The following is a 113362-nucleotide window of genomic DNA, read 5'->3' as shown; positions in this document are numbered from 1 at the left end:
GCGCCCCCTGTACGACGCGCTGCACGACATGCTCGACCCCGACTCCATCCCCCGCCTGATGGCGGCGGGCACGATCGAGGTGGCCCCGCTGGCGTACATGCGCGGCAGGACCTTGAATGACGCCTTCATCATCCTGGACGAGGCTCAGAACACCAGCCCCGAGCAGATGAAGATGTTCCTCACCCGCCTCGGCTTCGAATCGAAGATCGTGATCACGGGCGACGTCACCCAGGTCGACCTCCCCAGCGGGACGAAGTCCGGTCTGCGGCAGGTCCAAGACATCCTGGAGGGCCTCGACGACGTCCACTTCTCGCGCCTGACGTCCCACGACGTCGTCCGGCACAAGCTGGTCGGCCGTATCGTCGACGCGTACGAGAAGTACGACAGCGAGAACGGTACGGAGAACGGCACCCACAAGGGCGCCCGGGACAAGCGGAAGTAGACCAGCACGACCATGTCGATCGACGTCAACAACGAGTCCGGAACCGAGGTCGACGAGCAGGCGATCCTCGACATCGCCCGCTACGCCCTCGCGCGGATGCGCATCCACCCGCTCTCCGAGCTCTCGGTGATCGCCGTGGACGCCGACGCCATGGAGCAGCTGCACATCCAGTGGATGGACCTGCCCGGCCCCACGGACGTCATGTCCTTCCCGATGGACGAGCTGCGTCCGCCGACGAAGGACGACGACGAGCCCCCGCAGGGCCTGCTCGGTGACATCGTGCTCTGCCCGGAGGTCGCCGAGCGGCAGGGCAAGGACGCCCCGACGCAGCACTCCATGGACGAGGAGCTCCAGCTCCTCACCGTCCACGGGGTGCTGCACCTCCTCGGCTACGACCACGAGGAGCCGGACGAGAAGGCCGAGATGTTCGGGCTGCAGGCGGCCATCGTGGACGGCTGGCGCGCGGAGAAGGGCCTGACCGGCCCGTCCCCGGCCCCGACCGTCTCCTAGCAGAGTTCGGGAAAAATGACCCCTCAGCTCGTCATCGGCGCCATCGCGCTGGTCGTCGTGGCCTGGCTCGCCGCCTGCGCGGAGGCGGGCCTCGCGCGCGTCTCCAGCTTCCGCGCGGAGGAGGCCGTACGCGGCGGGCGGCGCGGCAGCGCCAAGCTCGCGCAGGTCGCCGCCGACCCGACCCGCTATCTCAACGTCGCCCTGCTGGTGCGCATCACCTGCGAGATGGCGGCCGCCGCCCTCGTCACGTACGCCTGCCTGAAGGAGTTCGACGAGACCTGGGAGGCCCTCGCGGTCGCCATCGGCGTGATGGTCCTCGTCAGCTATGTCGCCGTCGGCGTCTCACCGCGCACGATCGGCCGCCAGCACCCGCTGAACACGGCGACCGCCGCGGCCTACGTCCTGCTGCCGCTCGCGCGGGTCATGGGCCCGATCCCGCCGCTGCTGATCCTCATCGGCAACGCCCTCACCCCCGGCAAGGGCTTCCGGCGCGGCCCGTTCGCCTCCGAGGCCGAGCTGCGCGCGCTCGTCGACCTCGCGGAGAAGGAGTCCCTCATCGAGGACGAGGAGCGCCGCATGGTGCACTCCGTCTTCGAGCTGGGCGACACCCTCGTCCGCGAGGTGATGGTGCCGCGCACCGATCTGGTGGTCATCGAGCGCTACAAGACCATCCGCCAGGCGCTGACGCTCGCCCTGCGCTCCGGCTTCTCGCGCATCCCGGTCACCGGGGAGAGCGAGGACGACATCGTCGGGATCGTGTACCTGAAGGACCTGGCGCGCAAGACGCACATCAGCCGGGACGCGGAGAGCGAGCTGGTGTCCACGGCGATGCGGCCCGCCGCCTTCGTCCCCGACACCAAGAACGCGGGCGACCTGCTCCGCGAGATGCAGCAGGAGCGCAACCACGTCGCCGTCGTCATCGACGAGTACGGCGGCACGGCCGGGATCGTCACCATCGAGGACATCCTGGAGGAGATCGTCGGCGAGATCACCGACGAGTACGACCGCGAGCTGCCCCCGGTGGACGAGCTGGGCGAGGACCGCTACCGCGTGACGGCCCGGCTGGACATCGGCGACCTCGGTGAGCTGTACGGCTTCGAGGCGTACGACGACGAGGACGTGGAGACCGTCGGCGGTCTGCTGGCCAAGGCGCTCGGCCGGGTGCCGATCGCGGGGGCCTCGGCCGTGGTGGAACTGCCCGACGGCCGGGAGCTGCGGCTGACCGCGGAGGACTCGGCGGGCCGCCGGAACAAGATCGTGACGGTGCTCGTGGAGCCGGTGACGCCGGACCAGGCGCCGCGCGAGGAGGCGAAGGCGGAGTGACGCCCCAGGAGCTGCGAGCCCTGTGCCTGTCGTTCAACGCGACGGTCGAGGACTTCCCGTTCAACCCGGACACGTCCGTCTTCAAGGTGCTGGGCAAGCTCTTCGCGCTCACGAACCTGGACGGGCGCCCGCTGAAGGTCAACCTGAAGTGCGACCCGGACGACGCGGTGCGGCTGCGCGGCGAGTACCCGGGGCTGATCGCCCCCGGGTACCACATGAACAAGCGGCACTGGAACACCGTGACGGTGGACGGCGAGCTCCCCGACCGCCTGGTCAGGGAGCTGGTCGAGGACTCGTACGACCTGGTCGTGGCCGGTCTGCCGAGGGCCGAACGGCTGCGGCTCGACCGTCCCTAGGCCGTGTCCGCACGACGCGGCGGCTCGATAAGCTCCTCGTATGACCGAGACCCCCGCCCTCGACCCCGAGGACCGCAAGATCGTCACCCTGGCCCGTTCGGCCCGGGCCCGCAACGGCGTGCCCGAGGGGGCCGCCGTACGTGACGAGACCGGACGCACCTATGTCGCCGGCACCGTCGCGCTGGACTCCCTGAAGCTGAGCGCGCTGCGCACCGCGGTGGCGATGGCGGTGGCCTCGGGTGCGAAGTCGCTGGAGGCGGCGGCCGTGGTGACGGACGCCGAGAGCGCGTCCGCGGACGACCTGGCGGCGGTGGGGGACCTCGGGGGACCCGGGACGCCGGTGCTGGTCGCCGGTGCCGACGGCGTCGTGCGCGCCACCCTCACCACGGGCTGACCGGCCCCGGTCAGAGGGCGTCCGGGCCCCGCTCGTCGGTGCGGACCCGGACCACCGTCTCCACCGGCACCGACCAGACCTTGCCGTCGCCGATCTTGCCGGTCCGGGCCGCCTTCACGATCGCGTCGATGACCGGGTCCGCGTCGGCGTCCCCGACGACGACCTCGATGCGCACCTTCGGGACCAGGTCGACCTGGTACTCGGCACCGCGGTACACCTCGGTGTGGCCGCGCTGACGCCCGTACCCGCTCGCCTCCGTGACGGTCATCCCGTGCACACCGAGTTCCTGCAGGGCCGTCTTGACCTCGTCGAGGCGGTACGGCTTGACGATCGCGGTGATGAGTTTCATGCCTGGGCCTTGACCTTCTGGGCGTGGGTGGCGGAGGAGGACACCGGGGCGCCGTGCCCCAGGACCCCGTGATCGTAGGCGGTCTCGGCGTGCACCGTGAGGTCCAGACCGGTCTGCTCCTGCTCCTCGTCCGCCCGGAAGCCCATGACCCTGTCGATGAGCTTCCCGATCCCGTACGTGACCGCGAAGGCGTACGCCCCGACGGCCAGGACGGCGACCAGCTGCCGACCGAGCTGGCCGAGCCCACCCCCGTAGAGCAGCCCCTCGGCGCCCTTGGTCATCGACTCCGTCGCGAAGACGCCGATGAGGACCGTGCCGATGACGCCGCCGACGAGGTGGACGCCGACCACGTCGAGCGAGTCGTCGTAGTCCAGCCGGAACTTCCAGCCCACCGCGTACGAGCAGACGACACCCGCGGCGAGACCGACGGCCAGGGCGCCGACCAGCGAGACCGAGCCGCAGGACGGGGTGATCGCGACGAGGCCGGCGACCGCGCCGGACGCGGCGCCCAGTGTCGTGGGGTGGCCGTCGCGCCGCTGCTCCACGAAGAGCCAGCCCAGCAGCCCGGTGCAGCCGGCGGCGAGGGTGTTGAGGAACGCGGCGGCGGCGAGGCCGTTCGCACCGAGCGCCGAACCGGCGTTGAAGCCGAACCAGCCGAACCACAGCAGACCGGCGCCCAGCACCACCATGGGCAGGTTGTGCGGCCGCATGGCCTCCTTCTTGAAGCCCATGCGCGGGCCGAGGACCAGGCACAGGGCGAGTCCGGAGGCGCCCGAGGTGATCTCGACGGGGAGGCCGCCCGCGAAGTCCAGGGCGCCGAGGCGGTCCAGGATCCAGCCGCCCGGACCCCAGACCCAGTGCGCGACGGGAACGTATACGAGCAGCGCCCACAGCGGTACGAAGACCAGCCACGCCCCGAACTTGGCCCGGTCGGCGATCGCGCCGCTGATCAGCGCGGCCGTGATGACCGCGAAGGTCAGCTGGAAGGTCGCGAAGAGCAGGGTGGGGACCGTGCCCTGGAGGCTGTCCGGGCCGATGCCCGCCATCCCGGCGTGCTCCAGGCCGCCGACCAGCCCGCCGAAGGTGTCGTCGCCGAACGCGAGCGAGTACCCGGCGGCCAGCCAGACCACCGTGACCAGCGCGATCGACACGAAGCTCATCATCAGCATGTTGAGGACGCTCTTCGTGCGGACCATGCCGCCGTAGAACAGGGCGAGGCCCGGTGTCATCAGCAGGACCAGCGCGGTGGCGGCGAGCAGCCAGGCGGTGTCGCCGGTGTCGAGGTGCGGGGCGGCCAGGGTCACGGTCTCTCCAGCGGTGCGGGCGGCGTCCGGCGGGCGGGGCGTCGTCCGAGGGTCACCGGCCCGCGTTTCGTGTTGTGCACACGGACGTTTCCGGCGTGTTTCGTGTTGCGCGGGCGTTTCCGGGACCTCACGGAGCGGACCCCGGGACCGGCCGCGGGATTCCGGCGGGACGGACGGGTGCGCCCTTGGTACGGCGGCCGCCCGACGATCAGGGACAATGGGCGCCATGAGCGTTCGTACCGAGTCATCCGAGCCGTCCGAGGCCACACACCGCGCCGGCTTCGCCTGCTTCGTGGGCCGCCCCAACGCGGGCAAGTCCACCCTCACGAATGCTCTGGTCGGCCAGAAGGTGGCGATCACGGCCAACCAGCCGCAGACCACGCGGCACACGGTGCGCGGCATCGTGCACCGGCCGGACGCCCAGCTGATCCTGGTGGACACCCCCGGCCTGCACAAGCCGCGCACGCTGCTCGGCCAGCGGCTCAACGACGTCGTGCGCACCACCTGGGCCGAGGTCGACGTGATCGGCTTCTGCCTGCCGGCGAACGAGAAGCTGGGCCCCGGCGACCGCTTCATCGCGAAGGAACTGGCGTCGATCAAGAAGACGCCGAAGATCGCGATCGTCACGAAGACCGACCTCGTGGACAGCAAGACCCTCGCCGAGCAGCTCATCGCGATCGACCAGCTCGGCAAGGAGCTCGGCTTCGAGTGGGCGGAGATCGTGCCGGTGTCCGCCGTCGCCGACCAGCAGGTCGACCTGCTGGCCGACCTGCTGATCCCGCTGCTCCCCGAGGGCCCCGCGCTCTACCCCGAGGGCGACCTCACGGACGAGCCCGAGCAGGTCATGGTGGCCGAGCTGATCCGCGAGGCCGCCCTGGAGGGTGTCCGCGACGAGCTGCCGCACTCCATCGCCGTCGTCGTGGAGGAGATGCTGCCGCGCGAGGACCGGCCCGCCGACAAGCCCCTCCTCGACATCCACGCCTTCGTCTACATCGAGCGCCCCAGCCAGAAGGGCATCATCATCGGCCCGAAGGGCAAGCGCCTGAAGGAGGTCGGCATCAAGTCCCGCAAGCAGATCGAGGCCCTGCTGGGCACGCCGGTCTTCCTCGACCTGCACGTCAAGGTCGCCAAGGACTGGCAGCGCGACCCCCGGCAGCTGCGCAAGCTCGGCTTCTGAGCCCCGGGCGGCGGGCCCTCGCCCGCCGCCGGGAGACCGGAGCTACTCGGCCGGTTCCGCGATCAGTGCCGTCGCGACCCTGCGGAAGCCCAGCCGGCCGTACATGCGGGCCACGTCGTCGTCGCCCGCCGACAGGAACACCGTGTCGACGCCGCGCGCCTCGGCGTCGGCCACCAGGGCGGCGGTCACGGCGAGACCCAGGCCGCGCCGCCGGGCGGACGGCAGGGTGCCGACGCCCGCCACCTCGGTCACCGGGCCGACCGGCAGATGCATCCCGGAGCACAGTGCGACGCCGTTCTCGACCGCGGCGGCCAGCACCGTGCGGCCCGCCCTGATCCGGTCCGCGGCGGCGGGCACGTCGCCGGCGCGCGCCGTGGTCTCGGCGGCCAGTTCGGCGGGGCCGGCCGTGCCGACGCCCGTGCCGGGCGCCGCGAACGCCACGTGGGGCAGCGCCAGGGCACCGGCCAGGAACGGGTCCTCGGGGCCGAGGACGCGGACCAGGGGGTGCGGGTCGGGCAGCGCCACGTCCCGGTCCCTGACCATCAGCGGATGCTCGTGCACCCGCAGCCCCGACGCCTCGACGGCCCGCCGCAGTCCCGGCGTCACATCCGCCACCCACTCGAACGCCTCCGGGACGCCCAGCTCGCGCTGCCGGGCCCGGACCCGGTCGACGTCCGCGGCGCCGGCCGTGTCCGGGCGGCCGAGCGCGGGCCGCGCGTAGTACGGCCAGCCGGGGCCCTCCCGGACGAACAGGGTGAGCGGTCCGAATTCCTCGGCCCGGGCCGCGGCGCGCGGTACCGAGTCGTAGTAGTGCTCCAGGCGGTCGAGAGGGTGCTGAGGGGTGGTCATGACCGTCCATCCAAGACGACGGGGCCCGGTCACGGCATCCGATATTCGGGCCGCGCGGCCGGTCCAGCCCCGGGACCGGCCGTCCCGTCGCCGCCCGGACCGCCCGGGGAACGCCTCAGCCCCGCGCCCGCAGGGCGTCCCGCAGCCAGCGGTACGACGCCTTCGGGGTGCGTTCCTGCGTGCCGAAGTCGACGTGGACGAGGCCGAAGCGGCGCGCGTACCCCTCCGCCCACTCGAAGTTGTCGAGCAGCGACCACACGAAGTAGCCGCGGACGTCGACGCCCGCCTCCCAGGCGCGGTGCAGCGCGCGGACGTGGCCGTCCAGGAAGGCGATCCGCTCCTGGTCGTCGAGGCCCTCGTAGGAGCAGCCGTTCTCCGTGATGACGACGGGCGGGAGCCGGTCGCCGTAGCGCTCGGCGAAGCCGGTGAGCAGCTCGGTCAGCGCCTCCGGGACCACGGGCCAGCCGAAGTCCGTCACCGGGTAACCCTCCAGTTCCCGTACGGAGAAGGGGAGTTCGGCGGGCAGGGTGAGTCCGCCGAACTCGATCTCCGCGCCCTCGGGGGCGCCCACCCGGGTCGGCTGGTAGTAGTTGATCCCGTACCAGTCCAGCGGCTCGGAGATCACCTCCAGGTCCGCGGCGACGTCCCCCGGGAGCAGCTCGGCGATGCCGTCGGGGTAGCGGCCGAGCAGCAGGGGGTCCGCGAACATGCGGTTGAGGAGCACGTCGTAGAAGTCGGCGGCCGCCACGTCCTCGGGGCGGTCCGAGGCCGCCCAGGTCGGGCCGTGGGAGTTGGCGATCCCGATGTCGCCGGCGCCGGCCGCGCGCAGCGCCCGTACCGCGAGGCCGTGCGCGAGCAGTTGGTGGTGGGCCACCGGCAGCGCGTCGAACAGGAGCCGCCTGCCGGGGGCGTGGGCGCCGAGCGCGTGGCCCAGCAGGGTGTGCTCGGCCGGTTCGTTGAGGGTGATCCACTTGTCCACGCGGTCGCCGAGCCGGGCGACGACGCGTGCCGTGTGGTCGGCGAACCGGGAGGCGGTGTCGCGGTCCAGCCAGTCCAGCTCCACCGGCAGGTCCCAGTGGAAGAGCGTGGGCACGGGGCGCACGCCCGCCGCGCGGAGCTCGTCGACGAGGCGGTCGTAGAAGTCGAGGCCGCCCGGCGCGTCCACCCGCGGCCAGGACACCGAGAAGCGGTAGGCGTCCACGCCCAGATCCGCGAGGAGCGCCACGTCCTCGCGGTAGCGGTGGACGTGGTCGCAGGCCACCTCCGCCGTCGAGCCGTCCTTCACCCGCCCCGGCTCGGCCGTGAACGCGTCCCACACGGACGGGCCGCGCGCGTCGACCGCCCCCTCGATCTGGTGGGCCGAGGTGGACACGCCCCAGAGGAAGCCGGGCGGGAACTGCGGGAGGGGGTTCGTCGCCATGCGCGCGATCATCCGCACCGGCGGTACGGGAAGTCAACGGGCCGACGGCGTGCGCGATTTGAGAGCCTCCCTAGGCGCCCTCGCGCAGCACGCCGGAGACCAGCTCCCGCTGCTCCCGGGTGAGGTGCGGGTCGGCCGCGTACACCGTCCTGCCGTCCACCGTGATCTCGTAGCCGAAGCCGTCCGGGACCCCCGACGGGGGCGTGCCCCGGCCGGCGGCGATCACCCGCTCGGCCAGGGTCTGCCAGCGGCCGGCGTCGGGGCGCCCCGAGGTGTCCACCTCGGCGCACCGCTCGATGCCCGCGAAACCGCCCGTGCGCCGCACCTGAATACGCATGGCTCCTGTCTAGTACGAAAGCTCCCGGCGGGCCACGGTCACAGGGTCCTGACCCCGACCTGCTCCCAGGCCTTGAGCACGGCCTGGAGCTCCTCGCCGTCCCCGAAGCGGGCGCGCGCGGCGGCGACGGTCAGTGTCGCGAAGTCGGCGAACAGGGCGTCCTGCCGGAGTTCCCCGCCGGTCAGGACGTCGTACCAGACCTGTCCCGCACGCTCCCAGGCGTGCCCGCCGAGGGCGGTCGCCGCGAGGTAGAACGCGTGGTTGGGGATGCCGGAGTTGATGTGCACGCCGCCGTTGTCGCGGCCGGTGCGGACGAAGCCGTCCATCGTCGCGGGCTGCGGGTCCTTGCCGAGCACGTCGTCGTCGTACGCCGTGCCGGGCTCCTTCATGGAGCGCAGCGCCCGGCCGGTGACGCGGGGGGCGAGCAGGCCCGCGCCGATCAGCCAGTCGGCCTCGGCGGCCGTCTGCCCGAGCGTGTACTGCTTGATGAGCGAGCCGAAGACGTCCGACATCGACTCGTTCAGGGCGCCCGGCTGGCCGAAGTACGTGAGGTTCGCCGTGTACTGGGTGACGCCGTGGGTCAGCTCGTGGCCGATGACGTCGACCGGGATGGTGAAGTCGAGGAAGATCTCCCCGTCACCGTCGCCGAACACCATCCGCTCGCCGTTCCAGAAGGCGTTGTTGTAGTCCCGGTCGAAGTGCACCGTGGCGTCCAGGGGCAGGCCCTCGCCGTTGATCGAGTCGCGGGCGTACGCCTGGAGGTAGAGGTCGAAGGTGGCGCCGAGGCCCGCGTACGCGCGGTTGACCGTGGCGTCCCGGCCGGGCTCCTCGCCCTCGCTCCGCACCTTGTGGCCGGGCAGGTCCTGGTGGTGGCGGGCGTCGTGGACCGTCCGGTGCGGCCTGCCGCTCTCCGCCTCGCGGGGCGTGGCCGGCGCCGGGGCGCCGAGGACCGTGGTCAGCCGGCGGTGGGTGCGCTCCAGGGCGTCGCGCTCCAGGGTGCGGCGCGCGGGTCCGGCGAGCGCGGGGTCCTCGTGCCGGGCGAGGGTGTCGAGGACGTGGGGCGGCACGATGGTGCAGAAGACAGGCTCGAAGCCTGCTGGAGTGGCGGTCATGTCGGCACCCTTGCACTGCGTCACATGACTGTCACCCCCTGCAACCATGATTGGTGAAAATGGGGAGATAAGGAACCTCCGCGTCCACTCCGACGTGGTATGGCGCACTGTTTGTCCCGTATGACCGGCCGGTCCCGCATACTGATACACGCCCCCGCACGCAGCGGGGCTCGGCTAGGCTGCGGAGCATCATGCGTTTCGAGCTGCTTCTCCTTAGCTGCCGCGGCGAGGGCCTGTAGTCGAGGCCGACCCCCTCCCCGCGGAGTCTGGCGTTGCGCCGTCGGCCGTCCTACCGGACACCTTCGAGGAGCCCTCGCATCATGCCGAACCGCCAGCAGCCCACCGCCATGCCGGTCCACAAGTACCGCCCGTACGACCAGGTCGACATCCCCGACCGCACGTGGCCGGACAACCGGATCACCGTCGCCCCCCGCTGGCTCTCCACCGACCTGCGTGACGGCAACCAGGCGCTGATCGACCCCATGTCGCCCGCCCGCAAGCGCGAGATGTTCGACCTGCTGGTGAAGATGGGCTACAAGGAGATCGAGGTCGGCTTCCCCGCCTCCGGGCAGACGGACTTCGATTTCGTCCGTTCGATCATCGAGGACGAGACCGCGATCCCCGACGACGTGACCATCTCCGTACTGACCCAGGCCCGCGAGGACCTGATCGAGCGGACCGTGGAGTCCCTGGTCGGCGCCAAGCGGGCCACCGTCCACCTCTACAACGCGACGGCGCCCGTCTTCCGCCGGGTCGTCTTCCGCGGCTCCCGGGACGACATCAAGCAGATCGCCGTCGACGGCACCCGGCTGGTCGTCGAGTACGCCGAGAAGCTGCTGGACGAGCGCACGGCGTTCGGCTACCAGTACAGCCCCGAGATCTTCACCGACACCGAGCTGGACTTCGCCCTGGAGGTCTGCGAGGCCGTCATGGACGTCTGGCAGCCCGGCCCGGACCGCGAGATCATCCTCAACCTGCCCGCCACCGTGGAGCGTTCGACCCCGTCCACGCACGCGGACCGCTTCGAGTGGATGAGCCGCAACCTGTCCCGCCGCGAGTACGTCTGCCTGTCGGTCCACCCGCACAACGACCGGGGTACGGCGGTCGCGGCGGCCGAGCTGGCGCTGATGGCCGGCGCCGACCGCATCGAGGGCTGCCTGTTCGGCCAGGGCGAGCGCACCGGCAACGTCGACCTGGTCACCCTCGGCATGAACCTGTTCTCGCAGGGCGTCGACCCGCAGATCGACTTCTCGCAGATCGACGAGATCCGCCGCACCGCCGAGTACTGCAACCAGATGGAGGTGCACGCCCGCCACCCGTACGTCGGCGACCTCGTCTACACCTCCTTCTCCGGCTCCCACCAGGACGCCATCAAGAAGGGCTTCGACGCCATGGAGGCCGACGCGGCCGCCAGGGGCGTCACCGTCGACGACATCGAGTGGGCGGTCCCGTACCTGCCGATCGACCCGAAGGACGTCGGCCGCTCCTACGAGGCCGTCATCCGGGTCAACTCGCAGTCCGGCAAGGGCGGTATCGCGTACGTCCTGAAGAACGACCACAAGCTGGACCTGCCGCGCCGGATGCAGATCGAGTTCTCGAAGATCATCCAGGCCAAGACGGACGCCGAGGGCGGCGAGGTCACCCCGAAGGACATCTGGTCGATCTTCCAGGACGAGTACCTGCCCAACCCCGAGAACCCCTGGGGCCGCATCCAGGTCAAGACCGGCCAGACCACCACGGACAAGGACGGCGTGGACACCCTCACCGTCGAGGCCTCGGTGAACGGCGTCGACACCGTCCTGACCGGCACCGGCAACGGCCCCATCTCCGCCTTCTTCGACGCCCTGCAGTCCATCGGCATCGACGTGCGCCTGCTGGACTACACCGAGCACACGATGAGCGAGGGTGCCTCCGCGCAGGCCGCCTCGTACATCGAGTGCGCGATCGACGGCAAGGTCATGTGGGGAATCGGCATCGACGCGAATACGACACGTGCCTCGCTGAAGGCCGTGGTCTCCGCCGTCAACCGCACGGCCCGCCGATCCGCCTGACCGGCACTTTCCGGGGCCCCTTCCGTCCGTCAGGGCGGCGGGGGCCCCGTCGTTTACCGGCCATTCCGGGACCGGGTCACGGAGAGGTCTCGCCCGGGGTACTGACTCCGCAGTCACAATGTGGCTAACATCACGCCAACGCGGCGATGTTGCCGCGCGGTTACGGAGGTGCGACGTGCTGCCAGGATGGGGACGAGACGACCGTTCTGTCCGCGTAGGTCGTGTGTCCCGCGTTCTCGGCATCCGCACCGCGTGGACCGCCGTCGGCGACGGCGAGTTCTTCTGCCCCGGCTGCGGAGGCGACCGCAACTACCAGCGGCTGACCGGTCGCCGCCGCTTCACCCTCCTCGGCGTCCCGCTCCTCGCCCGCGGCGAGACCGGCCCCGTCGTCGAATGCGCCGCCTGCGCGGGCCACTTCGGCGCCGACGTCCTCGACCACCCCACCACGACCCGCTTCTCGGCGATGCTCCGCGACGCCGTCCACACGGTCGCGCTCGCCGTCCTCGCCGCGGGCGGCACCTGCTCCCGCGCCGCCCTGGAGACCGCCGCCGCCGCGGTGCGCGCCGCCGGCTTCGACGACTGCACCGAGGAACAGCTGAACGCCCTCGTGGAGGCCCTCGCCGCCGACACCGGCCGCCTCTTCGGCGAACCGTGCGGGGCCGGCCTGGCCATAGAGCTGCACGAGGCCCTGGACCCGCTGGCACCGCACCTGGCCGGCGTCGGCAGGGAGGCCGTCCTGTTCCAGGGCGCCCGTATCGCCCTGGCCGACGGGCCCTACACCCCGGCCGAGCGCGACGTCCTCGCGACGGTGGGCGCGGCGCTCACGATCTGCTCGGACGACGTGACCCGGCTGCTGGCGGCGGCCCGCACACCGTCGTAGGCCACGGCGCGGACGTGCTCCGGCGCGGTACTCCCCCGGGAGTAGTCCGGCCGCACCGTCACCCGGCGCAGTAGCCCCGAACTCGCCCTCCGGCGCGACGCGTACGACGTCGCGCGACGGGAGTCTGGTGCGTGTCCAGACATCCGTCCAGGAGGGGAGGACCCCGGCATGGGGCCCGGAAAGACAACCACGCGTGAGCGTCGCAAAGCCGTGCCCTGGGCGCTGCTCGGGCTCTGGGTGGCCGTACTGGCCGCCGTCGCGCCGTTCGCGGCGAAGCTGGCGGACGTGCAGCACGACCGGATCGTGGACTACCTGCCGGCGAACGCCGACTCCACCCAGGTCGCGAGGATCCAGGACCGGATGCCGGGCGGCGAGGCGACCGAGCTGGTGCTGGTGTACCACCGCGACGGCGGGCTGACCGCCGCCGACCGGGCGACCGCGGACCGGCAGGTCGCCGAGGTCGCCGGACGCCACGAGCTGACCGGCGACCCGGCGGCGGTCCCCTCCAGGGACGGCACCACCCTCATGTACCCGGTCTCCTCCACCGAGCCCGGCCAGGACGAGGACCTGCGGGACGCGCTGGTCGACGACGTACGCCGGATCACGCACGGCGAGGGCGGTCTCGGCGTCGAGGTCGGCGGCCCCGGCGCGCTGAACACCGACGCCGCCCAGGTGTACGACTCCCTCGGCGGCCCGCTGCTCTACACCACCGTCGGCGTCGTCGCCGTCCTGCTGATCCTCATCTACCGCAGCCCCTTCCTGTGGCTCGTGCCGCTCGTCGTCGCGGGCGTCGCGGACTACCTGTCGACGGGCGTCGCCTACGGGCTCCACGAGACCTTCGGGACCACCGTCTCCGGGCAGAGCTCGGGCGTGATGACCATCCTCGTCTTCGGCGCCGGCACCGACTACGCCCTGCTGATCGTGGCCCGCTACCGCGAGGAACTCCGGCGCTTCGAGCGGCCGTACGACGCGATGCGGGCCGCGCTGCGCGGCTGCGGCCCCGCCGTCCTCGCCTCGTCCGGGACCGTGGCCGCCGGACTGCTGTGCCTGCTCGCCGCCGACCTGAACAGCAGCCGGGGCATGGGCCCCCTGGGCACGGTCGGCGTGCTCTGCGCCCTGGTCGCCATGCTGACACTGCTGCCCGCCGTGCTCGTCCTGCTCGGCCGCCGGGTGTTCTGGCCGCTGGTCCCGGCGTACGGGAGCGAACCGGTGCGGCGGCGCGGCCTCTTCACGGCGATGGGGACCTCCGCCGGGCGGCGGCCCCTCGTCGTCCTCGCGGGCGGGGCCGTGCTGCTCGGCGCGCTCGCCCTCGGCGCCCTGAACCTGCCCGGCCCGCTCAAGCAGCAGGACGCCTTCGTCGACAAGCCCGAGTCGGTGGCCGCGATGGAGACCCTCGCCGCGGCCTACCCCGAGCGGGGCACCCAGCCCCTCACCGTGATCACCCCGGCCGGGGAGGCGGACGCCACCCTCAGCGCCGCGCGGGCCCAGCGGGGAGTCGCCTCCGCCGAGCGGGGCCGCACGGCGGACGGCTGGACGGAGATCACGGTGACCGCGCGGGACGCCCCGCAGTCCCCGGGCGAGACACGGACCATCGAGGCGCTGCGCGAGGCACTCGACGGCTCGTACGTCGGCGGGCCCAGCGCCCAGCAGATCGACCTGGAGGACACCAACGCCCGCGACCGGCTCGTCGTCGTCCCGATCGTCCTGCTCTCGGTACTGCTCATCCTCGTCGTGCTGCTGCGCAGCCTGGTCGCGCCGCTGCTGCTGGTGGTCGCGGTGGTCGCGGTGTGGGGCGCGGCGCTCGGCATCGGGGGCCTGGTGTTCGGGCCGCTGCTCGGCTTCGAGGGGACCGACCCCGGCCTCGGACTGCTCTCCTTCGTGTTCCTGGTCGCCCTCGGCGTCGACTACGGCATCTTCCTGATGCACCGGATGCGGGAGGAGTCGCTCGCGGGTGCCGAACCCACCGCCGCCGCGCTGACCGCGCTGCGGACCACCGGCGCGGTCATCGCCTCCGCCGGGCTGGTTCTCGCCGCGACCTTCGCGGTGCTCACGAACATGGGCCTGGTGCAGCTCGTCGAGCTGGGCTTCGTGATCTCGGTCGGGGTGCTGCTCGACACCTTCCTGGTGCGGACGTACCTCGTCACCAGCGCCAGTGTCGCGCTGCGGCGCCGGATGTGGTGGCCGGGCCGGCTGTCGCGGGAACCGGAGCCGCCGGCCCCGCCGGAGCGGCAGGAGAAGGCACCGGCGGCCGTCGGCTGAGACCGCACCCGGCCCGGCCGCCCCGCCCCGGACGTGTCGGGCGGGGACCGGCCGGGCCCCTGCCGTCCCGTCCCGGGCGCCCCCGCCTCCCGCGCGGGGCGCCCCCTACCGGAGGATGAACCTCGTGCAGGCAACCAGCGCGGACACGGCGGACACGGCCGCGGGCGGACGTCCGCCCGCCGCGACGGGCGGCCACGTGTGGGCGCGGGGCGCCGCGCTCGTACGGACCGGCATCGGACGCATGGCCGGCGGCGCCTCGCCGCGGTCGCCGCGCGCCGACCCCTGGGGCGCCGCCGCCCTCGCCGTCCTCGCGGTGGTGATCGGCTCCACCTTCGGCGGCGGACGCCATCCCGACGCGCTCGGCTGGTCCCTGCTGCTCTGCGGCCACGTGCCGCTGGCCTGGCGCCGCCGCCGGCCGCTGCGCGCCCTGCTCGGCGTGATCGCGTTCCTCGGCCCGTACCACGCCCTCGACTACAACCACACCGCCGCCACCGGGCCCGTCATGGTGGCGCTCTACACGACCGCCACGCTGAGCCCGCCGCGCCGGACCCTGCTGATCGGCGGCGGCCTCATCACCCTGGTGCTCGGCGTGAACGCGGCGGTGCCCCCGCACCAGGTCCTGGAGGTCCTGCGGATCACCGGCTGGGTCGTCGCCGTCCTGCTGCTCGGCGGCTACGTCCGCGTGCACCGCCAGTACGTCGCCTCGGTCGTCGAGCGCGCCGAACGGGCCGAGCGCACCCGGGAGGAGGAGGCCCGCCGCCGGGTCGCCGAGGAGCGGCTGCGCGTCGCCCGGGACCTGCACGACCTGCTCGCGCACAGCATCACGCTGATCGGCGTGCAGACGTCCGTCGCCGCCCACGTGCTGGCCGCCGACCCCGGCCGGCTGGACCGGGCGGCCGTCGCCCGCGCACTCGACGACATCGCCGAGACCTGCCGGGCCGCCCGCGGGGAGCTGCGCGGCACCCTGGAGGTGCTGCGCGAGACCGGCCACCCGCCGGACGACGGCGACGGACGCGGGCCGCTGCCGAACCTGGACGGGCTGGCGGACCTGGTGTCGGCGGCCAGGACCGCGGGCGCGGCCGTCCGCGCCGAGGTCGGCGTGCGGTCCGGGGAGGTGCCGTCCGCCGTGGGCGCCGCCGCCTACCGGATCGTCCAGGAGGCCCTGACCAACGCGGTACGGCACGCGGGACCCGGCGTGGCCGTCCGGGTGGCCCTGAGCGCGGAGGCGGGGGAGCTGCGGGTGACGGTCACGGACGACGGCGGCACGGCGGACGACGCCCGGCGGACCGGCGCGGACGGGGCGGGGACCCCAGCCGTCCCCGGGTTCGGGCTGGTGGGCATGCGGGAGCGGGCCCGGAGCGTGGGCGGCACGGTGGAGGCGGGGACGCGGGCGGCCGGCGGGTTCGAGGTCGCGGCCGTGCTGCCGCTGGGCGACGGGGGAGCGGTGCCCCGACCGACGCCGGGCGGGGGAGCGGTGCCCGGACCGGAGCTGAGCAGTGGGGGAGCGGTGCCCGGACCGGCGGGGCCGGCGGGGGCCGCGGTGCCCGGGCAGTCGCGGGACGGGTGGCTTCGATGACCATCCGGGTGCTGCTCGCCGACGATCAGACCCTCGTACGGGCCGCGTTCGCCATGCTCGTCGAATCGGCGCCGGACATGGAGGTCGTGGCGCAGGCCGGCACGGGCCGGGAGGCGCTGGAGCTGGCCCGCCACGCCCGCGCCGACGTGGTCGTCATGGACGTCCGCATGCCCGACCTCGACGGCATCGAGGCGACCCGGCTGATCGCCGCCGACGAGGACCTGGCCGGGGTGCGGGTACTGGTCCTCACCACCTACGACACCGACGAGCACATCGTGGCGGCACTGCGCGCGGGGGCCTCCGGCTTCCTGGTGAAGGACACCAGACCGGCCGACCTCCTCGACGCCGTCCGCACCGTGGCCGCCGGTGACGCCCTGCTCTCGCCCGGCCCGACCGCCCGGCTGATCGCGCGGTTCCTGCGCAGCCCCTCGGCGCCCGTGGCGCACGGCGGTCCGGAGTGCCTGTCGGAGCGCGAGCGCGGGGTCCTCGCCCTGGTGGCGCGCGGACTGAACAACACCGAGATCGCCGAATCGCTCGGCCTGAGCCCGCTCACCGCGAAGACCCACGTCAGCCGCATCATGGGCAAGCTGGGCGCCCGCGACCGGGCCCAGCTGGTGATCGTGGCGTACGAGTCGGGACTGGTCACACCCGGCGCCCCGTGAGCCGACGCCCCGTCAACACGCCGTACATACGCGGGTGTTGCCGCACCCCCCGCGGCGCAGTAGTTTCGCCCGGGTCCGGACATCCCACGTCCCACCTCCGCCGCAGCCCCGGGAGCGTCATGAGCCGCACGAGCCGTACGACCGTCCCGGCCGCGGCCGCCGGGCTCCTCACCGCCCTCGCGGTCACCTGCGTGGGCACCCAGGCCGCGTCCGCCGCCCCGGCGGCACACCGGGGCTGCGTCTCGTCCGTGCCGTACACCGCGGGCCGGGACGGCTACGACACCTACCGCATCCCGGCCGCCCTCAGGACCCCGGCGGGCACGGTGCTGGCCTTCGCCGAGGGCAGACGCGACGGCGCCGACGACACCGGCAGCATCGACGTCGTCCTCAGGCGCTCCTTCGACGGCGGCTGCACGTGGGGGCCGCTGCGGGTCGTCGCGGCCGGTGACGGCGACACCCGGGGCAACCCGGCGCCGGTGACCGACCCGCGGACGGGCCGGACCGTGCTCGTCACCTCGTACAACGGCGGCAGGGTGACCGAGGCGCAGATCATGCGCGGCGAGGTGGCGCCCGAGGACGGCCGCCGCGTCTTCGTGCAGACCAGCCGCGACGACGGGCGGCACTTCACGGCCCCGCGGGACATCACGGCGCAGGTGAAACGGCCGGACTGGCGGTGGTACGCGACGGGGCCGGGGCACGCCGTGGCCCTGACCCGCGGGCCGCACGCGGGACGCCTGGTGGTCGCCTCCAACCACTCCGCCGCGCCGCCCGAGGGCTCCGGCGACACCGGCCAGGAGCCCAGGTACTACGGGGCCCACGCGATCTACAGCGACGACGGCGGCCTCAGCTGGCGGCTCGGTTTCGTCGACGACTCCTACGACGGGCAGGACAACGCCAACGAGAGCAGCGCCGCCGAACTGGACGACGGGCGGCTCTACTTCAGCGCCCGGGACCAGAACGGCGCGAGCGCGGGCAACCGGCTGGACACCTACTCCGGCGACGGCGCCCGGACCCTGGAGCGGCCGTACGCCGTGCAGCAAACCCTGGACGACGTGCCGGTCGTGCAGGGCAGCGTTCTCCAGCCGCGCGGGACACGGGCACCGCTCCTCTTCTCCGGTCCCTCCGTCCCGAACGCCCGCCAGGCGATGGCCCTCTGGCGCAGCACCGACGCCGGGGCCACCTTCGTCCGGGCGGCGACGCTCTCGCAGCGCCGGGCCGCGTACTCCGACCTCGTGCAGCTCGGCGCCGAGAGGATCGGCGTCCTGTACGAGACCGGGACGGCGGGACCGTACGAGACGATCGAGTTCCGCAGGGTACGGCTGGCGGAACTGGGCGGTTAGCCCTCCGGGGCGCGGGGCGGGGTGGGACGGCAGAGGGCCGATGCCACCTCGCCCGGCAGGCTGGGTCCGGTGACGGTGACGGCGACGGGCGGGGCGACGACCGCGCGCGACCGTCGGGAACCCTGCCCGCAGCCACGGCAGCCACCGCAGCCCTCGTGGGCCCCTACAACAGCCCCGCCGCCGCCAGGTACTTGCCCACCCGTTCCACCTCGTCCTCCGAGAGCGGCACCTGGGGCTCCGCCGTGAGCGGGCACGCGATGACGCCCCGGAGGTGCAGCGCGGCCTTGAAGGCGCCGAGCGCGGACGAGCCGGCCCCCATCCGCGCGGGGTCGCCCACGCCCACCATCCCGAACAGCGCGCACAACCGCTCCTGTTCGGCCCGGGCGCCCGCCCAGTCCCCCTCCCGGCAGAGCCGGTCCAGCCGCACGTAACCGGCCGGGTCCACGTTCCCGAGCCCGGGCACCACCCCGTCGGCCCCCATCGCCAGCGCGGAGTCGGCGATCAGCTCGGAACCGGTCAGGACGCTGAAGCCGGCGAGGTCGGGGCGGGCGCGGGCCCCCAGGACGACGGAGCGGAAGGCGCCGAGGTCGCCGCTGGAGTCCTTCAGCCCGGACAGCGTCCCGTCCGCGGCGAGTTCGAGGACCAGCTCGGCGGACAGCTTGCTGTGGACGCCGACCGGCAGGTCGTAGGCGAGGACGGGGACCGGTGAGCGCGCCGCGAGGAGCCGGTAGTGGCGGGCGATCTCGGCGGGGTGGGTGCGGGCGTAGTAGGGCGCGGTGGTGACGACCGCGTCCGCGCCGGCGGCGGTGACGGCGGCGACGTGGTCCAGGACGCGCGGGGTCGTCATGTCGATCGCCCCCGCGAGGACCGGGAGCTGTCCCGCGACGTGCCCGGCCACGGTCTCCACCACCAGCCTGCGCCGGGCGTCCGTCAGGTACGCCGCCTCCGAGGTGGAGCCGAGGACGAACAGCGCGTGCACCCCCGCCGTCACCAGATGGTCCACCAGCGCGACGAGCGAGGGGACGTCCACCTCGCCGTCCGGTGTCAGGGGGGTGCAGACGGGCGGTACGACACCGGTCAGCGGGGCGGGGATCGACATCGGTGCTCCCTAGGGCTGGTGCTGGGCCGGGACGACACCGGCCGGGGCGGTCGCCGAGGCCGCCGCGGCCTGCGCCACCAGGTCCCGCGTCGTCTGGCTCTCCTCCACAGGATGGTGGCAGCGGAAGCGGTGCCGGGGCGAGGACGCGTCCGCGAAGTCGGGCATCAGCGCGGCGCAGACGTCGTCGGCCTTCCAGCAGCGGGTGCGGAACGGGCAGCCGCTGGGCGGCCGGGTCGCCGAGGGGACCGGCCCGGCCAGCGGAATCGGGTCGATGGGGTCCAGCAGGCCGGGTGTGGCGGAGAAGAGGGCGCGGGTGTACGGGTGCCGGGCGCCCTCGGTGACCTCACCGGCCGGGGACTCCTCGACGATTCGGCCCAGGTACATGGTGACGACCCGGTCGCTCATCCTGCGTACCGTCTGGATGTCGTGCGAGACGAAGACCAGCGCCAGACCGAGCCGTTCCTTCAGGTCCAGCAGGAGGTTGAGGATCTGGGCGCGTACGGAGACGTCCAGCGCGCTGGTCGGCTCGTCGGCGACCACCAGCTCGGGGTCGAGCGCCAGGGCCCGCGCGATCGCCACGCGCTGGCGCTGGCCGCCGGACAGCTGCCCCGGCAGACCGTCGGCCAGGGCGTCCGGCAGACCGACCAGTGACATCAACTCCCGTACGCGTTCCTCCCGTTGGGCCGGTGTGCCGCGCCGGTGCACGTCGAGCGGGTCGCGCAGGATCCGCCGGACGGTCAGCCTGCGGTTCAGGGCGGTCGACGGGTCCTGGAAGATCATTCCGGTCGTGCTGCCGACGGCCAGGCGCCGTTCGGCCGGTCTCATCGACCACAGGTCGCGGTCCCGGAAGGACACCGTGCCCGCGGTCGGCCGCTCCACCCCCACCAGCACCTTGGCGAGCGTCGACTTGCCGCAGCCGGACTCGCCGACCACGCCGACCGTCTCGCCGGGGGCGACGACGAGGTCGGCGCCGGTCAGCGCGTACACCCGGTCGCGGGTGAACAGGCCGCCGCTGCGCGCCCGGTGGACGACGTGGGCGCCGGAGAGGGTGACGAGCGGGGGCGTGTCCGCGGTCGTGGGGGCGGGGATCGTCATGGGCCGGCCTCGCTTCCGCGGGTGTCCTCGTGTCCGGCGGCGGTACCGCCGTTCCCGGTCGGGGCGTTCATGTGACGGCCTCGCTCCCCGTGGCGGCCGCGGTTCCCGGGGCCAGCTCGACCGCGGGGTGGTGGCAGGCCGCCGTGTGGGCGGGCCCGCCCCGCAGCACCGGCGTCGTGGTCCGGCAGACGCCGGTCGCCACTGGGCAGCGGTCAGCGAACCGGCAGCCCGCCGGGAAGTCGGCCGGGGAGGGGACCACCCCCTTGATCTGCGTCATCCGCACCGCCGCCGACTCCAGCGACAGCACGCTGCCCAGCAGGCCCCGCGTGTAGTGGTGGGCGGGCGCCTCCACCAGGTCCGCGGTCACCCCCGTCTCCACGATCCGGCCGCCGTACATCACCACCACCCGGTCGGTGACGTCCGCGACGAGCGCGAGGTCGTGCGAGACGAGGAGCAGGGCGAAGCCGAGCTCCGCGCGCAGGCGCAGCAGCAGTTCGATGATCTGCGCCTGGACCGTCACGTCCAGCGCGGTGGTCGGCTCGTCGGCGACGATCAGCCGGGGGCCGCGCGAGAGGGCCATGGCGATCAGCACGCGCTGCCGCTGGCCTCCCGACAGCTCGTGCGGGTAACTGCGCAGCGTGCGGCCGGGATCGAGGCCGACCAGCGCCAGCAGTTCGGCGGGGGACCGGTCGCCGCCCCTGCGGACGACCTGCCGGAGCTGGGCGCGGATCGTCATCGCCGGGTTCAGCGAGGACAGCGCGTCCTGGTAGACCATCGCCATCTCGTGGCCGAGCAGCCGGCGCCGTACGCGCATCGGTTCGCCGACGAGCTGCCGCCCGTCGAAGCGCACCCGGCCGCGGACGCGCGCGCCCTTCGGTTCCAGGCCCATCACCGCGAGCGATGTCAGCGACTTGCCGCAGCCCGACTCGCCGACCAGGCCCAGCACCTCCCCGGGACGGACGTCGAAGCTGACGCCGTCGACGATGTCCACCCCGCCGTGCCGGCCGTCGAAGCCGACGGCGAGGTCCTCCACGGACAGGACGGGCCGGCCGGCGGGCAGCGGGCGGGCCCGGGAGCGCAGGCGCCGTGCGGCCTCGCTGAGCCCCGGCAGCGCGACGACCTCGCCGCTGCCCGGCCGCGGGGCCTGGAGGGGGTCCGCGTCCGCGCGCGCCGCCGCCTCGCGGGCGGCCGGCGCGGCCCAGGCGTCGGAGACACCCTCGGACAGGATGTTCAGCGACAGCACGGTGAGCAGCATCAGCAGCCCGGGGAAGACGGTCGCCCACCAGCCGCCGGTCAGCACCATGTTCTTGCCGTCCGCGATGACGCTGCCCCAGGACGGGTCCGGCGGCCGTACGCCCGCGCCGATGAACGACAGCGACGCCTCGAAGACGACCGCCTCGGCGACCTGCACGGTGCAGAACACCAGCACGGGAGCGGCGCAGTTGACGGCCACGTGCCGGAGCACGATGTGCGGGGTGCGGGCGCCGATGACCCGTTCCGCGGTGACGTAGTCCTCGCCGTACTGGTCGAGGACGTTCGCCCGGACCACGCGGGCCACCGGCGGGGTGAACAGGAAGGCGATCGCACAGATCAGCACGGTGATGCCGCCGCCGAACACGGCGACCAGGACCGCGGCGAGCGCGATGCCGGGGAAGGCCATCACCACGTCCAGACAGCGCATCAGCGTCTCGTCCACCGCCTTGCGGGAGGTCGCCGCGACCGCGCCGAGGAGCGCCCCCGCGACCAGGGCCAGCACGGTGGCGCCGAGCCCGATGGCGAGGGACCAACGGGCTCCGTACATCAGGCGGCTGAGGATGTCGCGGCCGAGGCTGTCCTGGCCCATCCAGTGCGCGCCGGACGGGTGGCCGGTGCCGTCCACCGGGGTCTGCTGGTCGAGCGGGTCGTCTGGGGCGAGCAGCGGGGCGAGGACCGCGACCAGCACGACCACGGACAGGAAGCCCACCGCGGCCTTCGACAGCGGCGGCAGCCGGCGCGGGCCGCGCAGCCGGACGCCGGGACGGGAGAGCGCCTCGGTCAGACGCGCGCGCGTGGTCACCGGACCGCCTCCCCGGCCGCCGCGCCGGGAGCCGCGGGCGTCACCGGGCCGCGTCCCGCAGACGCGGGTTGACCAGCAGGTAGAGGATGTCGATGGCGAGGTTCACGACGACGAAGCCGGTGGCCGTCGTCAGGACGACCCCCTGGACGACCGCCGGATCGCCGTTCTTCACCGCGTCGATCATCAGTTTCCCCATCCCGGGCAGGGAGAAGATCGTCTCGATGACGACCGCCCCGCCGAGCAGGTACCCGACCCGCAGGCCCAGTACGGTCAGTGGGTTGATCAGGGCGTTGCGCAGGACGTTCCGGCCGACGACCACGACCGGCGGCAGCCCGCTCCCGACGGCCGTGCGCACGTAGTCCTTGTCGAGCTCCTCGACCACGGCGGTGCGCACGATCCGGGTGAGCTGGGCGGCGACCGGCAGCGACAGCGCGAAGGCCGGCAGGGTCATGGTCTCCAGCCAGCCGCCCACCGAGTCACCGGGGTTGACGTAGCCGCCGGTCGGGAACCAGCCCCGCTCGACCGCGAGGTACTGGATCATCAGCAGCGCCAGCCAGAAGCCGGGGGCCGCGACGCCGGTGAGCGAGACGAGCCGGATGACCTGGTCGGGCAGCCGGTCCCGGTGGATGGCGGCGGTGACCCCGCCGAGCAGCGCGAGGACCACCGCGATGCCGAGCCCGAGGAAGGTCAGCTGGAGGGTGAGCGGCAGCGCGGTGGTCACCTGGTCGACGACGGGGGCGCGGGTCAGCGCGCTGGTGCCGAGGTAGCCGTGCAGCAGGTCGCCGACGAAGTGGACGTAGCGCACCGGGAAGGGGTCGAGCAGGCCGTTCTCCTCCCGGAAGTCGTGCAGTTGCTCCTCGGTAGGGTTGGCGCCCTGGAAGAACGCGGACGCCGGATCGACGTCGGAGAACCGCATCAGCAGGAACACGAAGAGCACGATGCCCAGCATCAGCGGCACCAGCAGGGCGATACGGCGGACCAGGATCCGGACGACGGTGACCACGCGCGACCACTCTCCCGCCGACTAGGCCCACTTGGCCTGGAGGAGGTTGACGCCCGGGTAGGGCTGGGCGCGCACGCCCGTGAGCCGCTTCGGGTCCCAGGCCGTCATCAGCTCGTTGTGCACCACCGGGTAGAGGACGGCCTGCTCCGCGACGACGTCGATGTAGTCCTGGATCATCGTCCTCTTGCGGTCGGGGTCCGGCTCCCGCGTCGCCTGGTCCATGTCCCGGAACAGCTTCCTGGCGACCGGGTCACCGGCCCAGCGCGCGTAGCCCATCCACAGGTTCCGGGGGCCGTAGTTGTAGTGCATGATCAGGTCGGCGTCGAGGCCGAACTGGTTCGGGTTCGAGGCGGCGGCCACCACCTGGTAGTCCCGCTTCTGGTCCATCTTCGTGAAGACGGCCGTGGTCTCCTGCGGCGAGAGGGTGGTCTTCACGCCGATCGCGTCCCAGGACGCCTTGATGGTGGGCAGGCAGTCGACGATCCAGCTGACGTTGACCGCGAGGACGTCGATCCTGAGCCCCTCGACGCCGGCCTCCTTCAGGAGCTTCCGCGCCTTGTCCGGGTCGTAGGAGTAGACCGTCTTCGCGGGCCGGTAGGCGGGGTTGGCCTCGTTGAGGAACGAAGTCGACGCCCTGCCGTGGCCCTTGAGCGCGACCTCGACCATCTTGTCGGTGTCGATGGCGTAGTGCAGCGCCTGGCGGACCCGTACGTCGTCGAAGGGCTTGTGCCGGGTGTTGAACATGAGGAAGAGGTTGTTCATGCCCGCGCCGCCCTGCACGGTCAGGCCGCTCCTCTTCAGCTGCCCGATGTTGGCGTACGGGATGTTGTCGGCGAGCTGGGCCCCCGCGCTCGCCCCGGAGATCTTCGCGACGCGCGGCGCGGCGTCCACGATGGTCAGCCAGTTCATCCTGCGGAACGCGGCCTCGCGCGGGCCGTTGTAGTCGTCGAAGGCCTCGAAGGTGGTGTTGGACTTCGGGTGGTGGGCGGTCTGCCGGTACGGGCCCGATCCCACCGCCTTGCCCTTGATCGCCTCGTCCCAGGCGCCCGCCTTGGAGAAGACGTGCTTCGGCATGATCTTCGCCAGCGTGAGCCGCGAGATCCCCTCCGGGAAGGGGAACTTGAGGATCAGCTCTACGTTCCGCGCGTCGATCTTCCGGACCGTCCGCAGCCAGGGCGCGAAGAAGCCCTTGGCGAGGGTCTGCGTGTCCGGGTCGAGGATCCGGTCGAAGACGAAGACGACGTCGTCCGCCGTGACGGGCCGGCCGTCGTGGAACCGGGCGCCCGCGCGTAACTCGAACTTCCAGGAGATGCCCGTCAGATCGGCGGGAACCTCGGTGGCGAGCGCCGCGTACGGCTCGCGGGAGATCGGGTCGGTGTCGAGCAGGCCCTCGTAGATGTGGTTGTTGGCGGCCATGGAGAACGCGGAGGCGGTCTGCGTGGGGTCCCAGCTGCCGTCGTTGCCGTAACCGATGACGGCGGTCAGCGTGCCGCCCTCGCCCCCCTTCCCGCCCCCGGTGTCGTTCGTCGACTCCGGCCCGGACGAACAGGCGGACAGCGACGAGGAGATGGCGGCGGCCGCGCCGAGCGCACCGCCGTACTTCAGGAACGACCGGCGGTGCGGCGCCGGAGAGCGGGTCACGTCGCGCACGGTTCCTCCAGCGGGAGTGGGAGCGGCTCGAACGAGGGGAACGAGGAGAGATACGACGTCCTACGTCATGGGCGGCAGCGTGACCATAGGAGGGGCCGTGGGGGCGGTCAAGGGTCCGCGCACGAATGGCGCGTATGCCACAGGTGCGACCAATGAAGCCGCGGAATCACGGGCGTTGGGGTTTGGTCCGCCGCGAGATGGGACGTCCGATGTCGGCGCGCGTACGATGCGGCGCATGGTTGAGGAGACCGGGAACCGGCCCAGGCCCACCGCCGGGACGCGCATCCCCCGTGAACGGCGCGTGAGCAGCCAGATCCAGCGCGAGGTCATGCAGCTGATCCTCGACCGCAGGCTCCAGGCGGGCGCCTCGCTGCCCACCGAGACCGAGCTGATGGAGGACCTCGGCGTGAGCCGCAACTCCGTCCGCGAGGCCCTCAAGGCGCTCCAGGCCCTGGACATAGTGGAGATCAGGCACGGCTACGGCACCTATGTCGGACAGGCCTCGCTGACCCCCCTCGTCGACGGCCTCACCTTCCGCACTCTGGCCCAGCAGGACGACGACACCAGCGCGCTCGCCGAGATCCTCCAGGTCCGCGAGGTCTTGGAGGAGGGCCTGATCCGGCGGGTCGCCGCCACGCTCTCCGAGGCCGAGCTCGACCGCCTCGAATCCGTGGTGTCCCGGATGGAGGAGGCGGGCCGCGACGGCCTGCCCTTCCCCGAACTCGACCGCGAGTTCCACGAGTTGCTGTACGCCTCGCTCGGCAACGCCCTCGTCCCGCAGCTCCTCGGCGCCTTCTGGACCGTCTTCCGGCGCGTCGCGGGCGCCCGCGGCTGGACCGACGACCCCGCGCCCGGACTGACCGTGCGCCGCCACCGCGACATCGTCACCGCCCTGCGCGCCCGCGACGTCGAGGCCGCCCAGCGCGCGATGGCGGACCACTTCCGGGGCATCGAGTCCCGCGCGGCCCAGGAGTCGCACGGAGTCGGATGACCCCGTCCCGGGCGCGATCTACGCTGAGTCGGTGACCGACACCTGGGACCCCGCCGGCGCCGGGGTGCTGCGTCTGCCCTCCGGCCGGCTGGTCCGCGGCCGCGCCCTGCGCCGTCCCCTGCCGCCCGGCACCCCCGCCCCCTCGTACGCCGTGTACCTCCTCGGCCGCCGGCCGCCCGAGGTGCCGTGGGAGTCCCACTGGCTGCGCTGGCCGGACTTCCGCCTGCCCGCCGACCACGCGGAGGCCCGCGAGGTGCTCACCGACGCCTGGCGGCGGGCCGCCGGGGAACGCGTGGAGGTCGCCTGCGGCGGCGGTCGCGGGCGCACCGGGACCGCGCTGGCCTGCCTGGCGGTCCTCGACGGCGTACCGCCCCGCGAGGCGGTCGCCTACGTCCGCTCCCACTACGACCGGCACGCGGTGGAGACGCCCTGGCAGCGGCGGTACGTGCACCGCTTCCAAGGCGGGGACGGGCCCGGACCCGCGTCCCGCACTGCGCACTTGTGAAGCACGGACTCCGGCCGAGTGTAGGTGCCCCGCGTCACACCCGGCGTGCGAAGAGTGAAACTCGCAGCCACCGGGGAGCAGGGGGGAGGCAGTGCACGTACCACCGGGGGCGATTCTCGACGCCCGGCGTCGGCGAGGCGGAGGAAGCAGTGAAGGAATTGCGGGCAGCAACAGCAAACACCGGGAACACCTCGCCGGCGCTCCGGAGCCGCCGATGAAGCCGCCGATCGGTGCGTACGTCGTCGACCTCCGCACCGGGAGGGTGGGCATCGTCATGGGGCACGAGGGTCCGTACGTCCAGCTGAGGCCCTACGGCGGCGGCCGGGAGTGGGACTGCGAGCCCGACGCCCTGCGCGGGGCCACCGTCGCCGAGCGGCTCAGCGCGGCCACCGCCTACGCCAACGCGCGCAGCCGCGGCGAGGTGCCTTGAAGCGGAGCGGCCGGCGGGGCCGACGGGGGCCGGCACCGAAAGGAGCCGCCCCGGCCCGGAGCACGGGCGCCGTAGGTGAGAATGGGGGCATGAGTCTGTTCCGCGTCGACGGCACCGCGCCGCGCCCCCGGAAGTCCGGTGAGGCGGGCCGGACCGTGCCGCGGCCGGCCCGGCGCCCCGCCGCGCGCCGACCGGGCCGGCCCGGGAGCGGGCGATGAGCCTCTTCCGCGACGACGGCGTCGTCCTGCGGACCCAGAAGCTCGGCGAGGCGGACCGGATCATCACGCTGCTGACCCGCGGCCACGGGCGCGTGCGGGCCGTGGCGCGGGGGGTGCGGCGCACCAAGTCGAAGTTCGGGGCGCGGCTCGAACCGTTCTCGCACGTGGACGTGCAGTTCTTCGCGCGGGGCAGCGAGCTGGTCGGGCGCGGGCTGCCGCTGTGCACGCAGAGCGAGACGATCGCCCCCTACGGCGGCGGGATTGTCACCGACTACGCGCGCTACACCGCGGGCACGGCCATGCTGGAGACCGCCGAGCGGTTCACCGACCACGAGGGCGAACCGGCGGTCCAGCAGTACCTGCTGCTGGTCGGCGGGCTGCGCACCCTCGCCCGCGGCGAGCACGAGCCGCATCTCGTCCTCGACGCCTTCCTGCTGCGTTCCCTGGCCGTGAACGGCTACGCGCCGAGCTTCACCGACTGCGCGAAGTGCGGGATGCCCGGACCGAACCGCTTCTTCTCGGTGGCCGCGGGCGGCTCCGTCTGCGTCGACTGCCGGGTGCCCGGCAGCGTCGTACCCTCGGCGCAGGCCCTGGAACTGCTCGGCGCGCTGCTCACGGGAGACTGGGCCACCGCGGACGCCTGCGAGGCCCGGTACGTCCGGGAGGGCAGCGGGCTGGTGTCGGCGTACCTGCACTGGCACCTGGAGCGCGGCCTGCGCTCCCTGCGGTACGTAGAGAAATAGGCGCACGGAATCAAGGAGACGAGAAACACATGGTCGTACGCGGGATCCTGGGACGCCAGCGCCGCGAGTACAGGACGCCGGAGCCGCACCCGTCCGGTGCCACGGCGCCCAAGCTGCCCGGCGAGCTGATCCCGAACCATGTGGCGGTCGTCATGGACGGGAACGGCCGGTGGGCCAAGGAGCGCGGGCTGCCGCGCACCGAGGGGCACCGGGTCGGCGAGGGTGTCGTCATGGACGTCCTCAAGGGCTGCCTGGAACTGGGCGTGAAGAACCTGTCCCTGTACGCCTTCTCGACGGAGAACTGGAAGCGCTCGCCCGACGAGGTCCGCTTCCTGATGAACTTCAACAAGGACGTCATCCGCCGCCGCCGGGACGAGATGGACGAGCTGGGCATCCGCATCCGCTGGGTCGGCCGGATGCCCAAGCTGTGGAAGTCGGTCGTCCAGGAGCTCCAGGTCGCCCAGGAGCAGACGGAGAAGAACGACGCGATGACGCTGTACTTCTGCGTCAACTACGGCGGGCGGGCCGAGCTCGCGGACGCCGCGAAGGCGCTGGCCGCCGACGTCGCCGCGGGCCGGCTCGACCCCGACAAGGTCACCGAGAAGACGATCCAGAAGTACCTGTACTACCCGGACATGCCGGACGTCGACCTCTTCCTGCGGCCCAGCGGCGAGCAGCGCATCTCCAACTACCTGATCTGGCAGTCGAGTTACGCGGAGATGGTGTTCCAGGACGTCCTGTGGCCCGACTTCGACCGCCGTGACCTGTGGCGCGCCTGCGTCGAGTACGCCTCCCGGGACCGCCGCTTCGGCGGGGCCGTCCCGAACGAGGACCTGCTCGCGATGGAGGCGGCCATGCGGGGCAACCCCGAATAGACCGGCACAGACCGGCACAGACCGGCACAGACCGGTGCACACGAAGGCGGGGCCGTGGTCCACGGCCCCGCCTTCGTCGTTCTCGTCCGGGCCGCCGACGGGCCCGGATCTTCGTGCTATCCCTCGGTGGCCGGGCACTGCGCGCACTCCGCGCAGGTGCCGAAGATCTCGACCGTGTGGGCCACGTTCACGTAGCCGTGCTCGGCGGCGATCGCCTCCGCCCACTTCTCCACGGCCGGTCCCTCGACCTCCACCGCCTTGCCGCAGACCCGGCAGACGAGGTGGTGGTGGTGCTCGCCGCTGGAGCAGCGGCGGTACACGGACTCGCCGTCGGACGTGCGCAGGACGTCCACCTCGCCGGCGTCGGCGAGCGACTGGAGCGTGCGGTAGACGGTCGTCAGGCCGACCGAGTCGCCCTTGTGCTTGAGCATGTCGTGCAGATCCTGCGCACTGCGGAACTCGTCCACCTCGTCGAGCGCCGCCGCCACGGCGGCACGCTGCCGGGTGGAGCGGCCCTTCACGGACGGTCCAGCGGTCGTCACCGGTTGCCTCCTCACGTCTGCACTTGCCGGGCCATTGTGCCAGTCCGGCCTGTCCGTGGTCAGACGCCGACCTTGCCGTCGGATCCCCGGCTGGCCGGAATCACGCACTCCGCGGGATCCCCGGCGGGCTGCGCGGCGGCCAGTGCCCGCGCGCGGCGCCGGGCCAGTGGTGCGGCCAGCAGCGTGAGCGCGAAGAAGGCGCCGATGGCCATCAGTACGATCGTCGCACCGGGCGGCACGTCCTGGTAGTACGACGTGGTGGTGCCGCCGACCATGACGGTCACGCCGATGGCGACGGCGATCGCGAAGGTGGCCGCGAAACTGCGGCTCAGCTGCTGGGCCGCCGCCACGGGGACCACCATCAGCGCCGACACCAGCAGCAGCCCGACGACCCGCATCGCGACCGTCACCGTGACCGCCGCGGTGACCGCGACCAGCAGGTTCAGGGCGCGCACCGGCAGCCCGGTGACCCGCGCGAACTCCTCGTCCTGGCTGACCGCGAAGAGCTGGCGGCGCAGGCCCACGGTGACGAGCACCACGAACCCGGCCAGCAGGCAGATGGCGGTCACGTCGGACTCCGACACCGTCGACAGGGAGCCGAAGAGGTACGAGACGAGGTTGGCGTTCGAACCGCCCGGCGCGAAGTTGATGAGCATCACGCCGCCCGCCATGCCGCCGTAGAAGAGCATGGCGAGGGCGATGTCGCCGCGGGTCTTGCCGTACCAGCGGATCAGCTCCATGAGGACGGCACCGAGGACGGAGACGAGCGTCGCCATCCACACCGGGGACCAGGACAGCAGGAAGCCGAGGCCGACACCGGTCATCGCCACGTGGCCGATGCCGTCGCCCATCAGGGCCTGGCGGCGCTGGACGAGGTAGATGCCGACGGCGGGGGCGGTGACGCCGACCAGGACGGCGGCGATCAGGGCCCGCTGCATGAAGGCGTAGTTCAGGATCTCCATCAGCTCAGCAGTCCCGTGCGAATCGGTCCGGCGCCCGCCGGTGCGTGCGGGTGTACGTGGTCGTGGCCGGGCAGCGCGTGCTGGCCGAGTGCCCGCGGGGGCGGTCCGTCGTGGGTCACGCAGCCCTCGCGCAGGACGACCGCCCGGTCGATGAGCGGCTCCAGGGGGCCCAGCTCGTGCAGGACGAGCAGGACGGTGGCGCCCTGGTCGACCTGCTCGCGCAGTGTCCGGGCGAGCACCTCCTGGCTGGCCAGGTCGACCCCCGCCATCGGCTCGTCCATGATCAGCAGCTCCGGTTCGGCGGCGAGCGCGCGGGCGATCAGCACCCGCTGGTGCTGGCCGCCGGAGAGGGCGTCGACGGAGTCCTTCGCGCGGTCGCTCATGCCGACCTGCTCCAGGGCCCGGCGGACGGCCTCGCGGTCGGCCCGGCGCAGCACGCCGAAGCGGGCGCGGGAGAGCCGCCCGGAGGAGACGACCTCGGTCACCGTCGCCGGGACGCCTCCGGCGGCCGTCGTGCGCTGCGGTACGTAGCCCACGCGCCGCCAGTCGCGGAACGCGCTCCGGGGGGTGCCGAACAGCTCGATCTCGCCCGCGGTGACGGGCACCTGTCCGATGACGGCGCGCACGGCGGTCGACTTGCCGGAGCCGTTGGCCCCGAGCAGCGCGACGACCTCGCCCCGGCCCACGGTGAGGTCGATGCCGCGCAGGACCGGGCGGGAGCCCAGCTCGGCGCGGACGCCGCGCAGGGATATGACGGGCTCACCCATGAAGTCCTCCGGTCCTCTCATTTGGCGCCCAGGGCCGCTTCGAGGGCCTTGAGGTTGGAGTTCATGACCTGCAGGTAGTCGTCGCCCGCCGACCTGTCGGTGATGCCCTCGAGCGGGTCGAGGACGGCCGTCCTGAGGCCGGCGTCCCGGGCGAGCGTCCTGGCGGTCTTGTCGGACACCAGTGTCTCGTAGAAGACCGTGGTGACGCCGTCGGCCTTGGCCTCCTGGTGGAGTTCCCTGATCCGGGCGGGGCTCGGCTCGCTCTCCGGGTCGAGGCCGGTGATGGCCTCCTGGGTCAGGCCGTAGCGCTCGGCGAGGTAGCCGAAGGCGGCGTGGTTGGTGAAGAAGACCTTGGTGCCGGTGTTCTTCAGGCCGTCCTCGAAGCGGGAGTCGAGCGCGTCGAGCTTGCCGGTCAGCGCCTCGGCGTTCTTCGCGTAGTCGGCCGCGTGGTCCGGGTCGGCCTTCTCGAAGGCGGCCGCCACGCCCTTGGCGACCTCGGCGTACTTCACCGGGTCCAGCCACACGTGCGGGTCCCGGGCGTGCTCCTCCTTCTCGGCGGACGCCTCCTCGCCCTCGTGGGCGTGCTCGACGTCGCCGTGGTCCTCCAGCTTCGTCAGCGTCGCCGCGTCGATCGTGTTCCCGACGCCGGACTGCGCGACGGCCTCGTCCACGGCGGGCTGGAGTCCCTTGAGGTAGAGCACCGCGTCGGCCTCCTGGAGCTGCGCGGTCTGCTTGGCGCTGATCTCCAGGTCGTGCGGTTCCTGGCCGGGCTTGGTGAGCGTCGTCACATTCACGTGGTCGCCGCCGATCCGCTCGGCGAGGTACTGCATCGGATAGAACGACGCGACGACGTCGAACTTGTCCGTGTTGCCCGCGGCCGCGCTGTCCGAGGAGCAGGCGGAGAGGGTGCCGATACCGACCGTGGTGGCCGCCGCGAGGGCTATGCCGGATATGTGACGCCGTCGTACGTTCATGACAGTCATTTTCAACTGAACTGGAAACGATTGTCAACAAGCTCTCTCGGCGGCCCTCTGGCGGACCGATTTGATTGTGGGGGAGGCCACGCCGGTAACCTGAAGCATTCGCTCTGAAGCAATGCTCCGCAGCATCTCGCTTCGTCGCCCGTCGTCGTAATGAAGAGAGCACCGTGGCCGCCGACAAGATCGACTCCATCGTCAGCCTGAGCAAGCGCCGTGGCTTCGTATTCCCCTGCAGTGAGATCTACGGCGGCCAGAAGGCCGCCTGGGACTACGGGCCGCTGGGTGTCGAGCTCAAGGAGAACATCAAGCGCCAGTGGTGGCGTTACATGGTCACCTCCCGCGAGGACGTCGTCGGTCTCGACTCGTCGGTGATCCTGGCCACCGAGGTCTGGGTCGCCTCCGGCCATGTCGCCACGTTCAGCGACCCCCTCACCGAGTGCACCTCCTGTCACAAGCGCTACCGCGCCGACCACCTGGAGGAGGCCTACGAGGCGAAGCACAACCGCCTCCCGGAGAACGGCCTCGCGGACATCAACTGCCCCAACTGCGGCAACAAGGGCCAGTTCACCGAGCCCAAGCAGTTCTCGGGTCTGCTCTCCACGCACCTCGGCCCCACCCAGGACAGCGGCTCGGTCGCCTACCTGCGTCCCGAGACCGCGCAGGGCATCTTCACCAACTTCGCCCAGGTCCAGCAGACCTCGCGCCGCAAGCCGCCGTTCGGCATCGCGCAGATGGGCAAGTCCTTCCGCAACGAGATCACGCCCGGCAACTTCATCTTCCGCACCCGCGAGTTCGAGCAGATGGAGATGGAGTTCTTCGTCAAGCCGGGCGAGGACGAGAAGTGGCAGGAGTTCTGGATGCAGGAGCGCTGGAACTGGTACACCGGACTCGGCCTGCGCGAGGAGAACATGCGCTGGTACGAGCACCCGGCGGAGAAGCTCTCGCACTACTCCAAGCGCACCGCCGACATCGAGTACCGCTTCCAGTTCGGTGGCAACGAGTGGGGTGAGCTGGAGGGCGTCGCCAACCGCACGGACTACGACCTGTCCGCGCACTCCAAGGCCTCCGGCCAGGACCTCTCCTACTTCGACCAGGAGGCCGGCGAGCGCTGGACCCCCTACGTCATCGAGCCCGCCGCCGGTGTCGGCCGCGCGATGCTGGCCTTCCTGCTCGACGCGTACGTCGAGGACGAGGCCCCCAACGCCAAGGGCAAGATGGAGAAGCGCACGGTGCTGCGCCTCGACCCGCGCCTGTCGCCGGTCAAGGTCGCCGTCCTGCCGCTGTCCCGCAACCCGGAGCTGTCCCCGAAGGCCAAGGGTCTCGCCTCCGCGCTGCGCCAGCACTGGAACATCGACTTCGACGACGCGGGCGCCATCGGCCGCCGCTACCGCCGCCAGGACGAGATCGGTACGCCGTTCTGCGTGACGGTCGACTTCGACACCCTCGACGACAACGCCGTCACGGTGCGCGAGCGCGACTCGATGAAGCAGGAGCGGGTCTCCCTCGACCAGATCGAGGGCTACCTGGCCGCTCGCCTCATCGGCTGCTGACGCACGCCCGGCCCAGGCCCCCGGTTCCGCCTCGCGGAGCCGGGGGCTTCGTCGTGCCCGGGGGCCGGTCAGCGGGCGCCTCGGGGCCGGGGAGTGGTCCCGGCCGGCGCATTGGTCCTGTTTCCGCGTCGCCGATTGGTCCTGGAGGCGGGGTGCCGCGCCCGCCAGGCTGGCCGCATGAGCATCGCGTTCCTGCTGACCACCCTCGTCGTGGTCGCCACTCCCGGTACCGGCGTCGTCTACACCCTGGCGGCCGGTCTCTCCCGGGGCCGGCGCGCCGGCGTCGTCGCCGCCTTCGCCTGCACGCTGGGGATCGTGCCGCACCTGCTGGCCACGGTCACCGGCGTCGCCGCCCTCATGCAGACCAGCGACACCGCCTTCCAGATCCTCAAGTATGCCGGGGTCGCCTACCTGCTGCACATGGCCTGGGCCACGCTGCGGGACAAGGAGGCACTCGTCGTGGACCGGCGGGAGGCGCCCCGACCGGCGGGCCGGGTCGTCGTATCGGGCGTGCTGGTCAACCTCCTCAACCCGAAGCTGACGATCTTCTTCTTCGCGTTCCTGCCGCAGTTCGTCGGCACCGCCGAACCGGGCTCCCTGGTACGGATGCTGATGCTCGGCGGGGTGTTCATGGCGGCGACGTTCGTCGTCTTCGCCGCGTACGGCATCCTCGCGGCCTCCCTCCGCGACCGGGTCACCTCCCGCCCCCGGGTGATGGCCTGGCTGCGCCGCAGCTTCGCGGGCTCCTTCCTGGCCCTGGGCGCGAAGCTGGCGCTGACGGCCCGCTGACGCAGGTCGCGCCGGTGCCGGGCCGGGAAGCGGGCGGGACCGGGGTGCGAAGGCGGGCCCGTACGGACCTCACTGGGACCCGGTGACACATGACAGCTGACAGATATTGAAATCTGTCAGCTGTCATGCCAGTCTGGGGGTACGCCACCGTCCGGGTCCCGCCCGGGAACGAGCCCGGTCCCCGCCCGGGAACCAGAAGGAGTCCTCATGCACACGCGCCCGCTCGGCACCACCGGCCCCCGGGTCTCCGTCCTCGGCCTCGGCTGCATGGGGATGTCCGCCCTGTACGGCGACGCGGACCGCGCCGAATCCGTAGCGACGATCCACGCCGCCCTCGAAGCGGGCGTCACCCTGCTCGACACCGGCGACTTCTACGGCATGGGCCACAACGAGATGCTGATCGGCGAGGCGCTGCGCACCGCCCCGCAGGCCCGCCGCGAACAGGCGCTGACCAGCGTGAAGTTCGGCGCCCTGCGCGACCCGGACGGCGGCTGGTCCGGCTACGACGGGCGTCCGGCCGCCGTCAGGAACTTCGCCGCGTACTCGCTCCAGAGGCTCGGCGTCGACCACATCGACGTCTACCGGATCGCCCGCGTCGACCCCGACGTGCCGATCGAGGAGACGGTCGGCGCCGTCCAGGAGCTGGTGGAGGCCGGGCACGTACGGCACATCGGGCTCAGCGAGGCGGGCGCCGACACGGTCCGCCGGGCCGCCGCCACGGCGCCGATCTCCGACCTCCAGATCGAGTACTCGCTCATCTCCCGCGGCATCGAGGACGAGATCCTGCCCGCGGTGCGCGAACTGGGCATCGGCGTCACCGCGTACGGCGTGCTCTCGCGCGGGCTCATCTCCGGCCACTTCACCCCGGACCGGCAGCTGGCGGCGAACGACTTCCGCGCCTTCAGCCCCCGCTTCCAGGGCGACAACCTGCGGCACAACCTGTCCCTCGTGGAGGCGCTGCGGAAGATCGCCGAGCAGAAGGACGTCAGCGTCGCGCAGATCGCGATCGCCTGGGTCCTCGCGCAGGCTCCGCGGCACGGCGCGGACATCGTGCCGCTGGTCGGCGCCCGCACCCGCGAGCGGCTGCACGAGGCGCTCGGCGCCCTGGACGTCACGCTGGACGCCGCCGACCTCGCCGCGGTCGAGGAGGCCGTGCCGGCCGGTGCCGCGGCGGGCGACCGCTACCCCGAGGCCCAGATGGCGCACCTCGACAGCGAGCGCTGACCGGGCGGTACGGTTTCGGCATGTCACCGACCACCGAGGCCCTGACCGCCGAGCGCATCCTGGAGGCCACCGAGGACGTGCTGCGCCGGCACGGCCCGGCCAAGGCCACCGTGGTGGACGTGGCGCGGGCGCTCGGTGTCAGTCACGGCAGCGTCTACCGCCACTTCCGCACCAAGGCGGCCCTGCGCGAGGCGGTGACCGAACGCTGGCTGGAGCGGGCCTCCGGGGCGCTGGCGGACATCGCCGAGCAGGACCGGGACCCGGAGCGGCGGCTGCGGGACTGGCTGACGGGCCTGTTCACCGCCAAGCGGCACAAGGCGGGCGACGACCCCGAGCTGTTCGCCACGTACATGGTCCTCATCGGCGAGACCAGCGAGGTCGTCGACCGCCACCTCGCCAAGCTCGTCGGCCAGCTCACCCGCATCGTCGGGGACGGCGTGGCCCTCGGCACGTTCACCGCCGTGGACCCGCCGTCCGCGGCCCGCGCGGTCCTGGACGCCACCGGCCGCTACCACGACCCCTACTACGCCCGTGACTGGCAACTGCCGGGCATCGAGGCCGAGTTCGCGGCGGTGGTGGACCTCGTGACCCGCGGGCTGCGGGCCTGACGGACTTCCGTGACCGGCCTGGTCAGGCCGCGCAGAACTCGTTGCCCTCCGGGTCGCGCATCACCCACCAGTGGCCCGCCGGCCCCTGGTCCACCTCGCGTACGCGCGTCGCGCCGAGGCCCTCCAGGCGGGCCACGAGCGCGTCGAGACCGCCGGGGCCGCTGTGGATGTCGATGTGCAGGCGGTTCTTGACACTCTTCGGCTCGGGGACGTCCTGGAAGAGCAGACGGCGTCCGTGTCCGACCCCGCTGACCTCGTCGTACGGGTCGTCGGGATGCCGGATCCCCGCGAAGCCGCGGAAGAGGCGGCGGCCGCCGTGCTCGGTGACCGCCTCCTCGGGGAGTCGGCCTGCGGCCAGCAGGCGCTCGATGAGCGGGCCCGGGTCCTCCATCTCGTACTCCAGCGCGGCCGCCCAGAAGTCCGCGAGGGCGGGCGCGTCCTGTGTGTCGATGACGAGCTTCCAGTTCAGTGCTGTCATGTAACCAGTTATATTGGTTACATGGCGGTCGAGTCCAACACCCCGGGCCTGGTGCTCAGTTCTCCCGGCGGCGCCACCTTCCGGTTCGACCCCGGCGCGCTGTGCCTGGAGCTGCTGGTCACCGGCGGACCGGACGCCTTCGCCCGGTACGAGACGCTGCACACGCCCGCCGATCTGGCCGACTGGACCCGCCGGTCGCGGCTGACCCCGACGCCCGCCCTGTCGGTCACCGAGGACGAACTCGCCGACGTCCGCCGCACGCGCGACGCGCTGTGGCGCACGGTCCTCGCCCACACGGGCGGCGAACCCCCGGCCACCGGCGACCTGACCCTCCTGAACGAAGCCGCCGCGCGCCCTCCGCTGATCCCCGCCATCGGTCCGGACGGCGCCCGGCGCTGGGCCGGCCCGGCGGACGGCCACCGCCTGCTCTCCACGGTCGCCCGCGACGCCGTCGACCTGCTCACCGGGCCCTGGTCGCACCGCGTCCGCATGTGCGCCGCCGACAACTGCCAGCTGGTGTACGTCGACACCTCGCGGCCGGGCCGCCGCCGCTGGTGCTCGATGGAGCGCTGCGGCAACCGCCACAAGGTGCGGACCCTGCGCGCACGCCGCGGCGAGGGCGTACCCGGAACGGAATGACCGTCCGCGCCCGGGGACGGGCGGGACGGTCGTCCTCTGACGACTTACGACGCCGTGGGGTCCACCGTCGCCTGGTGCGCCTCGGTGAGGTGCTCCTCCGCCTTCAGCCAGGGCAGGAACTGCGCCGCCTTGCGCCAACCGCACGTGTCGCATCTGATCGAGCGCTGGACGCCCGTGCGCTGGACTCTGACGACGTGCTCGCGCCCGTGCTGGTCCCAGCGGCTCACCTTGCTCGTGTTGATCTGAAGCATGAACACCTCCACGTCGACCGCTGTGAGCGCGCAGCAAGGAGTGTGCAGCAAGACCAACATCAACAGGGCGTCCCACGGGCCGAGTCGACCCCGGGATCGAGCGGCGTCACGTTAAGTCGCGGGCGGGCGGGCGAAGTTGACGCTGCGTGTGCGGCGGGCGTCCCGGAGGGCGGGCCGCGAGACTTCCGGGCCGGGGTCGGACACCGGCACGCGGGCTAGCCGACCGTGCGGGGCAGGCGCAGGCTCAGGGCCATCGTCAGGACCACCCCGGCGAGCTGGACGAGGAGCGTGATCACCAGGGCGTCCCGCATGCCGTGGCCCGGGACCAGGGCGAGGAACAGGGAACCGAGGGTCGCCACGCCGAGGGCCAGCGCCGACTGCTGGGTCGTGATCATGACGCCGCCGCCGACACCCGCCCGTACGGCCGGGACCTCGGAGAGGACGACCCGGAACAGGACGGGGAGCTGGAGCGCCTGCCCCGCGCCGGCCACCGCCGCGCCCGGCAGCAACTCCAGCACGCCGAGGTCGGGCCACGACCGCCACGCCGCCAGGGCGATGAGCGCCACCCCCACCGCCTGGATCAGACCGCCCGCGGTCACCACCCGCGTGCCGTACCGGGCGACGAGCCGGGGCCCGCACAGCGAGACGGCGAAGAACACCACCGCCATCGGCGCGAGCGCCAGCCCGGCGGCCACCGGTCCGCGACCCGCGCCCTCCTGGAGGGCCACCGCGATCACGAACATGAAGCCGCTGAAGCCGATCGAGAACGGCACGATCATGATCAGGCCGCGGCGCAGCGAGGTCAGCGCCAGCAGCCCCGGCGGCACGAGCGGGGTACGGCCCTGCCGGTCCGCCCGGCGCTCCACCAGGCAGAAGGCCAGCGCCGCGAACGGGAAGAGGATCAGCGACAGCCAGGTCCACAGCGGCCAGCCCGCCGCCCGGCCCTCCGTCAGCGGCAGCAGCAGCGCGAGCATCGCGACGGCCAGCAGCACGGTGCCCGGGCCGTCCACCGGCTCCGGGCGCTGCGAACGGGTCTCCGGGACCGCACGGGCGGCCAGCACCAGTCCCGCGATCACCACGGGCACGTTCACCAGGAACACCGAGCGCCACCCGGTGCCCGCGATGTCCGCCGCGACCAGGACGCCGCCGAGGATCTGCCCGGCCACCATCGACAGGCCGGCCGTCGCGCCGTACAGGCCCATCGCCCTGGCGCGCCGGGGACCCGCGGTCGCCGACTGGATGGTGGCGAGCACCTGCGGCAGCATCGCCGCCGACGCGGCGCCCTGCGCGACCCGCGCCGCCACCAGCGTCCAGGCGGAGGGCGCGAGCCCGCAGGCCAGCGACGTCACGCCGAACGCCGCCATGCCGCCGAGGAAGAGCCGGCGCCGCCCGAACAGGTCGCCGAGCCGCCCGCCGAGCACCAGCAGCACGGCGTACGAGACCCCGTACCCGGCGACCACCAGCTCCAGGACGGCCTCGCTCGCGTCCAGGTCCCGGCCGATCGTCGGCAGGGCCACATTGACGATGAAGAAGTCGATGAGGGGGAGCGCCGCGCCCAGCAGCACGGTGAACAGCCCGAGCGCGCCGAGTACGGGCGGGGCGGCGGGGGAGCGGACGGCACCACGGTCGAGAACAGTTCCGGTATCGGTCACGTCCACGAGCCTGGTCCCGGTCCGAGACGGGTACCAGAGTCTCCTCATCCTGGTAGCAGAAGTACCTGGAAACAGGGTGGGGAGTGCGCGAGGCTGGGACCATGACGACCATGGCCCAGGAGCAGACGGCAGCGGCGAGCCACCACCACGGCCGCGCGGCGGAGATCCGGCGGCACGAGCTGGCCGCCTTCCTGCGCCACCGCCGCGAGCACGTCACCCCCGAGCGGGTGGGCCTGCCCCGCGGTCCGCGCCGGCGCACCCCAGGTCTGCGCCGCGAGGAGGTCGCGCAGCTCGCCGCCGTCGGCGTCACCTGGTACACGTGGCTCGAACAGGCCAGGGACATCCAGGTCTCCGTGCAGGTGCTCGACGCGCTCGCCCGCGCCCTGCTGCTGGACCCCACCGAGCGCGTCCACCTCTTCCAGCTCGCCGGAGCCGTCGACCCGGCGCCCACCGCGGTCTGCCCGTCGGTCACGCCCGCCCTGCGCGGCCTGCTGGAGCAACTGGAGCCCTACCCGGCCTGCGTCCAGAACAGCCGGTACGACATCCTCGCCTACAACCGCACGTACGGACTGCTGCTCTGCGACCTGGACGCGGTGCCGTCGCAGGACCTCAACTGCATGGTCCTCGCCTACACGCACGCGCAGTGGCGCTCGTCGATCGTGCACCTGGAGGAGACCACCCGGCTGATGGCGGCCAGGTTCCGCGCCGCGATGGCCGGGCACCTCGCCGATCCGGCCTGGAAGACGCTGCTCAAGCGGCTGCGGGCCGAGTCCCCGGACTTCTGCGCGGCCTGGGACCGGCACGAGGTGGTCGGCTCGCGCACCAAGCGCAAGGAGTTCCGAAACGTCCACGTCGGCCGGATCACCGTGGACCACACCGACCTGTGGCTGGGCCCTGAGACCGGCCCCCGCCTGGTGACGTACGTGCCCTCGGACGAGGAGTCCCGCGAGCGTCTTCGGCAGCTCCAGGCGATCGCCGAGGAGCGCGCCGCGGCCCGGGCCTGAAGCCGCGCGGACGCGGGCCCGGCCGCCGCTCCCGGGTCCGCCGGGGGCCTACGCCCGGACGCCCGGCGCCTTCGGGGGCTCCGCCGTCTCCAGCCGCTCCGCGGTGCGCTCGGCGGTGCGCCGGGCCCACTGCCCGCTCGTCAGCGCGCCGAGCACCAGTACCAGGAAGCCGCAGCCCGCGATGATCCACCAGCCGGGACGGGCCGCCGAGACGAAGACGTCCCGGTACGGCGAACTCCCCACGCCGGACGCCAGCACCGCGCCGATCACGGCGACCCCGAGGGTCTGGCCGATCTGCCGGCTGGTGGAGGCCACGGCGGCGGCGACACCCGCCTGGGCACGCGGCATGCCCGAGACGGCGGTGTTGGTGATGGGGGCGTTCACGAAACCGAAGCCGATGCCGAACAGCACGTAGCCGGTCACCAGCGTCACGTTCGACGTCTCCGCCTCGAACGCGGCGAAGAGCACCCCGCTCACCGTCATCGCGACACCGGCGACCAGCAGCGACAGGCGGGGGCCGCGGCTGCCGACCAGCCGGCCGGAGACCGGCGCCGCCAGGAAGCACATGGCGGCCATCGGCAGCATCCACAGACCGGCGTGCAGCGCGTCCAGCCCTCGCACGTTCTGCAGGTACAGCGTGGACAGGAACAGGAAGCCGCTGAGCGCCGAGAACGCGCCGACCGCGATCACCGTGGCCCCGCTGAACGGCGCCGAGCGGAAGAAGCGCAGGTCGATGAGGGGTTCGGCGCGCCGGGGTTCGTAGCGGAGCAGGCCCGCGAGCGCGGCGACTGTGAGGAGGCCGAAGCCGGCGGTCCTGAGGGCACCCGAGTGGGGCGCCTCGATGATCGCGTAGGTCAGCGAGCCGAGCAGCACGATCACCAGGACCTGGCCGAGCGGGTCCGGGCGGCGGGCCCTGGGCGCGCGGGACTCGGGCACGTAACGCAGCGTCAGCAGCAGCGCCGCGAGACCGACCGGGAGGTTGACCCAGAAGATCGAGCGCCAGCCGACGGAGTCCACGAGCAGTCCGCCCACCACCGGCCCGGCGGCCAGGGCTATGCCGACGACGGCGCCCCAGGCGCCGATGGCACGGGCGCGCTCCCGCGGGTCCGTGAAGGTGTTGGTGATGATCGACATCGCCACCGGGTTCAGCATCGAGCCGCCGACGGCCTGGACCATCCGGAAGGCCACGAGCGAGCCGAGGTTCGGGGCGAGGGAGCACAGCAGCGAGCCGAGGGTGAAGACGACCAGGCCGGCGACGAAGACCTTGCGGCGGCCGATGCGGTCGGCGGTCGACCCCGCGAGCATCAGCAGCGAGGCGAGGACCAGCGTGTAGGCGTCGACGGCCCACTGGAGGCCGGCCACGTCGGCGTGCAACTCCCGCTGCATGGAGGGCAGTGCGACGTTCAGGGCCGTGTTGTCGAGGCTCACGATCAGCAGGCTCATGCAGCAGATCGCGAGGACCAGCATGCGGCGGCGATGACTCAGCTCGGGCATCCACACAGCGTACGCCTTTTTCGGTAGTGCGCCTAACTAATGACCACTACATGATCTCTGGCCGGCGGCACCGACCCGCCCCCGTACGAGCACGGGTCGCCGTACGCGACAATGGGGGAATGTCCGCGCCCACCCTCGCCTCCGCGTCCCCGTTGTCGATCGGCCCCCACACGGTGCAGCCGCCCGTGGTCCTCGCGCCCATGGCCGGGATCACGAACGCGCCCTTCCGCACGCTCTGCCGGGAGTTCTCCGGCGGCAAGGGCCTGTTCGTCAGCGAGATGATCACCACGCGAGCCCTGGTCGAGCGCAACGAGAAGACCATGCAGCTGATCCACTTCGACGCGAGCGAGCAGCCGCGCTCGATCCAGCTGTACGGGGTGGACCCGGCGACCGTCGGCAAGGCCGTCCGCATGATCGCGGAAGAGGACCTCGCCGACCACATCGACCTGAACTTCGGCTGCCCGGTGCCCAAGGTGACCCGCAAGGGCGGCGGCTCGGCGCTGCCGTTCAAGCGGAACCTGCTGCGCGCGATCCTGCGCGAGGCCGTCGCCGGCGCCGGTGATCTCCCGGTGACGATGAAGATGCGCAAGGGCATCGACGACGACCACATCACGTACCTGGACGCCGGGCGCATCGCCGTGGAGGAGGGCGTGACCGCCATCGCCCTGCACGGCAGGACCGCCGCGCAGCACTACGGCGGCACCGCGGACTGGGACGCGATCGCCCGCCTGAAGGAGCACGTGCCGGAGATCCCGGTCCTCGGCAACGGCGACATCTGGTCGGCCGAGGACGCGGTGCGGATGGTGCGGGAGACCGGGTGCGACGGCGTCGTCGTCGGACGCGGCTGCCTGGGCCGCCCCTGGATCTTCGGCGACCTGGTCGCCGCCTTCGAGGGACGCACGGAGAGCGCGGCCCCCACCCTGCGCGAGGTCGCCTCGGTCATGGTCCGGCACGCCACCCTGCTCGGCGAGTGGATCGGCGACGAGGCGCGCGGCGTCATCGACTTCCGCAAGCACGTGGCCTGGTACCTCAAGGGCTTCGCGGTCGGCTCCGAGATGCGCAAGCGCCTAGCGGTCACCTCGTCCCTGGCCGAACTGCGCGCCGGGCTCGACGAGCTGGACCTCGACCAGCCCTGGCCCGCCGGAGCCGACGGCCCCCGTGGCCGCACCTCCGGCAACAACCGGGTCGTCCTGCCCGACGGCTGGCTCAAGGACCCCTACGACTGCGCGGGCCTGTCCGAGGACGCGGAACTGGACACGTCCGGCGGCTGACCCGCCACCCGGAACCGGACGCCCGAACCGGACGCCCGGACCGCACCCCCGAACCGGACGCCCGGAACCGGACGCCCGAACCGGACGCCCGGACCGCACCCCCGAACCGGACGCCCGGACCGCATGCCCGGAACCGGACGCCCGGACCGCATGCCCGGAACCGGACGCCCGGGGCGCCCGGAACCGCCTGCCCGGAGCCGCCCGCCCGGAGCGGCCCGCCGGGCGCCGCTCATCGGGGCGCCCGACGGGAGCGGCCCCCTCAGGCGCCGCCCACCGCGGTGAGCAGCGCCAGCGGAGCCGCCGCCGAGCGGGACTCGCGGACGCAGGCGTGCGGGTACGGCACCGGCTCCGCGTGGGTCTCGCGGCCGTAGCCCGCGATCACCTCCGGGAGACGGTGTCCGGCCGCGGTCGCCGCGTCCACCAGGGCGTGTGCGACGGTACGGGCCTCGTCGTGCAGCCCGTAGCGGGCCAGGCCCAGGCAGATCAGGGCGTTGTCATGGGGCCACACCGACCCCCGGTGGTACGAGAGCGGGTGGTACGCCGGCTGGCCCGCGGCGAGGGTGCGTACGCCCCAGCCGGAGAAGAAGTCCGGTGCCAGCAGCCGGCGGCCCACCAGCTCGCCGTACTCCTTGTCCAGCAGCCCCGACCACAGCAGGTGGCCCGCGTCGGAGGCGAGCGCGTCGACATGGCGGCCGTCGCCGTCCAGGGCCAGCGCCGGGAAGGAGTGCTCCGGCATCCAGAAGTCCCGCTGGAAGCGGTCGCGCAGGTCCGCGGCCGCCTGCTCCAGGAGGGCCGCGTACACCTCGTCGCCCCATACGGTCCGCGCGAGCTGGGCGGTCCGGCGCAGCGCGTCGTACGCGTAGCCCTGCGCGCCCGCCGCCATCACCGGGCCGGTGGGCCGGGTGCCCTCGGCCGAGCAGATGGCGCCGGGGGAGTCCTTCCAGTTCTGGTTGGCGAGACCGCCCTCGTCCGCCCGGTAGACGAGGTAGCCGCGCGAGGTGAGCCCGCCGTGGTCCAGCATCCAGCCGATCGCCGCCCGCGCGTGGGACTCCAGACGGCGGGCCAGGGCGACGTCGCCGGTCCGCTCCACGTAGGCGCCGAGCAGGACGAGGAACAGCGGCGTCGCGTCCACCGAGCCGTAGTAGCGCCCGTACGGCACCTGCCCGAAGTGCGCCAGCTCCCCGTGCCGCACCTCGTGCACGATCTTGCCCGGCTGGGCGACCGGTCCCGTGCCCGTCCCGGTGGCCTGGGTCGCGGCGAGCGCGGCGAGCGTGGCGGCGGCCGGCCGGGGCCGGTAGGGGAGGGCGAAGAGAGAGGTCAGGAGGGCGTCGCGGCCCAGCAGGGTGAGGAACCAGGGCACTCCCGCGGCGGGGACGCGCAGGTCCTCGCCGTCCGGGCCGCGCGCCGGCACCTGGAGCGCCGCGAGGTCGGACAGGCCCCGCGCGCAGGCAGCGGCCAGCTCCGGCCAGCCGGTCGGGAAGGGCACGCCCTCCGCGAACTCGCCCTCCAGTTCCAGCAGTTCCCGGTTGACGGCGGCGGGGGTGGGCGGGACGTCCGGCATCCGGGGCGCGCCGTGCGGACGGGCCGCGACCCGCAGCGCCAGCTCCGCCGAGCCGTGCGGCGCGAGGTCCAGGGACCAGACGAGCCGCCGGGCGCCGGTCCCCGTCTCCTCCACACCGTCGGGGGCGGGCTCGGCGGTGACCGTCGTACAGGACCGCCATTCGCCGCGCCGGTAGCCGAACTCCACGCCGTCGTCGAGGACTTCGCGGGTGCGGACGGCGCCCCGCTTGGCGTACGTGCGGTAGTCGGAGCGCAGCTCGAACTGGTCCGCGAAGTCGGCGTCGGCGGTGACCGCGATGCGGACCGTCGTCGGCGTGGCGCGGTTGCTGGTGACCCGCAGCGCCTCCACGAACGCGCCGTCGGCGACGGCCTGTTCGCGGAAGAGCGTGTACGCGGGCGGCTCCTGGCGGCCGCCGCGCGGCACGAGCACGCAGCGGGCCGTGTCCCCGTCCGCGACGGGCGCGAGTGCCTCGGGCACCGCGCCGTCGACGGTCAGCTGCCAGCGGCTCAGATGGCGTGCGTCGCGCACGAACAGGCCGTCCGGCGAGCCGCCGCCGCGTACCCCGCTGATGTCCCCGCCGTCGCCCACGGCGGCGAACGTCCCGCCCCGCACGAGCAGATGATGCCGGTCCGTCATCCCCGGTCCCCTCCCTGGTCCCTCATGTCGAACGTGCCGTCCCCCGCGCGGGACACGCTCCGCGCGTCGCGCCCGGGGGACCGGTGCAGCAGATCGAGGGTGAGCGCGGCCGTCCAGCCGAAGCCGGGCGCTCCGCAGCCCTCACCCGTGTACGGGTCCACGTACTCGGCGAACTCCGAGGTGCCCGCCGTGTCCAGCAGCGCCGCCCGCAGGGCGTCCGCCGGTCCGTGCTCGCCGTGCAGGCGCAGCCCGCGCTCCAGCAGCCAGTTGGTGTTGAACCAGGCGGGGCCGCGCCAGTAGCGGTGCGGGTCGAACGCCGCGCCCGTGAGGTCGTAGCTCGGCACGAGCCGGCAGGCGGTGCCGAGCCCGAAGTGCGGGCCCCGCACGGTGCCGGCCAGCCGCGCGGCGATCTCGCGGGGGAGCGTGGGCAGCATCAGCGGTACGAGGCCGGCGACCCCGCGCTCGGGGATCGGCCCGCCGCGCACGTCCCGGCAGAGGAACATGCCCTCGGCCGGGTCCCACAGCCGCTCGACCAGGGCCGCCGTGAGGCGCTCCGCGCGGGCGTGCCGGGCCGTGCCCGTCGCGCCGAGCTCGTGCGCGATACGGGCCAGCGCGTGCTCCGAGGCGATCAGCAGGGCGTTGAACGCGGGGTCCTCGACGGCGAACTCGCCCACCCCGTCCGCGTATCCGCGGTCCCGGTAGTCGGCGGCGAGGCGCACGTACCGCCCGTAGTCGAGGTCCGTGGGCCGGTCCTCGGCGGCCCCGTGGTCGAGGTCCGCGCGGCGGAAGGAGCGGGGCGGTGCCGGTGTGACCCGGCTCAACGGGGCGTCCCAGCAGGGGCTGTTGTCCATGCCCTGCTCCCACGGGTGGACGACCGCGGCGAGGCCGCCGCCGCCGAGGTCGCGGCGGTGCAGGAGGTAGCGGTGCCAGGCGGCGAGGCGCGGGTAGGCCCTGGACAGGAAGCCCCGGGCGCGGGACAGCCGGGGGTCGGCGCGGTGCACGAGCCAGACGGCGAGGGCGTGCACCGGTGGCTGGACGATCCCCGAGGTCTGTACGGTGCGCGGGGCGCCGACGGCGCGTCCCGCGGTGGCCGAGCGCCAGAAGTCGGGACTCGGGAAGTACGCGTCGAGCGGCACGGAGGGGTTGAAGACGATGTGCGGGACGCGCCCGTCGGCCCACTGGGCGCCGAGCAGCGTCTCCAGCTCGGTCTGGGCGCGTAACGGGGACAGGTGCCGCAGGCCGATCGCGATGAACGCGGAGTCCCAGGACCACTGGTGCGGGTACAGACCGCGTGAGGGCACCGTGGACGTCCCCGTCCAGTTGGCGGCCAGCACCCGGGCGGCGTCCCGGTGCAGGGCGCCGGCCTCGGCCGGGTCGTATACGGCGCTGCCGGAGGCGGCGGCGGACCCGTCCGGACCGGGCGGAGCGGGTGGTCCGGGGGTCCGCGCGGGCGCGGCGGACTCCGGTCGCAGGGCGGTGAGTTGGGCTGTGCGGTCCACTCAGGTCTCCCCGAAGACGTCCGGCCGACCGGTTCGGCGGTACCTACCGTAGGGTTACGTCTATTTAACACGCAAAACGCAATATGTAATGCAGAGTTGGTGAACGCAAGAGGGTGGGCATGACGGGAAGGGCGGCGAAGGCCATGAGAGCCGGAAGCCAGGCGAGCGCCGGGGACCTGCTGCAACTGGTGCGCAGCGGACGGGCGACGACACGCGGCGCGCTCCAGCACGAGACCGGCCTGTCGCGGGCCACGGTCGGGCAGCGCCTCGACCGGCTGTTCCGCGCGGGCTGGCTGCGCGAGGGCGCGGGCGGCCCGGTCGACTCCCCGCTGGGCGGCCGGCCCTCGATCACCCTGGAGTTCGACGACGCACACGCCGTCGTCCTCGCCGCCGACCTCGACACCCGGCACGCCCGGGTGGCCGTGCTCAGCCTCGGCGGCGAGATCCTGGCGGAGCACATGGGGGTCCTGGTCCTCGACGAGGGGCCGGAGACGGTCCTCGGCGAACTCGGCCGCCGCTTCGCGGAGTTGCTGGACAAGGCCGGGCGGCACGCCGGGTCGGTGTGCGGCATCGGGCTCGCCGTGCCGGGTCCCGTCGACCACGCGAGCGGGCTGGTCGTGCAGCCGCCGATGATGCCGGGCTGGGACGGCTACGACATAGGCGGCCGGCTGGCCCGCGCACTCGCCGAGCACGCGGGCACCGACGGCGGTGCCCGCGTGCCGGTCCTCGTCGACAACGACGCCAACCTGATGGCGTACGGCGAGCAGCGCACGGGGTATCCGGACTGCTCGGCCTTCGCCCTGGTCAAGGTCTCCACGGGGATCGGCGCCGGTGTCGTCGTCGGCGGCTCCGTCTACCGGGGTATCGACGGGGGCGCCGGGGACATCGGGCACATCCGCGTCCCGGAGGGCGCCGGCGCGCTGTGCCGGTGCGGTTCGTACGGCTGCCTGGCGGCCCTGGCGAGCGGCGGGGCGGTGGCGCGGCGGCTCACCGAGGCGGGGGTGCCGGCCGCCTCGGGCTCGGACGTGCGGGACCTGCTGGCGGCGGGCAACCCCGAGGCGGTGGCGCTCGCGCGGGAGGCGGGACGGCACGTGGGCGAGGTCCTGGCCACGGTGGTGACCCTGCTCAATCCGGGCGTCCTGATGATCGCGGGAGATCTGGCCGGAACCCACTTCCTGACGGGCGTGCGCGAGCTGCTGTACCAGCGGGCGCTGCCCCGCTCCACCGCCCGCCTGGACGTGGTCACCTCCCGGCTCGGCGACCGGGCCGGGCTGATCGGGGCCGGGGCGATGGTCGTGGAGCACCTGTACGCGCCCGAGCGGGTCGAGGAACGGCTGGCCGCGCTGGGGGTGTGAGCGGCGGCGGAGCCCTCTTCGTGTCGTCCGTGTGACGCTTCCGCGACGCCGTCCGGATGGTGAAATCCCGGCCCCGTCCACGGCGTGATTCTCGCCACCCCTGATAGGGGTAGCGCTCAGATGAGCGATTTGGCGTCGGTTGCACTTCCCTAAGGGGTGGCACTGAGTGCCACCCCTTGATCGTTCACGGGATGAACTCAGTCGTGGCGACTGGCGCTCACTTGAGCGGCTTGGAGGTGTTGTGAGGGCCGGCCCGTTCAAGAAGTGAAAACAGCGGACCGGGGCGGACCTCCGCCGTCGACTTTCGATCTGGTGGCGGACGAGTGGTTACGGGCGCATGACGCGCAAGTGGACGTACCCAGGTGCCTTCGATCTGGGTATGTTCCTCGCCGTCAGGGCAGCCACCGTCACGTCGAGGAGTCGAGACCCGTGTCGGAAAACAAAGATCCCCACGTAGCTCAGAGCGGTGCCGAGGACGTGAAGTTCGTCTACGACTTCACGGAAGGCAACAAGGACCTCAAGGACCTGCTGGGCGGCAAGGGTGCGAACCTCGCCGAGATGACCAACCTCGGTCTTCCCGTCCCGCCGGGCTTCACCATCACCACCGAGGCCTGCAAGACCTACCTCGACAGCGGCGAGGAGCCGGCGGCACTGCGTGACGAGGTGAGTGCGCACCTCGACGCCCTCGAGCAGAAGATGGGCAAGAAGCTCGGCCAGGCCGACGATCCCCTCCTCGTGTCGGTCCGCTCCGGAGCCAAGTTCTCCATGCCGGGCATGATGGACACCGTCCTGAACATCGGGCTCTCCGACAAGTCGGTGCAGGGCCTGGCCGTGCAGGCCGGCGACGACCGCTTCGCGTGGGACTCCTACCGCCGCCTCATCCAGATGTTCGGCAAGACGGTCCTCGGCGTGGACGGCGACCTCTTCGAGGAGGCGCTGGAGGCGGCCAAGGCGGCGAAGAAGGTCACCGTCGACACGGACCTCGAAGCGGCCGACCTCAAGAAGCTCGTCACCAAGTTCAAGAAGATCGTCAAGACCGAGGCGGGGCGCGACTTCCCGCAGGACCCGCGCGAGCAGATGGACCTCGCCATCCACGCGGTCTTCGACTCCTGGAACACCGACCGCGCCAAGCTCTACCGCCGCCAGGAGCGCATCCCGCACGACCTCGGCACGGCCGTCAACGTCTGTTCCATGGTCTTCGGCAACCTCGGCCCCGACTCCGGCACCGGCGTCGCCTTCACCCGCGACCCCGCCTCCGGCCACCAGGGCGTGTACGGCGACTACCTGCAGAACGCCCAGGGCGAGGACGTCGTCGCGGGCATCCGCAACACGGTGCCGCTCGCCGAGCTGGAGCAGATCGACAAGAAGTCGTACGACCAGCTGATGCAGATCATGGAGACCCTGGAGAACCACTACAAGGATCTCTGCGACATCGAGTTCACCATCGAGCGCGGCCAGCTGTGGATGCTGCAGACCCGCGTCGGCAAGCGGACCGCCGGTGCCGCCTTCCGCATCGCCACCCAGCTCGTCGACCAGGGCCTGATCGACGAGGCCGAGGCCCTCCAGCGGGTGACGGGCGCCCAGCTCGCCCAGCTGATGTTCCCCCGCTTCGACGAGGCCGCGAAGGTCCAGCAGGTCGGCCGGGGCATCGCCGCCTCGCCGGGCGCGGCCGTCGGCAAGGCGGTCTTCGACTCGTACACCGCGGTGAAGTGGTCGCGTTCGGGCGAGAAGGTCATCCTGGTCCGCCGCGAGACCAACCCGGACGACCTCGACGGCATGATCGCGGCCGAGGGCATCCTGACCTCACGCGGCGGCAAGACCTCCCACGCGGCCGTCGTCGCCCGCGGCATGGGCAAGACCTGTGTCTGCGGCGCCGAGGAGCTGGAGGTCGACACCAAGCGGCGCCGGATGACGGTGCCGGGCGGCCACGTCGTCGAGGAGGGCGACGTCATCTCCATCGACGGCTCCACCGGCAAGGTCTACCTGGGCGAGGTCCCGGTGGTCCCGTCCCCGGTCGTCGAGTACTTCGAGGGCCGGATGCACGCGGGCGCCAACGACGCCGACGAGCTGGTCGAGGCCGTGCACCGGATCATGGCCTTCGCCGACCGCAAGCGGCGCCTGCGGGTGCGCGCGAACGCGGACAACGCCGAGGACGCGATGCGCGCCCGCCGCTTCGGCGCGCAGGGCATCGGCCTGTGCCGCACCGAGCACATGTTCCTCGGCGACCGCCGCGAGCTGGTCGAGCGCCTGATCCTGGCGGACACGGAGGACGAGCGCGAGAAGTCGCTGAAGGCGCTGCTCCCGCTCCAGAAGCAGGACTTCGTGGAGCTGTTCTCGGCGATGGACGGACTGCCGGTGACGATCCGGCTGCTCGACCCGCCGCTGCACGAGTTCCTGCCCGACATCACCGAGCTGTCGGTCCGGGTGGCGCTCGCCGAGTCCCGCAAGGACGCCAACGAGAACGACCTGCGCCTGCTCCAGGCCGTGCACCGCCTGCACGAGCAGAACCCGATGCTGGGCCTGCGCGGTGTCCGCCTCGGCCTCGTCATCCCGGGCCTGTTCACCATGCAGGTACGGGCGATCGCCGAGGCCGCGGCCGAACGCCGCAACGCCAAGGGCGACCCGCGCGCCGAGATCATGATCCCGCTCGTCGGCACCGTCCAGGAGCTGGAGATCGTCCGCGAAGAGGCCGACCAGGTCATCGCCGAGGTCCAGGAGGCCACGGGGGTCCAGCTCAACCTCGCCATCGGCACGATGATCGAGCTGCCCCGGGCCGCGCTGACCGCCGGCCAGATCGCCGAGGCCGCCGAGTTCTTCTCCTTCGGCACGAACGACCTCACCCAGACGGTGTGGGGCTTCTCCCGCGACGACGTGGAGGCCAGCTTCTTCACCGCGTACCTGGAGAAGGGCATCTTCGGGGTCTCCCCCTTCGAGACCATCGACCGGGACGGCGTCGGCTCGCTCGTCCGCAGCGCGGTCGAGGCCGGCCGGGCCACCCGCCCCGACCTCAAGCTCGGCGTCTGCGGCGAGCACGGCGGCGACCCGGAGTCGGTGCACTTCTTCCACGAGGTGGGACTCGACTACGTCTCCTGCTCGCCGTTCCGGATCCCGGTGGCGCGCCTGGAGGCGGGACGCGCCGCGTCCTCCTCGGCGGGCAGCGACCACCGCTGAACCCCCGGGGCCGCCGCCGGTCACTTCTCGACCCTCACCGGCCGGCGGCGGTCCCGGTGCACCAGGAGAGGGCGGTACCCCTGTGCGGGGGGTACCGCCCTCCCGGGCGTTCACGCCGCCGCTCCGCGCGCGTGACCGGGACCGGCCGGGCGGCGGGCGTACGGTGAGGGGACACTTCGCCGGAGAGGGAACATCCGTCATGACGGGCTGGAACGCGAGCGACATCCCCGACCAGAGCGGCCGCAGCGCGGTCGTCACCGGCGCCAACAGCGGCATCGGCTACGTCACCGCGCGGGAGCTGGCCCGCCGCGGCGCCCGCGTGGTCCTCGCCTGCCGCAGCGAGGAGCGCGGACACGAGGCCGGTGACCGTCTCGTCGCCGAAGTGCCGGGCGCCGACGTGGTGTTCCGCCGACTGGACCTCGCGGACCTCGCCTCCGTACGGGAGTTCGCCGCCGGGTACCCGTACGAGCGGCTCGACCTGCTGGTGAACAACGCCGGGGTCATGGCGCTGCCGCAGGGCCGCACCGCCGACGGGTTCGAGACCCAGTTCGGCGTCAACCACCTCGGGCACTTCGCGCTGACCGGGCTGCTCCTGCCCGCCCTGCTGGGCACGCCCGGCGCGCGGATCGTGACCCTGTCCAGCATGGTGCACGCCCTCGCCAACATCGACATCGACGACCTCAACGCCGAGCACGGCTACCGGCGTTGGATCGCCTACGCCCGGTCCAAGACCGCCAACCTGCTCTTCACCCACGAGCTGGCCCGCAGGCTCGCCGCCACCGGCGCGGAAGCGGTGGCCGCCGCCGCGCACCCCGGGTACGCCTCCACGAACCTCCAGACCGCCGGAGCCCGGATGGAGGGGCGCAGGGGCGCCGAGCGGTTCGCGGAGCTCGGCAACCGCGTCTTCGCGCAGAGCGCCGAGGCGGGCGCCCTGCCCACGCTGTACGCGGCCACCGCGCCGGGCGTCCTGTCCGACTCCTTCACCGGCCCCTCGTTCGCGATGTGGCGCGGGGCGCCCGCCGCGTCCTGGCGGGCCCCCTGGACCCGCGACGACCGGGCTTCGGGCCGCCTGTGGACCGCCTCCGAGGAGCTGACGGGCGTCCGCTACGACGCCCTGAAGAGCTGACCCCGCCTCCCGCCGGACCGGGGCGAGCGGCCCGGCGCCGGCGGGAGCGGCGCCCTCAGAAGGCCCGTACCTCGTATGCCGTGACCCGCACCGAGTCGTCGTCCAGGCACTGCCCGGAGGCGAGGTCGAAGCGCTGCTTGAGCAGGGGCGAGGCGACGAACGCCCGGCCCTGCCGGCTGCCCGTCAGACCGCGGGAGAGGACCGCCGCGCCGGTGAACGGGTCGCGGTTGTCGATGGCGTACGTGCGTCCCGCGCGGTCGGTGAAGAGCGCGACCTGCCGGCCGTCCGGCAGCAGGGCCGCGACGCCCCGGCCCGGGGTCAGCAGGGACAGGTCGCAGACGGTGAACCAGTCGTCCTCCAGGCGGAGCTGGACCTTCAGGGCGGTGGTCTCGGGGGCGATCGTCATCGCTGGGCGCTTCCTTCCAGGGCTTCGGCGGGCCGCGTGCCGATGGTGAGCAGCGGCAGGTCGGGCTTGATCTGGTCGCGCTCCGGCACGAAGCCGACGACCGGGTCGGGCGTGTCGGGGGCGTTCACGAAGGACACGAACCGGGCCAGCTTCTCGGGGTCGTTGATGGTCTCGGCCCACTCGTCGCGGTAGCCCGCGACATGGGCCCGCATCAGGCCCTCCAGTTCCTCGCAGATGCCGAGCGAGTCGTGCACGACCACGTCGCGTACGTGGTCCAGGCCGCCCTCGACGCGCTCCAGCCAGGTGGAGGTGCGCTCCAGTCGGTCGGCGGTGCGGATGTAGAACATCAGGAACCGGTCGATCAGGCGCACCAGTTCGGCGTCCGAGAGGTCCTGGGCGAGCAGGTCGGCGTGACGCGGGGTCGCGCCGCCGTTGCCGCCCACGTAGAGGTTCCAGCCGTTGGAGGTGGCGATGATGCCGAAGTCCTTGGACTGGGCCTCGGCGCACTCGCGGGCGCACCCGGAGACCGCCGACTTCAGCTTGTGCGGCGAGCGCAGGCCCCGGTAGCGCAGCTCCAGGTCGATCGCCATGCGGACCGAGTCCTGCACGCCGTAGCGGCACCAGGTCTGCCCCACACAGGACTTGACCGTGCGCAGCGACTTGCCGTACGCGTGCCCCGACTCGAAGCCGGCGTCCACCAGCCGGGCCCAGATCAGCGGGAGCTGCTCCACCCGGGCGCCGAACATGTCGATGCGCTGACCGCCGGTGATCTTCGTGTAGAGGCCGAAGTCGCGGGCCACCTCGCCGATCACGATCAGCTTCTCCGGGGTGATCTCACCGCCGGGGATGCGCGGCACGATCGAATAGGAGCCGTTCTTCTGGAGGTTGGCGAGGAAGTGGTCGTTGGTGTCCTGGAGCGCGGCCTGCTCGCCGTCCAGGACGTAGCCCTCGGCGCCGATCGTCGGGGCCAGCGAGGCGATGATCGAGCCGATCGCGGGCTTGCAGGTCTCGCAGCCGTCGCCGCCCCGGGCGTCCTCGCGGCCGTAGCGGTCCAGCAGCACCTGGTAGGAGTTGACGCGCAGGGCGAGGACGATCTCGTACAGCTCCTCGCGGGTCTGCGCGAAGCAGCCGCACAGGCCCTTGTCGACCTCGACGCCGCTCGCCTCCAGCTCGGAGGTGACCAGCTGGCCCAGCACCTTGACGCAACTGCCGCAGCCGGTACCGGCCTTGGTGCACTTCTTCACCTCGGGCACGGTCGTGCAGGAGTGCTCGGTGACCGCACCGCGGATCGTGCCCTTGGTGACGTTGTGGCAGGAGCAGATGACGGCCTCGTCCGGCAGCGCCGAGGGGCCGAGGGCGACCGGACCGCCGGAGCCGGCCGGCAGCACGAGCTGCTCGGGCGCGATCGGCGGCACCGACCCGGTGAGGGCGCGCAGCGTGCCGTACGCGTCCGCGTCGCCGACCAGGATGCCGCCGAGCAGCCGCCCGTCGCGGCCGATGACCAGCTTCTTGTAGGTGCCGGAGCGGGAGTCGGCGTAGACGACGTCGAGGCAGTCCGCGGTGGCGCCGTGCGCGTCGCCGAAGGAGGCGACGTCGACACCGAGCAGCTTCAGCTTGGTGGAGAGGTCGGCGCCGGTGAAGCTCGCCTCGTCCGCGGCGATGGTGGCGGCGGCCGTCTCGGCCATCTCGTAGCCAGGCGCGACCAGGCCGTAGACCCGGCCGTCCGAGGCCAGCGCGCACTCGCCGATGGCGAACACGTGCGGGTCCGAGGTGCGGCACTGCTCGTCGACGGAGATGCCGCCGCGCTCGCCGACCGTGAGGCCGGTGTCGCGGGCGAGCTGGTCGCGGGGCCGGACGCCCGCCGAGAACACCACGAGGTCCGTGGCGAGTTCGGAGCCGTCGGACAGCTTCATGCCGGTGACCGCGCCGTCCTCCCCGACGACGATCTCCTGCGTGCCCGTGCCCGTGTGCACGGTCAGGCCCATCTCCTCGATGGTGCGCAGCAGCGCCGCCCCGCCGCCCTCGTCGACCTGCACCGGCATCAGGCGCGGCGCGAACTCCACGATGTGCGAGGTCAGTCCGAGACCCTTGAGGGCGCCCGCCGCCTCCAGGCCGAGCAGTCCGCCGCCGACCACCGCGCCGGTCGTCGCCCGGGACTTCGCGTACTCCTCGATCGCGAGGAGGTCCTCGATCGTGCGGTAGACGAAGCAGCCCTCGGCGTCCTTGCCCGGCACCGGCGGCACGAAGGGGTACGAGCCGGTGGCGAGGACGAGGGTGTCGTAGGAGAAGGACAGACCCGAGCGGGCCGTCACCTTCCTGGCCTCGCGGTCGATCGTCTCGGCGGGGTCGCCGAGGTGCAGCTCGATGCCGTGCTCCTTGATGAACTCCTCGTCGGAGAGCGAGAGTTCCTCCGGGGTGCGGCCCGAGAAGTACGAGGTGAGCTGGACCCGGTCGTACGCGGGGCGCGGCTCCTCGCACAGCACGACCACGCGGTGCGTGGCGGTCAGGCCGCGCTCGGCGAGCGCTTCGAGGAAGCGCTGGCCGACCATGCCGTGGCCGACGAGCACGATCGTGGGGGTGCCCCCCAGGGTGGCGGTCATCAGGAGCCTCCGTCGTTGGTGAGCAGGTGGAGCAGGGGAGCGCCGTCCACGGGGAGCGGCTCTGCTCCCTCCCAGGCGCGCGCGAGCGCGCCGACGGTGCCGAGTTCGCCGACGAGCACGCCGCCGACCAGGCGGTCGTCGCGGACGACGACCTTGCGGTAGGTGCCGCGGGTGGCGTCGGCGAGCTGGATGACGTCGTCGCCCGGGCGGGGGTCGGTCTCGCCGAACGCGGCGAGGTCGAAGGGCGCGTTGCCGGTCAGGGTGAGCCGGGTCAGGGCCCGGGTGCCGCCGTAGCGGGCGTCCTCGCCCCGGCCGCCGGCCAGCAGTCCGGCCAGGACGTCGGCCTGTTCCAGGGCGGGGGTGGCGAGTCCGTAGACCGTGCCCCCGTGCTGGGTGCAGTCGCCGATCGCGTAGATGTGCGGGTCGGAGGTGCGCAGCCGGTCGTCGACGATGACGCCCTTGTGGACAGCCAGGCCCGCGTCCTGGGCGAGCCCCACCCGGGGGTGGACCCCGCAGGCGAGGACGACGAGGTCGGCGTCCAGGGCGTACCCGTCGGCCATCTCGACCGAGCGGACGGCCCCGCCGACGCAGCGCACGTCGCGCACCCGTGTCTCGGTGTGCACCTCGACGCCCAGTTCCGTGAGGTGGCGGTGCACCAGCCGGGACGCGGACGGGTCGAGCTGGCGCTCCATGAGCCGCTCGGCCTGCTGGGCGAGGACCACCTGGGCGCCGCGCACGGCCAGCGCCCGGGCGGCCGAGACGCCAAGGAGGCCGCCGCCGATGACGACGGCGCGGGTGCCCTGCCGGACGGCCTTCGAGAGGCCGAGGCAGTCGTCCATGGTGCGGAACGCGTGCACGCCCTCGGGCAGTTCGTGCCGGTCCTGGGCGAACAGGCCGCGCAGGGGCGGCAGTACGGGGTTCGAGCCGGTCGCGAGGACCAGCGTGTCGTAGGCGATCTCGGAACCGTCGGCGCAGCTCAGCGTGCGGGCGGCCCGGTCGATGCCGGTGACCCGGGTGCGGACCAGGCCGGCCGGGGCCGGGAGGGCGATCACCTCGGGGGCGTACCGCCCGGCGAGGACCTCGGCGAGCAGCACCCGGTTGTAGGGGCGGTGCTCCTCCTCACCGATGAGCACGACGGACATGCCGAGCTCGTCGAGCCGGTGGGCGAGCCGGGCGCCCGCGATGCCGGCGCCGATCACCACCACACGCGTTTTCGAGGTCATGTCAGCAGCGTGCGGGGCCGGTGTTACCCGGTCGCATCACTCCCGTTTCCCGCGGGGAACGCTGCGCTCAGCGCGGGCACGGGCGGGGTGTGAGGGTTCTGCGGGCGGTCCCGCGGGCCGCTGTGAGTCACCCGCGGGGCGGCGCGGGCCTCGGCGGCGGGTCCGGCGGGCGGGCGGTGCCAACCTCAGAAGACGCTCAGGTCCGTGGACGGCACATCCATCCGCTCCGTAGGGTCCCGATCATGCCCGACATATCGCTGACCATGGTCGTCGTCCTGTGCCTCGCCTCCCTCGCGGCGGGCTGGATCGACGCCGTGGTGGGCGGCGGCGGGCTCCTGCTGCTGCCCGCGCTGCTGCTCGGGCTGCCGAACTCCGGGTCGGCCGCCCAGTACGCGCTGGGCACCAACAAGGCGGTGGCGATCGTCGGCACGACCGGCGCGGCGGTGACGTACGCCCGCAAGGCACCGGTGGACGTCGGCACGGCCGTGCGCATCGGGCTGGCGGCGCTCGCCGGGTCCACGGGGGGCGCGTTCGTCGCCGCCGGAATGAGCACCGAGGTGCTGAAGCCCGTCGTCATGGTCGTCCTGCTGGGCGTCGGGGCCTTCGTGATCCTGCGGCCCTCCTTCGGCACGGCGCCCTCGACGGAGCCCGTGCCGCCGCGCCGCGTCCTGGCCGCCATCGGGCTCGCCGGCCTCGGCATCGGCTTCTACGACGGTCTGATCGGTCCCGGCACCGGCACGTTCCTGGTGCTCGCCCTCACCGCGCTGCTCCACCTCGACCTGGTGACCGCCTCCGCCACCGCCAAGATCGTCAACTGCTGCACCAACGCGGGCGCCCTCGCGACCTTCGCCTGGAAGGGCACGGTCTACTGGCAGCTCGCCGCGCTGATGGCCGTCTTCAACCTGGTCGGCGGCACGGTCGGGGCGCGCACGGCGCTCAAGAAGGGCAGCGGCTTCGTCCGGGTGGTGCTGCTGACGGTGGTCTTCGCTCTGGTCGCGAACCTGGCCTACCAGCAGTGGCTGGCCTGACCCGGCCGCACACCGCCCGCCGCACATCGCCCGCCCGGCGGCTCCCGCCCGCGCACAGCCCTCGCGCGGCCCGCTCAGCGGCTCCCGGTGAGGTGGGCGAAGACGACCACGTTCCCCTGGTAGCCCGTCGCCTTCGAGTAGCCGCCGCCGCAGGTGATGACGCGCAGCTCGGGGCGCCGGGCCGCGCCGTACACCTTCTCGTCGGGGAAGGCGCGGGCGTCGTACACCTCGACCGCGTCCACGGTGAACAGGGCGACCGAGCCGTCCCGGCGGGCCACCTCGACGGAGCTGCCCTTCTTCAGGCTCCCGAGGCCGTAGAAGACCGCGGGGCCTCGGGCGTTGTCGACGTGACCGGCGACCACGGCGGTGCCCGTGTCACCCGGGGTGGTGCCCGCCTCGTACCAGCCGGCGAGGTTCTTCCTGGCGGCCGGCGGGACGTCCAGGCTGCCCTGCGGGGTGAGCCCGAGTCCCATCAGCGGGGCGTCCACGTCGATGGCGGGGATGCGGATGCGGTCGGGCGGGGAGGGTGGCAGCGCGGGCGCCGCGGACTGCCCCTCGGTCGCTCCCGGTGAGGCGGCCTGCGCGGCCGAGGGCTGCGGGGGCGGCTGCCGCTCGGCGCCGCTGCGCAGCAGCCACGCGCCGGAGCACAGGGCCGTCACGGTGACGGCCGATATGGCGAGGTTGCTCAGTCTGCGCACGTGAGCCTCCTGTCGGGGTGCCACGGGGGCCCGCGTCCGTTCCCTGTGCCCCGGAGCCCGCGTCGGTGGGACCGCCCGGGTCCGCCACCCCCTCCGGGCCGCGAGGGGCGTCGGACCCGGAGGGGGCGGGGACGGCGGTACCTGGGGACGGACAGCGGAGGGTGTCCGTCAGAACCCGTCGCCTCTCGCGCGGCGATGCAGGAGCCAGGTACCGCCCGCGGCGGCGACGGCCAGCGCCGCCACACCCGCCGCGGTCTGCACGGGGTCGGGGCCGAGTGCGCCGCCGACCCCCGTCTTGACACTTCCTCGCGGGTGCACCCGCTCGTCGTTGGAGGTCAGCGTGACCACCAGATCGCCGGACACCTGCCGGCCGCCGGAGCACTTCGCGACGATCTCGTACGTCCCCGGCTGGGCACCGGGCGGCACCCGGAACCGTCCGGCCGTGTCCCGTCCGTGCGCCCCGGGGGCCAGCGCGAACGTGCCCGCGCCCACCGCGCTGGCGTCCCCCGTCGCCGTGCCGTCGGCGCCGCACGCCGCCGTGCCGACCGAGACGTCGGCGCCGGGGACGGCGGTGGCCGGATAGACGTCGAGGGTGCCGGTGTCCCCGCCGTACGCGGGCGCGGCGGCGAGGCCCGCGGCGGCGACGGCGAGCGCGGTACCGGTCAGCAGACGGGCTGTGCGCATCGTGTTGCTCCTCCGAGAGGGCGCGGCCCGCGGCACCCCCATGTGCCGCTGCGTCGGTCGCACCCCTGCCCTACCGAGGTAAGTGCCACCCGGCCCGCTCCGCTCCCTGATGGCACGTCAGAAACGCGGCGTACGGGTGCCGGGGGCGGCCCGCACCGGCCCCGCGCGGCGCCATTCCAGCAGGTCACCGGCGTACGGCGGAGAGCCCGCGGAGGAGAACCCCGCGGGCGCGGGGCGCGGGTGTGAACGGGTGACCCGCACCCCGCCGGTCCACCGCGAGGCCCCCCGCCGCGGCCGCACGACCGTCGCCGCCTGCGACCGGTCCGCGGGCGCGACGGACCGCCGGGCCCCCGAGGCCGGCGCCCGTACGCGGAACGACGACCGGCCGTCGCCCATGCGGGCACGACGGACGGCGACCGGCCACGGTTCCGCATCCGTGCGACGCGCGGCGGCTTGACCTCAAGCGAACTTGAGGGACGAGCCTGTGACGCATGAAGACCAGCGCCGGCGTCCCGGCCGTATCCGACAGCCACTCAGCACCCGACGACTCGGCCCGCTCGTCCGGGCGGGCCCGTACACAGGTCCCGGTGCGCGTCGTCGTCATCGTCGCCAGCAACCGGGAGGGCCGCTTCGGCCCGGTCGTCGCCAGGTGGCTGCTGTCCCAACTGGAGGCGCGCGAGGACCTGCGGGCCGAGGTCGTCGACCTGGCCGAGGTCCGGCTGCCCACCACCCTGTCGCCGTCCCCGGAGGCGGAGGCCGCCCTCGGCCGGGTCACCCCCGCCCTGGCCGCCGCCGACGCCTTCGTCGTCCTCACCCCCGAGTACAACCACTCCTACCCCGCGCCGCTGAAGAACCTCATCGACTGGCACTACACCGAATGGCGCGCCAAGCCCGTGGGGTTCGTCTCCTACGGCGGTGTGTCCGGAGGGCTGCGGGCGGTCGAGCATCTGCGCCAGGTCTTCGCCGAACTGCACGCCGTGACCGTCCGGGACACCGTCTCCTTCCACGGGGCGGGCGCGGCGTTCGATGAGAACGGCGACCCGCGCGACCCCACGGCCCCGGCCGCGGCGGCGCGGCTGATGTCCGACCGGCTGGTGTGGTGGGCGAGGGCCCTGCGGGAGGCCAAGGAGCTGCGCCCGTACGAGGGTTGAGCGACGCGACCGAGGCAGCCGGGGCCGCGCGGTCACGGCCGCCGGCTGCCGGGGTGACGGCCGCTCCCGGTGGGGGCGGGGACGGCCGTCACCCGGTCCGGTGCGGGACTCAGCCCACGGCCACGGCACCCCAGGCCGCGGCCACCGCGGCGTACTCCGCGCTGCCGGCGCCGTACAGGTCCCGCGCCGCGTTCAGCGTCGCCGTCCGCGCGCCCGCGTAGTTCGTCGAGGACGTCATGTACACCGTGAGGGCGCGGTACCAGACGGCTCCGAGCTTGTCCCGGCCGATGCCCTCCAGGGACGCGCCGTTGCACGTGGTGCCGTTGTGCTGGACACCGCCGATCACCTTGGCCCCGCTGCCCTCGGCGAGCAGGTAGGCGAAGTGGTTGGCGACCCCGGACGAGTAGTGCACGTCGAGGTTGCCGACCGAGGAGCTCCAGCAGTCGGCGGACTTGCCGTCCTTGGAGGGCTGGTCCATGTAGCGCAGGGCGGGCTTGCCGAAGCCGGGGCGGACGATCTCCTCGCCGATGAGGTAGTCGCCGGGGTCGGCGCCGTTGGCGGCGGAGAACTCCACCAGGGTGCCGAAGATGTCGGAGGTGGCTTCGTTCAGGCCGCCGGACTCGCCGGAGTACGTCAGCTTCGCCGTCTTCGACGTCACGCCGTGCGACATCTCGTGCCCCGCGACGTCGAGGGAGACGAGCGGACCGAAGGTCGTCCCGTCACCGTCGCCGTACGTCATGCAGAAGCAACTGTCGTCCCAGAAGGCGTTGTTGTACTTGCTGCCGTAGTGCACGCGGTTGTACGAGCCCTTGCCGTCCCCCGCGATGCCGGTGCGGCCGTGGACGTTCTTGTAGTAGTCCCAGGTCGTGTCCGTGCCGTACTGGGCGTCGACGGCGGCACTCGCGCGGTCCGACGTCGTGCCGTTGCCCCAGTGGTTGTCGGCGTCGGTGAAGAGCGTGGCGGGTGCCCGGCTGAAGCAGATGCCGAGGATGCACAGGTCGGTCTTGTTCGCGGCGTCGCCGGTGTACGTGTTCCCTCGGGTCGGGTCCTTGAGCTGGTACGCCGATCCGGACGCCGTGGTCTCCAGCGCGACGGTGCCGCCGTAGAGGGACTGCCCGTCGCCGGTCGCCGTCTCGATGCTGTCCCACGCGTCGATCTGCCCGCCCGTGCGGGCGTCGGTCAGCACCGTGCGCGCGACCGGGTTGCCCAGCGAGTCCTGGCCGGCGACGTCGGTGCGCCAGGCCAGCCGGGGAGCGCCGTGCAGGGCGTCGACGACCAGCCGCGGCCTGGCCTTCACCTTGCGCAGCGTCTCGTCCGGGTTCGCGGCCCGCAGCGCGGCGTGCGCGAGGTCGGCGGCCCTCGGGGCGGAGAGCCGCGGTGTGACGCCGGGGAGCGAGACGGTGCGGGTGGTGGCGCGGTCGGCGCCGCGGTAGGCGCCGTTCCTCGCGAGGTGGACCACGAAGTCGCCGCCGAGGACGGGCAGTCCGCGGTAGGTGCGGTCGTAGCGCACGTGCCGGGCGCCGTCCGCGTCGACGACGACGTCGCTGACGTGGGTGTCCTCGGCGGAGGTCAGCCCGAGCCGTCCGGCCTCCCGCGCGAGGGCCGTCGCGGCCTGGGCGATCGCGGTGTCGCGGTCGGGCCGGCCGGCCGCGCCGGCGGTGGGGGTGAGCGCGGCGGCCAGCAGTCCGGTGGCGACGGTGGCTATGCCGGCGGCGGCGAGGCGGGAACCTCGGATGTGCCGTGTCGTCCGACTCATCGGTCTCCTCAGGAAGGCGCCCGGGGGCGTGGGGGTGGCGCGGAGTGCCTCAGATTTAAGGGGCCATGACATGTCATGTCCATAGCGACGACAGGGGGATGTGTGTGGGTGTGTGTGGAGCGAGAATCGTTTCTGCGAAGGCGTGCGCGAGGGCTCGAACGAGGAGAACGATCATGGCCACGGCCGACTGGCTGACCGTCCTGACCACGACGGACGCCCCCGGGAAGGCGCAGGCGCTCGCCCGGGGCGCGGTGGAGGCCCGGGTCGCGGCCTGCGCGCAGATCTCCGGACCCGTCACCTCCGTCTACCGCTGGAACGGTGAGGTGGAGACGGCCGAGGAGTGGCAGGTGCTGTTCAAGACGACCGGCGCCCGGTACGACGCGCTGGAGGCCCACCTGCGCGCCGCGCACGACTACGACACGCCCGAGATCATCGCGACGCCCGTCGTACGGGGGAGCGCGGACTACCTGCGGTGGGTGGCACGGGAGACGGGGACGGACGCGTGACGGGGGAGCCGCTGCCCTTCTTCGTCTACGGCACCCTGCGCCCCGGCGAGCACAACCACGACCTGTTCCTGCGGGGGCGCACCCGTTCCGAGGAGTCCGGCCGGCTGCGGGGCGCGGCGCTGTACGACGGCCCCGGCTACCCGTACGTGGTCCGGGACCCGGGTCGCGTGGTGCGCGGGGAACTGGTCACCGCGCTGCCCGGGGCGTACGGCGGACTCCTCGCGGAACTGGACCGGCTGGAGGAGTACGCGTACGCGCCCGGCGACCCCCGCAACCTGTACGAGCGGGTCGCCTGGGACGTGTCACGGGAGGCCGGCGCACCCGTGCGGGCCTGGGTCTACGTGGCCGCGCCCGCCGTCGCCGCCCGGCTGCGGGCCCACGGCACCCTCATCGAGGACGGCGACTGGCACACCCGCCGCTGACACCGCGGGGCGCCCGTCAGCCCCGGTCGACCGTCTCCAGCCGTACGGCGCACGCCTTGAACTCCGGCATGCGCGACGTCGGGTCGAGCGCCGGGTTGGTCAGGGTGTTGGCGCGGCCCTCGCCCGCCCAGTGGAACGGCATGAAGACGGTGTCGGGCCGGATGGAGGTGGTGACGCGGGCCGGCGCGACGGCCCGCCCCCGCCGCGACACGACGGCCACCGGGTCACCGTCCGCCGCCCCGAGCCGCTCGGCGAGCCGCGGGTGCATCTCCACGAACGGGCCCGGTGCGGCGGCGTTCAGCTCGTCGACACGCCGGGTCTGGGCGCCCGACTGGTACTGCGCGACGACCCGCCCGGTGGTGAGCAGCACCGGGTACTCGGCGTCCGGCTCCTCGGCGACCGCGCGGTGCGACACGGCCACGAAACGCGCCCGCCCGTCCTCGGTGGCGAACCGGTCGAGGAAGAGCCGCGGGGTCCCGGGATGCGCCCCGCCGACGGCCTCGGCGCCCTCGCCGGGCGGGTCGTCCGGCAGCGCGTCGAACGCCGCGTCCTCGCAGTCCTGTACGGCCTCCTGGGCGGGGCAGGGCCAGAACACCCCGTTCTCCTCGGCCAGCCGCCGGTAGGTGATCCCCGAGTAGTCCGCGGGTCCGCCCGCGCTCGCCCGGCGCAGCTCCTCGAAGACCTCCTCCGGGTCCGTCGGGAACCCCTTCTCCACGCCCAGCCGGTCGGCCAGTTCGTGCAGGACGTCGAGGTCGCTGCGGATGCCGTCGGGCGGGGTGACGGCCCGGCGCCTGAGCAGGACCCTGCCCTCCAGGTTCGTCGTCGTGCCCGTCTCCTCCGCCCACTGGGTGACCGGCAGGACCACGTCGGCCAGCGCCGCCGTCTCGGACAGGACGACGTCCGCGACGGCCAGGAAGTCCAGCGATCGCAGGCGCCCCTCGATGTGCGCGGCGCGCGGCGCGGAGACCACCGGGTTCGAGCCCATCAGCAGCAGGGAGCGGATGTCGGTGCCCATCGCGTCGAGCAGCTCGTAGGCGCTGCGCCCGGGCCCCGGCAGCGAGTCCGGGTCCACGCCCCACACCTCGGCCACGTGCCGCCGGGCCGCGGGGTCCGTCAGCTTGCGGTAGCCCGGCAACTGGTCGGCCTTCTGGCCGTGTTCGCGGCCGCCCTGTCCGTTGCCCTGGCCCGTGAGGCAGCCGTAGCCGGACAGAGGCCGCCCCGCCCGGCCGGTCGCCAGGCACAGGTTGATCCACGCGCCCACCGTGTCGGTGCCCTTGGACTGCTGCTCGGGCCCCCGCGCGGTGAGCACCATCGCCGACGAGGGCTCGCAGAACATCCGCACCGTCTCCCGGAGCTGGGGAACGGACACCCCCGTGATCCGTTCCACGTACTCCGGCCAGTGCGCCATCGCCGCGGCCCGCGCCTCCTCCCAGCCGCTCGTCCGCTCCCGGATGTACTCCTCGTCGGTGCGCCCCTCGGCGACCACCAGGTGCAGCAGCCCGAGGGCCAGCGCCAGGTCCGTGCCCGGGCGCGGCGCGAGATGCAGGTCCGCCTGCTCCGCCGTGCGGGTGCGGCGCGGGTCGATGACGATCAGCGTGCCGCCGTTCTCCTTCAGCTCCGTGAGGTAGCGCAGCGCGGGCGGCATCGTCTCGGCGAGGTTCGAGCCGACGAGGATCACGCAGCCCGTCCGCGGGATGTCCTCCAGCGGGAAGGGCAGCCCCCGGTCCAGGCCGAACGCCTTGATCCCGCCGGCCGCCGCGGACGACATGCAGAACCGCCCGTTGTAGTCGATCTGCGAGGTGCCGAGGACCACGCGCGCGAACTTGCCGAGCGCGTACGCCTTCTCGTTCGTCAGGCCGCCGCCGCCGAAGACCCCGCACGCGTCCGGGCCATGCTCCGTACGCGTGCGGGACAGCCCCTCGGCGATCCGGTCGAGGGCCTCGTCCCAGGTGGCGGGCTCCAGGACGCCCGCCCTGCGGACCAGCGGGGAGGTCAGCCGCACCCGGGACGAGAGCAGGGCGGGCGCGGTACGGCCCTTGCCGCACAGGGCACCCCGGTTCACCGGGAAGTCCGCGCGCTCCGTCACGGTGACGCCCCCGTCGGACGTGGGCGTCAGGTTCATCCCGCACTGCAGGGCGCAGTACGGGCAGTGGGTGGGCGTCGCGGAGGTCTGCATACCGCCCAGGGTGCGGGGGCCGTGTTACGCGGTGGGGCGTTGGCCGTTACGCCCCCGGCACGGGGACCTCCCGGTGGGGTGGACGTCGCCGTGAGGGGCGCCGTCCCGACCCGGGGGCGAGCCCCCGGCCCCCCGATCGCGCTCCGCGCTCGTCCTCAATCGCCGGACGGGCTGAAATTTCCGGCGCCGAGCGTTTGTCCGTGCACGCCGGACGGGCTGGTTGGTCGGCCTCTGCCCGTGCCTGGGGCTTCGCCCGGGTGCTGTCGGGTCGCGCTGCGCGCTGGTCCTCAATCGCCGGACGGGCTGAAATTTCTGGCGCCGAGCGTTTGTCCGTGCGCGCCGGACGGGCTGGAATTCCCCGCGCCCATGGGACCGATACTCCTGGCCCCTGCCGCCTGCGCCATGGTGACTTCGGTGGCGTTGGTCGTCTGAGTCCACGGGGGAAAATTCCAGCCCCTCCGGCGTCTGAGGAGCGGGGTCCGGGGCGGAGCCCCGTGGGGGTCGGGGAGGAGGCTTCGGCCGGGGAGCCCCGGGTGGGGGGAGTCGCGCGGAGTCACCGGGACGGTGTGCGCAGGGCCCGGTCCACTCCCGGCTCGCGGGGGCCCAGGAAGCGGGGGTCGGGTTCGAACACGGCGTCCCACGCGGCCTTGCCCGCCGCGAGGACCTCGCGCGTACCGCCGTAGTACCAGGTCACGTCGTGCACGGCGTCGACCCCGACGCCGTAGGACCGCACCCCGGCCGCCTCGCACAGGGCGACCGCCCGCCGGATGTGGAACCCCTGGCTGATCAGCACGGCCCGGTCGACCCCGAAGATCTTCTTCGCCCGCACGCAGGAGTCCCAGGTGTCGAACCCGGCGTAGTCGCTGACGATGCGCCGGCCGGGCACCCCGCGCTCGGTCAGATAGGCGCGCATGGCGTCGGGCTCGTCGTAGTCCTTCCGGCTGTTGTCCCCGGTGACGAGCACGACCTTCACCCGCCCCGCCCGGTACAGCTCCGCCGCCGCGTCCAGCCGGTGCGCGAGGTACGGGGAGGGCTCACCGCCCCAGAGGCCGGCGCCGAACACCACCGCGACCTCGGTCCGCGGCACGTCCGCGGTCGTCCGCAGCCGGTCACCCGTCGTCACGTACATCCAGGTCGCGGGCGACAGCGCCAGCACGCACAGCAGCATGACGGCCTGCACGGCCCGCCGCTGCCCCTGGCGGGTGCGCGGCAGGGAGGGCCGGCGCAGACGCACCGCGGGCAGCCAAGAACGCGGTGACGGTCTGCGGATGCTCGGGCGCGGCAGGCGCATGTTCGGTGTCCCCCAGGTGACGTCGGCCCTCGGCACAGGGAGACGCGGCGAACGGGAGTACGGTTCAGGAAAGGACCGTGACAGGGCTCACCCCGAGTCCCGGACCGCGGCCGACAGAGGCCCGGCGAGCCCTCACACCCCCGGGTGCCTCGCGGTGAACCGCCGGAAAACACCCGTGACGCCCGCGCAACGGCGTGGCAACGTCCCCCCGCCAGGATCGGTCCATGACGGCGTCGACACCAGCACACGACGAGTCCCAGAACCGCCCCGGCGGCCGGCCGCCGGGCGGCGCCCACCTCGACAGTACGGCGCAACTCATGAACCGGATCACCAGCCAGCTCGGCAGCCAGCTCCGCCTCGTCTCGCCCGGCGGCGCGCGCCGCCCGGCGCCGCCCGCGCTCGTCATGGTGGCCCACGGCAGCCGCGACCCGCGCGCCCTCGACACCGTGCGGACCCTGGCCGAGAGGGTCCGTGAGCTGCGCCCCCACCTTTCCGTGCGCCTCGGCCACATCGAGCTCAACGAACCGCTGCTGCCCGACACGCTCGCCTCCCTGGACACCGGCGAGGCCGTCCTCGTACCGCTGCTCCTGAGCCGCGGCTACCACGTCAAGCAGGACATCCCCCAGGCCGCGGCGGCCGTCCCGGAGCTGGACTGCCGGGTCGCCGCCCCGCTCGGCCCGCACCCGCTACTCGTCGAGACGCTGTACGCGCGGCTCGTCGAGGCGGGCTGGCGGACCCGCATGAGCGAGGCGACCCGCCGCGCCAGTGGCGTCGTCCTCGCCGCGGCCGGCTCCCGCGACCCCGACGCGGCCGTCGACACGCGCCGCACCGCCCGGCTGCTCGCCGAGCGGCTCGGCGTCCCGGTCGTGCCCGCCTACGCCTCCGCCGCCGCGCCCACCGTGCCCGCCGCGGTGCGCGCCCTCGCCGCCCGGGGCCGCCACCGGGTCGCCGTCGCCTCCTACTTCACCGCCCCCGGCCGCTTCGCCACCGAGTGCGCCGCGGCCGCCCCCTGGATCGCCGCCGCCCCGCTCGGCGCCCACCCGGCGATGGCCCGTCTCGTCCTGCACCGCTACGACCGGGCCCTCGCGGCCCCCGGGTCCGCCGCAGCACGCACCCTGGCCTCGGCCTGAACCCGGCGGGCGCGCGTGCCGGACCCGGCCGCACCGGGGTGATCCGGACGACAGGGCCTAGGGTCGGGGCATGGAAGGCACCGCACCGAAGACCTCGTCCGAGACCGAGAGCACCCCGCGCCGGGTCCGCGAGGACCGGTCCGCGCGCGGCGAGTACGACGAAGCGGCCGTCGAGCGCTGGGCCGTCGAGCCCGACAAGCGTCCCGGCCGCACCGCCTTCCAGCGCGATCGCGCGCGCGTGCTGCACTCCGCGGCGCTGCGCCGGCTCGCCGGCAAGACCCAGGTCGTCACGCCCGGCACCCGCACCCGGGCCTGGGACGCCAGCCCCCGCACCCGGCTGACCCACTCCCTGGAGTGCGCCCAGGTCGGCCGCGAGCTCGGCGCCGCCCTCGGCTGCGACCCCGACCTGGTCGAGGCGGCCTGCCTCTCGCACGACCTCGGCCACCCGCCCTTCGGGCACAACGGCGAACAGGCCCTCAACGAGTTCGCGCGGGACTGCGGCGGCTTCGAGGGCAACGCGCAGTCGCTGCGGCTGCTCACCCGCATCGAGCCCAAGCGCTTCGTCCGCAGCGAGGAGAGCGGCGAACTGGTCAGCGTCGGCCTCAACCTCACCCGGGCCGCCCTCGACGCCGCGACCAAGTACCCCTGGCCGCGCGGCGGCCACCCCACCGCCCCCGGGTCCCCGAAGTTCGGGGTCTACGAGGACGACCGGCCGGTCTTCGACTGGGTCCGCAAGGGCGCCCCCGGGACGCGTATCTGCTTCGAGGCCCAGGTCATGGACTGGTCCGACGACGTGGCGTACTCGGTGCACGACGTCGAGGACGGGCTGCACGCCGGGCACATCGACCCCAACTGCCTGCACGCCGAACCGGAACGGGACGCGGTCTTCGCGGTCGCCGTCGCACGGTACGTGCCCGCCGGCACCGACCCCGCCGAGCTGGCCGCCGCCCTCGACCGCCTCCTCGACCAGGAGTGGTGGCCGCACGGCTACGACGGCTCGGCGGTCGCCCAGGCCCGGCTGAAGGACGCCACCAGCCAGCTCATCGGCCGTTTCTGCCTGGCCGCCGAGGCCGCCACCCGCGAGCGGTACGGCACCGGACGCCTCACCCGGTACACGGCGGAACTGGTCGTCCCGTGGGAGACCCGCCTGGAGTGCGCCGTCCTCAAGGCGGTCGCCGACCGGTACGTCATGCAGCGCGCCGAGCAGGAGATCCTCCGCGCCGACCAGCGGATCGTCGTCGCCGAGCTGGCCGAGGCGCTCACCGCCCGCGCCCCCGACGGGCTGGAGCCGCAGTTCCGCGCCCAGTTCGACGCGGCTCCCGACGACCGTGCCCGCAAGCGGGTCGTGGTCGACCAGATCGCCTCGCTCACGGACGCCTCGGCACGTTCCCTGCACCTCGGGCTCACCACGCGCCCCGGCGGAGGCGGCGCGGTGTGACCCCGCGTGGCCTGATCGGGCCACTCCCTCTTCCCGCACCACGCCGCGTGCGGGACGCTCGCATGTGGCGACATCCTTACGAGGAGGCATCAAGTGGTCGACGCGGATCAGACATTCGTCATCGTCGGAGGAGGTCTGGCCGGCGCGAAGGCGGCCGAGACGCTCCGCGCGGAGGGGTTCACCGGCCGGGTGATACTGATCTGTGACGAGCGCGACCACCCCTACGAGCGGCCGCCCCTGTCCAAGGGGTACCTGCTCGGCAAGGAGGAGCGCGACAGCGTCTTCGTCCACGAACCCGGCTGGTACGCGCAGAACGACATCGAGCTGCACCTCGGCCAGACCGTCGACGCCATCGACCGGATCGCGAAGACCGTCCGGTTCGGCGACGACGGCACCCTCGTGCACTACGACAAGCTGCTCCTCGCCACCGGTGCCGAGCCCCGCAGGCTGGACATCCCCGGGACCGACCTGGCGGGCGTCCACCACCTGCGCCGCCTCGCCCACGCCGAGCGACTGAAGGGCGTCCTGGCCGCCCTCGGCCGCGACAACGGTCACATCGTCATCGCGGGCGCCGGCTGGATCGGCCTGGAGGTCGCCGCCGCGGCCCGGGAGTACGGCGCCGAGGTCACCGTCGTGGAACCCGAGCCGACCCCGCTGCACGGCGTCCTCGGCCCCGAGCTCGGCCAGCTCTTCGCCGAGCTGCACCGCGAGCACGGCGTCCGCTTCCACTTCGGCGCCCGCCTCACCGAGATCGCCGGGCAGGACGGCATGGTGCTCGCCGCCCGCACCGACGACGGCGAGGAGCACCCCGCGCACGACGTGCTCGCCGCGATCGGCGCCGCCCCGCGCACCGGCCTCGCCGAGACGGCGGGCCTCACCCTGGCCGACCGCGCGCACGGCGGCGGCATCGCGGTCGACGAGCGGCTGCGCACCTCCGACCCGGACATCTACGCGGCCGGCGACGTGGCCTCCTTCCACCACACCCTCTTCGACGCCCGGCTGCGCGTGGAGCACTGGGCGAACGCCCTCAACGGCGGACCGGCCGCCGCGCGCGCGATGCTGGGCCGCGAGACGACGTACGACCGCGTGCCCTACTTCTTCTCCGACCAGTACGACGTCGGGCTGGAGTACTCCGGCTGGGCGCCGCCGGGGACCTACGACCAGGTGGTCATCCGCGGCGACGCGGGCAAGCGGCAGTTCGTGGCCTTCTGGGTCAAGGACGAACGGGTGCTGGCCGGCATGAACGTGAATGTGTGGGACGTCACGGATCCCATCCAGTCCCTGATCCGATCCCGGGCCCGCGTGGACACCGAGGCCCTCGCCGACCCGCACGTCCCACTGGAGACCCTCGTACCGTGACCTGCCGCGGCGCCCGGCTGTCACACCGTCCCCGTAGAATTCACGCGTGGCAGGACGGATCAACGACGAGGACGTGAAGGCTGTTCGGGACGCGGTCTCGATCGACGCCGTGGTGTCCGAGTACCTCCAGCTGCGCAACGCGGGCGGCGGCAACCTGAAAGGGCTCTGCCCGTTCCACGACGAGAAGTCGCCGTCCTTCCAGGTCAGCCCGAGCAAAGGGCTCTTCCACTGCTTCGGCTGCCAGGAGGGCGGCGACACCATCACGTTCGTGATGAAGGTCGACCACCTCACCTTCTCGGAGGCCGTCGAGCGCCTGGCCGGCCAGGCGGGCATCACCCTGCGGTACGAGGAGGGCGGGTACAACCCCTCCCACCAGCGGGGGGAGCGCATCCGGCTGGTCGAGGCGCACAAGGCGGCCGCCCAGTTCTACGTGGAGCAGCTCGACACCAGCCCCGAGGCCGACGCGGGCCGCAAGTTCCTCGCCGAGCGCGGCTTCGACCAGGCCGCCGCGGCCCACTTCGGCGTCGGCTACAGCCCCCAGGGCTGGGACCACCTCACCCGCCACCTGCGCGGCAAGGGCTTCACGGACAAGGAGCTGGTCCTCTCCGGCCTCTCCCAGGACGGCCGCCGCGGCCCCATCGACCGCTTCCGGGGCCGCCTGATGTGGCCCATCCGCGACATCGGGGGCGAGGTCGTGGGCTTCGGCGCCCGCAAGCTCTACGACTCCGACAACGGCCCGAAGTACCTCAACACGCCCGACACCGCGATCTACCGCAAGTCGCAGGTCCTCTACGGCATCGACCTCGCCAAGAAGGAGATCGCCAAGACCAGCCGCGCGGTAGTGGTCGAGGGCTACACGGACGTCATGGCCTGCCACCTGGCCGGTATCACCACCGCCATCGCCACCTGCGGCACCGCCTTCGGCACCGACCACATCAAGATCCTCCGCCGGCTCCTCATGGACAACGGCTCGGCGCGCGTGATCTTCACCTTCGACGGCGACGCGGCGGGCCAGAAGGCCGCCCTGCGCGCCTTCGAGGACGACCAGAAGTTCGCCGCCGAGACGTACATCGCGGTGGCCCCCGACGGCATGGACCCCTGCGACCTGCGGCTCGCCAAGGGCGACGAGGCCGTCGCCGACCTGGTGGAGCCCCGCACCCCGCTCTTCGAGTTCGCGCTGCGCCAGATCGTCCTGCGCTACGACCTGGAGACCCCCGCCGGCCGCGCCGCCGCCCTGGACGAGGCGGCGCCCGTCGTCGCCCGCATCAAGAACAGCGGCGCCCAGCACGAGGTCGCCGTGCAGCTCGCGGGCATGCTGGGCATCCTCGACACGCAGTTCGTCGTCAAGCGGGTGGCGCAGCTGGCCCGTTGGGCCCGCGACCGCGGCGGCAAGGGCCCCGCGCCCGAGCGGCAGCGGCCCCAGCAGGCGTACGGGGCGGCTCAGCGACCGGGCGGCGCGGCCCCCGGCGGCCCCGCGCTCAACCTGCGCAACCCGGTCTTCGCCACCGAGCGCGAGCTGCTCAAACTGGCCCTCCAGCGGCCCGAGTTGGTCTCCCCGGCCTTCGACGCCTACGGCATCGACGAGTTCACCGCCGCGCCGTACGCGGCGGTCCGCCAGGCGATCATGGACGCGGGCGGCGCGGAGTACGGCGTCCAGGACCCCCAGGAGTACCTGGTCCGGGTCCGTGACGCCGCCCCGGACGACGTGGTGCGCGCCATGGTCACGGAACTCGCCGTCGAGGCCATCATGCGCAGGACCGTCGACGAGGCCTACGCGGGCGACCAGTTGGTCATGGTCCGCAGACGGGCCGTGGACCGGCGCATCCAGCAGGTGCAGGGTTCGCTGGCCCGCGCGAGCGCCCAGGGCGACCCGGCGAGGCTGGCCGCCGTGCAGAACGAACTGTGGGTGCTCCAGCAGTACGGGCAGGCGCTGCGCGAACGGGGCGCGTCGGCCCTCTGACCTCCCGGCCGGGCCCGGCGCCTCCGGCGCACTCCGGCACGCGCCGGTGAACGGCCCCCGGTTCGCCTGTTTCCGGGGGTTTCGGTTCCCTCGGGCTGCGCACTCGTGCGTCAGGGTAATCATGCGGTCACGGACCGGACGCAAAAAGTCACCGCACGCCCCTCGTGGCGGTGATGTGTCGTACTCCACACTGGGGTGCGGTGCCTGAGTCCTCGGAGCGCGGCAGACCCGTACGCGACGGGTCCCCCATCCCCGCGGTTCCGCCAAACGACTACGGGATGGACAGCGGCGAGGCCGTCGACCCCATCCCCGACGTACCGCTGCCGCATGCCTCAGCAGCGACATTCCTGGAGGTCGCCCCCGTGCAGACCCAGACCCTCACCGAGACCGACAACACCACGGACACGGACGCGGAAGACGGCGTCGTCGCGGCGGTCCCCCCGCAGAGCCGTGCCACGCACCACCCGGAGGCGCGGCCGGAGAACCCGCCCGAAGCGGACGGACCGGCCGCCGACGCCGACGAGGCGCCCGGGAGCGACGTGCCCGAGGCCGAGGCCGTGGAGGCCGAGCCCGTCGTACCGCCCCGCAGCCGCGCCGCCGACACCAGCGGCCCCTCCTCGGACCTGTTCCGCCAGTACCTGCGCGAGATCGGCCGCATCCCCCTGCTCACCGCGGCCGAGGAGGTCGAACTCGCCCGCCGTGTGGAGGCCGGCCTCTTCGCCGAGGAGAAGCTGCGGCTCGCCCGCGACCTGGACAGCCAGCTCGCCCTCGACCTCGACAGGCTGGTCGTCATGGGCCGGATGGCCAAGCGCCGGCTCATCGAGGCGAACCTGCGGCTCGTGGTCTCCGTCGCCAAGCGGTACGTCGGGCGCGGGCTGACCATGCTCGACCTGGTCCAGGAGGGCAACCTGGGCCTGATCCGGGCGGTCGAGAAGTTCGACTACGCCCGCGGCTACAAGTTCTCCACGTACGCGACCTGGTGGATCCGGCAGGCCATGTCACGGGCGCTGGCCGACCAGGCCCGCACGATCCGGGTGCCCGTCCACGTGGTCGAGCTGATCAACCGGGTCGTCCGGGTGCAGCGGCGCATGCTCCAGGAGCGCGGCTACGAGCCGACGCCCGAGGAGGTCGCCGCCCACCTGGACCTGCCCGGCGAGCGGGTCAGCGAAGTCCTGCGGCTGGCCCAGGAACCGGTCTCCCTGCACGCCCCGGTGGGCGAGGAGGACGACGTGGCCCTCGGTGACCTGATCGAGGACGGCGACGCGGCGTCCCCGGTGGAGTCCGCCGCGTTCCTGCTGCTGCGCGAGCACCTGGAGGCGGTGCTGTCCACGCTCGGGGAGCGCGAGCGCAAGGTCGTGCAGCTGCGCTACGGACTGGCCGACGGGCGTCCGCGCACGCTGGAGGAGATAGGCCGCATCTTCGGGGTGACGCGCGAGCGCATCCGCCAGATCGAGTCCAAGACCCTCAACAAGCTGCGGGACCACGCCTTCGCGGACCAGCTCCGCGGCTACCTGGACTGACAGACGGCTCCGCCCCCCTCCGGCGCGCGAAGGCGGCGGAAGGGGGCGGAATCGGCGGCAGGGTGACGGACCGTCAGTCGACCTCGGCGACCGCCTGCGCGAACTGCGCCTGGTACAGCCGCGCGTAGGCGCCGCCCGCCTCCAGCAGCTCCGTGTGCGCGCCCTGCTCCACGATGGCCCCGTTCTCCATCACCAGGATGGTGTCCGCGTCCCGGATCGTGGAGAGCCGGTGCGCGATCACGAACGACGTCCGCCCGTGGGCGAGTTTCGCCATCGCCTTCTGGATGAGCACCTCGGTGCGGGTGTCCACCGAACTCGTCGCCTCGTCGAGGACGAGGATGACCGGGTCGGACAGGAACGCCCGGGCGATCGTGATGAGCTGCTTCTCGCCCGCGCTCACCCCGGACCCCTCGTCGTCGATGACGGTGTCGTACCCCTCGGGCAGCGTCCGGACGAACCGGTCCGCGTGGGCCGCCCGCGCCGCCTCCTCGATCTCGCCCCGGGTGACCTCGCGCGTGGCGCCGTACGCGATGTTCTCCGCGATCGTCCCGCCGAACAGCCAGGTGTCCTGGAGCACCATGCCGATGGCGGCCCGCAGTTCGTCCCGGGTCATCCGCGCGATGTCGACCCCGTCGAGCGTGATCCGCCCGCCGGTGACCTCGTAGAACCGCATGAGGAGGTTCACCAGCGTCGTCTTGCCCGCTCCCGTCGGTCCGACGATCGCGACCGTGTGACCGGGCTCGACCTTCAGGGAGAGGTCCTCGATGAGCGGCTTGTCGGGCTCGTAGCGGAAGGAGACGTGCTCCAGCGCGACGCGTCCGCGCACCTCGGCGGGCCGCTCGGCTGCGACCGGGTCGGCGCCCTGCTCCTCCGCGTCGAGGAGCTCGAAGATCCGCTCGGCGGACGCCACGCCGGACTGCACCAGGTTCGCCATCGAAGCGACCTGCGTCAGCGGCATCGAGAACTGGCGCGAGTACTGGATGAACGCCTGCACGTCACCGATCGACAGGGACCCCGAGGCGACCCGCAGCCCGCCGACGACCGCCACCAGCACGTAGTTCAGGTTCGACACGAACATCATCAGTGGCTGCATGATCCCGCTGTTGAACTGCGCCTTGAACCCGGCCTCGTACAGCTTCTCGTTCTGCTCGGCGAACTGCGCCGCCGACTCCTCCTGCCGCCCGAACACCTTCACCAGCGTGTGCCCGGTGTACATCTCCTCGATGTGCGCGTTGAGCTTGCCGGTGGTGCGCCACTGCTGCACGAAGTGCGGCTGCGACCGCTTGCCCACGCGGGTGGCGACGACGAACGACAGCGGCACGGTGACCAGCGCGACCAGCGCCAGCAGCGGTGACACCCAGAACATCATCGCCAGCACGCCGACGATGGTCAGCAGGGAGTTGATGAGCTGGCCCATCGACTGCTGGAGGGTCTGCCCGATGTTGTCGATGTCGTTGGTGGCCCGGCTGAGCACCTCACCGCGCTGCCGCTGGTCGAAGTACGACAGCGGCAGCCGCGACAGCTTCGTCTGCACGTCCTCGCGCAGCCGGTACACGGTCCGGTTGACCGCCCGGTTCACCAGACGAGTCGCCACCGCCATCAGCAGGCCGGCCAGCACGAACACCACCAGCGCGAGCCCGAGCACCCTGCCGACCGCGTCGAAGTCGATGCCCTGCCCCGGCGTGAAGTCGGTGCCGGAGAGCATGTCGGCCATGCCGCCGTCACCGCGCTCGCGCATGGACTCCAGCACCTCGGCCTTGGAGGTGCCCCCGGGCAGCTCCCGCCCGATGATGCCGGCGAAGACCAGGTCGGTGGCCCGGCCCAGGATCTTCGGCCCGACCACCGACAGGCCCACGCTCATCACGACCGCGGCCAGCATCGCGTACATCGTGCCGCGCTCGGGCCGGAAGTGGGACAGCAGCCTCCTGCCCGACCCCTTGAAGTCCATCGAGCGCTGATCGGGGCCGCCCCCGGCCATCATCCGTCCCATGGGACCGGCCATCAGGCAGCCTCCGCTTCCGTCAGCTGGGAGAGCACGATCTCCCGGTAGGTCTCGTTGTCCGCCATCAGCTCGTGGTGCCGACCGGTGCCGACGACCCGGCCCTCGTCGAGCACCACGATCCGGTCGGCGTCCCGGATGGTCGACACCCGCTGGGCGACGATCACCACGGTCGCCTCCGCCGTCTCCTGGGCCAGGGCCGCCCGCAGCGCGGCGTCCGTCGCGTAGTCGAGGGCGGAGAAGGAGTCGTCGAAGAGGTAGATCTCCGGGCGCTGCACGAGCGTCCGCGCGATCGCGAGCCGCTGCCGCTGCCCGCCGGAGACGTTCGTGCCGCCCTGCGCGACGGGGGAGTCCAGACCGTTCTCCAGCCGCTCCACGAAGTCCCTGGCCTGCGCCACCTCCAGCGCGTGCCACAGTTCGTCGTCGGTCGCGTCCGGATTGCCGTACCGCAGGTTCGAGGCGACGGTGCCCGCGAACAGGTACGGCTTCTGCGGGACGAGTCCCACGGTCCTGGCGAGCAGCCTCGGGTCGAGGGTCCGTACGTCCGCGCCGTCCACCAGGACGTTCCCGTCGGTCGCGTCGAACAGCCGGGGCACGAGCCCGAGCAGCGTGGACTTGCCGCTGCCGGTGGACCCGATCACGGCGGTCACCTCGCCGGGCCGCGCCACCATGTCCACGGACCGCAGCACCGGCTCCTCGGCGCCCGGGTAGCGGAAACCGGCGCCGCGGATCTCGAGATGCCCGTGCCGCCGCAGCTCCAGGACCGGCGCCTTCGGGGGCACCACACTGCTCTCCGTCTCCAGGACGTCCTGGATGCGCTCGGCGCAGACCTCCGCGCGCGGCACCATCATGAACATGAAGGTGGCCATCATCACGGACATGACGATCTGCATCAGGTAGGCGAGGAACGCGGTCAGGTCGCCGATCTGCATCCCGCCGCTGTCGATCCGGTGCGCGCCGAACCACACCACGGCGATCGAGGACAGGTTCACCACCGTCATCACGATCGGGAACATCAGGGCCAGCAGCCGCCCGGTGCCCAGCGACACCTCGGTCAGGTCGCCGTTGGCCTTGCGGAAGCGGTCCTTCTCGTAGCCGTCCCGGACGAAGGCGCGGATCACGCGGTTGCCGGTGATCTGCTCGCGCAGCACCCGGTTCACGGTGTCCAGGCGCACCTGCATGAGCCGGAACAGCGGCCGCAGCCGGCGCACGATCAGCGTGACGCAGATGCCGAGCACGGGCACCACCGCGACGAGCACCGCGGACAGCGGCACGTCGAGTCCGAGCGCGAGGACGATGCCGCCCACACACATGATCGGTGCCGACGCCATCAGGGTGAACGCCATCAGGGCGAGCATCTGCACCTGCTGGACGTCATTGGTGGTGCGGGTGATCAGCGACGGCGCGCCGAAGTGGCCCACCTCACGCGCGGAGAACGACTGCACCCGGTCGAAGACGGCCGCCCGGATGTCCCGGCCGAGCGCCGAGGCGGTCCGGGCGCCGAAGTACACGGCGCCGATGTTGCAGACGACCTGGATCAGCGAGATGCCGATCATCAGGGCGCCGAAGGACAGGATGTAGCCCGTGTCGCCCTTCACGACACCGTTGTCGATGATGTCCGCGTTCAGCGTGGGGAGGTAGAGCGTGGCGCTGGTCTGCAGGAACTGCAGCAGCACCAGCAGGGAGATGGGCTTGCGGTACGGACTGAGGTGGGTCCGCAGAAGTCGTATGAGCACGCGGGGTCTCTCGGAGTCGTCGACGGAAGGGATCGGGTGGTGCACCACCCCCTATCGTCGGGCACTCCACCCGTGTTACCTCAACCGATTAACCCAAGAGCGGTCCAAGGACGGACGAAATCTCCGCCCGGTCCGCCCCTTTCCCGGGGGCCGGGAACCGGGGCGGCGCCGCCCCGGCCGGGCCGTTCACACCCGGAACGCCCCGGGATGCGTCTGTTCCCGTACGGACACGTACTGCTGGCGTACGGCCTGACCCACGGCCAGCTCCTCGCCGGGCTCCAACACCTGCGCGGCGGCACCCCGCCATACGGGTGGCAGCCGGGGGTCGAGGACGCCCTGCGAGGCGCCGAGCGCCCAGGCCGCCTGCCGGGCCGCGCCGAGCGCCGCGTAGTCGGCGGGCTGCGGCACCACGACCTGCGCGCCGAACAGCGAGGGCGCCGCGGCCTGGACGGCGGGCAGCTCGGCGGCGGCACCCAGCAGGAACACCCGCTGGACGTCGACACCCCGGCCGCGCAGTACGTCCAGGGCGTCCGCGAGCCCGCACAGCATGCCCTCGAAGGCGGCCCGCGCCAGGTGCTCGGGCTTCATCGACTCCCGCCTGAGCCCGGCCAGCGTCCCCGCCGTGTACGGCAGGCTCGGCGTCCGCTCGCCCTCCAGGTACGGCAGCAGGACCAGGCCGTGCGCTCCCGGCGTCGACTTCATCGCGAGGTCGGACAGGCTCTCCAGGTCCGGCAGCCCGAGGAGTTCGGCCGCGCCGCGCAGCGCCCGTACGGCGTTGAGGGTGTGGACGACCGGCAGGTGCATGCCGGTGGCGTCCGCCAGCGAGGTGATCATCCCGGAGGAGTCGACCAGCGCCTCGGGGTGCACGGCCATCACGGACCCGGAGGCCCCCAGGGACACGACGGCGTCCCCGAGCCCGATCCCGAGGCCGAAGGCCGCCGCCATCGTCTCGCCGGTCCCGGCGGAGATCAGCAGCCCTTCCGGGGTGGTGCCGGCGGCCTCCGAGGGGCCGAGCACCTCGGGCAGCACGGCCTGGTGCCCGAGCGCCAGCTCGATCAGGTCCGGCCGGTACGCGCCGGTGGCCGCCGACCAGTAGCCGGTGCCGGAGGCCCCGCCGCGGTCGGTGGTGCGCCGCGCGGGCCGCCCGAGCAGCTGCCACACGAGCCAGTCGTGCGCCTGGAGCAGCGCCGCGGTGCGCAGCGCCGACTCCGGTTCCGTCCGGCTGAGCCAGCGCAGCTTGGTCACCGGCTGCGCCGCCTGCGGCACGCAGCCCACGGCCTGCGCCCACGCCTCGCGCCCGCCGAGCGCGTCGATCAGGTCCGCCGCCGCGACCTGCGCCCGCTTGTCCCCGCCGACCAGCGCGGGCCGCACCGTGTTGCCCTGCGCGTCCAGGGGGACGAGCCCGTTCTGCTGCGCGGAGACGCCGATCGCCTGGACGCCTTCGAGGAGCCCGCCGCTCGCGGCCTCGCCCAGCGACAGCAGCCAGGCCTGCGGGTCGACGTCGGAGGGACGGCCGCCCTCGGCGCTCTCGACCGGATGCGGGGCATACCCCTGCCGGAGCACGGCACCCGTGTCGGTGTCGCAGACGACGATACGAGTGAAATCGGGCGAACTGTCCAACCCGGCGACTATCCCCATGGCGGAAATTCTGCCGTACGAAGGGGGGTGTGTGCGCCGGGCGCGCGCCGGCCGGGCCCCTGGCGACATGCGCGACCGCCGGTGGACGGGTGTCCGCCGGCGGCCGTGGTGCGTGTGACCTCAGGTGTTCGTGGTGCCCCAGTCGTCCTCGCCGGGGCCGGCGTTCCGCTCCCGCAGGGACCGCACACGGTCCGCCACGGAGTCGGGGACGCGGTCGCCCACCTTCTCGCTGACCACGTGGTACGCCTTGCCCGCGATCTGCCGCCCCTGCTGGGCGGCACTCTCGGCGGTGTTGCGCACCGCCGGGTTCTGCGCCACTTGTCGGGCGCTCTTCCTCAACTGCTCGTAGCGCTCACGACCGGCCCTCGTGCCCAGCACGTAACCCAGAGCCAGTCCGGTGATGAACATGAGCCGGTAGCGCATGGCAGCCACCCTTCCCTTGCGTCGGCATCGGTCGCAGCGGAGTACCGATTGGCGGAGCACCCCCCTGCTTGCGCTAATGTATGTGTCGCAGCGAACGCGCGCCCCCTGGCGAATACCCAGGTAGGTGCGTTCGATGCAACGAGACATTCCTCCGTAGCTCAATTGGCAGAGCAGCCGGCTGTTAACCGGCAGGTTACTGGTTCGAGTCCAGTCGGGGGAGCTCGGTCTCCTGTAGCTCAATTGGCAGAGCAGCCGGCTGTTAACCGGCAGGTTACTGGTTCGAGTCCAGTCGGGAGAGCAGTGGAAGAGGGCCCCTCAGGGGTCCTTTTTCATGTCCGCGGGAACCGTGCGCCGCGCGCCGTGGTCCTCAAGGTCATGCGAAGCCGACCATCCGAAGCAGGAGATCGTATGAGCGGCTATGCTGCGGCAGACGGCGCGCACAAATGTGCGCGACGCGCCGTAATGGGGCGGTAGCTCAGCCGGTTAGAGCAGCGGACTCATAATCCGTCGGCCGTGGGTTCGAGTCCCACCCGCCCCACCAAGGCGTCCTCCCGCAGGAACGTTTCAGCCCGGGACGGTACCGTCAGCCCCTCGTCGTACGAGGGGCTTTCGTCGTCTCCGGGGTCCGTCCTGCCGGGGCCGCGGCCGGGTGCCCCTAGCGGCCCAGCGCCGCGCCGCCGTTGATGTGCAGCAGCTGCCCGGTCATGTAGCCCGCCTCGGGGGAGCTGACGTAGCGGATGGCCGCGGCGATCTCCGCGGGGCGGCCGGGTTCGCCGGTGAGGGACTCCGAGACGCGGGCCGCGACGAACTCCGGAGTGGCGCGGTCGCCGAAGAACTCCGTGTCGCCGACGAAGCCGGGGGCGACCGCGTTCGCGGTGATCCCCTCGGGGCCGAGGCGCCGGGCGAGGTCGTACGTGTACGTGTTGATCCAGCCCTTGGAGCCGCCGTAGGAGCCCGGGCCGCGCAGGGAGGCGATCGAGGAGACCTGCACGATGCGGCCGCCGGGACGGCGCAGGTGGGGCAGGAGCGCCTCGGTGAGCAGGACGGCCGTCAGGACGTTGGCGTCGAAGTTGCGGCGGTAGCTGTCGGCGATGGAGGCGAGGGTGCCGTCGTTCGTGGGGGCCACGTTGCCGCCCGCGTTGGCGACCACGACGTCGACCGGGGTCTCGTCCGTGGCGATGAACTCGGTCGCGGCGGCCACCTGCTCCGGGTCGGAGAGGTCGGCCGCGTACCAGGTCGCCGTGGCGGCGCCGTGGCAGTCGTTGAGCTTCTCCACCGCCTTGCGCAGCACGTCCTCGCGGCGCCCGAGGAGCACCACCCGGTCCCCGTCCGCGGCGAACAGCTCCGCAGTCGCCAGGCCGATCCCGGTGCCTCCGCCGGACACCACCACACGTCGCTGGAACATGGTCATCGGTCTCGCCCTCGCCCTCGTGCGCGTACTCGTCCCTGGATGTGAATGCCGATCACATGTGCGTACGGGCGTGACGCTACGGAGCGGGCGATGCCCCGTCAAGAGGGTGCCCCGCGGCGGGTCGTGCCCGCCGGGTTCCCTTCGGAGAGTGGAGGCACACGGCCGAAAGATGTCGGTCCGCCTGCGTGCGCCGGGTCCCCGGAGACGTCCGGGGGAGGCGGCCGGCCCGGGCGGAGGCCGGGCGGGGAACGGGCGCGATCCCGCTCGCGGGGGCCGTCGGCGGGGGCCGCGACCGGGACCCCGCGCACGGCGCCTGAGCACCTCGTTTCCCGGGTCCCGGCAGCTGTCGCGGGCCGTTCTCGGGAGCGCCGGAGACCGTCGGGCGCAGGCGGTCGTGAATTCCCAACTCCGTTTGCTGGCACGGGTATTGGGTGGCGGCGAGGGCTGTCGGGAGGGCGCGGGTCTTTCGCCGAGAGAGTACTGGTCCAGCCCCGCGTTCGGCGCGACGATGTCGGCTCACACCTTTTACCACCGGGGGGCGGCGATGGGGGACGGGACTCCCGTACCGAGCACCACCTTGAGCGCGGGTGACCTGCCTCCGCTGTTCCACGAGAGTGACCGGCAGGCGTTGAGCCGGCAGAGTGAATCGTTCCTCGCCGTCCGGGCCCAGCTGGTCGTCCTGCTGCTCGCCACCTGCGCCGCCACCCTCGCGGAGCACGTGGACGACCACGCCGTCGCCGCGCTCGCCGCCGTTCTCTACGCCCTGACCATCGTCATCGGCGTCCACGCCTCCCGGCGGCGCGCGCGTGCGCACTGGCAGGCACACCGGGCGGTCGCCGAGACCGTGAAGTCGCTCGCCTGGCAGTACATGGTGCACGGCGGCCCGTTCCGCACCGGACTCGCCGACCCGGACGGCATGTTCACGGAACGGCTGACCGACCGGCTGCGGGAGTTGCGCAAGGTGGGCTGGGAGGACGAGCGTTCCGCCGCCGGGCTCGGCGCCGGCCAGATCACCCCCGCCATGCGGGCGGTGCGGGCCAAGCCGTTCGAGGTGCGCCGGGACTTCTATCTGCGCGACCGGGTCCTGGAGCAGCTCGTCTGGTACGGCAACAGCGCCGCCCAGGCCCGGCGGGCCGCCGCCCGCTGGTCGACCGTCACAGCCGTACTGACGCTGCTGGCGCTCTTCGCGGCGGTGCTGCGGGCGATGGGGGCGCTGGGCGACTGGGACCTCACCGGTGTGCTGAGCGCGGCGGCGGCGGGCGGCGTGGCCTGGCAGGAGGTCCGCCGGCACCGCCCTCTGACGTACGCGCACTCGCTGATAGAGCAGGACCTGGAGACCGCGCGGATCGGGATGGCGACGACGGTCACCGAGGACGGCTGGGCGGAGGCGGTCGCGGAGGCGGAGCGGCTGGTGAGCCCGCAGCACACGGACTGGCTGGTGCGCTTCGGCAGTTGACGGCGCGGCAGGGACGGCTCGTGGAGGACGCCCGGGGAGCCGTGCGCGCCCCCGGGTCCGCGGCGCCCGCTAGTGCCTGACCACCCCGGGGCGCCACAGCACCCGCACGGGAACGCCGTTGCGGCGCGCGTACCGCACCACGTCGGCGGTGCCGCCGAGGCCCCGCGCCGGGCGGCCGTCCCAGACGGCGACCAGCCGGTCCGCGTGGTCGACGATCCAGCGGCCGGCCGCGTAGTACGCCTCCTCGTGCGTCGGCTCCGGGGGCAGTTTCACCCGGGAAGAGCACGCCTTCAGCAGGCGCTGGTAGGCGGCCCGCACCTCGTCGCCGCCGAGATGGGCCTCGTAGTCCATGCCCGGGATCACCGCGGTGACCGGGATGCCGTGGTCGAGGGCGAGTTCCGCGAAGAGCTGGTCGGCGCCGGCCGCGAGGCTGCTCAGGGCCTCGGTGCCCGCGCAGCCGCGGAGTTCGGCTCCGATGCCGGCGCGGACGGACGGCAGTGCGGCGGCGGGAATCCCTCGGTGCCCGGTGACGCCGATCCTGGTCACGAGAACCACCTTCGCAGTCGAGGCCGTCCCTTCCACACTAGCGTCGGGAATCCGGCCGGGCGACGGGTGTTCGAGGCGCACGGGCAGCTCACAGGGGCGACTGCCACGTCTTCGTCGTGCCCGCTGCGCCCGCCTCCGCCGACCCATCGTCATACACCGTCAGCCGTACGCCCGGCCGGCCGTCCGGCAGCACCGCCGTCGCGTCGACCGTCACCTCCACCCGGCGGACCCCGGGGCGCCGGGACGCGGCGGCCAGCGCGCGGCGCAGGGCGGCGAGCAGATGACCGGCGACGGGTTCGGTGATCCGGCTCTCGACGGCCCCGGTGAAGCGCGCCGACGGCTGGAAGCCGAGGAGCGCGGCGGTCCCGGCCGTCTCCCGCAGGACCTTGCCGCGGAAGGTGGTGGGGGCGTCGGCGGGCGGCTGCTGCAGCGCGAAGATCGCCGTACGGACCTCCTGGACGGTGGACTGGAGCTCGTCCACGGCCCGGCCGAGCATGTCGTACACGTCCTCGCCCCCGGTACGGCGCTGGGTGGACTCCAGCATCATGCCCGTCGCGAACAGCCGCTGGACGACCAGGTCGTGCAGGTCGCGGGCGATCCGGTCGCGGTCCTCCAGGACGGCGAGCCGCTCCCGGTGCTGACGGGCGTCGGCGAGGACGAGCGCCACCGCCGCCTGGGAGGCGAACTGGGTGGCGAGCAGTCGCTCCACCGGCGTGTACGGGCGGGCGCCGCGGTGCCGGGGCAGGGCGAGGGTGCCGATGAGCCGGCCCGCGGTCTGGAGCGGGAGCAGCATGCTCGGCCCGAACCGGTGGCGCACGTGCGTCGTCATCCGGGGGTCCGTGGCGGAGTCCTCCACGAACACCGGCTGCCCGCCGAGGAGTTGTTCGAGGACCGGGCTGCCCGGCTCGATCACGGTGCCGACGATGTCCCCGGGGTCGTCGAGCGTGGAGGCGGTGACGATCTCCATGCCGCCCTCGTCGGTGGGCTGCAGGATGACGCCGGCGGAGGCGTCCGCGAGGATCCGGGCCCGCTCGGCGACCGTCATCAGGGCGTCGGCCGCGGCCTCGCCGGTCAGCAGCGCGTTCGTGACGGCCGCCGCGCCCTCGATCCACCGCTCGCGCTGCCGGGCCGTCTCGTACAGCCGGGCGTTGCCGATCGCGATGCCGGCCTGGGTGGCCAGGACGCGCAGCAGCTGCTCGTCCTCGTCCGTGAAGGGGCCCTGGGGCTTGTCGACCAGGTAGAGGTTGCCGAACACCTCGTCGTCCACGCGGATGGAGACCCCCAGGAAGTCGTCCGTGCGGCCGACCGGGGTGCGGTCGGTCGCGGACAGGCCCGCCGTGCGGATCTCCATCAGCCCCTCGTGCTTCGGGTCGACCATGGCGAGCGCCGCGCACCGGGCACCCGTCAGCTCCGCCGCGCCGTCGACGATGTGCTGGAGCGTGGCCCGCAGCTCCAGGTCGGTCCCGACGCTCAGGACCGCCTCCAGCAGGGACGGGAGGCGGGGGACGGGGTCGGTCATCGCCGCACGTCAGCCCGCCAGCGGATCCAGGACCAGGGGCTCGATCCGGCCCTCCAGCATGTAGCCGAGGCCCTGGACCGCGCACACGTCGGGACGCTCGGCGATGTGCACCGGCATACCGGTCGCCTGCCGCAGCATCTGGTCGAGTCCGGGGAGCAGGGCGCTGCCCCCGACCATCATGATCCCGCGGTCGGCGAGGTCGGCGACCAGGTCGGGCGGGCAGTCGCGCAGCACCTTGCCGATGCCGTCGAGCACGGCGGTCAGCGGGGTCTGGATGGCGTCGCGCACGGCGGCGGTGTCGACCTGCACGGAGCGGGCGAGGCCGGTGGCGACGTCCCGTCCGTGGATCTCGGTGACGGCGGGTCCGTGCGGGGTGAGCCCGTTCCCGGAGAGGGCCAGCTGAAGCGGGCGTACGGACTGGCTCGGCAGCATCAGTTCGTGCTGGTGGCGCAGGTGCTGGACGATCGCGTGGTCGACGGCCTCGCCGCCCACCGGGATGCGCTCGGCGGTGACGATCGAGCCGAGCGAGAGCACCGCGACCTGGGTGGCGGCGGCCCCGCAGACCATGACCATGGTGGCCTCGGGCTGCTCGACGGGCAGACCGCAGCCGACGGCGGCGGCGATGAGCGTGTCGACCAGCTCCACCCGCCGTGCGCCCAGCCCGACCAGCGTCTCGATCGCCGCGCGCTGGGCGAGCGGGTCGGCGTCGTGCGGGGTGCAGGCGGCGGCCCGCAGCCGCGGCTTGCGGCGCAGCGCGCGGCGGACCTTGTCGCCGAGCAGCTGGCGCAGCATGCGCTGGGCCATCTCGATGTCGACGACGGTGCCGCCGGACACCGGCCGCACCACGCGGATGTAGTCGGGGGTACGGCCCGTCATCCGCTCGGCGAACTCGCCGACCGCGATCAGGGCGCCGGTCTTCGTGTTGATGGCGGCCGCGCTCGGCTGGTCGACGACGAGCCCGGCCCCCTTCACGTACACACGGGTCCGTGCCGCCCCCAGGTCGACGGCGAAGTGACAGCGGCGCAGCTGATCCAGACTGCCGGTCATGGCGGTTCCTCCCGAGAGCACAGACCGTGAGACTCCGCCGGACAGCGGTCCTCATTCGCATCGTGCGGGACCTGACGGGGCGTCGCCTGCTGGGGTGGGCCGGGCGGGGTGCGGCCGGACGGGTGGTTTCGGACGGTGCGCGGCGATGGTCCCGCCGCGGTCGCCGCGGCTGCCCTGGCGGGAAGCCGCCAGGGCAGCTTCCCGCCAGGCCGCGTCGACTTCCCCGTAACACAGGGGCCCCGACACTCTTCGCAGCGCGCGGCCACCACCCCGTCCGCGACGCGTGCCGCCGGCGCCGCCGGCGAGAAGAGCCAGAGAGGCTTCCATGACCAGAGGAAGAGCCAGACGCGGGGCGACGCTGCTGTCGGCCGGACTCGTGTGCGCGCTGCTGCCCGCGGGACCCGCGACCGCCGGGACCGCGGCCGGTGCCCCCGCCGCGCGCGCCGCGGACACCTCCCGCACCGTCACCCTGATCACCGGGGACGAGGTCACCGTCACGGACCTGGCGGGCGGCCGGAAGACCGTCACCGTCGAACGGCCGCGGGGCGCAACAGGCGCCGTGCGGACCGAGGTCGCGGACGGCGCCGTCACCGTCGTGCCGGACGAGGCGCTGCCGTATCTGCGGGCGGGCACGCTCGACCGGCGGCTGTTCGACGTCAGCGGGCTGATACGGCAGGGGCTGGGCGACGGCAGGACCGACGAGCTGCCGCTGATCGTGACGTACGACAAGGGCACGCGGGCGGTGACCCCGCGCGGCGCCGAGCGGACCCGCGCCCTTCCCAGCATCCGCGCGGTCGCCGTCGACGCCGGCAAGGGGCGGAGCCTGTGGCGGTCGCTGACCCGGCAGGACGGCGTCGGCAAGGTGTGGCTCGACGGGCGGGTCACGGCCGACATGGCCGAGAGCAACGCCCAGATCGGCACGCCGGAGGCCTGGGAGGCCGGGCTGACGGGCAAGGGCGTGACCGTCGCCGTCCTCGACACGGGCGTCGACACCGGCCACCCCGACCTGGCCGGACGGGTCGCCGCCACCCGCAGCTTCATCGACGGGGAGGAGGTCGCCGACCGCAACGGGCACGGCACGCACGTCACGTCGACCGTCGGCGGCAGCGGCGCCGCCTCGGAGGGCAAGGAGCGGGGCGTGGCGCCGGACGCCACCCTCGCCGTGGGGAAGGTGCTGAGCGACCAGGGCTCCGGCAGCGAGTCGCAGATCATCGCCGGCATGGAGTGGGCTGCGCGGGACGTGGGCGCCGACGTGGTGTCGATGAGCCTCGGGTCGGCCGAGCCGAGCGACGGCACCGACCCGATGGCCGCGGCGGTGGACGCCCTCTCCGCTGAGACCGGCGCGCTCTTCGTCGTCGCCGCGGGCAACACCGGCGCCCCGTCGTCGATCGGCTCGCCCGGCGCCGCCGACTCCGCGCTGACCGTCGGCGCGGTCGACTCCGCCGACGAGGCCGCGTACTTCACCAGCGCGGGCCCCCGCTCCGGGGACAACGCGCTCAAGCCGGACCTGTCCGCGCCGGGTGTCGGCATCCTCGCCGCCCGCTCCTCCCTCGCCGAGGGCAGCGGCCCCTACACCTCCATGAGCGGTACGTCGATGGCGACCCCGCACGTCGCCGGTGTCGCCGCGCTCCTCGCCGAGGCGCACCCCGACTGGACCGGCGCCCGGCTCAAGGACGCGCTGATGTCGACGTCCACGCCGCTCGACGCGTCCGCCTACGTACTGGGGGCGGGCCGGGTGGACGTGCCGGACGCGGTGAACGCGCGGATCACCGCCACCGGCAGCGCCGACCTCGGCTACCACCGCTGGCCCTACGACACGGACAAGCCCGTGACGAGGACGCTCACCTACACGAACTCCTCCGATGCGCCGATCGAGTTGAGTCTCGCCGCGCAGGGCGCCCCGGACGGCGCGGTCACGCTCGCCGACGACCGGCTCACCGTGCCCGCGCACGGCACCGCCGCCACCACCGTCACCGGCGACGGGGCGAAGGCACCGGTGGGGAACACCTCCGGGCGGATCGTGGCCAGCGCCGACGGGAAGCCGGTCGCGCACACCGCGTTCGGGCTGGTCAAGGAGGAGGAGCGGTACACGCTCACCGTGCACGTCAAGGACCGCGACGGAGCCGCCGCGGCCGCCGGCCTGACCGTGCAGCGGCTCGCCCGGGACGCGGAACCGTTCCCGGCGGCGGTCGGCGACTCCGGGACGCTGCGACTGCGGCTGGTACCGGGCACGTACAGCGTGACCTCCTTCCTCGACGTGCGCGGCGGACACGGCCGCGACTCCCTGGGCCTCGGCTTCCTCGCCGCACCCGAGATCGTCCTCGACCGCGACCGCGAGGTCACCCTGGACGGACGGACGCTCCAGGAGATCGACGCCGAGGTCGGCCGGCGCACCGAGACGCGGCAGCTCCTCATGGAGTACGACCGCGACGCCGGCGGCTCCGACCTGTTCGGCGCCGTGCAGGTGCCCCTCGCGTACGACAGCGTCTTCGCCGCGCCCACCTCGAAGGTCACCGAGGGGACCTTCGAGTACCGGACCGTGTGGCGGCTCGGCAAACCACTGCTCCAGGTCAAGGGGATCGGCGAGGCCGTCGTCCAGCCCGGCGGCACCCTGGCCGAGGGCCACAGCACGCTGCCGCTCGTCGACGCCGGGACCTTCACGGGCGGCGCCCTCACCGGCGTCCGCGGCAGGGCCGTCCTCGCGCGGCTGCCCGCCGGCACCGAGCCCGCCGCGCTCGCCCAGGCCGCCCAGGACGCCGGAGCCGAGGCACTCTTCGTGACGGACGACGCGCCGGGACGGCTCATGGCCTGGTTCGGCACGGACGACAACGCGGACCGGCCGCTGCAGATCGCCACCGTGAACACGGCCGACGCGGCACGGCTGCGCGCGGCCCGCCGCGTCGACATGACCGGCACGCGCAACACCCCGTACGTGTACGACCTCTCCGAGGGCCACCGCGGCGCCGTCCCGCGCGGGGACCTGACGTACGCGCCGGATCGGCGTGAACTCGCCGTCCTGGACACCCGGTTCCACGCGTCGGAGCCGGTCGGCGGCGGCGAGTTCCGGTACTCGCTCACCGACGCCTTCCCCGTCGGCATCGGCTTCCTGGAGCGGATCGACTACCCGGCCGAGCGGACGGATCACGTCTCCACCGGCCCCGGCCAGCAGTGGCACGAGTCGGTGACGATGGCGGACGGCGCGCTGGAGGAGCGCAGCGGAGTGCTCCGGTACCGGGGCGGGACGCGCACCGCGCTCGACTGGTTCAGGCCCGTCTGGCACCCGTGGCTCGGCACCGGACTCGGCTGGGGCCAGCAGCGCGCCGGCAACCAGATCCAGTTCAACACCCCGGGCTGGGGCGACTCGGGCCCCGACCACACCGGCTTCGGCGACGTGTGGAGCGAGGGCAGCGGCATGACCCAGACCACCGAGGTCCACCAGGACGGCGTCCTCGTCGACCGGCGGACCGGCTCCGGCGCGTACGTCTGGGACGCGCCCGCCGACGAGCACACCTACCGGGTCGTCACCGACACCGCCCTCGACCCCGACCGCTGGCGGCTGTCGGTGCGGAGCCGCTCCGAGTGGACCCTGAGGTCGGCCGCCACCCCCGAGGACCACTGGACCCTGCTGCCTCTGATCAACCTCGGCTACGACATCGGCACCGACCTCGCGGGCGACGTCCGCGGCGGCGCCCGGGTGCCGGTCGGGCTGTCCGCCGAGTACGTCGCCCACGCCGCCGGCACCGGGACCCTCGGCGGCGGGCGGCTCGACGTGTCCTACGACGACGGGAAGACGTGGCGGACGGTCCGCCTCTCCGGGGACGGCGCGTCCTGGCGGGGGACGCTGACCGTGCCCCGCGACGCCCGGTACGTCTCGCTGCGCGCGTCGGCGGACGACGACCGGGGCGGCTCGGTGCGCCAGGAGATCATCCGGGCGGTGGGGGTGCGGTAGCCCCCGGCCCGGTCACGCCGCGGACGACCCCCAGGGCGACCAGGTCCTGGGGGCGTACGCGCAGCTGGTCGGCCGTCGCGCGCACGCGGTCCGCGGGACGCTTGAGGATCGCGGCGGCGAGCTCCGGCGCGATGACCGAGAAGTAACTGTCCGGCGCCGCCCAGGTGTTGCCCGGGGCGGCGAGGGCGAGGGCGCCCCCGGAACCCCCCTCGCCGACGACGACCGTGGTGATCGGGACGCGGGCTCCGGCGACCGCGGCGAACACGTCGGCGATCGCGGCGCCCGCGCCCTGCCGTTCGGCGTCCGCGTCGTTGGCGGCGCCTGGCGTGTCCACGAGCGTCAGGACGGGGATGCCGAGCCGGTCCGCCAGACGGATCAGCCGGGCGGCGGTGCGGTACCCGGCGGGACGGGTGGCCGTCCCGCACTGGGCGGCGTACGCGACGGTCCGCCCCGCGTGCTCGCCGAAGCCGCACAGCATCCCGTCGTCCGTGCCGCCGCAACGGTCACCGCGGATCGGCGCCCGCCGGCTGAAGTAGGTGCTCAAGTAGGCCTCGGCGCACGGCCGTTCGGGGGAGCGGGCACGCAGGACGGCGTCCCAGCCGGTGGCGGGGAGACCGGCGGGCGGCCCCGGGGACGGCGGAGGCGGCGCGGGCTCGGCGGACGGCGCGGTCAGCAGCGCCAGGTACAGCGCCAGCGTCCCGCTCAGGTCCTCGGGCCGTACGACCGCGTCGACCGCGCCCGACGCCAGCTGCGCCTCGGCCGTGTACGCCGCCGGGTCCGCGTCGGGCGGACGCACCCGGGAGCCCGCGAAGCCGACCTGGGCGCCGGGCAGCGCGAGGTTCACGTCGGCGCCCGCGCCCAGGGTCGCCCAGCCGCCGCCCGTCGTCGGATCGCGCAGCACCGCGATCTGCGGCAGCCCGGCTTCCCGGGTGAGCGCCGACTGCCGTGCCACCCGCTGGAGTTGGGTGAGGGCGAGCATGCCCTCCTGCATCCGGCTGCCGCCCGTCGCTACGAGCGAGACGACGGGCAGGCGGTGCTCGCGGGCGTACGTGTACGCGGCCTCCAGCCGGTCGCCGGTCCGTTCGCCGAGCGAGCCGCCCAGGTACCCGAACTCGAAGGCGACGAGCACGGCGGCGGTGCCGCCGACGGACGCCCGCCCGCACACGACGGACTCCGTCTCGCCGGTGCGCAGCGCGGCCCGGTCGCGCGCGGCGCCGTAGCCCTGCCAGTCCAGGGGACCGTCGGGCTCCGACTCGCCCTCGGGGACGGGGAGTTCGGTGAAGACGGCGCCAGCCGTGGCCAGGGCGAGGGCCTCGCGGGCCGAGTGACGGTCAGTCATGCCGCAGCGCCCGCTTCATGATCTTGCCCATGTCGTTGCGGGGCAGCGACTCCAGGAAGCGCACCGTGCGCGGACGCTTGTGCGGGGCGAGCCGCGCCGCCACGTGGTCGGCGAGTTCGGTGCCGAGAGCGGGCCCCGCCGGTTCCTGCGGCACCACCCAGGCCACGATCCGCTCGCCCAGATCGGCGTCCGGCTCACCCGTGACGGCGGCCTCCCGCACCGCCGGATGCTCCAGCAGCGCGTTCTCGATCTCGCCCGCCCCGATCTTGTAACCGCCGCTCTTGATCAGGTCGGTGGCCTTGCGGCCGACGATGCGCACGTACCCGTCGCCGTCGCGCACCGCCACGTCACCGGTGCGGAACCAGCCGTCCCCGGTGAACGCGGCCGCGTCCGCGTCGGGCCGGTTCAGGTAGCCGCTGAAGAGGTTCGGCCCGCGCACCTGGATCTCGCCGACCCGCTCCCCGTCCGTCGAGCCCACCGGCGTCCCGTCGGTGTCGTACCCGCCGATGACGGTGCCGTCCTCCTCGACGAGGCGCACGTCGACGCCCGGCAGCGGCACCCCGACCGTCCCCGCGCGGGCCTCGCCGTCCGCCCGCACACTCGTGATCATCAGCGTCTCCGTCATGCCGTACCGCTCGACCACCCGGCGCCCGGTGGCCGCCGCGATCCGCTCGTGGTCGTGCACGGGCAGCGCGGCCGAGCCGGACACCAGCAGCCGCGCCCCGCCGAGCGCCGCGGCGAGGCCGGGATCGCCCGGGAGCGCCTCCGCGATCCGGTGGTACATCGTCGGCACCCCGAACAGCATCGTCGCGCCGTCGGCCAGCTCGCGCGCCACGCCCTCCGTGCTGAACCGGCCCAGGTGCCGCACGGCACCACCGCGCCGCAGCGGTCCGAGGACGCCCAGGATCAGCCCGTGCACGTGGAACAGCGGCAGCCCGTGCACCAGCACGTCGTCGCCGGTCCACCCCCAGGCGTCGGCCAGCGCGTCCAGCGTCGAGGAGACCGCGCGGCGCGGGATCACGGCGCCCTTGGGCGGCCCGGTGGTGCCGGAGGTGTAGACGACGAGGGCGGGCGCGGCGGGGTCCGCGCCGGCGGTCTCCGCGGCCGGTCCCGTCGCGTGCGCGTCGACGTCGGTACGCGCCAGGGCGTCCAGCGCGGGCGGCAGCCGGTCGCCCGCGGCGGCCAGCACCAGCGAGGGGGAGCTGTCGGCCAGGATGTGCCCCAGCTCGCCCTCGCCCGACCTCGGGTTGAGCGGTACGACGGGCACACCGGCCTGGAGCGCGGCCACGACGGCGACGGCGGTCTCCAGCGCGGGCGTCGCCCACACGGCGACCCGGCCGGCGTCACGGAGCCGCGGGGCCAGGGCACCGGCCGCCGAGGCGAGTTCCGCGTACGTCAGGGAGCGGTCGCCGAAGCGCAGCGCGGGCCGCGCGGCGGCCGAGCCGCCCGTCAGGGCCGGAAAGAGGGAGGACACGCGGCGTACTCCTAGGTCGCAGGGCTCGTCTGGGCTCGTCTGGGTTTGTCTTCGTTCTTGTTCCTACACCAACGCCAGGGAGATCCGCCGCAGTACGAGGTTGATGCCGACGATCTCGACGGTCAGCTCGTCGCCCGGCCGGGGCGGGGAGGGCAGGGTGGCGAGCGCGTCCTTGTGCACCAGCCCCTGGAGCCCGTCGGCGACCCGTACGAACACCCCGAAGGGGGCGACCTGGGTGACGGTCCCGCGCACCACCCGGCCGAGCCCGTCCCGGCCGAGCGCGGCCATCGGGTCCGGCTGGAGCGCCTTGAGGGAGAGCTGCACCTGCTGGCGCTCCGCGTCGATGTCCAGCACCTGCGCGGTGACCTCCTGGCCGACCCGGACCACGTCGTCCACGGAGTCGACGTGCCGCCAGGTGAGTTCGGGGACGCGGACGAACCCCTCGATGCCGTCGAGGTCGACGAACACGCCGAAGCGGGGCGTGTGGGTGACCACACCCCGGCAGATCTGGCCGCGTTCCAGCGCGTGCAGCCGGTCGGCGGCCGGCGGTCTGCGGGTGCCGACCACCGTGCACAGGTCCGCGGCCAGCCGCACCTCGGTCGCGTGCAGCAGCGGATGGTTCAGCCAGTGCAGCCGGGCCCGGTCCAGGACGCCCTGGTGCAGGGGCGGCCAGCTGGTGGCCGGCGTGAAGTCGTCCACCACGATCGTGCCGCCGGGGGAGAGCAGCGGGAACAGCCCGGCCGTGCCGTCGTCGTGCCCCTTGCCGTGGCCGCCGCCGTCCAGCACCAGCAGGTCGTACGGGCCGTGCTCGCCGATCCGCTGCCACGCGCCGTGCACGATCCGCACGTCGGGCCGGTCGGCGAACACCTCGGCGGCCACCCGCGCCCGCCCGGCGTCCCGTTCCACACTGATCAGCTCGACGCCCTCCCGCGCCCCCGACGCCAGCCATGCCATCCCGACACCGCACCCCGTGCCCGTCTCGCCGATCCGGTACCGGGCGCCGCCCGCCAGCAGCTGGAGCAGCCGCCCCTGTTCGGGCCGGCACGAGTGCGTGAAGCCGTGGCGCCGCGCGGCGGCGACGGCCCGCCCGACGAGCGGGGGCAGAGGCTCCGCGAAGTGGTCGTACGCGTCCGTTCCTGAGATCGCCATGACGCGATCGTGCCCGCTCCGCGGCCGTCCCGCCCCGACCGGGGCAGCGATCGCGCCACCCGGGCACGGGCGGGCCGGCCGGCCGTCCCGCGACGGGTCTCCGGCGCCACGGCGGCCACCGGCCGCCGCCCCGTGCGGTTCCGGCCGTGTCCGGGGCCCAGTCGTCCGGGAGGCATGGCGCGGGCCGGGCGGGGCCCGTAGTCTCGGCCTTCAGCGACACTTGACGGGTCAACTGCCGGGAGTCCATGAGTGAGTGAGTCCCTGCCCTCTACCGCCGGGACGCCGGAGCCGGGCGGCCGGGCGGCCCTGCCCGTGCCCGACGGGCGGCCGGACCGTGAGGAGAGGCGACGGTGAAACTCCCCCGTGGGAGAGGGGCGTTCACCGCCCGCGTACGGCGGGCGGCGGACGCGGTCGCGGCGCTGCTCCCGCCGAGGGCCGACTCCGAGATGCGCGCGCTCGCCGCCGAGCTGACCCGCGCGCTGCGCGGCCGGCTCGATCCGCCGGTCGACGTGCGCGAACTGGCCCGCGCCCTGTGCGCGGAGATGAGCAGGCGGCGCGACGGCCGTCCCGTCGAACTGCGCTTCGAGCGCTTCCCCGACGAGATCGAGGTCACCGGACTCTGGCTCCAGTTCCAGGACTTCGACCTCGTCATCGTCGAGGAACGTGCCGAGACCGTGCAGCAACTGGTCATCCTCGGGCACGAGTTGTGGCACCTGAAGGAGGGGCACCGCGACCACCACGTGGTCGGCGCCGCCGAGGCCGCGCGCGCCCTGTCCGGCGGCCCCGGCCCCGGACCGTCCGGTGCAGCCGGCGTACGGGCCCTGCCCGGCACCCCGACCTGGCCCGGGATCGCGCTGACCGTCGCCGCCCGCAACGGCTCCCACGAGGCCGAGGAGGCGGAGGCCGAGGAGTTCGGCCTGCACCTCGCCAGCGCCTTCCGGTCCTGGGTGACCGGTCCCGGCGCCGAGGGCCCCGCCGACCCCGTCGGCCGGGCCATCCAGGCGTCGCTCGGCTACCGCGACCCGAGGAGCGGACAGCGGTGAACCCCGCCGGCCTCCTCGACGGGATGTACATCTCGTTCTGGATACCGCTGGCGGTCCTCGCGGTCGCCCTCGCGATCAGGCTGCCCGGCATCATCAAGCTCTGGCAGGACCCGCTGCTGCGCGCCGTCGGCGGCCTGCTGCTGCTCGCCTGCGCCGTCTTCGTCTTCGCCGCACCCGACACCATCGCCTGGACCAACCGCGTCACCGGCGTGCCCAACATCTCGGCGCCGGTGGTCTACACGCTGCTCACCGCGTTCTGCGGCTCCTGCCTGCTGCTGGTCATCGCCTGGCGCAACGGGCTGTCCGAGCACTCCCCGCGGACCCGCCGCGCCACCCGGTGGGTCCTCGCCCTCTACACGGGCGTCATCGTCGCGCTGTGGGCGCTGTTCGCGCTCGCCGACGTCCCCGACGAGCGGGTGCGCGACCTGGACACGTACTACGCCAGAACGGCCTTCATGCGCGAGGAGATCCTGCTCTACCTCCTCGCGCACACCGCCGCCTGCCTCGTCACGTCCCGGGTGATCTGGAACTGGATCCGCACCGGCGGACTCGGCCCGTGGCTGCGCGGCGGCCTGCGGTTCATGGGCGTCGGATACGCCATGAACCTCCTCTACGACGGCGCGAAACTCTCCGCCGTCCTCGCCCGCTGGACCGGCCACGACCTGGACTGGCTGAGCACCGACCTGGCACCTCCCGTCGCCTGCGTCTCCGCCGTCCTCATCGCGGTCGGCTTCGTCCTGCCGCACACCGGCCAGTACCTCCAGCGCCGTACACGCACCCGGCTCAGCCACTGGCGGCTGCGGCCGCTGTACCGGCTGATGCGCACCGTCACGGACGGGCGGGTGGCGTTCAAGCTGCGTGCCGCGCCCGAACTGCGCCTGACGCGCCGCGAGACGTTCATCCGGGACGAGCTGCTCCACCTCGCCCGCTACCTCGACGAGGACCTGCGCCGCCGTGCCCACGACGCGGCGCTGGGCCAGGGTTTCGGCGAGCGGGACGCCCGGCTGCTCGCCCACGTGGTGACGGTCCAGGACGCCGTCGACACCCGGAGGAAGCGCCGTGCCGACGACGCCGCCCGCTCCCTCGGCAGCCCGGACGTCGAGGACCTCCTGGAGGAGATCGAGGCCGTCTCCCGGACCCTGCGCAGAACCGCCGACATCCGCGCGGTCCGGGACCGCGCGAGCGCCGTGCCGGCCCACGTCCCCGCCTCCTGACCGGCCGCCCGGGACGCCGGGGGACATCCGCTGTCTGCGCTGCCAGGACGCTTGTTAGCCTGCGGCTGGACCGCCGGAACACTTGAGGATGGAGCCACCGTGGCCCGCACCACAGTCCGTGCCCGCGTCGCACTCGTCACCTACCGGCCCGGCGAGAACGGCAACGCCGACCGGGACCTGCCGGCCCTGAAGGAGGCTCTGGAGGACGCCGGCGCGCACGCCGTCGTCGCCCACTGGGACGACCCGGAGGTCGACTGGGCGGCCTTCGACCTCGTCCTGATCCGGTCCACCTGGGACTACAGCTGGCGGGTGGCCGAGTTCGTGGCGTGGGCCGAGCTGTGCGGGAAGCTGACCCGGCTCGCCAACCCGGCGGACGTGGTGCGGTGGAACACCGACAAGCGCTACCTCGGGGACCTCGCGGCGGCCGGGGTCCCGGTGGTCCCGACCCGCTACGTCGCCCCGGGCGAGGACGCCGAACTCCCAGAGGACCACGAGTTCGTGGTGAAGCCCACCGCCGGCGCGGGCGCCCGCTTCGCCGCCCGCTACACCCCCGCGGAACGGGAGACGGCCGCCCGGCAGCTCGCGCGGATGCACGCCGAGGGCCTGACGGCGATGGTGCAGCCCTACCTGCGGAACATCGACGCCGCCGGGGAGCGGGCGCTCCAGTTCTTCGGCGGGCGCTTCCTGCACGCCAGCCGCAAGGGCGCCGTCCTGGAGCCCGGGACGCCCTACGACGGGGTCAAGGTGCCGCACCCGCAGCTCCAGGACTGGGAGGTGACGCCCGCCGAACTCCTCGTGGCCGAGCGGGCGCTGGCCGCCGTCCCGGACGCCGTCGCGGCCGCCGCGGGCGGGGAGGGCGCCGCCCCCGAGCTGCTCTACGCCCGGGTCGACCTGGTCGACGGCGACGACGGCGAGCCGCGGGTCATGGAACTCGAACTTGTCGAGCCGAACCTGTTCCTCTGGCTGCACCCGGAGTCCCTGCACGTCGTCGCGGAGGCCGTCATCCGGGCCGCTCGCTGACCGCCACCCGCTGGAGCAGCCCCCAGGTGAACTCGGCGGCGCACGCCCGCGGCACGCCCGATCCGTCCCGTGCCGTGAACGCGAGCCCCCAGCGGGTCGGCGCGCTGCCCTCCAGCGGACGGACCGGGGCGAAGGCGCGGGCCGCCTCGTCGACCGTGCAGGACCAGGGGCGCAGGTCGTCCAGCGTGCGCAGCGCGGGGCCCGCGGCGCCCGGGGCCCGGACCAGCCACTCGTTCCAGGCCACGCCGTTCGGGGCGAGCAGCACCTCGAAGCGCAGGTCCGGCCAGAGCGGGACGGGCCAGAGCAGGGCCTCGCAGTCCAGGTCGCCGATCCGGCGCTCCTCGACGGACTCCGGGGTGCCGAGGACGGAGCGGTAGCGGGCGGCGGCTCCCCGGGAGCGCGGCGAGCGCAGCATCGCCTGCCAGCGGCGGTTGGCCTCGCGCATGTCCGCCAGGGAGGCGCCCAGCTCGTGCCGGGCGTCCTCGACCAGGTCAGGGTTGTGGTCGGCCATGCGGCGCAGCAGGACCAGCTGGAAGTCGAGTGGGGTGAACGAGGTGGCGGGTCGTCTGGCCGGCATGCGGCCCATCCTCGCCTACGCGGTCCCCGCCCGGACGGCGGCCGTCCGGCAGGAACAGCACCGAGTTCACGTACCGGGGGCCGCGCCACGGCAGCACCCGGCGCAGCAGGCCGCGGGAGACCACGTGCGCGGTGCGGGCCTGGTGCTCCTCCAGGGGGAAGCCGGCGAGCGGGCGCCAGGTGTCGCCGGGCAGCACCCAGCCCGCGTACCCCCGCTCGGCGAGGTGCGAGACGACCGGGGCGACCGGCTGGATGCGGGACTCCAGCTCGACGAAGAGGGCCGGGCGGTCGCGGGCCAGCAGGGTGTCGGCGCCGCGCAGGACCGCCAGTTCGTTGCCGTCCACGTCGATCTTCACGAAGCCGACACCGCGCAGCTCCAGGCTGTCCAGGGTGACGCAGGGGACCTCGACGGCGCGGGCGTGGATGTCCCGGCGGACCAGCGAGGACACGCCCCGGTCGCCGGGGTCGCCCGCGGGCAGCCACAGCCGGGCCGTGCCGGTCCGGTCGGAGGCGGCGGCGGTGATCACGCGGACGCCGGGGAAGCCCGCCGAGGACACCAGCCGGGCGAGGTGCGGGACCGGTTCCACGGTCACCACGCGGCGGGCCCGGCGGGACAGCAGCCGGGTCCAGGGCCCGTACCAGCCGCCGACGTCGACCGCGGTCTCGCAGTCCGCCGGGCACAGCTCGGCCAGGCGCGCCAGTTCGGGCTCGAAGCGCGGGTAGACCAGCCGGGCGCCCGCGGCGACCAGCCGCACCGGCAGGAAGGGCGCGAGACGGGCGGCCAGCGTGGTCATGGCGCCATCCGCCCGAGCAGGTCCTCGTGCTCGTCCTCGGTGACCTGCTCCCCGGAGGACGGGAGCAGCTGCGGGATGCCGTCGACGATCGGGTAGCGGCGGCGCAGCCGCGGGTTGTAGAGCGCCTCCTCCGCCGCGGCCTTCGACTGGTCGGGGACGAGCAGGTGCAGCGGCCCCTTGTCGAGCGGGCAGGCCAGGATCCTGAGCAGCGGGTCGTCCGGGTTCATGGGGTCAACTCCTTGGCGCCGGAGATGGGTTGGGGAGCGGTGTCGTGCTTGGGCATGACCAGCAGGACGGAGACCGCGAGCGCGGTCCCGGCGATCCGCAGGGCGAGCCGCACCGGTTCGTGCGGCAGCGCCTCGCCGAACGCCAGGGTCCCGAGCACCGCGGTGAACAGGCACGTCACGGTCGTGCAGACCGGCACGATCAGCGAGGCCCGGCAGCGCTGGAGCGCCGCCTGCGACATGACCAGGCCGAACACACCGGTGAACATGAGGAGATACGGGTACGGCGAGCGCAGCAGGCCGAGGGCCGCCGAGCCCAGCCCGCTCGTGGTCAGGTAGCTCGACACGCCCTTGATCGCCAGCGAGCTGACGCCGTACAGCAGGCCCACCGCGACGCCGTACTCCACTCCGGTGGTCGGCATGCGGTGCCGGTGGCGGGCCCGGCGCTCGGCGGAGCCGTACAGCCACAGCCCCGCCGCCAGCGAGGGCACGCACACCAGCAGGATCAGCGGGGCCGGGGCGCCGCGGCCCACCGAGTCGGAGCCCTCGCTCAGCGACAGCACCACCATCAGCAGCGCGGCGAGGATCGCGCCGAGCGCGTACCGCTCCCGCCCGGTCGTCTCCTCGCCGAGCAGCCGGGCCGACAGCAGCACCAGCAGCACCAGACCGGAGACGAAGATGCCCTGCGCGGCGGCGATCGGCAGCGTGCGGTAGACGGCGAGCTGCGCCCCGAACCCGGCGGCCAGGGACAGCGAGCCGCCGATCCACAGGGGAGAGCCGACGACCAGGCGCAGCAGGCGGGCGGGGCGGCGGATGTTCACCTCCGGCAGCGCGGCGAGCGCCCGCTTCTCCAGGACGAATCCGGTGCTGTACAGGACGTTCGCCAGCAGGGCCGCGGCCACTCCCCACCACATCGGCTACGTCCTTCGCGCGTGCAGCAGCAGGATCGAGGACGCCGCGGGGACGGCGCAGGCGAGCCGGTCCAGCGGCGACAGCGGACGCGGTACGCCGTGGAAGGGCGCGCCCCGCAGTGCGACGACCTCGAAGCCCGACGCGGCCACGAACTCCCGCAGCGCGCGCGCCGTGTAGAGCCGCAGATGGCCGACGACCTCCCGGCCCGGACGCCCGTGGACCGCCCGCAGGCTCACCTCGGAGAACACGGGCTGCACGCCCGCGAGCAGCAGGGCGCGGTTGTACCAGGCGGCGAGGTTCGGGGTGGAGAGCATCAGGTGGCCGCCGGGGCGCAGCACCCGCCGGATCTCGTCGAGGGCGGAGTCGGGGTCGACGAGGTGCTCGATCACCTCGCTGAACAGGACCGCGTCGGCCGCCCCGGACGCGAACGGCAGCCCGCCGTCGGTGAGTTCACCGCGCACGGCGTACGGCAGCCGGGCGTGGGCACGTCTGAGGGCGTCCTGGGACCAGTCGACGCCGACGAGCCGGTGCCCGGCGAGGAAGGGGGCGGCGGTGGCGGCGGCGGTGCCGTCGCCGCACCCGATGTCGAGGACGGTGCGCGCGCCCTCGGTGGCCGGACCGAGCGCGGCGGCCAGCATGCGGGCCTGGCGCAGGCTGCGGGGGGTGCCGGAGGCGACGGGGACGGCCGGGTCCTCGTAGAAGTCCCGCAGGTCCCGCCGGGCCGGGGCGGTCGTGGTCACGGGCCCTCCTGCGTCGCGTGCAGACGGTGCTCGAAGAGTTCGCGCAGCCGGGCGCCGTCGCCGTGTCCGAGCAGGGAGCGCGACCAGCGCAGGGCGACGTGCAGGCGGCCCGCGGTGGACGCGGTCGTGACGGTCAGGCCGCGGGGCATGCGGGCCGGCGCGGAGAACCAGACCGCGTGCGCGCGGCCGGCGTCCTCCCCGAAGTCCAGCGAGTACGGGATGCGGCCGATGTTGCTCAGCAGGGTGGTCGACGTCCAGGGCGCCACCGCCCGGCGCAGCCCCCGGGTGGCGGCGGCCCGCCAGGCGACCGGCACCACCGGGGCGGTCAACAGGGCCGCGCCGTGCCCGAGTTGGGGGCGCGGCTGGGACTTGAGGGCGCGCGTGCGGTCCGCCGTACGGCGCAGCAGCTCACGCATCCGGGCCGGGTCCAGTTCCTCCGGCGCGAAGGGCACCTCGACGAGCCGGGTGCCGTTGCCGATCGGCATGTCCGTGCCCCGGGGACGGTCGTCGACCGGCATCGTGATGCGCAGCGGGCGGGGACGCGCGCCGTGCTCCCGGTTCCAGTCGGTGATCATCAGGGCGGTGGCCACCATCAGCTGGTCGTTGACCGTGTACGGGGAGCCCTTGGGGCGGTGTGGGACGGGCAGTTCGGTGACGAGCAGGCCGTTGCCGGGCGAGGATTCGGGCGTGCCGCGGGCGACCCGGGCGGGCGGGGCCCAGCCGGACGCGGCCTGCGGCGCGGCGGCGGGCGAGGGGTCGGGCACGCGCACCGGCGGCGCGGCGGGGGCGTTGTCCCGGCCGCCGTACAGCTCGGCCGCGGTGGCGAGGACGCGCAGGCAGGCGGGGCCGTCCAGCGCCGTGTGGTTGACGGTGAGGAACAGGACGGTGCCGTGGGAGCCGTCGTCCTCGACGACCTCCAGCCGGATCGGGGGCGACGCGGTCAGCGGCGGGGCGCTGTCCAGGGCCCGCCGGCGTGCGCGGTCGAGGGCGTCGCGGCCCGGCGGCGGGAAGGTCACCACCTCGACGTCCGGGTCCCCGGTCAGCTCCCACTCATAGCGCCGCCGGTACCAGGGGCCCGCGGCCTCGCGCATCAGGATGCGGGGGTGCCGCCGCAGGGCCGCCGTGAAGGCCGCGGTGAGACGCGCCCGGTCGAGCCGGCCGGGCAGGTGGACCTCGATGTGGACGGTCTCGGGCTCCTCGTCCTGCCGGCAGTGCCGGGCGACCTCGTCCACCACGGGGAACGGCACGCGCGCGGGCGGCCGTCCGGGTCCGTTCGTGCCGTCCCGCGCCGGATGCTGCACAGCGGTCATGTGGCCTCGCCCTTCCCCGTGTCGCCCTGGCGGTCCGTGTCCGTGTCCGTGTGTTTGGACGGTGTCGCGGGCCGCGGTTTGCGGAAGCCGATCCGGGCGGTGGGCGGATCGGTGTCGGGCCGCGCCGGCCCCCGCGCGGAGACGGTCGGCCCGGCGACGGGCCGCGGCGGCGCCTCCGGTACGGGGGAGGCGTCGGCGGGGGCCCAGGGCGCGGGCGGAGGCGGCGGCGCCCCCGCGCCCTCCCCGTCCCGGCCCGCTCCGCCGTCCCGCGCACCGCCGGGAGCCGCGGCGCCGGGTCCGCTGTCCTGGCCGCGGGCCGGACCGGCCCCGTGCCCGTAGGCCGGCGGGGCCGCGGGAGCGGAGCCCCGCTCCCCGGGTGCGCTCTCGGCGTGGGCCGCGGGCGGGTCCCCGCCGGTGCGCCGGGTGTCCGTCCCCGGGCCGCCGTGCTCGCCCCTGCGGCGGCGCGGCAGCGGAGCGGTGGGGGCCTCCGACGCCGGTGGCGTCTCCCACCGCAGGGTCGATCCCGCCGCCCCCGGCGTGGTCTCCCGCACGCTCACCAGCGCCGCGAACAAGCCGACCAGCGCGAGCAGTTGGGCCACCGGGTGGAAGGCGCCGACGTCCGCCCCGGGCGGTGACCCGGCGCCGGTGGCGGCGGTGATCCCCGCCCCGGTGAGCGCGAGGAAGGCGACCGGCACGAGCAGCGCGTGCCGCTTCACGGCGAGCAGCGCCAGCAGCGGGACCAGCAGCGCGAGCAACCCGGCGATCACGATCCCCACGAGCGTGAGCGCGACCACGCCCAGCCACGGACCCGGGCCCGGCGGTACGGGCCCCGGCTCGTCGGGGTCGGGTGAGCGGCGGCGCCACAGGACGAGCCCGGCGAGCAGCGCCACGGCGACGACACCGCCGATCAGCCCGGCCTCGTAGACGGTCGAGGGGCCGTACGACAGCTTGACGGTGCCGCCAGCGCCGGCCGGGATCCGCCAGCCCTGCTGCCAGCCGTCGAGCCGGACCGGCGTGAGCTTCCTGCCGTCCAGCGTCGCCTCCCAGCCGTCGTTGAAGTTCTCGTACGTCGTCAGGTAGGAGGCCGCGCCGGAGCCGACGGTGAGCGTGCGCCGGTCGCCGAGCCAGTCGCGTACGCGCAGGTCGCGGCCGGCCGTGGACGCCTCCGCCACCGTCCCGTGGGTCAGCGTCACGTCGGTCACGGCGAGCGGACCCGCGTCCCCGGCCTCGACGCGGTGGGCGCCGGTGCCCAGTTGCAGCGCCGCGTCCGCCGCGCCTTCCTGACAGAGCGTCAGCTCGATCGGACGGCGCTCGGTCAGGTCCCGTACCGTGCCCTTCGCGGCCGTCTCGTACAACTCGCCGTCGACCGCGAGGACCGGCCCCTTCCCGCACGGGAGCGAGAAGGTCCGGGACGGCGAGGGCTGCCGGGTGCGGTACTGGTCGAGGGCCGGGATGTACGCCTCGGTGAGGCCGACCGGCAGTTGCAGGTCGTCGTCCGCCACCGGGTTGTGGACGGTGAGCGGCGCGCTCTCCGTCACGGTGATGTCGAGCCGGTCGGTCGTGATCGGGTCGAAGCGGGCCCAGCCGTTCTCGTCGACCCCGGCGATCGCCGCGCCGTCCGGGGAGCTGATGCTGATCTTCGTGGGCCGGGTGGACAGGCCGCCCGCCGGGGCCAGCACGATCGAGCCGACCGCCTGCTTGTCCGGCCAGCGCAGGTGGATGACGGGGCTGCCGCCCGCGATCCACGCCGTCGTCAGGTCGCCGTCGGTGAGGTTGCGGGCCGACAGTCCGCTGCCGAGCCGGGCCGTGGAGTCCGCCGTGGCGACGATCCGGCTCCGCTGCCCCGGCGCGACCTCGTAGAGCAGCCGGTCCAGTTCCTCGCCGGGGACGGGGACCGCGCTCGCCCGCACCTCGTAGCTGCCGGCGGCCGAGGCCGTGAACCGGCGGTGCAGGCCCGCCTCGGTGCCCGTCGGGGACAGCCCGGTCGGGTCGGACGTGCGGTGCAGCGAGACGATCCCGGCGGCGGCGTCCGAGCCGGCGGCGTCCGTCGGGAGCCGCAGCAGCCGCGTCACCTGGACGTCGGGGAGGTCGATCTCGGAGAAGCCGGCGCCGGTGAGGCCGGGGTGCCGCGCGGTGGAGCCGACGATCGTGACCTTCAGCCAACTCGTCTCCCCGGCCGGGGCCTTGACGCGCTGGGTCATGCCGTTCGGCTGGAGGAAGCTGGTCGCGGTGCCCTTCTCCGTCTCGATCCGCACGCGGGTGGGCGCCGACCGCACCCCGTCCTGCGGCAGCGGCGTCACCCGGAACGACGACGGCACGTCCACGGAACCGGTGAAGCCGATGCGCAGCCACTGCCCGTCGGCCGACTTCGCCGCGCCCTCGGCCCAGGCGGTGCCGGGATTGCCGTCGAAGGCGTTCACGGGGTCGTACTGGGGCAGGTGGAACAGCCAGTTGCCGCTCGACGAGGCGGTCACCGAGCGGGCGCCGCGCAGCTCGGCCACCGTCTGGTGCTCCAGGCCCGTCGCCGGCAGGATCTGGTGCGGCTTCTCACCCGCGTCCTGTGCGCTGTCCTCGTCGTTGCGCTGGTCACGCGTGTACGTGTACGAGGTGTTGGAGTTGACGAGGCCGAAGCGGGTGTCGGCCCGGCGCAGCCCGTCGCCGAGCACCTGCACCGGCGGGGTGCCGAGACCGGGGTGGCTGTCACCGGTCAGCACCGCGGCCCTGTTCCGCATCCCGGGTTCGGCGGACAGCGGGAGCAGCGCCTCGGGTCCGCCGGAGACGACGGCGGTGTCGGCGACCGCCTTCAGCCCGGCCTGCCCGGGCCGCGGGACGTCCGCGTCCGCCGGCTCGTAGATCTCGACGGCGCGCTGGCGCGGGTACAGGCCCTCGACCTGCAACGGGGTGTCCTCCGCGATCCGGCCGCCGGTCGTCACGGGCCCGAGGCCGGTGACCCGCCGGTACCCGGACTGCTCCAGGGTCCGCTTCACGGTCGCGGTGGGGACGTAGCCGAGCTGGTCGGGGTCGAGGTCGTTGCGGACGACGACGTAGTAGAGGCCGGCCCGGCTCAGGTAGTCGGCCAGGCCCGGCACCTCGGCGCCCGTCATCAGGGACTGCTCCACCGCGTCCATGGCCCGGCGGTTGCCGGGGGTGCCGAAGGGGACGTAGTCCCGCTGCGCCCAGCGGGAGCCGGCGAGGACGTCGAGCGGCTGGTCGACGGGGGAGCCCCAGGTGTAGAGGCCGTGCGCGGTGGCCGGCACGACGAGGGCCCGGGAGTCCGGCGAGTACTTCTCCAGCCAGTCGGCCGTGCTCTGCCAGTACCGGGGCAGCTCCCGGAACGAACCCGGGTTCAGGATCGACCCGTTGAGATACGGCCAGGCGAGCCCCGGCAGGACCAGGACCGCCGCGACCAGCGGGGCGAGACGGCGTCCGCGCACCCGGCGGGCCCCGCGTTCGGAGGAGGCCACGCCGACCAGATGGGCCAGCCCGAGCACGAGCGCGAGAGCGAGTCCCGTCTGGAACTTGTAGATGTTGCGGAAGGGGACGAGCCCGCCGTTCAGCCAGTCCTGGACGGTGCCGTGGAAGGGCGCGCCGAGCGAACCGCCGTACCCCGCCAGCGTGATGAGGGCGACCGTGAGCACGGTCAGCACCAGCCACCGGCGCTCCGGCAGGTCCCGTCTCGCGAGACCGGCGAGGCCGAGGCCCGCGGCGAGCGCCGAGCAGAGCACCACGGCCACCGAGGAGACGACGGTCCAGCCGGCCGGCAGCCAGGCCTCGCCGAAGTGCAGATAGGCGACCCAGTTCCCGGCGCCGCGCAGGGTCTCGGTGGCGGACATGGTGGCCGTCGTCGTCTGCGAGGTCTCCACGTACGGGAGGAAGTTCTCCCCGTAGACGCCGAGCAGCAGCAGGGGGATCACCCACCAGGCCGTCGCCAGCAGCACGCCCGGCACCCACCAGGCGATGAGCTTGCGCTGCCGGGGGCCGCGCGGACGCGAGAGCAGGTACAGGCCGACGGGCAGCAGGGAGGCCAGGGTCGCGGCCGCGTTCACCCCGCCCATGAAGGGGACGATCAGCGCGGAGCGCAGCGCGGCGATCCGGGCGGCGTACCGCCCGTCGGTCAGCGGCAGCAGCACCCACGGCAGGAAGGCGCCCGGCAGGGCGGCGGCCGAGGTGGAGCCGACGACGATCGTGAAGACCGGCCACAGCGCGTACGCCGTCGCGGCGAGCAGCCGGGACGCGGACGTGCCGACGCGCAGCCGCTCCGCCAGCCGCAGCGCGCCCCAGAACGCGACGGACACGACGACCGACAGCCACAGCCGCTCCGCCAGCCACACCGGCAGGTGGACCAGCTTGCACAGGCCGTAGAACGGCAGCATCGGCCAGGCGTAGCCGACGTACTGGTCCTGGAGGCCGCCGAAACCGCCCCGGTCGTGCCACAGCTGGCCGAGGTCGGAGAGGAACTGCCAGGGGTCCAGCGCGACACCGAGCTTGGTGTCGAAGGTCGTCCGGCCGGGGTGCACGGCCAGGAACAGCACGAACACCACGGCCCAGAACCCCAGCAGCCACCGCCGCGACCGCGGACCCTCCGGGGGGCCGGAGGCGGTGGCGGCGGGGCGGACGGCTGCCGGGGGTGGGGCCTGGACCGTGCTCGTCATGGTGGACACCGCCGGAGGATGAGGAGGAGGTTCCAGGTGGCGAACTCGCGCAGTCCCGGCGCCTTCGCGACGGCGGACGCGAGGAACGGCCAGTAGCGGGAGCGCGCCGAGAGGACCGCGACGTCGTCACGGGCGCGGACCTGCCGCAGGGTGGAGCCGATGTGCACGGCGAAGAGGTTCTCGCCGAGGGTGTGCTTGGCCGGCTTGCCCGTACGGCGGCGGTAGCGGGCCCGGGCCCGCTCGGCGCCGAGGTAGTGCCAGGGCGCCCACTCGTGACCGCCCCACGGGGAGAGCCAGTTGGTGAAGGAGACGTAGATCAGCCCGCCGGGCCGGGTCACCCGCACCATCTCGCTGAGGAAGGTCTGCGGGTCGGCCACGTGCTCCAGGACGTTGGAGGAGAAGCAGACGTCGGCGACCCCGTCGGCCAGCGGCAGCAGGTATCCGTCGGCGACGACCGCCCCGTCCGGCGGTTTCCGGCCCAGCTCCGCGACGTCGGGTTCGAAGAGGTACGCCTGCGCGCCGCGGCGGCGGAACTCCGCGGTGAAGTAACCGCCCCCGCCGCCGACGTCCACGACGGTACGGCCGCGGACGGGGCCGTACGCCTCGACCTGGTCGGCGGCGTCGCGGGCGAGCAGCGAGTAGCAGGCGGCGGGGTCGTCCTGCTCGTGCCGGAAGGCCCGGAAGAGAGCGAGGGACCGCCGCAGCGAGGGATCTTTGAACCCGGTCCCGCCAGGCCCCTTCGCCCCGGCACCCGGGCCGGCACCGGCATCGGTACCGGCGTTGGCACCCGGATCGGCACCGGCATGGGCACCGGCACCGGCACCCGGACCAGCACCTGCATCGGTACCGGCGTTGGCACCCGGATCGGCACCGGCATGGGCACCGGCACCGGCGCCCGGACCAGCACCTGCATCGGTACCGGCGTTGGCACCCGGATCGGCACCGGCAGGGGCACCGGCACCGGCACCCGGACCAGCACCTGCATCGGTACCGGTGTTGGTACCCGTACCGGCACCGGCATGGGCACCGGCACCGGCACCCGGACCAGCACCTGCATCAGCACCAGTGTTGGTACCCGGACCGGTACCGGCACCGGTACCCGCACCCATACCCCTCGGGGTGCTCACGGCGTCCAGCTCCTCACCGCCTCCGCGGCCACCGCTCCGAACCGGCGGACCGTGTGGTTCCAGCGGTACCGGGCGGCGTGCTCACGGGCGGCGGCGCCCATCCGGGCGCGCCGGTGGCCGCTGAGCGCGAGGGTGCACCAGGCCGCCGCGAAGGAGGACTCGCCGCGCGCCAGCACCCCCGTCTCGCCGTCCACCACGGAGTCCCGCAGCCCGGGGACGTCGAAGGCGATCGCCGGGGTCTCCCGGGTGGCGGCCTCGGTGACGACCAGGCCCCACCCCTCGACCGCCGAGGGGTGCAGCAGCAGCCACGCCGCGCACAGCAGCCGGTGCTTCTCGGCCTCCGACACCCGGCCGGCGAACTCGACGCCCGGACCCGCGAGCCGTTCCAGCCGCTCCCGCTCGGGGCCCTCGCCGACGATCACCAGCCGGCCGCCGGTGACCGGACGGACCCGCTCCCACAGCCGCAGCAACAGGTCGATCCGCTTGTACTCGACGAGCCGTCCCATCGCCAGGAACAGCGGCTCCGGCGAGCGCGGGGACCGCGGCCCGGGCTCCTCGACCCCGTTGTGCACGACCCGGATCCGGTCCCGCTCGACCCCGATCGCGCGCAGCGCCTGCGCGGTCGAGGGGGAGACGGCGACCACCAGGTTGCGCCGCTGCGCACCGGTCAGCGCCCAGTGTTCGAGTCTGCGGCCGAGCCGGGCGGCCGGCGCGAGCGGACCGCCGAAGCGCATCCGCCACAGATCGGTGTGGACGTGGTTGACCAGGCACAGCGTGGGTCCGCGGTGCCACAGCGGGGCCAGGTACGGCATTCCGTTGCACACCTCGACCAGCAGGTCGCAGTCGCCGACCTGACGCCGGAAGGCGGAGCGGGCGCGCAGGTAGTGGCCGAGGTCGCCGCCCGCCGAGACGACCCGGTAGTCGCGGTAGGACGCGGGTCCTCCGCACAGCAGCGTGACCTGGTGGCCGAGCCGGGTGAGTCCGTCGGCGAGCCGGTCGACCAGGAGTTCGGAGCCGCCGGCGGCGGGGTTCCCGAGGTCGCGGTGCGCGAGGAAGACGATGCGGCGCGGGTGTGGGGGGAGCGCCGGGGGGTACTGCGCGGAGCGCGGGAACGCGTCGCGCAGCGAGGAAGGCACGTGCTGGGGCATGGGTGCTCCAACTCGTCTCAGGGTGCGGAACTCAGCGTGGGGGGAGGGGCGTGGAGCGGGTGCGGATCTTCGGTCCGCCGGTCGGGGTCTCGGTTCTCGGTCGGTTCCGTTCCGTGGGGGGAAACGGGGCCGGCTGTGGTGGGGGTGTGACCGGGCTGTGTTCGGGTGGGGTGGACAGTTTTCGCCCAGCCGTTCGTTGCTGCTACTCACCGGCGTGACAATTTCGGGGCTTTGTGGAGCTGACGGCACATCACTTCGTGAGGGCTGAACGGGAGGAGTCGGGCGTATCGGGACGCGGTCGCCCGCGCAGCACCAAAACGGCTCCCGCCGCGGCGAGCAGGAAGCCCAGTACCGCGGCCCCCACGGGCAACGTCTGGCCCAGCATGCGCAGTTGGCCGCTCTCCGACTTCGCCTGTTTCACCTGGTCCTTCTGGGTGGCGGTGGTGAAGGCGAGCTTCCTGCTGTCCAGGAGCACCGCCGCGTCCTTCGCGGCGCCCGGGGCGCGCAGTGTCCTGCGGGGACCGACCTGCGCGTAGAGCACCCGGCCCGTGCGCTGGTCGACGACGAGCTCGACGAGGTGGTTGGCGTACCACTCCTCGGCGAGCACCTGACTGCGCTCGGGCTGCCCGACGATCGCGCCCGGTACGAGCCTGGTCCCGGTCCTGGTGGCCGGCACGGTGCCGGTGAAGCGGTAACCCTCGTACCCCTGGACCTTCTTGGTGCCCCGGTAGTGCAGGGTGACCGTCGCGCCGAGGGAGTTGTCCCACCAGCGGTAGGCGCGTTTCTGCACGTCGAAGGGGAACTTGAGGTAGGCCTCGCCCTGGATGTACGGCTTCTCCCGGCAGCAGTGCACCGGGGCGTTGGTCCTGCGGTCGGTGACCCACCGGTGCGGCATGAACTCCAGGGCGTCGTGCGGGTCGGCCGCGGGCAGCGACTTGTCCGTGTCGACCGTCGTCGTCACGTCCCAGACCGCTCTGCCGCTGCGCTCGCTGTCGGCGACGTCGCCGCGCACCCGCTGGGTGACGGTGATCCGCTGGTCCGGGACGGTCTCGACCTTCTCGACGTCGAAGACGCTGCCGGTGCCGGTGTAGACCGCGGTGGTGTCGATGTCGACGGGGTTCACGGCGGCGCGCGGCTGCACGTACCACGCGAGCATCGGGGCCAGTACCAGCAGGAAGGTGCCGAGGCCCAGCAGGAGGAGGGAGACGGAGACGGGCGGGCGCGCCCGGAAGGGCCTCCGTGCGGGGTGGTGGTCGGGAGACGGGCGGGCGGTCCGGCGCATCCGGGCACTCCAGTGGCTTGAGTCGGCTCGGCACACGCGTGATACGTGGTGGTACGAGCGGATACGCGTGCGTCGACACCAGGAGGGAAAGTGCACGTGCGGTATGGGCCGGGAACCGTAGGCGCACCCTTGACGAAGTGTCAATGCATTGTCGAGACTGGGCACTTGCCGGACGGGGCCGGTACGGGGCAGGCAGGACGCGCGGCCTTCGGGCCGGGTGGCCGGGGTGGGGACGACCTCCGACAGAGAGGCTGACCCTGCGATGTCCAGACTGCTCGCCGCCGCGTTGACCGTGGTGGCCGCCGCCGCCCTCGCCGTGGGCGCCGCGTTCGGCATCGTGGCGCTGCTCGACGCCACTCCGGACCAGCCCGACACCCCGCTGATCACGTACGAGCATGCCGCCCGGGAGCGCTGACCGTGACCTCCCGCCCGGGGACGGTCACCGCGCGCTCGGCCTGGCGTGACGTTCCGCGCCTTCAGGTACGGCAGTTCGCCGCGCTGGCGATGGCGGAGGCCCCCGTGCTCGCCGAGGAGATCCTGAGGGAGATCCGCCGGGAGTACCCGCATCTGCCCGTCGTGCTCGACGACTCCGGCGAACCGATGGCGCTGATCGGCATCCGACGGGCGATCGAGGTCTTCGTCCAGCACCTGGAGACCGCCGAGGGGCGCCCGCGCGTTCCCCCCGAGGTCTTCCAGGAGTTCGGCCGCGGCGAGGGGCTGAACGGCCGCAGCCTCGACTCGCTCCAGGCGATCTACCGGCTCGGGGTGCGGCTCGCCTGGCGCCGGTTCGCCGAGATCGGGCAGCGCGTCGAGATCCCGCCACCGGCGATGTACGAACTCGTCGACGCGGGCTACGAGTATCTCGACGGGCTGGTCGACCAGTCCGTGCGCGGCTACGCGGAGGCGGCGGCCCGCCAGGCCGGCGAGCGGCTGCGTCTCCAGCGCCGCCTCATGGAGCTGCTCCTCGCCGAGCACACCAGGGGCGACCCGACCGACGCGCTCGCCGAACGCGCCGCCCGGATCGGCTGGCCGCTGCCCGCCAAGGTCGCGGTCGGGGTGCTGCTGCGCCCGGCGCGCGAGGCCGTCGCCCCCGCCGTGGGCCAGAGCGTCCTGCTCGACATGGAGTACGAGCAGCCCCGCATGGTCGTGCCGGAACCGGACGCGGCGGGCCGCCCCGAACTCCTGCACCGCGCGCTCACCGGCTGGGCCGGGGCGATCGGGCCGCCGGTCCCGCTGGTCGACGCGGCGAAGTCGCTGCGCTGGGCGGAGGCGGCGGTACGGCTCATGGAGCGGCGGCTGCTGCCGGGCGGCGAGGTGCTGCACTGCACGGAACACACGGAGGCCCTGGTCCTGCTCCAGCCCGAGGAGCTGATCGACGACCTCGCGCTGCGCTGCCTGGCCCCGCTCGCGCACTGCGGTCCCACCCACGGCCGCCGGCTCGCGGAGACCATGCTGGCCTGGCTGGAGACACGCGGTGGCGCCCCCGAGGTCGCCGCCCGGCTCGGGGTCCATCCGCAGACCGTCCGCTACCGGCTGCGGCAGATCAGGGAGCTGTGGGGCGACGAGGTCGACGACCCGGACCGCCGCTTCGAGCTGGAACTCGTCCTGCGCGCACAACGGCTGAGGGGAGAGCTGGGGGTGGCCCGCGGCAGACGCTGACGGGGCCCGACGGGGATGACCGGGATGAGAGGACCGGAGGGGCAGACCGCCGTGCCGGTGAGGAAGAGGCCGGCTCCGGTCGGACCCCGGTCCGTCTCGTCGGCGGTCCCCGAATAAGACTCCCCGCCGGTGCGGGCCGCCGCCCGACCCCTGGGCGTGGAGTCGCGGCGGCCCACCCCTCGGCCGCCCCGCGGGTCTGCGCCCGCACCCGTTCCGGCCCCGCCCGCACCCGGTTCCGTCCCCGCCCGCACCCGGTCCGGACGTCCGCCCCCGTCCGCCCATTGCCCGGCCCAGCCCATATGACTAGCCTGTGTTCGTCATCCCGATCGTCTGTTGAAATTTCGAACACAAGGGAGGGGCCGCTCGTGGGACGCCTCGTACCTGCCGTGACCCGCGCTCTCGACATACTCGAGCTCTTCCTGGACGGAGACGGCACACTCTCCGCGCCCGACATCGTGCGCAAGCTCCAGCTGCCCCGCACCACCGTGCACGAGCTGGTCACCACCCTCGCCGCCCGGTCGTACATCGTCCAGGTGCCGGGTCAGCCCGGACGCTACCGGCTCGGGGTGCGGCCGTACCAGCTCGGCAGCCGCTACGCCGAGCAGCTGGACCTCGCCGCCGAGGGCCAGCAGGTCGCCCGCTCGGTCGCCGAGACCTGCGACGAGACCGTGCACGTGGCGATCCTCGAAGGCACCGACGTCATCTACATCGCGAAGGTGGACTCCACGCACGCGGTGCGCATGGTGTCGGCCGCCGGACGCCGGCTGCCCGCGCACTGCACCTCCGTGGGCAAGATGCTGCTGGCCTCGCTGCCCGACTCCGAGCTGAGCTCGCGCATCCCGGACGACTCGGCGCTGGCCGCGATGACGCCGAACAGCATCACCGAGCCCGGCGCCCTGCGCGAGGCCCTCGCCGAGATCCGCCGGCGCGGCGTCGCGGTGGAGAGCCGGGAGTCCAACCCGGACGTCAGCTGCGTCGCGGCCCCCGTGCGGGACCGCACCGGGCAGGTCGTCGCCGCGCTCTCCATCTCCGTCCCGATGATCCGCTGGAGCGACGACCGGCTCGGCGAGCTGGAGCAGCTGGCCGCGAAGGGCGCCGCCGATCTGTCCGAGCGGCTCGGCTACCGGAGCGTGGCATGAGCGCCGAGGTCGCGGTCCGCGCGTACGCGGCGCTCGGTGAGGGCCCCACGTGGGACACCGCCGGGCAGCGGCTGGTCTGGGTCGACATCCTCGGCTCCCGGGTGCACACGTACGACCCGGTGTCCGGCCGCACCACGGTCATGGCCACCGAGCAGCACGTCGGCGCCGCCAAACCGCGCGCGGGCGGCGGTCTGGTGGTCAACCTCCGGGACGGGGTGGCGCTCTACGGGCCGCCGGGCTCCGGGGAGGGCTTCCGCTGGCTGCACCGCGAGCCCGTCCCCGGCCGCCGGGGCAACGACGCCGCCGTCGCCCCCGACGGCTCGTTGTGGACCGGCACCATGCGGTACGACGAGGCGCCGGGCGGCGGCACGCTGTCCCGGATCGCTCCCGACGGCACCGTGCGCACCGTGCTCGACGACGTCGCCGTCAGCAACGGCGCCGGGTGGAGCCCCGACGGACGGCTGATGTACTACATCGACTCGCCGACCCGCCGGATCGACGTCTTCGACGTGGGTGAGGACCAAGTGCCGGTGAACCGGCGCCCGTTCGCCCGGATCGAGGACGGCTCCGGGTCTCCCGACGGCCTCACCGTGGACGCCGGGGGCTGTGTGTGGGTGGCCCTGTGGGACGGCGGGGCGGTCCGCCGCTACACCCCGTCCGGCGAGCTGGACCGGGTCGTGGAGCTGCCGGTCCCGCGCCCCACCGCCTGCGCGTTCGGCGGCGCGGACCTGACCGACCTGTACATCACCACCGCCCGTACGGGACTTGAGGCACCGCATCCGCTCAGCGGTTCGGTGCTGGTGGTCCCCGGTGCCGGGAAAGGCCTCGCCCAGCCCGCCTTCGCCGGCTAGACCGGCCGCCCGGAGCCCCGCCCGTCGGCCCCGGCCGAGAGCTAGCCGAGCCGGGCCCGCGACACGAACTCG

At 73.5% G+C, this 113362-nt stretch carries 96 protein-coding genes and 3 tRNA genes (2 of these 99 cut by a window edge); 48 read left to right on the top strand and 51 right to left on the bottom strand.

Annotated elements, in window-relative coordinates; genetic code table 11:
- The 5 genes in view from ACFYQQ_RS06420 to ACFYQQ_RS06400 are tightly spaced (at most 40 nt apart) and all read left to right on the top strand, a layout consistent with a single transcriptional unit that may run on beyond the window.
- Positions 1-442: the end of a PhoH family protein gene (locus tag ACFYQQ_RS06420; RefSeq protein ID WP_355788368.1), read on the top strand. The gene continues 617 nt to the left of window position 1, outside the view; the window shows 442 of its 1059 coding nt (coding positions 618-1059); its start codon lies off the left edge, out of view; the stop codon is at positions 440-442.
- A 12-nt stretch (positions 443-454) separates the two neighbouring features.
- Positions 455-952: an rRNA maturation RNase YbeY gene (ybeY, locus tag ACFYQQ_RS06415; protein ID WP_355788365.1), complete on the top strand. Its 498-nt coding sequence runs from the start codon at positions 455-457 to the stop codon at positions 950-952.
- 15 nt (positions 953-967) lie between these two features.
- Positions 968-2275: a hemolysin family protein gene (locus ACFYQQ_RS06410; protein WP_355788362.1), complete on the top strand. Its 1308-nt coding sequence runs from the start codon at positions 968-970 to the stop codon at positions 2273-2275.
- On the top strand, positions 2272-2631 hold the full coding sequence (locus ACFYQQ_RS06405; RefSeq protein WP_356168765.1) for an MmcQ/YjbR family DNA-binding protein: 360 nt from the start codon (positions 2272-2274) through the stop codon (positions 2629-2631). Before ACFYQQ_RS06410 ends, ACFYQQ_RS06405 begins: the two co-directional genes overlap by 4 nt.
- Before the next feature lie 40 nt (positions 2632-2671).
- Positions 2672-3025 (top strand): cytidine deaminase, encoded by a 354-nt coding sequence (locus tag ACFYQQ_RS06400; protein WP_356237734.1) that lies wholly within the window; start codon positions 2672-2674, stop codon positions 3023-3025.
- A gap of 10 nt (positions 3026-3035) precedes the next feature.
- On the opposite strand, the gene ACFYQQ_RS06395 is transcribed toward ACFYQQ_RS06400, so the two are convergent.
- Positions 3036-3374, bottom strand: coding sequence for a P-II family nitrogen regulator (locus ACFYQQ_RS06395; RefSeq protein ID WP_355794003.1), 339 nt, complete (start codon positions 3372-3374; stop codon positions 3036-3038).
- A complete protein-coding gene (locus ACFYQQ_RS06390) occupies positions 3371-4678 on the bottom strand; it encodes an ammonium transporter (protein WP_355794002.1) in 1308 nt (435 codons plus the stop codon). Before ACFYQQ_RS06390 ends, ACFYQQ_RS06395 begins: the two co-directional genes overlap by 4 nt.
- A gap of 217 nt (positions 4679-4895) precedes the next feature.
- On the opposite strand from ACFYQQ_RS06390, the gene era reads away from it, so the two are divergent.
- On the top strand, positions 4896-5855 hold the full coding sequence (gene era / locus ACFYQQ_RS06385) for a GTPase Era (RefSeq protein ID WP_356168756.1): 960 nt from the start codon (positions 4896-4898) through the stop codon (positions 5853-5855).
- A 42-nt stretch (positions 5856-5897) separates the two neighbouring features.
- Here era and ACFYQQ_RS06380 read toward each other — a convergent pair whose 3' ends face one another.
- The 4 genes from ACFYQQ_RS06380 to ACFYQQ_RS06365 all read right to left on the bottom strand — a co-directional run bounded on the left by ACFYQQ_RS06380 (position 5898) and on the right by ACFYQQ_RS06365 (position 9573).
- Complete coding sequence (locus tag ACFYQQ_RS06380) at positions 5898-6704, bottom strand: GNAT family N-acetyltransferase (protein WP_388903723.1); 807 nt, start codon at positions 6702-6704, stop codon at positions 5898-5900.
- 115 nt (positions 6705-6819) lie between these two features.
- Positions 6820-8136 carry a GH1 family beta-glucosidase gene (locus ACFYQQ_RS06375; protein WP_388904001.1) on the bottom strand — a complete coding sequence of 439 codons (1317 nt, stop codon included), beginning with the start codon at positions 8134-8136 and terminating at the stop codon, positions 6820-6822.
- Between the two features lie 58 nt (positions 8137-8194).
- Complete coding sequence (locus ACFYQQ_RS06370) at positions 8195-8461, bottom strand: protealysin inhibitor emfourin (RefSeq protein ID WP_355793518.1); 267 nt, start codon at positions 8459-8461, stop codon at positions 8195-8197.
- 38 nt (positions 8462-8499) lie between these two features.
- On the bottom strand, positions 8500-9573 hold the full coding sequence (locus tag ACFYQQ_RS06365; protein WP_356168749.1) for a M4 family metallopeptidase: 1074 nt from the start codon (positions 9571-9573) through the stop codon (positions 8500-8502).
- A gap of 320 nt (positions 9574-9893) precedes the next feature.
- Between ACFYQQ_RS06365 and leuA the strand changes: the two genes are divergently transcribed.
- The 6 genes from leuA to ACFYQQ_RS06335 all read left to right on the top strand — a co-directional run bounded on the left by leuA (position 9894) and on the right by ACFYQQ_RS06335 (position 18341).
- On the top strand, positions 9894-11624 hold the full coding sequence (leuA, locus tag ACFYQQ_RS06360; RefSeq protein WP_388903720.1) for a 2-isopropylmalate synthase: 1731 nt from the start codon (positions 9894-9896) through the stop codon (positions 11622-11624).
- A 175-nt stretch (positions 11625-11799) separates the two neighbouring features.
- Complete coding sequence (locus tag ACFYQQ_RS06355; RefSeq protein WP_355790688.1) at positions 11800-12504, top strand: TerB family tellurite resistance protein; 705 nt, start codon at positions 11800-11802, stop codon at positions 12502-12504.
- 168 nt (positions 12505-12672) lie between these two features.
- Positions 12673-14763, top strand: coding sequence for an MMPL family transporter (locus tag ACFYQQ_RS06350; protein ID WP_355790686.1), 2091 nt, complete (start codon positions 12673-12675; stop codon positions 14761-14763).
- A gap of 241 nt (positions 14764-15004) precedes the next feature.
- Positions 15005-16339 (top strand): sensor histidine kinase, encoded by a 1335-nt coding sequence (locus tag ACFYQQ_RS06345; protein WP_388903999.1) that lies wholly within the window; start codon positions 15005-15007, stop codon positions 16337-16339.
- The gene (locus ACFYQQ_RS06340) at positions 16336-17001 is read left to right on the top strand and encodes a response regulator transcription factor (protein WP_355790455.1); all 666 of its coding nucleotides are present in this window, start codon (positions 16336-16338) and stop codon (positions 16999-17001) included. The genes ACFYQQ_RS06345 and ACFYQQ_RS06340 overlap by 4 nt, the downstream gene beginning before the upstream one ends.
- Before the next feature lie 119 nt (positions 17002-17120).
- Positions 17121-18341, top strand: a complete 1221-nt coding sequence (locus ACFYQQ_RS06335) for a sialidase family protein (protein ID WP_355790452.1) — start codon at positions 17121-17123, stop codon at positions 18339-18341.
- Positions 18342-18504: 163 nt separating this feature from the next.
- Here the strand turns inward: ACFYQQ_RS06335 and ACFYQQ_RS06330 are convergent, their stop codons facing one another.
- The 5 genes from ACFYQQ_RS06330 to ACFYQQ_RS06310 all read right to left on the bottom strand — a co-directional run bounded on the left by ACFYQQ_RS06330 (position 18505) and on the right by ACFYQQ_RS06310 (position 25244).
- The gene (locus tag ACFYQQ_RS06330; protein WP_355790449.1) at positions 18505-19440 is read right to left on the bottom strand and encodes a dihydrodipicolinate synthase family protein; all 936 of its coding nucleotides are present in this window, start codon (positions 19438-19440) and stop codon (positions 18505-18507) included.
- A 9-nt stretch (positions 19441-19449) separates the two neighbouring features.
- Positions 19450-20535: an oligopeptide/dipeptide ABC transporter ATP-binding protein gene (locus ACFYQQ_RS06325; protein ID WP_388903717.1), complete on the bottom strand. Its 1086-nt coding sequence runs from the start codon at positions 20533-20535 to the stop codon at positions 19450-19452.
- A gap of 67 nt (positions 20536-20602) precedes the next feature.
- A complete protein-coding gene (locus tag ACFYQQ_RS06320) occupies positions 20603-22591 on the bottom strand; it encodes a dipeptide/oligopeptide/nickel ABC transporter permease/ATP-binding protein (RefSeq protein ID WP_388903715.1) in 1989 nt (662 codons plus the stop codon).
- A 40-nt stretch (positions 22592-22631) separates the two neighbouring features.
- Complete coding sequence (locus ACFYQQ_RS06315; protein ID WP_355784050.1) at positions 22632-23594, bottom strand: ABC transporter permease; 963 nt, start codon at positions 23592-23594, stop codon at positions 22632-22634.
- A gap of 21 nt (positions 23595-23615) precedes the next feature.
- Positions 23616-25244: an ABC transporter substrate-binding protein gene (locus ACFYQQ_RS06310; protein ID WP_355784047.1), complete on the bottom strand. Its 1629-nt coding sequence runs from the start codon at positions 25242-25244 to the stop codon at positions 23616-23618.
- Between the two features lie 226 nt (positions 25245-25470).
- On the opposite strand from ACFYQQ_RS06310, the gene ACFYQQ_RS06305 reads away from it, so the two are divergent.
- The 5 genes from ACFYQQ_RS06305 to ACFYQQ_RS06285 all read left to right on the top strand — a co-directional run bounded on the left by ACFYQQ_RS06305 (position 25471) and on the right by ACFYQQ_RS06285 (position 29006).
- The gene (locus ACFYQQ_RS06305; RefSeq protein WP_388903712.1) at positions 25471-26235 is read left to right on the top strand and encodes a FadR/GntR family transcriptional regulator; all 765 of its coding nucleotides are present in this window, start codon (positions 25471-25473) and stop codon (positions 26233-26235) included.
- 31 nt (positions 26236-26266) lie between these two features.
- Entirely contained in the window at positions 26267-26740 is a 474-nt protein-coding gene (locus ACFYQQ_RS06300; protein ID WP_388903710.1) for a protein-tyrosine phosphatase family protein, read from the top strand.
- Between the two features lie 214 nt (positions 26741-26954).
- The gene (locus ACFYQQ_RS06295) at positions 26955-27170 is read left to right on the top strand and encodes a hypothetical protein (RefSeq protein ID WP_388903708.1); all 216 of its coding nucleotides are present in this window, start codon (positions 26955-26957) and stop codon (positions 27168-27170) included.
- Between the two features lie 214 nt (positions 27171-27384).
- Complete coding sequence (gene recO / locus ACFYQQ_RS06290; protein ID WP_356168721.1) at positions 27385-28131, top strand: DNA repair protein RecO; 747 nt, start codon at positions 27385-27387, stop codon at positions 28129-28131.
- 29 nt (positions 28132-28160) lie between these two features.
- Positions 28161-29006, top strand: coding sequence for an isoprenyl transferase (locus ACFYQQ_RS06285; protein WP_355792659.1), 846 nt, complete (start codon positions 28161-28163; stop codon positions 29004-29006).
- 116 nt (positions 29007-29122) lie between these two features.
- Here ACFYQQ_RS06285 and ACFYQQ_RS06280 read toward each other — a convergent pair whose 3' ends face one another.
- From ACFYQQ_RS06280 to ACFYQQ_RS06265, 4 genes are read right to left on the bottom strand one after another with little or no spacing between them, the layout of a single operon-like run.
- Positions 29123-29548, bottom strand: coding sequence for a transcriptional repressor (locus ACFYQQ_RS06280; RefSeq protein WP_355792656.1), 426 nt, complete (start codon positions 29546-29548; stop codon positions 29123-29125).
- A gap of 59 nt (positions 29549-29607) precedes the next feature.
- Positions 29608-30510, bottom strand: a complete 903-nt coding sequence (locus tag ACFYQQ_RS06275; protein ID WP_355792653.1) for a metal ABC transporter permease — start codon at positions 30508-30510, stop codon at positions 29608-29610.
- A complete protein-coding gene (locus ACFYQQ_RS06270; RefSeq protein ID WP_356168718.1) occupies positions 30510-31277 on the bottom strand; it encodes a metal ABC transporter ATP-binding protein in 768 nt (255 codons plus the stop codon). The genes ACFYQQ_RS06275 and ACFYQQ_RS06270 overlap by 1 nt, the downstream gene beginning before the upstream one ends.
- 17 nt (positions 31278-31294) lie before the next feature.
- Positions 31295-32251: a zinc ABC transporter substrate-binding protein gene (locus ACFYQQ_RS06265; RefSeq protein WP_355779777.1), complete on the bottom strand. Its 957-nt coding sequence runs from the start codon at positions 32249-32251 to the stop codon at positions 31295-31297.
- A gap of 173 nt (positions 32252-32424) precedes the next feature.
- Between ACFYQQ_RS06265 and ACFYQQ_RS06260 the strand changes: the two genes are divergently transcribed.
- From ACFYQQ_RS06260 to ACFYQQ_RS06245, 4 genes are all read left to right on the top strand, one after another.
- Entirely contained in the window at positions 32425-33807 is a 1383-nt protein-coding gene (locus tag ACFYQQ_RS06260; RefSeq protein WP_355779780.1) for a glycine--tRNA ligase, read from the top strand.
- A gap of 177 nt (positions 33808-33984) precedes the next feature.
- Entirely contained in the window at positions 33985-34596 is a 612-nt protein-coding gene (locus ACFYQQ_RS06255) for a LysE family translocator (RefSeq protein WP_355779782.1), read from the top strand.
- A 207-nt stretch (positions 34597-34803) separates the two neighbouring features.
- Positions 34804-35820: an aldo/keto reductase gene (locus ACFYQQ_RS06250; protein ID WP_355779785.1), complete on the top strand. Its 1017-nt coding sequence runs from the start codon at positions 34804-34806 to the stop codon at positions 35818-35820.
- A gap of 20 nt (positions 35821-35840) precedes the next feature.
- On the top strand, positions 35841-36428 hold the full coding sequence (locus tag ACFYQQ_RS06245; RefSeq protein ID WP_355779788.1) for a TetR family transcriptional regulator: 588 nt from the start codon (positions 35841-35843) through the stop codon (positions 36426-36428).
- Between the two features lie 22 nt (positions 36429-36450).
- Here ACFYQQ_RS06245 and ACFYQQ_RS06240 read toward each other — a convergent pair whose 3' ends face one another.
- Entirely contained in the window at positions 36451-36906 is a 456-nt protein-coding gene (locus tag ACFYQQ_RS06240; RefSeq protein WP_355779790.1) for a VOC family protein, read from the bottom strand.
- Between the two features lie 21 nt (positions 36907-36927).
- Between ACFYQQ_RS06240 and ACFYQQ_RS06235 the strand changes: the two genes are divergently transcribed.
- Positions 36928-37545, top strand: a complete 618-nt coding sequence (locus ACFYQQ_RS06235; RefSeq protein ID WP_355779793.1) for a CGNR zinc finger domain-containing protein — start codon at positions 36928-36930, stop codon at positions 37543-37545.
- A 44-nt stretch (positions 37546-37589) separates the two neighbouring features.
- Here the strand turns inward: ACFYQQ_RS06235 and ACFYQQ_RS06230 are convergent, their stop codons facing one another.
- Together ACFYQQ_RS06230 and ACFYQQ_RS06225 are read right to left on the bottom strand one after the other, a co-directional pair.
- Positions 37590-37796, bottom strand: a complete 207-nt coding sequence (locus ACFYQQ_RS06230) for a hypothetical protein (protein WP_355779796.1) — start codon at positions 37794-37796, stop codon at positions 37590-37592.
- A 215-nt stretch (positions 37797-38011) separates the two neighbouring features.
- Positions 38012-39448: an MFS transporter gene (locus ACFYQQ_RS06225; protein ID WP_388903701.1), complete on the bottom strand. Its 1437-nt coding sequence runs from the start codon at positions 39446-39448 to the stop codon at positions 38012-38014.
- 101 nt (positions 39449-39549) lie between these two features.
- Between ACFYQQ_RS06225 and ACFYQQ_RS06220 the strand changes: the two genes are divergently transcribed.
- Positions 39550-40452 carry a helix-turn-helix transcriptional regulator gene (locus tag ACFYQQ_RS06220; protein ID WP_355779803.1) on the top strand — a complete coding sequence of 301 codons (903 nt, stop codon included), beginning with the start codon at positions 39550-39552 and terminating at the stop codon, positions 40450-40452.
- Between the two features lie 48 nt (positions 40453-40500).
- Here the strand turns inward: ACFYQQ_RS06220 and ACFYQQ_RS06215 are convergent, their stop codons facing one another.
- Complete coding sequence (locus tag ACFYQQ_RS06215) at positions 40501-41946, bottom strand: MFS transporter (protein WP_355779806.1); 1446 nt, start codon at positions 41944-41946, stop codon at positions 40501-40503.
- Between the two features lie 119 nt (positions 41947-42065).
- Between ACFYQQ_RS06215 and dusB the strand changes: the two genes are divergently transcribed.
- Positions 42066-43217, top strand: coding sequence for a tRNA dihydrouridine synthase DusB (gene dusB / locus ACFYQQ_RS06210; protein ID WP_355779809.1), 1152 nt, complete (start codon positions 42066-42068; stop codon positions 43215-43217).
- Positions 43218-43476: 259 nt separating this feature from the next.
- Here the strand turns inward: dusB and ACFYQQ_RS06205 are convergent, their stop codons facing one another.
- The gene (locus ACFYQQ_RS06205) at positions 43477-45414 is read right to left on the bottom strand and encodes a glycogen debranching N-terminal domain-containing protein (RefSeq protein WP_388903698.1); all 1938 of its coding nucleotides are present in this window, start codon (positions 45412-45414) and stop codon (positions 43477-43479) included.
- Positions 45411-46913, bottom strand: a complete 1503-nt coding sequence (locus tag ACFYQQ_RS06200; protein ID WP_355792075.1) for a hypothetical protein — start codon at positions 46911-46913, stop codon at positions 45411-45413. Before ACFYQQ_RS06200 ends, ACFYQQ_RS06205 begins: the two co-directional genes overlap by 4 nt.
- Before the next feature lie 143 nt (positions 46914-47056).
- Here ACFYQQ_RS06200 and ACFYQQ_RS06195 point away from each other — a divergent pair, with 143 nt between their 5' ends.
- From ACFYQQ_RS06195 to ACFYQQ_RS06185, 3 genes are all read left to right on the top strand, one after another.
- Positions 47057-48268, top strand: a complete 1212-nt coding sequence (locus ACFYQQ_RS06195) for an ROK family protein (RefSeq protein WP_388903696.1) — start codon at positions 47057-47059, stop codon at positions 48266-48268.
- A 429-nt stretch (positions 48269-48697) separates the two neighbouring features.
- Positions 48698-51439: a pyruvate, phosphate dikinase gene (ppdK, locus tag ACFYQQ_RS06190; RefSeq protein WP_355782654.1), complete on the top strand. Its 2742-nt coding sequence runs from the start codon at positions 48698-48700 to the stop codon at positions 51437-51439.
- 199 nt (positions 51440-51638) lie between these two features.
- Positions 51639-52565 carry an oxidoreductase gene (locus tag ACFYQQ_RS06185; RefSeq protein WP_355782656.1) on the top strand — a complete coding sequence of 309 codons (927 nt, stop codon included), beginning with the start codon at positions 51639-51641 and terminating at the stop codon, positions 52563-52565.
- Between the two features lie 55 nt (positions 52566-52620).
- On the opposite strand, the gene nirD is transcribed toward ACFYQQ_RS06185, so the two are convergent.
- Genes nirD through ACFYQQ_RS06170 form a run of 3 tightly spaced genes read right to left on the bottom strand, consistent with a single transcriptional unit; the run spans position 52621 to position 56794 of the window.
- Complete coding sequence (nirD, locus tag ACFYQQ_RS06180) at positions 52621-52971, bottom strand: nitrite reductase small subunit NirD (RefSeq protein WP_355782658.1); 351 nt, start codon at positions 52969-52971, stop codon at positions 52621-52623.
- A complete protein-coding gene (gene nirB / locus ACFYQQ_RS06175; protein ID WP_355782661.1) occupies positions 52968-55571 on the bottom strand; it encodes a nitrite reductase large subunit NirB in 2604 nt (867 codons plus the stop codon). Before nirB ends, nirD begins: the two co-directional genes overlap by 4 nt.
- Positions 55571-56794, bottom strand: coding sequence for an FAD-dependent oxidoreductase (locus tag ACFYQQ_RS06170; protein ID WP_355782664.1), 1224 nt, complete (start codon positions 56792-56794; stop codon positions 55571-55573). Before ACFYQQ_RS06170 ends, nirB begins: the two co-directional genes overlap by 1 nt.
- A 242-nt stretch (positions 56795-57036) precedes the next feature.
- Between ACFYQQ_RS06170 and ACFYQQ_RS06165 the strand changes: the two genes are divergently transcribed.
- Positions 57037-57822 (top strand): sulfite exporter TauE/SafE family protein, encoded by a 786-nt coding sequence (locus ACFYQQ_RS06165; RefSeq protein ID WP_355782667.1) that lies wholly within the window; start codon positions 57037-57039, stop codon positions 57820-57822.
- Positions 57823-57896: 74 nt separating this feature from the next.
- On the opposite strand, the gene ACFYQQ_RS06160 is transcribed toward ACFYQQ_RS06165, so the two are convergent.
- Both ACFYQQ_RS06160 and ACFYQQ_RS06155 read right to left on the bottom strand, forming a co-directional pair.
- Complete coding sequence (locus ACFYQQ_RS06160) at positions 57897-58520, bottom strand: class F sortase (protein WP_388903691.1); 624 nt, start codon at positions 58518-58520, stop codon at positions 57897-57899.
- A gap of 168 nt (positions 58521-58688) precedes the next feature.
- Positions 58689-59204 carry a hypothetical protein gene (locus tag ACFYQQ_RS06155; RefSeq protein WP_355785751.1) on the bottom strand — a complete coding sequence of 172 codons (516 nt, stop codon included), beginning with the start codon at positions 59202-59204 and terminating at the stop codon, positions 58689-58691.
- A gap of 491 nt (positions 59205-59695) precedes the next feature.
- Here ACFYQQ_RS06155 and ACFYQQ_RS06150 point away from each other — a divergent pair, with 491 nt between their 5' ends.
- On the top strand, positions 59696-60355 hold the full coding sequence (locus ACFYQQ_RS06150) for an NADPH-dependent FMN reductase (protein WP_388903688.1): 660 nt from the start codon (positions 59696-59698) through the stop codon (positions 60353-60355).
- A gap of 109 nt (positions 60356-60464) precedes the next feature.
- On the opposite strand, the gene ACFYQQ_RS06145 is transcribed toward ACFYQQ_RS06150, so the two are convergent.
- Positions 60465-62111, bottom strand: a complete 1647-nt coding sequence (locus ACFYQQ_RS06145) for a M4 family metallopeptidase (protein WP_388903686.1) — start codon at positions 62109-62111, stop codon at positions 60465-60467.
- A gap of 173 nt (positions 62112-62284) precedes the next feature.
- Here ACFYQQ_RS06145 and cutA point away from each other — a divergent pair, with 173 nt between their 5' ends.
- Positions 62285-62617, top strand: a complete 333-nt coding sequence (gene cutA / locus ACFYQQ_RS06140; RefSeq protein ID WP_355788132.1) for a divalent-cation tolerance protein CutA — start codon at positions 62285-62287, stop codon at positions 62615-62617.
- The gene (locus ACFYQQ_RS06135) at positions 62614-63039 is read left to right on the top strand and encodes a gamma-glutamylcyclotransferase family protein (RefSeq protein WP_355788134.1); all 426 of its coding nucleotides are present in this window, start codon (positions 62614-62616) and stop codon (positions 63037-63039) included. The genes cutA and ACFYQQ_RS06135 overlap by 4 nt, the downstream gene beginning before the upstream one ends.
- A gap of 16 nt (positions 63040-63055) precedes the next feature.
- Here ACFYQQ_RS06135 and ACFYQQ_RS06130 read toward each other — a convergent pair whose 3' ends face one another.
- Positions 63056-65215 carry a molybdopterin oxidoreductase family protein gene (locus ACFYQQ_RS06130; protein ID WP_355788137.1) on the bottom strand — a complete coding sequence of 720 codons (2160 nt, stop codon included), beginning with the start codon at positions 65213-65215 and terminating at the stop codon, positions 63056-63058.
- A 553-nt stretch (positions 65216-65768) separates the two neighbouring features.
- Complete coding sequence (locus tag ACFYQQ_RS06125; protein WP_356168417.1) at positions 65769-66506, bottom strand: ElyC/SanA/YdcF family protein; 738 nt, start codon at positions 66504-66506, stop codon at positions 65769-65771.
- 224 nt (positions 66507-66730) lie between these two features.
- On the opposite strand from ACFYQQ_RS06125, the gene ACFYQQ_RS06120 reads away from it, so the two are divergent.
- From ACFYQQ_RS06120 to ACFYQQ_RS06100, 5 genes are all read left to right on the top strand, one after another.
- Positions 66731-67636: a sirohydrochlorin chelatase gene (locus ACFYQQ_RS06120; RefSeq protein WP_356168415.1), complete on the top strand. Its 906-nt coding sequence runs from the start codon at positions 66731-66733 to the stop codon at positions 67634-67636.
- A 70-nt stretch (positions 67637-67706) separates the two neighbouring features.
- Positions 67707-69074 carry a deoxyguanosinetriphosphate triphosphohydrolase gene (locus ACFYQQ_RS06115; protein ID WP_356168412.1) on the top strand — a complete coding sequence of 456 codons (1368 nt, stop codon included), beginning with the start codon at positions 67707-67709 and terminating at the stop codon, positions 69072-69074.
- 93 nt (positions 69075-69167) lie between these two features.
- A complete protein-coding gene (locus ACFYQQ_RS06110) occupies positions 69168-70433 on the top strand; it encodes an FAD-dependent oxidoreductase (protein ID WP_355786975.1) in 1266 nt (421 codons plus the stop codon).
- Between the two features lie 46 nt (positions 70434-70479).
- Entirely contained in the window at positions 70480-72393 is a 1914-nt protein-coding gene (dnaG, locus tag ACFYQQ_RS06105) for a DNA primase (protein ID WP_355786972.1), read from the top strand.
- A gap of 200 nt (positions 72394-72593) precedes the next feature.
- On the top strand, positions 72594-73913 hold the full coding sequence (locus ACFYQQ_RS06100) for an RNA polymerase sigma factor (protein WP_356168409.1): 1320 nt from the start codon (positions 72594-72596) through the stop codon (positions 73911-73913).
- A gap of 73 nt (positions 73914-73986) precedes the next feature.
- Here ACFYQQ_RS06100 and ACFYQQ_RS06095 read toward each other — a convergent pair whose 3' ends face one another.
- The 4 genes from ACFYQQ_RS06095 to ACFYQQ_RS06080 form a co-directional block, all read right to left on the bottom strand.
- Positions 73987-75915 carry an ABC transporter ATP-binding protein gene (locus ACFYQQ_RS06095; protein WP_355785446.1) on the bottom strand — a complete coding sequence of 643 codons (1929 nt, stop codon included), beginning with the start codon at positions 75913-75915 and terminating at the stop codon, positions 73987-73989.
- Positions 75915-77648, bottom strand: coding sequence for an ABC transporter ATP-binding protein (locus ACFYQQ_RS06090; RefSeq protein ID WP_355785444.1), 1734 nt, complete (start codon positions 77646-77648; stop codon positions 75915-75917). The genes ACFYQQ_RS06095 and ACFYQQ_RS06090 overlap by 1 nt, the downstream gene beginning before the upstream one ends.
- A gap of 186 nt (positions 77649-77834) precedes the next feature.
- Positions 77835-79286 carry an FGGY family carbohydrate kinase gene (locus ACFYQQ_RS06085; RefSeq protein WP_355785442.1) on the bottom strand — a complete coding sequence of 484 codons (1452 nt, stop codon included), beginning with the start codon at positions 79284-79286 and terminating at the stop codon, positions 77835-77837.
- 120 nt (positions 79287-79406) lie between these two features.
- A complete protein-coding gene (locus ACFYQQ_RS06080) occupies positions 79407-79709 on the bottom strand; it encodes a YtxH domain-containing protein (RefSeq protein ID WP_355785439.1) in 303 nt (100 codons plus the stop codon).
- A 147-nt stretch (positions 79710-79856) separates the two neighbouring features.
- Here ACFYQQ_RS06080 and ACFYQQ_RS06075 point away from each other — a divergent pair.
- The 3 genes from ACFYQQ_RS06075 to ACFYQQ_RS06065 all read left to right on the top strand — a co-directional run bounded on the left by ACFYQQ_RS06075 (position 79857) and on the right by ACFYQQ_RS06065 (position 80250).
- Positions 79857-79929, top strand: a tRNA-Asn gene (locus ACFYQQ_RS06075).
- 5 nt (positions 79930-79934) lie between these two features.
- Positions 79935-80007: transfer RNA gene (locus ACFYQQ_RS06070), tRNA-Asn, on the top strand.
- 166 nt (positions 80008-80173) lie between these two features.
- Positions 80174-80250 (top strand) — tRNA-Ile (locus tag ACFYQQ_RS06065).
- Between the two features lie 114 nt (positions 80251-80364).
- On the opposite strand, the gene ACFYQQ_RS06060 is transcribed toward ACFYQQ_RS06065, so the two are convergent.
- Positions 80365-81114 (bottom strand): SDR family oxidoreductase, encoded by a 750-nt coding sequence (locus ACFYQQ_RS06060; RefSeq protein WP_355785436.1) that lies wholly within the window; start codon positions 81112-81114, stop codon positions 80365-80367.
- A gap of 550 nt (positions 81115-81664) precedes the next feature.
- Here ACFYQQ_RS06060 and ACFYQQ_RS06055 point away from each other — a divergent pair.
- Positions 81665-82576: a DUF4231 domain-containing protein gene (locus ACFYQQ_RS06055; protein WP_388903678.1), complete on the top strand. Its 912-nt coding sequence runs from the start codon at positions 81665-81667 to the stop codon at positions 82574-82576.
- A 69-nt stretch (positions 82577-82645) separates the two neighbouring features.
- On the opposite strand, the gene ACFYQQ_RS06050 is transcribed toward ACFYQQ_RS06055, so the two are convergent.
- From ACFYQQ_RS06050 to ACFYQQ_RS06040, 3 genes are all read right to left on the bottom strand, one after another.
- Positions 82646-83122, bottom strand: a complete 477-nt coding sequence (locus ACFYQQ_RS06050; RefSeq protein ID WP_356168396.1) for a hypothetical protein — start codon at positions 83120-83122, stop codon at positions 82646-82648.
- Positions 83123-83210: 88 nt separating this feature from the next.
- Positions 83211-84641, bottom strand: a complete 1431-nt coding sequence (locus tag ACFYQQ_RS06045; RefSeq protein ID WP_355786488.1) for a GAF domain-containing protein — start codon at positions 84639-84641, stop codon at positions 83211-83213.
- Positions 84642-84650: 9 nt separating this feature from the next.
- On the bottom strand, positions 84651-85688 hold the full coding sequence (locus ACFYQQ_RS06040; protein WP_356168392.1) for a rod shape-determining protein: 1038 nt from the start codon (positions 85686-85688) through the stop codon (positions 84651-84653).
- 325 nt (positions 85689-86013) lie between these two features.
- On the opposite strand from ACFYQQ_RS06040, the gene ACFYQQ_RS06035 reads away from it, so the two are divergent.
- Positions 86014-89637 (top strand): S8 family serine peptidase, encoded by a 3624-nt coding sequence (locus ACFYQQ_RS06035; protein ID WP_388903675.1) that lies wholly within the window; start codon positions 86014-86016, stop codon positions 89635-89637.
- Here ACFYQQ_RS06035 and ACFYQQ_RS06030 read toward each other — a convergent pair.
- The 3 genes from ACFYQQ_RS06030 to ACFYQQ_RS06020 all read right to left on the bottom strand — a co-directional run bounded on the left by ACFYQQ_RS06030 (position 89612) and on the right by ACFYQQ_RS06020 (position 93599).
- Positions 89612-90976 carry a carboxyl transferase domain-containing protein gene (locus ACFYQQ_RS06030; protein ID WP_388903673.1) on the bottom strand — a complete coding sequence of 455 codons (1365 nt, stop codon included), beginning with the start codon at positions 90974-90976 and terminating at the stop codon, positions 89612-89614. The two genes, ACFYQQ_RS06035 and ACFYQQ_RS06030, sit on opposite strands and share 26 nt — an antisense overlap.
- A complete protein-coding gene (locus ACFYQQ_RS06025) occupies positions 90969-92450 on the bottom strand; it encodes an acyl-CoA synthetase (protein WP_388903671.1) in 1482 nt (493 codons plus the stop codon). The genes ACFYQQ_RS06030 and ACFYQQ_RS06025 overlap by 8 nt, the downstream gene beginning before the upstream one ends.
- A 63-nt stretch (positions 92451-92513) precedes the next feature.
- Positions 92514-93599, bottom strand: coding sequence for a S1 RNA-binding domain-containing protein (locus tag ACFYQQ_RS06020; protein WP_356168381.1), 1086 nt, complete (start codon positions 93597-93599; stop codon positions 92514-92516).
- A gap of 350 nt (positions 93600-93949) precedes the next feature.
- On the opposite strand from ACFYQQ_RS06020, the gene ACFYQQ_RS06015 reads away from it, so the two are divergent.
- From ACFYQQ_RS06015 to ACFYQQ_RS06005, 3 genes are all read left to right on the top strand, one after another.
- The gene (locus ACFYQQ_RS06015; RefSeq protein WP_356168378.1) at positions 93950-94642 is read left to right on the top strand and encodes a toxin-antitoxin system, toxin component; all 693 of its coding nucleotides are present in this window, start codon (positions 93950-93952) and stop codon (positions 94640-94642) included.
- Positions 94643-94665: 23 nt separating this feature from the next.
- A complete protein-coding gene (locus ACFYQQ_RS06010) occupies positions 94666-95856 on the top strand; it encodes an MAB_1171c family putative transporter (protein ID WP_356168440.1) in 1191 nt (396 codons plus the stop codon).
- Between the two features lie 99 nt (positions 95857-95955).
- Entirely contained in the window at positions 95956-96876 is a 921-nt protein-coding gene (locus tag ACFYQQ_RS06005) for a hypothetical protein (RefSeq protein ID WP_355785314.1), read from the top strand.
- Here ACFYQQ_RS06005 and ACFYQQ_RS06000 read toward each other — a convergent pair.
- From ACFYQQ_RS06000 to ACFYQQ_RS05955, 10 genes are all read right to left on the bottom strand, one after another.
- On the bottom strand, positions 96857-97462 hold the full coding sequence (locus ACFYQQ_RS06000) for a hypothetical protein (RefSeq protein ID WP_355785317.1): 606 nt from the start codon (positions 97460-97462) through the stop codon (positions 96857-96859). The genes ACFYQQ_RS06005 and ACFYQQ_RS06000 overlap by 20 nt on opposite strands.
- The gene (locus tag ACFYQQ_RS05995) at positions 97368-98246 is read right to left on the bottom strand and encodes an FkbM family methyltransferase (RefSeq protein WP_355785320.1); all 879 of its coding nucleotides are present in this window, start codon (positions 98244-98246) and stop codon (positions 97368-97370) included. The genes ACFYQQ_RS06000 and ACFYQQ_RS05995 overlap by 95 nt, the downstream gene beginning before the upstream one ends.
- On the bottom strand, positions 98243-98473 hold the full coding sequence (locus ACFYQQ_RS05990; RefSeq protein ID WP_355785323.1) for a Trm112 family protein: 231 nt from the start codon (positions 98471-98473) through the stop codon (positions 98243-98245). Before ACFYQQ_RS05990 ends, ACFYQQ_RS05995 begins: the two co-directional genes overlap by 4 nt.
- Positions 98470-99372 (bottom strand): hypothetical protein, encoded by a 903-nt coding sequence (locus ACFYQQ_RS05985; RefSeq protein ID WP_355785330.1) that lies wholly within the window; start codon positions 99370-99372, stop codon positions 98470-98472. Before ACFYQQ_RS05985 ends, ACFYQQ_RS05990 begins: the two co-directional genes overlap by 4 nt.
- 15 nt (positions 99373-99387) lie before the next feature.
- A complete protein-coding gene (locus tag ACFYQQ_RS05980) occupies positions 99388-100122 on the bottom strand; it encodes a class I SAM-dependent methyltransferase (RefSeq protein ID WP_355785326.1) in 735 nt (244 codons plus the stop codon).
- The gene (locus tag ACFYQQ_RS05975) at positions 100119-101432 is read right to left on the bottom strand and encodes a condensation protein (protein WP_356168371.1); all 1314 of its coding nucleotides are present in this window, start codon (positions 101430-101432) and stop codon (positions 100119-100121) included. Before ACFYQQ_RS05975 ends, ACFYQQ_RS05980 begins: the two co-directional genes overlap by 4 nt.
- Positions 101429-106084: an alpha-(1->3)-arabinofuranosyltransferase family protein gene (locus ACFYQQ_RS05970; RefSeq protein ID WP_388903665.1), complete on the bottom strand. Its 4656-nt coding sequence runs from the start codon at positions 106082-106084 to the stop codon at positions 101429-101431. Before ACFYQQ_RS05970 ends, ACFYQQ_RS05975 begins: the two co-directional genes overlap by 4 nt.
- Entirely contained in the window at positions 106081-106788 is a 708-nt protein-coding gene (locus tag ACFYQQ_RS05965) for a class I SAM-dependent methyltransferase (protein ID WP_356168433.1), read from the bottom strand. The genes ACFYQQ_RS05970 and ACFYQQ_RS05965 overlap by 4 nt, the downstream gene beginning before the upstream one ends.
- Positions 106789-107207: 419 nt before the next feature.
- Entirely contained in the window at positions 107208-108359 is a 1152-nt protein-coding gene (locus ACFYQQ_RS05960) for a glycosyltransferase family 4 protein (RefSeq protein ID WP_355790517.1), read from the bottom strand.
- Positions 108360-108609: 250 nt separating this feature from the next.
- Positions 108610-109641 (bottom strand): DUF3068 domain-containing protein, encoded by a 1032-nt coding sequence (locus tag ACFYQQ_RS05955; RefSeq protein WP_355790520.1) that lies wholly within the window; start codon positions 109639-109641, stop codon positions 108610-108612.
- Positions 109642-109903: 262 nt separating this feature from the next.
- Here ACFYQQ_RS05955 and ACFYQQ_RS05950 point away from each other — a divergent pair, with 262 nt between their 5' ends.
- The 4 genes from ACFYQQ_RS05950 to ACFYQQ_RS05935 all read left to right on the top strand — a co-directional run bounded on the left by ACFYQQ_RS05950 (position 109904) and on the right by ACFYQQ_RS05935 (position 113290).
- Positions 109904-110056: a hypothetical protein gene (locus tag ACFYQQ_RS05950; RefSeq protein ID WP_355790522.1), complete on the top strand. Its 153-nt coding sequence runs from the start codon at positions 109904-109906 to the stop codon at positions 110054-110056.
- 2 nt (positions 110057-110058) lie between these two features.
- Positions 110059-111300 (top strand): helix-turn-helix domain-containing protein, encoded by a 1242-nt coding sequence (locus ACFYQQ_RS05945; protein WP_355790525.1) that lies wholly within the window; start codon positions 110059-110061, stop codon positions 111298-111300.
- Between the two features lie 365 nt (positions 111301-111665).
- A complete protein-coding gene (locus tag ACFYQQ_RS05940; protein WP_355792505.1) occupies positions 111666-112439 on the top strand; it encodes an IclR family transcriptional regulator in 774 nt (257 codons plus the stop codon).
- Positions 112436-113290, top strand: coding sequence for an SMP-30/gluconolactonase/LRE family protein (locus tag ACFYQQ_RS05935; RefSeq protein ID WP_355792508.1), 855 nt, complete (start codon positions 112436-112438; stop codon positions 113288-113290). Before ACFYQQ_RS05940 ends, ACFYQQ_RS05935 begins: the two co-directional genes overlap by 4 nt.
- 41 nt (positions 113291-113331) lie before the next feature.
- On the opposite strand, the gene ACFYQQ_RS05930 is transcribed toward ACFYQQ_RS05935, so the two are convergent.
- A protein-coding gene (locus ACFYQQ_RS05930; protein WP_355792511.1) for a DUF397 domain-containing protein crosses the window boundary here: on the bottom strand, positions 113332-113362 show its final stretch. 155 nt of this gene lie beyond the right edge of the window; the window shows 31 of its 186 coding nt (coding positions 156-186); the start codon falls outside the window, past its right edge — the gene reads right to left on this strand; the stop codon is at positions 113332-113334.

Origin of the sequence: Streptomyces sp. NPDC005496, from assembly GCF_042872045.1 — a bacterium.
Classification (GTDB): Bacteria; Actinomycetota; Actinomycetes; order Streptomycetales; family Streptomycetaceae; genus Streptomyces.
The sequence above is the reverse complement of the archived record's forward strand: the minus strand, read 5'-3'. Positions and strand labels throughout refer to the sequence as shown.

Bases quoted from the DNA above. Each gene is read 5' to 3' on its own strand.
- ybeY (WP_355788365.1), top strand. From the start codon at position 455: ATGTCGATCGACGTCAACAACGAGTCCGGAACCGAGGTCGACGAGCAG.
- ACFYQQ_RS06410 (WP_355788362.1), top strand. From the start codon at position 968: ATGACCCCTCAGCTCGTCATCGGCGCCATCGCGCTGGTCGTCGTGGCC.
- ACFYQQ_RS06400 (WP_356237734.1), top strand. From the start codon at position 2,672: ATGACCGAGACCCCCGCCCTCGACCCCGAGGACCGCAAGATCGTCACC.
- ACFYQQ_RS06395 (WP_355794003.1), bottom strand. From the start codon at position 3,374: ATGAAACTCATCACCGCGATCGTCAAGCCGTACCGCCTCGACGAGGTC.
- era (WP_356168756.1), top strand. From the start codon at position 4,896: ATGGGCGCCATGAGCGTTCGTACCGAGTCATCCGAGCCGTCCGAGGCC.
- ACFYQQ_RS06380 (WP_388903723.1), bottom strand. From the start codon at position 6,704: ATGACCACCCCTCAGCACCCTCTCGACCGCCTGGAGCACTACTACGAC.
- ACFYQQ_RS06375 (WP_388904001.1), bottom strand. From the start codon at position 8,136: ATGATCGCGCGCATGGCGACGAACCCCCTCCCGCAGTTCCCGCCCGGC.
- ACFYQQ_RS06370 (WP_355793518.1), bottom strand. From the start codon at position 8,461: ATGCGTATTCAGGTGCGGCGCACGGGCGGTTTCGCGGGCATCGAGCGG.
- ACFYQQ_RS06365 (WP_356168749.1), bottom strand. From the start codon at position 9,573: ATGACCGCCACTCCAGCAGGCTTCGAGCCTGTCTTCTGCACCATCGTG.
- leuA (WP_388903720.1), top strand. From the start codon at position 9,894: ATGCCGAACCGCCAGCAGCCCACCGCCATGCCGGTCCACAAGTACCGC.
- ACFYQQ_RS06350 (WP_355790686.1), top strand. From the start codon at position 12,673: ATGGGGCCCGGAAAGACAACCACGCGTGAGCGTCGCAAAGCCGTGCCC.
- ACFYQQ_RS06345 (WP_388903999.1), top strand. From the start codon at position 15,005: ATGGCCGGCGGCGCCTCGCCGCGGTCGCCGCGCGCCGACCCCTGGGGC.
- ACFYQQ_RS06340 (WP_355790455.1), top strand. From the start codon at position 16,336: ATGACCATCCGGGTGCTGCTCGCCGACGATCAGACCCTCGTACGGGCC.
- ACFYQQ_RS06335 (WP_355790452.1), top strand. From the start codon at position 17,121: ATGAGCCGCACGAGCCGTACGACCGTCCCGGCCGCGGCCGCCGGGCTC.
- ACFYQQ_RS06330 (WP_355790449.1), bottom strand. From the start codon at position 19,440: ATGTCGATCCCCGCCCCGCTGACCGGTGTCGTACCGCCCGTCTGCACC.
- ACFYQQ_RS06325 (WP_388903717.1), bottom strand. From the start codon at position 20,535: ATGACGATCCCCGCCCCCACGACCGCGGACACGCCCCCGCTCGTCACC.
- ACFYQQ_RS06305 (WP_388903712.1), top strand. From the start codon at position 25,471: ATGCGGCGCATGGTTGAGGAGACCGGGAACCGGCCCAGGCCCACCGCC.
- ACFYQQ_RS06295 (WP_388903708.1), top strand. From the start codon at position 26,955: ATGAAGCCGCCGATCGGTGCGTACGTCGTCGACCTCCGCACCGGGAGG.
- recO (WP_356168721.1), top strand. From the start codon at position 27,385: ATGAGCCTCTTCCGCGACGACGGCGTCGTCCTGCGGACCCAGAAGCTC.
- ACFYQQ_RS06285 (WP_355792659.1), top strand. From the start codon at position 28,161: ATGGTCGTACGCGGGATCCTGGGACGCCAGCGCCGCGAGTACAGGACG.
- ACFYQQ_RS06275 (WP_355792653.1), bottom strand. From the start codon at position 30,510: ATGGAGATCCTGAACTACGCCTTCATGCAGCGGGCCCTGATCGCCGCC.
- ACFYQQ_RS06270 (WP_356168718.1), bottom strand. From the start codon at position 31,277: ATGGGTGAGCCCGTCATATCCCTGCGCGGCGTCCGCGCCGAGCTGGGC.
- ACFYQQ_RS06265 (WP_355779777.1), bottom strand. From the start codon at position 32,251: ATGAACGTACGACGGCGTCACATATCCGGCATAGCCCTCGCGGCGGCC.
- ACFYQQ_RS06255 (WP_355779782.1), top strand. From the start codon at position 33,985: ATGAGCATCGCGTTCCTGCTGACCACCCTCGTCGTGGTCGCCACTCCC.
- ACFYQQ_RS06250 (WP_355779785.1), top strand. From the start codon at position 34,804: ATGCACACGCGCCCGCTCGGCACCACCGGCCCCCGGGTCTCCGTCCTC.
- ACFYQQ_RS06245 (WP_355779788.1), top strand. From the start codon at position 35,841: ATGTCACCGACCACCGAGGCCCTGACCGCCGAGCGCATCCTGGAGGCC.
- ACFYQQ_RS06240 (WP_355779790.1), bottom strand. From the start codon at position 36,906: ATGACAGCACTGAACTGGAAGCTCGTCATCGACACACAGGACGCGCCC.
- ACFYQQ_RS06235 (WP_355779793.1), top strand. From the start codon at position 36,928: ATGGCGGTCGAGTCCAACACCCCGGGCCTGGTGCTCAGTTCTCCCGGC.
- ACFYQQ_RS06230 (WP_355779796.1), bottom strand. From the start codon at position 37,796: ATGCTTCAGATCAACACGAGCAAGGTGAGCCGCTGGGACCAGCACGGG.
- ACFYQQ_RS06220 (WP_355779803.1), top strand. From the start codon at position 39,550: ATGACGACCATGGCCCAGGAGCAGACGGCAGCGGCGAGCCACCACCAC.
- ACFYQQ_RS06215 (WP_355779806.1), bottom strand. From the start codon at position 41,946: ATGCCCGAGCTGAGTCATCGCCGCCGCATGCTGGTCCTCGCGATCTGC.
- dusB (WP_355779809.1), top strand. From the start codon at position 42,066: ATGTCCGCGCCCACCCTCGCCTCCGCGTCCCCGTTGTCGATCGGCCCC.
- ACFYQQ_RS06205 (WP_388903698.1), bottom strand. From the start codon at position 45,414: ATGACGGACCGGCATCATCTGCTCGTGCGGGGCGGGACGTTCGCCGCC.
- ACFYQQ_RS06195 (WP_388903696.1), top strand. From the start codon at position 47,057: ATGAGAGCCGGAAGCCAGGCGAGCGCCGGGGACCTGCTGCAACTGGTG.
- ACFYQQ_RS06185 (WP_355782656.1), top strand. From the start codon at position 51,639: ATGACGGGCTGGAACGCGAGCGACATCCCCGACCAGAGCGGCCGCAGC.
- nirD (WP_355782658.1), bottom strand. From the start codon at position 52,971: ATGACGATCGCCCCCGAGACCACCGCCCTGAAGGTCCAGCTCCGCCTG.
- nirB (WP_355782661.1), bottom strand. From the start codon at position 55,571: ATGACCGCCACCCTGGGGGGCACCCCCACGATCGTGCTCGTCGGCCAC.
- ACFYQQ_RS06170 (WP_355782664.1), bottom strand. From the start codon at position 56,794: ATGACCTCGAAAACGCGTGTGGTGGTGATCGGCGCCGGCATCGCGGGC.
- ACFYQQ_RS06165 (WP_355782667.1), top strand. From the start codon at position 57,037: ATGCCCGACATATCGCTGACCATGGTCGTCGTCCTGTGCCTCGCCTCC.
- ACFYQQ_RS06155 (WP_355785751.1), bottom strand. From the start codon at position 59,204: ATGCGCACAGCCCGTCTGCTGACCGGTACCGCGCTCGCCGTCGCCGCC.
- ACFYQQ_RS06150 (WP_388903688.1), top strand. From the start codon at position 59,696: ATGAAGACCAGCGCCGGCGTCCCGGCCGTATCCGACAGCCACTCAGCA.
- ACFYQQ_RS06145 (WP_388903686.1), bottom strand. From the start codon at position 62,111: ATGAGTCGGACGACACGGCACATCCGAGGTTCCCGCCTCGCCGCCGCC.
- cutA (WP_355788132.1), top strand. From the start codon at position 62,285: ATGGCCACGGCCGACTGGCTGACCGTCCTGACCACGACGGACGCCCCC.
- ACFYQQ_RS06130 (WP_355788137.1), bottom strand. From the start codon at position 65,215: ATGCAGACCTCCGCGACGCCCACCCACTGCCCGTACTGCGCCCTGCAG.
- ACFYQQ_RS06125 (WP_356168417.1), bottom strand. From the start codon at position 66,506: ATGCGCCTGCCGCGCCCGAGCATCCGCAGACCGTCACCGCGTTCTTGG.
- ACFYQQ_RS06120 (WP_356168415.1), top strand. From the start codon at position 66,731: ATGACGGCGTCGACACCAGCACACGACGAGTCCCAGAACCGCCCCGGC.
- ACFYQQ_RS06115 (WP_356168412.1), top strand. From the start codon at position 67,707: ATGGAAGGCACCGCACCGAAGACCTCGTCCGAGACCGAGAGCACCCCG.
- ACFYQQ_RS06095 (WP_355785446.1), bottom strand. From the start codon at position 75,915: ATGGCCGGTCCCATGGGACGGATGATGGCCGGGGGCGGCCCCGATCAG.
- ACFYQQ_RS06085 (WP_355785442.1), bottom strand. From the start codon at position 79,286: ATGGGGATAGTCGCCGGGTTGGACAGTTCGCCCGATTTCACTCGTATC.
- ACFYQQ_RS06080 (WP_355785439.1), bottom strand. From the start codon at position 79,709: ATGCGCTACCGGCTCATGTTCATCACCGGACTGGCTCTGGGTTACGTG.
- ACFYQQ_RS06060 (WP_355785436.1), bottom strand. From the start codon at position 81,114: ATGTTCCAGCGACGTGTGGTGGTGTCCGGCGGAGGCACCGGGATCGGC.
- ACFYQQ_RS06055 (WP_388903678.1), top strand. From the start codon at position 81,665: ATGGGGGACGGGACTCCCGTACCGAGCACCACCTTGAGCGCGGGTGAC.
- ACFYQQ_RS06045 (WP_355786488.1), bottom strand. From the start codon at position 84,641: ATGACCGACCCCGTCCCCCGCCTCCCGTCCCTGCTGGAGGCGGTCCTG.
- ACFYQQ_RS06040 (WP_356168392.1), bottom strand. From the start codon at position 85,688: ATGACCGGCAGTCTGGATCAGCTGCGCCGCTGTCACTTCGCCGTCGAC.
- ACFYQQ_RS06035 (WP_388903675.1), top strand. From the start codon at position 86,014: ATGACCAGAGGAAGAGCCAGACGCGGGGCGACGCTGCTGTCGGCCGGA.
- ACFYQQ_RS06030 (WP_388903673.1), bottom strand. From the start codon at position 90,976: ATGACTGACCGTCACTCGGCCCGCGAGGCCCTCGCCCTGGCCACGGCT.
- ACFYQQ_RS06020 (WP_356168381.1), bottom strand. From the start codon at position 93,599: ATGGCGATCTCAGGAACGGACGCGTACGACCACTTCGCGGAGCCTCTG.
- ACFYQQ_RS06010 (WP_356168440.1), top strand. From the start codon at position 94,666: ATGTACATCTCGTTCTGGATACCGCTGGCGGTCCTCGCGGTCGCCCTC.
- ACFYQQ_RS06000 (WP_355785317.1), bottom strand. From the start codon at position 97,462: ATGGGCCGCATGCCGGCCAGACGACCCGCCACCTCGTTCACCCCACTC.
- ACFYQQ_RS05995 (WP_355785320.1), bottom strand. From the start codon at position 98,246: ATGACCACGCTGGCCGCCCGTCTCGCGCCCTTCCTGCCGGTGCGGCTG.
- ACFYQQ_RS05990 (WP_355785323.1), bottom strand. From the start codon at position 98,473: ATGAACCCGGACGACCCGCTGCTCAGGATCCTGGCCTGCCCGCTCGAC.
- ACFYQQ_RS05975 (WP_356168371.1), bottom strand. From the start codon at position 101,432: ATGACCGCTGTGCAGCATCCGGCGCGGGACGGCACGAACGGACCCGGA.
- ACFYQQ_RS05970 (WP_388903665.1), bottom strand. From the start codon at position 106,084: ATGACGAGCACGGTCCAGGCCCCACCCCCGGCAGCCGTCCGCCCCGCC.
- ACFYQQ_RS05960 (WP_355790517.1), bottom strand. From the start codon at position 108,359: ATGCCCCAGCACGTGCCTTCCTCGCTGCGCGACGCGTTCCCGCGCTCC.
- ACFYQQ_RS05955 (WP_355790520.1), bottom strand. From the start codon at position 109,641: ATGCGCCGGACCGCCCGCCCGTCTCCCGACCACCACCCCGCACGGAGG.
- ACFYQQ_RS05950 (WP_355790522.1), top strand. From the start codon at position 109,904: ATGTCCAGACTGCTCGCCGCCGCGTTGACCGTGGTGGCCGCCGCCGCC.
- ACFYQQ_RS05935 (WP_355792508.1), top strand. From the start codon at position 112,436: ATGAGCGCCGAGGTCGCGGTCCGCGCGTACGCGGCGCTCGGTGAGGGC.